Origin of the sequence: Myceligenerans pegani, from assembly GCF_014892515.1 — a bacterium.
Lineage (GTDB): Bacteria > Actinomycetota > Actinomycetes > Actinomycetales > Cellulomonadaceae > Myceligenerans > Myceligenerans pegani.
The window spans coordinates 1-115,343 of the sequence record NZ_JADBGR010000046.1 but is presented as its reverse complement, the minus strand read 5'-3'; the positions used below and the strand labels follow the sequence as shown (position 1 = coordinate 115,343).

92 protein-coding genes, 1 tRNA gene, 1 pseudogene and 1 riboswitch (1 of these 95 running past the window's edge) are annotated in these 115,343 nt (G+C 72.6%); of the genes and pseudogenes, 60 read left to right on the top strand and 34 right to left on the bottom strand.

Annotated elements, in window-relative coordinates:
* From IIE03_RS03490 to IIE03_RS03450, 9 genes are all read left to right on the top strand, one after another.
* Positions 1 to 472 carry the 3' portion of an AGE family epimerase/isomerase gene (locus IIE03_RS03490; RefSeq protein WP_192861327.1) on the top strand. It extends 875 nt beyond the left edge of the window, so only the last 472 of its 1,347 coding nucleotides appear in the window; the start codon falls outside the window, past its left edge; its stop codon occupies positions 470 to 472.
* Positions 473 to 703: 231 nt separating this feature from the next.
* Positions 704 to 1,873: an ADP-forming succinate--CoA ligase subunit beta gene (sucC, locus tag IIE03_RS03485; protein ID WP_192861326.1), complete on the top strand. Its 1,170-nt coding sequence runs from the start codon at positions 704 to 706 to the stop codon at positions 1,871 to 1,873.
* Positions 1,874 to 1,912: 39 nt separating this feature from the next.
* Complete coding sequence (gene sucD / locus IIE03_RS03480) at positions 1,913 to 2,809, top strand: succinate--CoA ligase subunit alpha (RefSeq protein WP_192861325.1); 897 nt, start codon at positions 1,913 to 1,915, stop codon at positions 2,807 to 2,809.
* 163 nt (positions 2,810 to 2,972) lie between these two features.
* On the top strand, positions 2,973 to 4,400 hold the full coding sequence (locus IIE03_RS03475) for a cell division protein PerM (RefSeq protein ID WP_192861324.1): 1,428 nt from the start codon (positions 2,973 to 2,975) through the stop codon (positions 4,398 to 4,400).
* Positions 4,369 to 5,763, top strand: coding sequence for a hypothetical protein (locus IIE03_RS03470; protein ID WP_192861323.1), 1,395 nt, complete (start codon positions 4,369 to 4,371; stop codon positions 5,761 to 5,763). Before IIE03_RS03475 ends, IIE03_RS03470 begins: the two co-directional genes overlap by 32 nt.
* A gap of 43 nt (positions 5,764 to 5,806) precedes the next feature.
* Positions 5,807 to 6,451: a phosphoribosylglycinamide formyltransferase gene (gene purN, locus IIE03_RS03465; protein ID WP_192861322.1), complete on the top strand. Its 645-nt coding sequence runs from the start codon at positions 5,807 to 5,809 to the stop codon at positions 6,449 to 6,451.
* Between the two features lie 165 nt (positions 6,452 to 6,616).
* Complete coding sequence (locus IIE03_RS03460; protein WP_192861321.1) at positions 6,617 to 8,335, top strand: BCCT family transporter; 1,719 nt, start codon at positions 6,617 to 6,619, stop codon at positions 8,333 to 8,335.
* Between the two features lie 196 nt (positions 8,336 to 8,531).
* Positions 8,532 to 10,172: a bifunctional phosphoribosylaminoimidazolecarboxamide formyltransferase/IMP cyclohydrolase gene (purH, locus tag IIE03_RS03455; protein ID WP_192861320.1), complete on the top strand. Its 1,641-nt coding sequence runs from the start codon at positions 8,532 to 8,534 to the stop codon at positions 10,170 to 10,172.
* Between the two features lie 88 nt (positions 10,173 to 10,260).
* A complete protein-coding gene (locus IIE03_RS03450; protein ID WP_192861319.1) occupies positions 10,261 to 11,316 on the top strand; it encodes a septum formation family protein in 1,056 nt (351 codons plus the stop codon).
* Positions 11,317 to 11,332: 16 nt separating this feature from the next.
* On the opposite strand, the gene IIE03_RS26615 is transcribed toward IIE03_RS03450, so the two are convergent.
* A complete protein-coding gene (locus tag IIE03_RS26615; RefSeq protein WP_192861318.1) occupies positions 11,333 to 11,779 on the bottom strand; it encodes a DUF3017 domain-containing protein in 447 nt (148 codons plus the stop codon).
* Between the two features lie 181 nt (positions 11,780 to 11,960).
* On the opposite strand from IIE03_RS26615, the gene IIE03_RS03440 reads away from it, so the two are divergent.
* Both IIE03_RS03440 and IIE03_RS03435 read left to right on the top strand, forming a co-directional pair.
* Positions 11,961 to 13,322, top strand: coding sequence for an NAD(P)/FAD-dependent oxidoreductase (locus IIE03_RS03440; protein WP_192861317.1), 1,362 nt, complete (start codon positions 11,961 to 11,963; stop codon positions 13,320 to 13,322).
* A gap of 111 nt (positions 13,323 to 13,433) precedes the next feature.
* Positions 13,434 to 14,726, top strand: coding sequence for a hypothetical protein (locus tag IIE03_RS03435; RefSeq protein WP_192861316.1), 1,293 nt, complete (start codon positions 13,434 to 13,436; stop codon positions 14,724 to 14,726).
* Between the two features lie 93 nt (positions 14,727 to 14,819).
* Here IIE03_RS03435 and IIE03_RS03430 read toward each other — a convergent pair whose 3' ends face one another.
* Positions 14,820 to 15,794: an MIP/aquaporin family protein gene (locus tag IIE03_RS03430; RefSeq protein WP_192861315.1), complete on the bottom strand. Its 975-nt coding sequence runs from the start codon at positions 15,792 to 15,794 to the stop codon at positions 14,820 to 14,822.
* Positions 15,795 to 15,982: 188 nt separating this feature from the next.
* Here IIE03_RS03430 and IIE03_RS03425 point away from each other — a divergent pair, with 188 nt between their 5' ends.
* Both IIE03_RS03425 and IIE03_RS03420 read left to right on the top strand, forming a co-directional pair.
* On the top strand, positions 15,983 to 16,969 hold the full coding sequence (locus IIE03_RS03425; protein ID WP_192861314.1) for a malate dehydrogenase: 987 nt from the start codon (positions 15,983 to 15,985) through the stop codon (positions 16,967 to 16,969).
* 120 nt (positions 16,970 to 17,089) lie between these two features.
* Complete coding sequence (locus tag IIE03_RS03420) at positions 17,090 to 19,309, top strand: NADP-dependent isocitrate dehydrogenase (RefSeq protein ID WP_225997186.1); 2,220 nt, start codon at positions 17,090 to 17,092, stop codon at positions 19,307 to 19,309.
* 73 nt (positions 19,310 to 19,382) lie between these two features.
* On the opposite strand, the gene IIE03_RS03415 is transcribed toward IIE03_RS03420, so the two are convergent.
* Entirely contained in the window at positions 19,383 to 20,018 is a 636-nt protein-coding gene (locus IIE03_RS03415; RefSeq protein WP_192861313.1) for an NAD(P)-dependent oxidoreductase, read from the bottom strand.
* Positions 20,019 to 20,068: 50 nt separating this feature from the next.
* Here IIE03_RS03415 and IIE03_RS03410 point away from each other — a divergent pair, with 50 nt between their 5' ends.
* Positions 20,069 to 20,677, top strand: coding sequence for a TetR/AcrR family transcriptional regulator (locus IIE03_RS03410; RefSeq protein ID WP_318842780.1), 609 nt, complete (start codon positions 20,069 to 20,071; stop codon positions 20,675 to 20,677).
* Between the two features lie 55 nt (positions 20,678 to 20,732).
* On the opposite strand, the gene IIE03_RS03405 is transcribed toward IIE03_RS03410, so the two are convergent.
* The gene (locus IIE03_RS03405; protein ID WP_192861312.1) at positions 20,733 to 21,266 is read right to left on the bottom strand and encodes a Clp protease N-terminal domain-containing protein; all 534 of its coding nucleotides are present in this window, start codon (positions 21,264 to 21,266) and stop codon (positions 20,733 to 20,735) included.
* 79 nt (positions 21,267 to 21,345) lie between these two features.
* On the bottom strand, positions 21,346 to 21,549 hold the full coding sequence (locus IIE03_RS03400) for a helix-turn-helix domain-containing protein (protein ID WP_192861311.1): 204 nt from the start codon (positions 21,547 to 21,549) through the stop codon (positions 21,346 to 21,348).
* A 237-nt stretch (positions 21,550 to 21,786) separates the two neighbouring features.
* Here IIE03_RS03400 and IIE03_RS03395 point away from each other — a divergent pair, with 237 nt between their 5' ends.
* The 5 genes from IIE03_RS03395 (at position 21,787) to IIE03_RS03375 (ending at position 34,355) form a co-directional block, all read left to right on the top strand.
* The gene (locus IIE03_RS03395) at positions 21,787 to 23,760 is read left to right on the top strand and encodes an HNH endonuclease signature motif containing protein (RefSeq protein WP_192861310.1); all 1,974 of its coding nucleotides are present in this window, start codon (positions 21,787 to 21,789) and stop codon (positions 23,758 to 23,760) included.
* A 94-nt stretch (positions 23,761 to 23,854) separates the two neighbouring features.
* A complete protein-coding gene (locus IIE03_RS03390; RefSeq protein ID WP_192861309.1) occupies positions 23,855 to 27,610 on the top strand; it encodes an ATP-binding cassette domain-containing protein in 3,756 nt (1,251 codons plus the stop codon).
* Positions 27,611 to 27,637: 27 nt separating this feature from the next.
* Positions 27,638 to 28,141, top strand: a complete 504-nt coding sequence (locus IIE03_RS03385) for a GNAT family N-acetyltransferase (RefSeq protein WP_318842779.1) — start codon at positions 27,638 to 27,640, stop codon at positions 28,139 to 28,141.
* A 130-nt stretch (positions 28,142 to 28,271) separates the two neighbouring features.
* Entirely contained in the window at positions 28,272 to 33,833 is a 5,562-nt protein-coding gene (gene pulA, locus IIE03_RS03380) for a pullulanase-type alpha-1,6-glucosidase (RefSeq protein WP_192861308.1), read from the top strand.
* A gap of 135 nt (positions 33,834 to 33,968) precedes the next feature.
* Positions 33,969 to 34,355, top strand: a complete 387-nt coding sequence (locus IIE03_RS03375) for a DUF4190 domain-containing protein (RefSeq protein ID WP_192861307.1) — start codon at positions 33,969 to 33,971, stop codon at positions 34,353 to 34,355.
* A 59-nt stretch (positions 34,356 to 34,414) separates the two neighbouring features.
* Here IIE03_RS03375 and purU read toward each other — a convergent pair whose 3' ends face one another.
* On the bottom strand, positions 34,415 to 35,275 hold the full coding sequence (purU, locus tag IIE03_RS03370) for a formyltetrahydrofolate deformylase (RefSeq protein ID WP_318842778.1): 861 nt from the start codon (positions 35,273 to 35,275) through the stop codon (positions 34,415 to 34,417).
* 97 nt (positions 35,276 to 35,372) lie between these two features.
* On the opposite strand from purU, the gene IIE03_RS03365 reads away from it, so the two are divergent.
* Positions 35,373 to 35,879 carry a GNAT family N-acetyltransferase gene (locus IIE03_RS03365; protein ID WP_192861305.1) on the top strand — a complete coding sequence of 169 codons (507 nt, stop codon included), beginning with the start codon at positions 35,373 to 35,375 and terminating at the stop codon, positions 35,877 to 35,879.
* 64 nt (positions 35,880 to 35,943) lie between these two features.
* Here IIE03_RS03365 and IIE03_RS03360 read toward each other — a convergent pair whose 3' ends face one another.
* Positions 35,944 to 36,711: an ATP-binding cassette domain-containing protein gene (locus tag IIE03_RS03360; protein WP_192861304.1), complete on the bottom strand. Its 768-nt coding sequence runs from the start codon at positions 36,709 to 36,711 to the stop codon at positions 35,944 to 35,946.
* 21 nt (positions 36,712 to 36,732) lie between these two features.
* A complete protein-coding gene (locus IIE03_RS03355; protein WP_318842777.1) occupies positions 36,733 to 37,899 on the bottom strand; it encodes an ROK family transcriptional regulator in 1,167 nt (388 codons plus the stop codon).
* Between the two features lie 166 nt (positions 37,900 to 38,065).
* On the opposite strand from IIE03_RS03355, the gene chvE reads away from it, so the two are divergent.
* The 3 genes from chvE to mmsB all read left to right on the top strand — a co-directional run bounded on the left by chvE (position 38,066) and on the right by mmsB (position 42,031).
* On the top strand, positions 38,066 to 39,196 hold the full coding sequence (gene chvE / locus IIE03_RS03350; RefSeq protein WP_192861303.1) for a multiple monosaccharide ABC transporter substrate-binding protein: 1,131 nt from the start codon (positions 38,066 to 38,068) through the stop codon (positions 39,194 to 39,196).
* 121 nt (positions 39,197 to 39,317) lie between these two features.
* Positions 39,318 to 40,868 (top strand): multiple monosaccharide ABC transporter ATP-binding protein, encoded by a 1,551-nt coding sequence (mmsA, locus tag IIE03_RS03345; protein WP_192861302.1) that lies wholly within the window; start codon positions 39,318 to 39,320, stop codon positions 40,866 to 40,868.
* Positions 40,865 to 42,031 (top strand): multiple monosaccharide ABC transporter permease, encoded by a 1,167-nt coding sequence (gene mmsB, locus IIE03_RS03340; protein WP_192861301.1) that lies wholly within the window; start codon positions 40,865 to 40,867, stop codon positions 42,029 to 42,031. Before mmsA ends, mmsB begins: the two co-directional genes overlap by 4 nt.
* Positions 42,032 to 42,088: 57 nt before the next feature.
* Here the strand turns inward: mmsB and IIE03_RS03335 are convergent, their stop codons facing one another.
* Positions 42,089 to 43,078 carry a LacI family DNA-binding transcriptional regulator gene (locus tag IIE03_RS03335; RefSeq protein ID WP_225997185.1) on the bottom strand — a complete coding sequence of 330 codons (990 nt, stop codon included), beginning with the start codon at positions 43,076 to 43,078 and terminating at the stop codon, positions 42,089 to 42,091.
* Between the two features lie 182 nt (positions 43,079 to 43,260).
* Here IIE03_RS03335 and IIE03_RS03330 point away from each other — a divergent pair, with 182 nt between their 5' ends.
* The 6 genes from IIE03_RS03330 to IIE03_RS03305 all read left to right on the top strand — a co-directional run bounded on the left by IIE03_RS03330 (position 43,261) and on the right by IIE03_RS03305 (position 50,703).
* Positions 43,261 to 44,205, top strand: coding sequence for a carbohydrate ABC transporter permease (locus tag IIE03_RS03330; RefSeq protein ID WP_192861299.1), 945 nt, complete (start codon positions 43,261 to 43,263; stop codon positions 44,203 to 44,205).
* Entirely contained in the window at positions 44,205 to 45,068 is an 864-nt protein-coding gene (locus tag IIE03_RS03325) for a carbohydrate ABC transporter permease (protein WP_192861298.1), read from the top strand. The genes IIE03_RS03330 and IIE03_RS03325 overlap by 1 nt, the downstream gene beginning before the upstream one ends.
* A 100-nt stretch (positions 45,069 to 45,168) precedes the next feature.
* Positions 45,169 to 46,512, top strand: coding sequence for an extracellular solute-binding protein (locus IIE03_RS03320; protein WP_192861297.1), 1,344 nt, complete (start codon positions 45,169 to 45,171; stop codon positions 46,510 to 46,512).
* A gap of 152 nt (positions 46,513 to 46,664) precedes the next feature.
* Complete coding sequence (locus IIE03_RS03315; protein WP_192861296.1) at positions 46,665 to 48,482, top strand: glycoside hydrolase family 35 protein; 1,818 nt, start codon at positions 46,665 to 46,667, stop codon at positions 48,480 to 48,482.
* Between the two features lie 149 nt (positions 48,483 to 48,631).
* Positions 48,632 to 49,105: a nitroreductase/quinone reductase family protein gene (locus IIE03_RS03310; protein WP_192861295.1), complete on the top strand. Its 474-nt coding sequence runs from the start codon at positions 48,632 to 48,634 to the stop codon at positions 49,103 to 49,105.
* Positions 49,106 to 49,290: 185 nt separating this feature from the next.
* Positions 49,291 to 50,703, top strand: coding sequence for an RICIN domain-containing protein (locus IIE03_RS03305; RefSeq protein ID WP_192861294.1), 1,413 nt, complete (start codon positions 49,291 to 49,293; stop codon positions 50,701 to 50,703).
* A gap of 21 nt (positions 50,704 to 50,724) precedes the next feature.
* On the opposite strand, the gene IIE03_RS03300 is transcribed toward IIE03_RS03305, so the two are convergent.
* Positions 50,725 to 51,915, bottom strand: a complete 1,191-nt coding sequence (locus IIE03_RS03300) for a LacI family DNA-binding transcriptional regulator (RefSeq protein ID WP_192861293.1) — start codon at positions 51,913 to 51,915, stop codon at positions 50,725 to 50,727.
* 210 nt (positions 51,916 to 52,125) lie between these two features.
* Here IIE03_RS03300 and IIE03_RS03295 point away from each other — a divergent pair, with 210 nt between their 5' ends.
* The 6 genes from IIE03_RS03295 to IIE03_RS03270 all read left to right on the top strand — a co-directional run bounded on the left by IIE03_RS03295 (position 52,126) and on the right by IIE03_RS03270 (position 59,134).
* Positions 52,126 to 53,133, top strand: coding sequence for a hydroxyacid dehydrogenase (locus IIE03_RS03295; RefSeq protein WP_318842776.1), 1,008 nt, complete (start codon positions 52,126 to 52,128; stop codon positions 53,131 to 53,133).
* On the top strand, positions 53,130 to 55,160 hold the full coding sequence (locus tag IIE03_RS03290) for a DUF2264 domain-containing protein (protein WP_192861292.1): 2,031 nt from the start codon (positions 53,130 to 53,132) through the stop codon (positions 55,158 to 55,160). Before IIE03_RS03295 ends, IIE03_RS03290 begins: the two co-directional genes overlap by 4 nt.
* A gap of 56 nt (positions 55,161 to 55,216) precedes the next feature.
* Positions 55,217 to 56,521, top strand: a complete 1,305-nt coding sequence (locus tag IIE03_RS03285; protein WP_192861291.1) for an ABC transporter substrate-binding protein — start codon at positions 55,217 to 55,219, stop codon at positions 56,519 to 56,521.
* A gap of 89 nt (positions 56,522 to 56,610) precedes the next feature.
* The gene (locus IIE03_RS03280) at positions 56,611 to 57,561 is read left to right on the top strand and encodes a carbohydrate ABC transporter permease (RefSeq protein WP_192861290.1); all 951 of its coding nucleotides are present in this window, start codon (positions 56,611 to 56,613) and stop codon (positions 57,559 to 57,561) included.
* The gene (locus IIE03_RS03275) at positions 57,561 to 58,400 is read left to right on the top strand and encodes a carbohydrate ABC transporter permease (RefSeq protein ID WP_192861289.1); all 840 of its coding nucleotides are present in this window, start codon (positions 57,561 to 57,563) and stop codon (positions 58,398 to 58,400) included. Before IIE03_RS03280 ends, IIE03_RS03275 begins: the two co-directional genes overlap by 1 nt.
* A 5-nt stretch (positions 58,401 to 58,405) precedes the next feature.
* Complete coding sequence (locus IIE03_RS03270) at positions 58,406 to 59,134, top strand: DUF624 domain-containing protein (protein ID WP_192861288.1); 729 nt, start codon at positions 58,406 to 58,408, stop codon at positions 59,132 to 59,134.
* Between the two features lie 54 nt (positions 59,135 to 59,188).
* Here IIE03_RS03270 and IIE03_RS03265 read toward each other — a convergent pair whose 3' ends face one another.
* From IIE03_RS03265 to IIE03_RS26325, 3 genes are all read right to left on the bottom strand, one after another.
* Complete coding sequence (locus IIE03_RS03265) at positions 59,189 to 60,064, bottom strand: bifunctional methylenetetrahydrofolate dehydrogenase/methenyltetrahydrofolate cyclohydrolase (protein WP_192861287.1); 876 nt, start codon at positions 60,062 to 60,064, stop codon at positions 59,189 to 59,191.
* Between the two features lie 9 nt (positions 60,065 to 60,073).
* Positions 60,074 to 61,366 (bottom strand): serine hydroxymethyltransferase, encoded by a 1,293-nt coding sequence (gene glyA, locus IIE03_RS03260; RefSeq protein WP_318842775.1) that lies wholly within the window; start codon positions 61,364 to 61,366, stop codon positions 60,074 to 60,076.
* A gap of 96 nt (positions 61,367 to 61,462) precedes the next feature.
* A riboswitch (ZMP/ZTP riboswitch) is annotated at positions 61,463 to 61,584 on the bottom strand.
* A gap of 5 nt (positions 61,585 to 61,589) precedes the next feature.
* Positions 61,590 to 61,712: a hypothetical protein gene (locus tag IIE03_RS26325; protein ID WP_264158559.1), complete on the bottom strand. Its 123-nt coding sequence runs from the start codon at positions 61,710 to 61,712 to the stop codon at positions 61,590 to 61,592.
* Here IIE03_RS26325 and IIE03_RS03255 point away from each other — a divergent pair.
* From IIE03_RS03255 to IIE03_RS03245, 3 genes are all read left to right on the top strand, one after another.
* The gene (locus tag IIE03_RS03255) at positions 61,711 to 62,697 is read left to right on the top strand and encodes an NAD-dependent epimerase/dehydratase family protein (RefSeq protein WP_192861286.1); all 987 of its coding nucleotides are present in this window, start codon (positions 61,711 to 61,713) and stop codon (positions 62,695 to 62,697) included. The genes IIE03_RS26325 and IIE03_RS03255 overlap by 2 nt on opposite strands.
* Positions 62,698 to 62,759: 62 nt before the next feature.
* Positions 62,760 to 63,611: a helix-turn-helix transcriptional regulator gene (locus IIE03_RS03250; RefSeq protein ID WP_192861285.1), complete on the top strand. Its 852-nt coding sequence runs from the start codon at positions 62,760 to 62,762 to the stop codon at positions 63,609 to 63,611.
* A 115-nt stretch (positions 63,612 to 63,726) separates the two neighbouring features.
* Complete coding sequence (locus IIE03_RS03245) at positions 63,727 to 64,233, top strand: VOC family protein (protein WP_192861284.1); 507 nt, start codon at positions 63,727 to 63,729, stop codon at positions 64,231 to 64,233.
* A 36-nt stretch (positions 64,234 to 64,269) separates the two neighbouring features.
* Here IIE03_RS03245 and IIE03_RS26610 read toward each other — a convergent pair whose 3' ends face one another.
* Together IIE03_RS26610 and IIE03_RS03235 are read right to left on the bottom strand one after the other, a co-directional pair.
* Positions 64,270 to 67,254 carry a helix-turn-helix transcriptional regulator gene (locus IIE03_RS26610; RefSeq protein WP_318842774.1) on the bottom strand — a complete coding sequence of 995 codons (2,985 nt, stop codon included), beginning with the start codon at positions 67,252 to 67,254 and terminating at the stop codon, positions 64,270 to 64,272.
* 155 nt (positions 67,255 to 67,409) lie between these two features.
* Positions 67,410 to 67,616: a hypothetical protein gene (locus tag IIE03_RS03235; RefSeq protein WP_192861282.1), complete on the bottom strand. Its 207-nt coding sequence runs from the start codon at positions 67,614 to 67,616 to the stop codon at positions 67,410 to 67,412.
* A 248-nt stretch (positions 67,617 to 67,864) separates the two neighbouring features.
* Between IIE03_RS03235 and IIE03_RS03230 the strand changes: the two genes are divergently transcribed.
* Positions 67,865 to 68,674 carry an exodeoxyribonuclease III gene (locus tag IIE03_RS03230; RefSeq protein WP_192861353.1) on the top strand — a complete coding sequence of 270 codons (810 nt, stop codon included), beginning with the start codon at positions 67,865 to 67,867 and terminating at the stop codon, positions 68,672 to 68,674.
* Between the two features lie 9 nt (positions 68,675 to 68,683).
* Here the strand turns inward: IIE03_RS03230 and IIE03_RS03225 are convergent, their stop codons facing one another.
* The 3 genes from IIE03_RS03225 to IIE03_RS03215 all read right to left on the bottom strand — a co-directional run bounded on the left by IIE03_RS03225 (position 68,684) and on the right by IIE03_RS03215 (position 71,822).
* Entirely contained in the window at positions 68,684 to 69,121 is a 438-nt protein-coding gene (locus IIE03_RS03225; RefSeq protein WP_192861281.1) for a hypothetical protein, read from the bottom strand.
* 180 nt (positions 69,122 to 69,301) lie between these two features.
* On the bottom strand, positions 69,302 to 70,537 hold the full coding sequence (galK, locus tag IIE03_RS03220; RefSeq protein ID WP_192861280.1) for a galactokinase: 1,236 nt from the start codon (positions 70,535 to 70,537) through the stop codon (positions 69,302 to 69,304).
* Between the two features lie 121 nt (positions 70,538 to 70,658).
* Positions 70,659 to 71,822, bottom strand: a complete 1,164-nt coding sequence (locus tag IIE03_RS03215; protein WP_192861279.1) for an Mrp/NBP35 family ATP-binding protein — start codon at positions 71,820 to 71,822, stop codon at positions 70,659 to 70,661.
* A gap of 141 nt (positions 71,823 to 71,963) precedes the next feature.
* On the opposite strand from IIE03_RS03215, the gene IIE03_RS03210 reads away from it, so the two are divergent.
* Positions 71,964 to 73,967 (top strand): hypothetical protein, encoded by a 2,004-nt coding sequence (locus IIE03_RS03210; protein ID WP_192861278.1) that lies wholly within the window; start codon positions 71,964 to 71,966, stop codon positions 73,965 to 73,967.
* A gap of 41 nt (positions 73,968 to 74,008) precedes the next feature.
* On the opposite strand, the gene IIE03_RS03205 is transcribed toward IIE03_RS03210, so the two are convergent.
* Together IIE03_RS03205 and IIE03_RS03200 are read right to left on the bottom strand one after the other, a co-directional pair.
* The gene (locus IIE03_RS03205) at positions 74,009 to 74,758 is read right to left on the bottom strand and encodes an ABC transporter permease (RefSeq protein WP_192861277.1); all 750 of its coding nucleotides are present in this window, start codon (positions 74,756 to 74,758) and stop codon (positions 74,009 to 74,011) included.
* On the bottom strand, positions 74,755 to 75,513 hold the full coding sequence (locus tag IIE03_RS03200) for an ABC transporter ATP-binding protein (protein ID WP_192861276.1): 759 nt from the start codon (positions 75,511 to 75,513) through the stop codon (positions 74,755 to 74,757). Before IIE03_RS03200 ends, IIE03_RS03205 begins: the two co-directional genes overlap by 4 nt.
* A 186-nt stretch (positions 75,514 to 75,699) precedes the next feature.
* On the opposite strand from IIE03_RS03200, the gene IIE03_RS03195 reads away from it, so the two are divergent.
* Genes IIE03_RS03195 through IIE03_RS03180 form a run of 4 tightly spaced genes read left to right on the top strand, consistent with a single transcriptional unit; the run spans position 75,700 to position 79,519 of the window.
* On the top strand, positions 75,700 to 76,428 hold the full coding sequence (locus IIE03_RS03195) for a GAP family protein (RefSeq protein WP_192861275.1): 729 nt from the start codon (positions 75,700 to 75,702) through the stop codon (positions 76,426 to 76,428).
* Positions 76,425 to 77,723 (top strand): sensor histidine kinase, encoded by a 1,299-nt coding sequence (locus IIE03_RS26605; RefSeq protein ID WP_192861274.1) that lies wholly within the window; start codon positions 76,425 to 76,427, stop codon positions 77,721 to 77,723. The genes IIE03_RS03195 and IIE03_RS26605 overlap by 4 nt, the downstream gene beginning before the upstream one ends.
* On the top strand, positions 77,699 to 78,397 hold the full coding sequence (locus tag IIE03_RS03185; protein WP_225997184.1) for a response regulator: 699 nt from the start codon (positions 77,699 to 77,701) through the stop codon (positions 78,395 to 78,397). The genes IIE03_RS26605 and IIE03_RS03185 overlap by 25 nt, the downstream gene beginning before the upstream one ends.
* A 30-nt stretch (positions 78,398 to 78,427) precedes the next feature.
* Positions 78,428 to 79,519, top strand: a complete 1,092-nt coding sequence (locus IIE03_RS03180) for an LOG family protein (RefSeq protein WP_192861273.1) — start codon at positions 78,428 to 78,430, stop codon at positions 79,517 to 79,519.
* Between the two features lie 31 nt (positions 79,520 to 79,550).
* On the opposite strand, the gene IIE03_RS03175 is transcribed toward IIE03_RS03180, so the two are convergent.
* Positions 79,551 to 80,039 carry a DUF1003 domain-containing protein gene (locus IIE03_RS03175; RefSeq protein ID WP_192861272.1) on the bottom strand — a complete coding sequence of 163 codons (489 nt, stop codon included), beginning with the start codon at positions 80,037 to 80,039 and terminating at the stop codon, positions 79,551 to 79,553.
* A complete protein-coding gene (locus tag IIE03_RS03170) occupies positions 80,032 to 81,405 on the bottom strand; it encodes a magnesium transporter MgtE N-terminal domain-containing protein (RefSeq protein WP_192861271.1) in 1,374 nt (457 codons plus the stop codon). The genes IIE03_RS03175 and IIE03_RS03170 overlap by 8 nt, the downstream gene beginning before the upstream one ends.
* Before the next feature lie 230 nt (positions 81,406 to 81,635).
* Between IIE03_RS03170 and IIE03_RS03165 the strand changes: the two genes are divergently transcribed.
* On the top strand, positions 81,636 to 82,382 hold the full coding sequence (locus tag IIE03_RS03165) for a YflT domain-containing protein (protein ID WP_225997183.1): 747 nt from the start codon (positions 81,636 to 81,638) through the stop codon (positions 82,380 to 82,382).
* A gap of 34 nt (positions 82,383 to 82,416) precedes the next feature.
* Here IIE03_RS03165 and IIE03_RS03160 read toward each other — a convergent pair whose 3' ends face one another.
* Positions 82,417 to 84,015 carry an aminopeptidase P family protein gene (locus tag IIE03_RS03160; protein ID WP_192861270.1) on the bottom strand — a complete coding sequence of 533 codons (1,599 nt, stop codon included), beginning with the start codon at positions 84,013 to 84,015 and terminating at the stop codon, positions 82,417 to 82,419.
* Between the two features lie 85 nt (positions 84,016 to 84,100).
* Entirely contained in the window at positions 84,101 to 84,916 is an 816-nt protein-coding gene (locus IIE03_RS03155; protein ID WP_225997182.1) for an alpha/beta fold hydrolase, read from the bottom strand.
* Positions 84,917 to 85,085: 169 nt separating this feature from the next.
* Here IIE03_RS03155 and IIE03_RS03150 point away from each other — a divergent pair, with 169 nt between their 5' ends.
* A complete protein-coding gene (locus tag IIE03_RS03150) occupies positions 85,086 to 85,988 on the top strand; it encodes a PHP domain-containing protein (protein ID WP_192861268.1) in 903 nt (300 codons plus the stop codon).
* Entirely contained in the window at positions 85,985 to 86,611 is a 627-nt protein-coding gene (locus tag IIE03_RS03145; RefSeq protein ID WP_192861267.1) for a MarC family protein, read from the top strand. Before IIE03_RS03150 ends, IIE03_RS03145 begins: the two co-directional genes overlap by 4 nt.
* A gap of 23 nt (positions 86,612 to 86,634) precedes the next feature.
* Here the strand turns inward: IIE03_RS03145 and IIE03_RS03140 are convergent, their stop codons facing one another.
* The 3 genes from IIE03_RS03140 to IIE03_RS03130 all read right to left on the bottom strand — a co-directional run bounded on the left by IIE03_RS03140 (position 86,635) and on the right by IIE03_RS03130 (position 89,264).
* Positions 86,635 to 86,931, bottom strand: coding sequence for a DUF1905 domain-containing protein (locus IIE03_RS03140; RefSeq protein WP_192861266.1), 297 nt, complete (start codon positions 86,929 to 86,931; stop codon positions 86,635 to 86,637).
* A gap of 64 nt (positions 86,932 to 86,995) precedes the next feature.
* Positions 86,996 to 88,639: a DEAD/DEAH box helicase gene (locus tag IIE03_RS03135; RefSeq protein WP_192861265.1), complete on the bottom strand. Its 1,644-nt coding sequence runs from the start codon at positions 88,637 to 88,639 to the stop codon at positions 86,996 to 86,998.
* A 403-nt stretch (positions 88,640 to 89,042) separates the two neighbouring features.
* A complete protein-coding gene (locus IIE03_RS03130; protein ID WP_192861264.1) occupies positions 89,043 to 89,264 on the bottom strand; it encodes a DUF3107 domain-containing protein in 222 nt (73 codons plus the stop codon).
* Between the two features lie 191 nt (positions 89,265 to 89,455).
* On the opposite strand from IIE03_RS03130, the gene IIE03_RS25595 reads away from it, so the two are divergent.
* The 3 genes from IIE03_RS25595 (at position 89,456) to IIE03_RS03115 (ending at position 97,671) form a co-directional block, all read left to right on the top strand.
* The gene (locus IIE03_RS25595; RefSeq protein ID WP_318842773.1) at positions 89,456 to 90,379 is read left to right on the top strand and encodes a DUF3152 domain-containing protein; all 924 of its coding nucleotides are present in this window, start codon (positions 89,456 to 89,458) and stop codon (positions 90,377 to 90,379) included.
* Positions 90,380 to 90,523: 144 nt separating this feature from the next.
* Positions 90,524 to 93,955, top strand: coding sequence for a PD-(D/E)XK nuclease family protein (locus IIE03_RS03120; protein WP_192861263.1), 3,432 nt, complete (start codon positions 90,524 to 90,526; stop codon positions 93,953 to 93,955).
* Complete coding sequence (locus IIE03_RS03115; RefSeq protein WP_408632823.1) at positions 93,952 to 97,671, top strand: UvrD-helicase domain-containing protein; 3,720 nt, start codon at positions 93,952 to 93,954, stop codon at positions 97,669 to 97,671. The genes IIE03_RS03120 and IIE03_RS03115 overlap by 4 nt, the downstream gene beginning before the upstream one ends.
* 92 nt (positions 97,672 to 97,763) lie before the next feature.
* Here the strand turns inward: IIE03_RS03115 and IIE03_RS03110 are convergent, their stop codons facing one another.
* Entirely contained in the window at positions 97,764 to 98,681 is a 918-nt protein-coding gene (locus IIE03_RS03110) for a phosphotransferase (RefSeq protein ID WP_192861262.1), read from the bottom strand.
* 204 nt (positions 98,682 to 98,885) lie between these two features.
* On the opposite strand from IIE03_RS03110, the gene nudC reads away from it, so the two are divergent.
* A complete protein-coding gene (gene nudC, locus IIE03_RS03105; protein WP_192861261.1) occupies positions 98,886 to 99,887 on the top strand; it encodes an NAD(+) diphosphatase in 1,002 nt (333 codons plus the stop codon).
* A gap of 11 nt (positions 99,888 to 99,898) precedes the next feature.
* Here the strand turns inward: nudC and IIE03_RS03100 are convergent, their stop codons facing one another.
* Entirely contained in the window at positions 99,899 to 100,174 is a 276-nt protein-coding gene (locus IIE03_RS03100; protein ID WP_192861260.1) for a mycoredoxin, read from the bottom strand.
* Between the two features lie 97 nt (positions 100,175 to 100,271).
* Between IIE03_RS03100 and IIE03_RS03095 the strand changes: the two genes are divergently transcribed.
* From IIE03_RS03095 to IIE03_RS03085, 3 genes are all read left to right on the top strand, one after another.
* Positions 100,272 to 102,329, top strand: a complete 2,058-nt coding sequence (locus IIE03_RS03095) for an ATP-dependent helicase (RefSeq protein WP_192861259.1) — start codon at positions 100,272 to 100,274, stop codon at positions 102,327 to 102,329.
* A gap of 199 nt (positions 102,330 to 102,528) precedes the next feature.
* Positions 102,529 to 102,720 carry a hypothetical protein gene (locus IIE03_RS03090; protein ID WP_192861258.1) on the top strand — a complete coding sequence of 64 codons (192 nt, stop codon included), beginning with the start codon at positions 102,529 to 102,531 and terminating at the stop codon, positions 102,718 to 102,720.
* Between the two features lie 168 nt (positions 102,721 to 102,888).
* A complete protein-coding gene (locus tag IIE03_RS03085; protein ID WP_318842771.1) occupies positions 102,889 to 103,278 on the top strand; it encodes a WhiB family transcriptional regulator in 390 nt (129 codons plus the stop codon).
* Between the two features lie 10 nt (positions 103,279 to 103,288).
* On the opposite strand, the gene IIE03_RS03080 is transcribed toward IIE03_RS03085, so the two are convergent.
* Positions 103,289 to 104,347 (bottom strand): ThiF family adenylyltransferase, encoded by a 1,059-nt coding sequence (locus tag IIE03_RS03080; protein WP_192861257.1) that lies wholly within the window; start codon positions 104,345 to 104,347, stop codon positions 103,289 to 103,291.
* Positions 104,348 to 104,521: 174 nt separating this feature from the next.
* On the opposite strand from IIE03_RS03080, the gene IIE03_RS03075 reads away from it, so the two are divergent.
* The gene (locus IIE03_RS03075) at positions 104,522 to 105,061 is read left to right on the top strand and encodes a YgjP-like metallopeptidase domain-containing protein (RefSeq protein ID WP_192861256.1); all 540 of its coding nucleotides are present in this window, start codon (positions 104,522 to 104,524) and stop codon (positions 105,059 to 105,061) included.
* A 25-nt stretch (positions 105,062 to 105,086) separates the two neighbouring features.
* On the opposite strand, the gene IIE03_RS03070 is transcribed toward IIE03_RS03075, so the two are convergent.
* Positions 105,087 to 106,529 carry a zinc-dependent metalloprotease gene (locus tag IIE03_RS03070; RefSeq protein ID WP_192861255.1) on the bottom strand — a complete coding sequence of 481 codons (1,443 nt, stop codon included), beginning with the start codon at positions 106,527 to 106,529 and terminating at the stop codon, positions 105,087 to 105,089.
* A 202-nt stretch (positions 106,530 to 106,731) separates the two neighbouring features.
* On the opposite strand from IIE03_RS03070, the gene IIE03_RS03065 reads away from it, so the two are divergent.
* The 3 genes from IIE03_RS03065 (at position 106,732) to IIE03_RS03055 (ending at position 111,607) form a co-directional block, all read left to right on the top strand.
* Positions 106,732 to 107,928 carry a YlbL family protein gene (locus IIE03_RS03065; protein WP_318842770.1) on the top strand — a complete coding sequence of 399 codons (1,197 nt, stop codon included), beginning with the start codon at positions 106,732 to 106,734 and terminating at the stop codon, positions 107,926 to 107,928.
* 82 nt (positions 107,929 to 108,010) lie between these two features.
* Positions 108,011 to 111,034, top strand: a complete 3,024-nt coding sequence (locus tag IIE03_RS03060; RefSeq protein WP_192861254.1) for a UPF0182 family membrane protein — start codon at positions 108,011 to 108,013, stop codon at positions 111,032 to 111,034.
* Positions 111,035 to 111,073: 39 nt separating this feature from the next.
* Positions 111,074 to 111,607, top strand: a complete 534-nt coding sequence (locus IIE03_RS03055; protein WP_192861253.1) for a GtrA family protein — start codon at positions 111,074 to 111,076, stop codon at positions 111,605 to 111,607.
* Positions 111,608 to 111,673: 66 nt separating this feature from the next.
* Here the strand turns inward: IIE03_RS03055 and IIE03_RS03050 are convergent, their stop codons facing one another.
* Positions 111,674 to 112,477, bottom strand: a complete 804-nt coding sequence (locus tag IIE03_RS03050; RefSeq protein WP_192861252.1) for a hypothetical protein — start codon at positions 112,475 to 112,477, stop codon at positions 111,674 to 111,676.
* Complete coding sequence (locus tag IIE03_RS03045; RefSeq protein WP_225997189.1) at positions 112,470 to 112,946, bottom strand: RNA polymerase sigma factor; 477 nt, start codon at positions 112,944 to 112,946, stop codon at positions 112,470 to 112,472. Before IIE03_RS03045 ends, IIE03_RS03050 begins: the two co-directional genes overlap by 8 nt.
* A gap of 208 nt (positions 112,947 to 113,154) precedes the next feature.
* Between IIE03_RS03045 and IIE03_RS26995 the strand changes: the two are divergent.
* A pseudogene (locus IIE03_RS26995) lies at positions 113,155 to 113,847 on the top strand (M15 family metallopeptidase); the annotation flags it as partial.
* 134 nt (positions 113,848 to 113,981) lie between these two features.
* Here IIE03_RS26995 and IIE03_RS25585 read toward each other — a convergent pair.
* A complete protein-coding gene (locus IIE03_RS25585) occupies positions 113,982 to 114,872 on the bottom strand; it encodes a nicotianamine synthase family protein (RefSeq protein ID WP_225997179.1) in 891 nt (296 codons plus the stop codon).
* Positions 114,873 to 114,981: 109 nt separating this feature from the next.
* Between IIE03_RS25585 and IIE03_RS03035 the strand changes: the two genes are divergently transcribed.
* Positions 114,982 to 115,058: transfer RNA gene (locus tag IIE03_RS03035), tRNA-Met, on the top strand.
* The last annotated feature ends 285 nt before the right edge of the window (positions 115,059 to 115,343 follow it).

Genomic DNA, 115,343 nt, shown 5'->3' with positions numbered 1-115,343 from the left:
CGGACTGGAGTGGGCGCGGCTGATCCTCCACCTGGAGGCCGCGACCGGGCCGGACGAGGGGCTGGTGCGGACCGCGACGGCGTTGTTCGACCGCGCTGTCGAGGACGCCTGGGCCGCCGACGGCGCCGACGGGTTCGTCTACACCACCGACTGGGACGGCGTGCCCGTGGTCCGCACGCGTATGCACTGGGTGCTGGCGGAGGCGATCGGGACGGCCGCCGCGCTGCACGCGCGCACCGGCGAGGACCGGTTCGCCGAGTGGTACGCCCGCTGGTGGGACTACGCCGAGCGCTACCTCATCGACCGTCGCCGCGGTTCGTGGCACCACGAGCTCGACGAGGACAACCGCCCGTCGGCCAAGGTCTGGCCGGGCAAGCCCGACCTCTACCACGCCTTCCAGGTCACGCTGATCCCGCGGCTCCCGCTCGCCCCGACGCTCGCGGCGGCCCTGGCGTCCGGCGGTTCCGCGTGATGTGACGTGATTCCCACACCGTGAACTTATGCGAGGCCGTCAACAGGGCTACGCTGTACGCGATGTCTTGACGTCGAGACACTGGCCGGTATCGACGAGCGGCCCTCGACCGTGAGGCACACGCCGTCGGTCATCCGCTGCGTTTTCCACTCGACCAGGGACATCTGCCTAGCAGGCCCCTGCGATCGTGCAGTGCGCGCGGGGGCGAGACCGATGGAAGGACGCAGCAGGGTGGACCTGTTCGAATACCAGGCGCGCGACATCTTCGAGAAGCACGGCGTACCCGTGCTGGGCGGTGTCGTCGCGACGACGCCGCAGGAAGCTCGCGAAGGCGCTGAGAAGCTCGGCGGGGGTACCGTCGTCGTCAAGGCCCAGGTGAAGACCGGAGGTCGGGGCAAGGCGGGCGGCGTGAAGCTGGCCCACTCGCCGGAGGAGGCGGAGGCCAAGGCCGCCGAGATCCTCGGCATGGACATCAAGGGCCACACGGTCCACCGCGTGATGATCGCGCAGGGCGCGAAGATCGCGGAGGAGTACTACTTCTCGATCCTGCTGGACCGCGCGAACCGCAACTACCTGGCCATGTGCTCGGTCGAGGGCGGCGTGGAGATCGAGCAGCTCGCCGTCGAGCGGCCCGAGGCGCTCGCCAGGATCGCCGTCGACCCGCTGACCGGGATCGACGAGGCCAAGGCCGCCGAGATCGTGGACGCCGCCGGCTTCGCCGACGACGTCAAGGGCAAGGTCGCCGAGACCATCCAGACGCTGTGGACGGTGTTCAAGAACGAGGATGCCACCCTCGTCGAGGTGAACCCGCTGGTCAAGACGGAGGACGGCGCGATCGTCGCGCTGGACGGCAAGGTCTCGCTCGACGAGAACGCGTCGGAGGTGCGCCACCCCGACCACGCCGAGCTCGAGGACAAGGCCGCGACCGACCCGCTCGAGGCCAAGGCCAAGGAGAACAACCTCAACTACGTCAAGCTCGACGGCGAGGTCGGCATCATCGGTAACGGCGCGGGCCTGGTCATGTCGACGCTCGACGTCGTCGCCTACGCCGGCGAGAAGCACGGCAACGTCAAGCCGGCGAACTTCCTCGACATCGGCGGCGGCGCGAACGCCGAGGTCATGGCCAACGGCCTGGACGTCATCCTCGGTGACGAGCAGGTCAAGGCCGTGTTCGTGAACGTCTTCGGCGGCATCACCGCCTGCGACGAGGTGGCCAAGGGCATCGTCGGCGCGCTGGACCTGCTGGGCGACCACGCGACCAAGCCGCTGGTGGTGCGCCTCGACGGCAACAACGTGGACCTGGGCCGCGAGATCCTCGCCACGCGCAACCACCCGCTGGTCACCCTGGCCGACACCATGGACGGCGGCGCCGACAAGGCCGCCGAGCTGGCCAACGCCTGAGCCCCGCGACGACGCCACAGAGAGCAGAGACTGACTGACATGTCCATCTACCTGAACAAGGACAGCAAGATCATCGTCCAGGGCATCACCGGCGGCATGGGTGCGAAGCACACCGCCCTGATGCTCGACTCGGGCGCCACGATCGTGGGCGGCGTGAACGCCCGCAAGGCCGGCACGACGGTGCAGCACAAGGACCACGAGGGCAACGATGTCACCCTCCCGGTGTTCGGCACGGTCAAGGAGGCCATGGCCGAGACCGGCGCGGACGTCTCCGTCGTGTTCGTGCCGCCGGCCTTCACGAAGGACGCGTGCATCGAGGCCATCGACGCGGGCATCGGCCTGCTCGTGGTCATCACCGAGGGCGTGCCCGTGCAGGACTCGGCGGAGGTCTTCGCCTACCTGCAGGGCAAGGAGACGCGGATGATCGGCCCGAACTGCCCGGGCATCATCACGCCGGGCGAGTCGCTCGCCGGCATCACGCCGCACACCATCACGGGCAAGGGCCCGATCGGTCTCGTGTCGAAGTCCGGCACGCTGACCTACCAGATGATGTACGAGCTGAAGGACTTCGGGTTCTCCACCGCCATCGGCATCGGCGGCGACCCGGTCATCGGCACCACGCACATCGACGCGCTCGAGGCCTTCGAGAACGACCCGGAGACCAAGGCGATCGTGATGATCGGCGAGATCGGCGGGGACGCCGAGGAGCGCGCCGCCGCGTACATCAAGGAGCACGTCACCAAGCCGGTGGTGGGCTACGTCGCGGGCTTCACCGCGCCGGAGGGCAAGACCATGGGCCACGCGGGGGCGATCGTGTCCGGCTCCGCCGGCACCGCGGCCGCGAAGAAGGAGGCCCTGGAGGCCGTCGGCGTCAAGGTCGGCAAGACGCCGTCCGAGACGGCCGAGCTCATGCGGGAGATCCTCAAGGCTCTCTGAGTCCGGTCCGGACGCCGCGCTGGTCGGTCACGGTGTGACCGACCGGCCGGTGTCTGGTTTCGGGCGCTGCGGGCGGAGTGTGCCCGACGTCTCAGCGCAGGGCACCCGACGCGCCGGGGTCGGTTGGCCCCGGCCGCGCTCCGCGGCGAGTGAGTATGGCCGGGTGAGTGCACCAACCCGGGGTCGTCCCACGTCCCGGTCCCGTCCCGCCTCCCGGCCGCGCCCGGACGCCAGGCCCCGTTCCGGCGACGGCTCCGGCGACCGCTCACGCCGAGCCGCCCGCACCGTCGACGCCGACGACGCCCCCGCCTCCCCGCTCGCCGGGCCCGTCGCGGACGCGCTCTCCGGACTTCTCGCCGCCGTCCAGGCCGCCGGCCTGTCGCTCGCCATGATCGTGCTCCCCGCGCTCGTCGCGTACCTCGCCGCCGCGGCGTCCGGCGCCGGGCCGGCGCCGGGAGCCGACGGCGAGGGCGGTCAGAACTGGCGCACGCCGGTCGAGGTCGCCTCGGGGATCTGGCTGCTGGGGCACGGCGTGCCGGTGACGGCGTCGGGCGCGACGCTCACGCTCGTCCCGCTCGGCCTCACCGTGCTCGCGCTCTTCTCCTGCTACGTCACCGCACGTCACGCCGCCCGGGCGACCCCGCGCACGTGGGTGGTCGCGACGGGCTGCTACGCCGCGGGGACGACGGCGGTCGCGGTGGCCGTCCCGAGCGTCACCGCGTGGTCCGTCCTGGCGGCTCCTGTGGCGGGCGCGCTGGTCGGTGGTCTCGGATTCGGTCTGGGGACGCTCGCCCGCGGCGGCGCCCCGACCCCGGCCGAGCTCGGGGACCGCCTCAACCGCCTCGTCCGCGGCTGGTGCCCGCCCACGCTGCGGCTCGGTGCGCGGGCCGGACTGGTGGCCATGGGCCTGCTCACCGGCGCCGCCGCGGTCCTGGTGGGCGTGTGGGCGGTGGCCGGCCGCGCGACGTCGTCGGACATCATCCGGGCGCTCGATCCCGGGTGGGCCGGCGGGATCGTGCTCGCGGTCGCGCAGCTCGCGCTGCTGCCCGATCTGGTGCTGTGGGCGATGGCCTGGCTCGGCGGTCCGGGTTTCGCCGTCGGGACCGGAACGGGCTTCACGCCGTTCGGCGCGGACTCGGGGCCGCTGCCCGCGGTACCGCTGCTCGCCGCACTGCCCGGCCAGGACTGGACCGGAGGCTTCGGCTGGGCGGCACCGCTCGTCGTGGTGGCATGCGGCGCGGCGGCGGGGTGGTTCGCGTGGCGGCGCCTGGAGCCCGGCCTGCTGCGGTGGTCCGACGTCGCGCTGGTGCTCGGTGGCCTCGCCGGGACGGCCGGGCTGTTGGTAGGGGTGCTGCAGGCAGCGGCGTCGGGCGCCGTGGGCGCGGAGCGGCTGTCCGACGTCGGCGCGACGCCGTGGTTCGTCGCCCTGCTGATCGCGGGCGAGCTGCTGGTGGGCGCGGCGTCGGTCGTGCTGCCGGCGCATCTCCGGAACCAGCATCTCCGGAACCGGCTCGCCGACGCCGGGAGGGCTCCCGGCGAGCCCGGTGTCGACTTGCCGCATGACGAACGAGCAGGTGACGCCGCCCTCTGACGGTCCGACGGACCCGGCGAGGCCGACGGCCCCCGAGAACCTCACCGGCCCGGTCGACCCGCGGCGGGGGTGGGGTGCGAGGCGCTTCCTGGCCCGGCGCCGGCGGATCGTGGTGACCGTGGCCGCCGCGGTGATGCTGGCCGCCGCCGGCGTCGTCCTCGTGTCCGTGCGAGTCGAGGCGTCCCGGCTGGTCGACGAAGCCGAGACCCGGCACACGGACGGGGACTGCGCCGGCGCCGTCGCGGCGCTGGACGAGCTGGAGTCGCTGCCTGGCCTCGTCGCCGGCGACCTGGTGGACTCCTCGCGACAGGACCGCCACGCGTGCGCGGTGCTCCTCGACGCGACCGTCGGCCAGGACACGTTCGACCCGGAGATACTCGAGAAGTATGTCGCGCGTGCGGATGCACGGTGGGCGCACGCCGCCGTCGTCCGCGCGGACATGCTCCTCCTGCGTGACGAGAGCGACTACATCCCGGACGACTACTTCCTCCAGGGCACGCCGGAGGAAGCCTTCGAGCTGCTGACGACGACGCTCGAGGAGAGCCCGGAGGAGTCGGAGAGCGTCCGCGGCGTGATGGAGGCGTATCTCGAACGCTTCTCGGCGGAGAACGCCCGCTACGACAGGACGAACATCGACTCCAGCTATTGCACGACTCGTGACGAGCACCTGGACCTGCTCGATCGTGAATGGACTCACCCAGAGCTCGCCGAACCGGTCGCCGCGACAGAAGACGTGCGCGACGAGTGGCTCCTGGCTTGCGCGGACGAGACGGTTGGCATCGACACCCTCGCCCACGTCGAGTCGATGGCCGAGGTCGGCGCGCTCGCCGGTGGGGAGTCGCCCGTCGACCTCGAGCCCTTGCGGGACGCGCGCTCGTTGTACGACGAGTACCTCGAGAACCACGCCGACGAGTCCGCCGCCGAGCGGGCGCGGCGGACGCGCGACCGGATCGCCGGAATCATCGACACGGTGCGGGAGAACGCGGCGCGGGCGGCCGAGCACGAGCGTGCCCGGGACAGGGCCGTCGCCCGCGCCGACGATCCGGCCGACGGGTCGAACCTCGCCGCGTGCGGGGACGCGCGATGCCAGGTGCGCGTGGCGTCGGGAACCCTGATCCCGATCGGCGGGCCCGGCGGGCCGTACGAGATCCTGGTCACGGTCGACGGCGGAACGGCCACCATGCAGCTGGGCGGGCTGATCCGGTCGTACTCGACCACCGGTGGGAGCATCGTGTCCGGCGACGGGTACGCGGCGTGGAGCAGCGGGCGCCGGGGCGAGCTGGTGCTCAACGACAAGGTCGGGATCGGCGTCGACGGCGTCAGCGGGGGCCGCGCGACCCTGAGCGTGTGGCGGGCGGGCTGAGGCGCGGGGGATCGACGGCGCCGTCCCCACGTAGGCTGAGCGGGTGCACACTCCGTCCGGCCACGCGATCGACTCCAGCTCCGCCTCGCGTCTCGTCGTCCTCGCCTCGGGCGGGGGATCCAACCTCGCCGCGCTGCTCGCGGCGCACGGCTATCCGGCCTACGGGGCCCGCGTGGTCGGCGTGGTCACGGACCGGCCCGACGCCGGGGCGCTCGACCTGGCGCGCGACGCGGGGGTCCCCACCGCCGTCGTGGCCATGAAGGACTTCGACGACCGCGCCGCGTGGAACGAGGGAATGGCCGAGGCCGTGCGGGTCTTCCGGCCGGACTGGGTGGTACTGGCAGGATTCATGCGCATCCTCGCGCCGGAGTTCCTGCGCCGGTTCGAGGGGCGGGTCGTCAACACGCACCCGGCGCTGCTGCCGTCGTTTCCCGGCGCGCACGGCGTGCGCGACGCGCTCGCGCACGGCGTCCGGATCACCGGCTGCACGGTGCACCTCGTGGACGACGGCGTCGACACCGGCTCGATCCTCGCGCAGGCCGCCGTTCCGGTGCACGACGGCGACGACGAGCCCACCCTGCACGAGCGCATCAAGGTCGCCGAGCGCGCGCTCCTGGTCGAGACCGTGGGGCGGATCGCGCGTGAAGGGCTGTACGTCGCCGGGAGGCATGCGACGATCGGGGGCTAGCCCTCTGGGTCCCTGGACCCACTCGTACCTGTTCATTGCTCGTTCCGGGTCACGTCTTGATCAAGATTGCCTCGGGCGCCGGGTGATGGACCCGTGGGAGCGAAAGTTCTCGTTAGCGTGAAGAACCGATCGTTCAGAGTGCTTCCGAGAGCAAGGAAAGGTCGTATGGCTGTCGACCAGCAGGTGCCCGCATCCGACGAGCAGGAGGTCCCCGAGCGGAGGAGATTGATCCCGGCGCCGCGGGTCTTCTATCCAGCGGCCGGGTTGCTGGTGCTGTTCGTGCTGGCCACGGCAGTCTTCCCCGAGTGGATGGGCAGCTGGATCAGCGTGGCGAACACGAGCGTCGTCACGGAGCTCGGCTGGTGGTACATCGGGGTCGTCGCGTTCTTCGTCTTCTTCTCGATCTGGCTGGCCGTGTCGCCGATGGGCTCCATCGTGCTCGCCAAGGACACCGACGACGAGCCCGACTTCACGCTCGGTTCCTGGTTCGCGATGCTCTTCGCGGCCGGCATGGGTATCGGCCTCGTCTACTGGGGCGTCGCCGAGCCGCTGAGCCACTACGGGGCCGTGCCCCCGGGTGAGGCCGGAGCCACCGCCGCCCTGGCGGCGAAGTCCGCCATGAACGTCACGTTCCTGCACTGGGGCCTGCACGCCTGGGCCATCTACGTCGTGGTCGGCCTGGCCATCGCGTACTCCGTGCACCGCCGGGGCAACCCGATCTCGATCCGCTGGGCGCTGTATCCGCTGCTCGGCAACCGGATCCGCGGCTTCTGGGGCGACGTCATCGACGTCGTGGCCATCCTCGGCACGCTCTTCGGCGTCGCGACGTCGCTCGGCATCGGCGTCAGCCAGATCGGCGCGGGCCTCGGCTACCTCGGCGTCGTCGAGCTGGACGAGGCCGGCAACCCGGCCACCTGGCTGCTCATCGGCCTGATCATCGTCATCACCGCGATCGCGCTCGTCTCCGTCGTGACCGGCGTGGACAAGGGCATCAAGTGGCTGTCGAACATCAACATGGGCCTGGCGATCGCGCTCGTGGTCTTCATCCTGGTGGTCGGGCCCACGGTCTTCATCCTCAGCGACTTCATGACGCAGATCGGTTCGTACCTGACGAACTTCTTCGCGCTGACCTTCAACGCCCGCCCGTTCACCGAGGGCGGCAAGGAGTGGCTCGGCGGCTGGACCACCTACTACTGGGGCTGGTGGATGAGCTGGGCGCCCTTCGTCGGCGTGTTCATCGCGCGCATCTCCAAGGGGCGCACCGTCCGCGAGTTCGTGTTCGGCGTGCTGCTCGTGCCGACCATCGTCACGTTCCTGTGGTTCTCCGTGCTGGGCGGCAGCGGCCTGTACCGCGAGCTGTTCGGCGAGGGCGGCCTGGTGGACGCCGAGGGCGCGGTGAACTCCAACACGGCCCTGTTCCAGCTCCTCGACGGGTTCCCGCTCTCCGCGGTGACGAGCGTCGTCGCCGTCGTCCTCATCGTGATCTTCTTCGTCACGAGCTCCGACTCCGGCTCGTTCGTGGTCGACATGCTCGGCTCCGGCGGCGACCCGAACCCGCCGGTGTGGAGCCGCGCCTTCTGGGCCGCGATGGAGGGCGCGATCGCCGCCGTCCTGCTCTGGGTGGGGCTCCGCGCCGCGGAGGCCGGACTCGACGTGAGTCCGCTCGGGGCCCTGCAGACCATGGCGATCCTGCTCGCCCTGCCGTTCAGCATCGTGATGCTGATGATGTGCGTCGCCACGGCGCGGGCGCTCCTGCGGGAGAACAAGCTCCGCGAGCGCGAGCAGCGCCGCTGGTTCGCCGGCCAGATCGCGCAGGACATCTACGACCTGGAGAACGGCGGCAAGGCCCGGGCGCGGGTCAGGGGCAGAAGCAAGGGCAGGTAACCCGCCCGCCCACCCGGCCGGCCCCCGGCCGAGCGCCGCTAGACTGGGGGCCGGCCGTGACTGGCGAGGGTGGGGCACCACCGGGGAGCGGCCGAGCCGCCCGCGACGAGCGGGCGTCGAGCCCGCCGTGCGCGCCGCCCGCCTGGGTGCCAGGGTTGTCCCGCGACCCGCCGCACCCAGATTGAGGAGACCCGCCATGTCCGGCGCCCCCACCAGCCCCGACGTCCAGCTCGCCGACGACTCGCAGCGCCCGGTCCGCCGGGCGCTGCTGAGCGTGTACGACAAGACCGGCCTCGTCGAACTCGCCGGCGCACTGCACGCCGCGGGCGTCGAACTCGTCTCGACCGGCTCGACGGCGGTGCGGATCGCCGACGCCGGCGTCCCCGTCACGCGCGTCGAGGAACTCACCGGCTTCCCCGAGTGCCTCGAGGGCCGCGTGAAGACACTGCACCCGCGGGTGCACGCCGGCATCCTCGCCGACACCCGCAAGCAGGACCACCTCGACCAAATCGCGGACCTCGACATCGCGCCGTTCGAGCTCGTCGTCGTGAACCTCTACCCGTTCGCGGAGACGGTGGCCTCGGGAGCGGAACCGGACGCCGTCGTCGAGCAGATCGACATCGGCGGGCCGTCCATGGTCCGCGCGGCGGCGAAGAACCACCCGAGCGTCGCCGTGGTCGTCGACCCGTCCCGGTACGACGACGTCGCCGCCGCGGTCGCCGCTGGCGGCTTCACCTTCGCCCAGCGCAAGGCGCTCGCCGCCGCGGCGTTCGCGCACACGGCGACGTACGACGTCGCGGTCGCCTCCTGGATGGGGTCGGCCGTCTCCCCGACGGACGTCGTGGAGGGTGCGGACGGCCCCGTGTCGACCGGATTCCCGGCATGGGTCGGCGGCACCTGGGAGCGCGCGAACGTGCTCCGTTACGGTGAGAACCCGCACCAGCGTGCCGCCCTGTACGCGCGCGGCGACGGCGGCACGGGTCTCGCCCAGGCCGAGCAGCTGCACGGCAAGGCCATGAGCTACAACAACTACGTCGATGCCGACGCCGCGTGGCGGGCTGCCTGGGACCACGCGGGTCCGGCGGTCGCCATCATCAAGCACGCCAACCCGTGCGGCATCGCCGCCGGCGCCGACATCGCGGACGCGCACGCGAAGGCGCACGCGACCGACCCGGTCAGCGCCTACGGCGGGGTGATCGCGGCCAACGGCGTCATCACGGCGGACGCGGCCCGGCAGATCGCCCCGGTCTTCACCGAGGTGGTCGTGGCACCGGGCTTCGAGCCCGAGGCGCTGGAGATCCTGCGGGCCAAGAAGAACATCCGGCTGCTCGTGGTGCCCGAGGCGCCGTCCGGCGCCGTCGAGACGAGGCCGATCTCCGGGGGTCTGCTCCTGCAGGCGGTGGACCGGTTCCAGGCACCGGGCGACTCCCCGGAGGGCTGGACCCTGGCGACCGGCGAGGCCGCGTCACCCGAGGTGCTCGCCGATCTCGCGTTCGCGTGGAAGGCCGTGCGTGCCGCCAAGTCGAACGCGATCCTGCTGGCCAAGGACGGGGCCGCCGTCGGCATCGGCATGGGCCAGGTGAACCGCGTGGACTCGTGTCGTCTGTCGGTCGAGCGGGCGAACAGCCTGGCCGACGGCGAGGAGCGGGCGCGGGGCGCCGTCGCGGCGTCGGACGCGTTCTTCCCGTTCGCCGACGGGCTCCAGGTGCTGATCGACGCCGGTGTGCGGGCCGTGGTGCAGCCGGGCGGGTCGATCCGCGACGAGGAGGTCGTCGAGGCGGCGCGCGCCGCCGGGATCACGATGTACCTCACGGGGACGCGGCACTTCGCCCACTGACGCGACCGCGGGCGCCGGCCGCGGTCGCGGCCGGCCCGACAAAGCCGGAATCCGGGTCTTGTCAGGCGATGGCGCTACCATCCGCGTCGTGGCCCAGAAACCCCCCGCCGAGCCCGAGAACATCGACGACACGGAGCCCGAGGACACGGGGCCCGAGGACACGGAACTCGGGAACGCCGACGACGCCGGACGGGAGGGCGCCGGGGACGCCCGATTCGAGGACTCCGAAGACGAGGACTCCGAGGAGACCCAGGCCGACGCCGGCCCCACGCCCGAGCCCGCGCGCCGCGTGTCCGCGCGGACCGGCTGGGTGGTGGCGGCATTCCTGCTGTTCTGGCCGCTGGCCGTCCCCGCGCTGGTCCAGGCGGTCCGGGCCGCGCGGGACGCGGCGGCGGACCGGCTGGACGCCGCTCGGACCGCCTCGCGGCGCGCGCTGGGCTTCGCCGTGGCCGCGATCTGCACGGGCACGCTGCTCCTGGCGGGTTCGGCCGTGGCGGTCGTCATGGCGCCCGCGTGGTTGCCCGCGGGCGCCGCCGGATACATCCCGCCGGTGCTCGCCGAGGCGGCCGGCATCGCGCCCACCGCCCCGGAGGATCCGGGGGAGGAGGCGTCGGGGTCTCCCGCATACTCCGGACCTGCGGACGGCATCCCGACGGACGGTGCCACCGACCCGTTCGGCGTGCTCCCGACGCCGGGCAGCACCGAGGGCGAGGACATCGCGGAGTGGTGGGCGACCGAGGGCCAGGAGGCCACCGAGGACCCGTCGCGGACCAGGCCCGTCGACCTCGAGAGCGGCGACTGCCTCGATACCGAGGAGGTCGACGGCGTCTCGGTCCTGTACTGGATTCCCGTCGTGCCGTGCGACGAGCCTCACCACGGCGAGGTCTTCGGCGTGACACGGCTGGACGACTCCGTGGCCGCCGAGGGCAGGGCGCCGACGCAGTCCCAGCTCTGGGAGGCGGCCGACGCGTACTGCTACCCGGAGTTCGACGAGTTCGTCGGCGAGGCGTGGGCGGTGTCCGAGCTGACCTACTGGCCCGTCGCGCCGTCCCAGGAGAGCTGGGAGGAGGGCGACCGGAAGGTGGCCTGCATCATCGAGTCGGAAGAACCGGTCACGGGCACGCTGGAGGGCGCGGGGCGGTGACGGCCGGACGGTGACGTCAGTCGATGGGCGCCACGACGGCCAGGACGCCGATCATGACTGCCGCGCTCATGTACATCATGACGTCCAGGCTCCGGGTGCGGATCGCCAGGCCGACCGGCCCCGGGCCGCGCAGCACCGCCCGGAACGTCCCGGCGACCGCCAGCGTCACGGCGATCCCGAGTGATCCCGCCCGCCCGCCGACCACGAGGCCGAGGAGCAGCGAGAGCACGACGCCGCCGAGCAGCCACCAGACCGCGCGGTTCTTCCTGCGCGACGGGTGCTCGGCGTCCAACGGATCCTCCTCGGCGGGCTGGTGCCCGGCACGCTCGGGTGACGGCGTGCCGTCGTTCCAGCCTGCCTCGTCCGCGGGCTGCCGCCAGTCAGGCGCGACGAGCGTGGCGGTGCCTCCCCCGGTCCGCCCGGGGTGGGACTCGCTGCCGGCCGACGTCCTGCTGAGATCCACGCGGCAGAGCCTACCGGCGAATCGGACACGTCCGGACCACCCGTGATCAGGCTGCAATCACCCTGGCCGAACCTTTGCCCGGCGGGTGCCGTCGGTGGGGATCCTTGGGGGCCCGGCGTGGGATCAGCGGAGGATCGACGTGGAATCAACAGAGAGTTGCCACGCCGGATACGGTGAGTTCATGCCGTCGTCCTCGCCCGGATCCATCACGATCGTCGGTGCCGGTCTGGCCGGCGCGCAGACCGCCGCCGCGCTCCGCTCGCACGGTTTCACCGGGCACCTGAGCATCCTCGGTGCCGAGGGCGTGCCGCCCTACGACCGCCCGCCGCTGTCCAAGGAACTGCTCATCCGCACCGATCCGCTGTGGATCTCGGACGACCTGGGCGTCGACCTGTCCGTGCTGGCCGACGACGTCCGCCTGGACGACCCGGCCACCCGCCTGACGGTCACCCGGGAGGGCGTGGCCACGCGGGTGGCGTCGTCGGACACGATCGGCTCGGATGCCGTCGTCCTGGCCTGCGGCGCGGAGCCCGTCATCCCGCCGGGCTGGGACGCGGCGGCCGTGCTCCACGACCACCGCGACGCGGAGGCTCTGCGGGCCGCGATCGCGCCCGGCATGCGCCTGGTCATCGTCGGCGCGGGCTGGATCGGCGCCGAGGTGGCGGGCGTCGCGGCCGGAGCGGGTGCGGAGGTGACCGTCGTGGAGGCGGGTACCGCGCCGCTGGAGCGCCAGCTGGGCGGCACGGTCGGGGCACACCTCGCGCCGTGGTTCACGGAGGCCGGGGTCCGCCTGGTCACGGGCACGTCCGTGGAGAAGGTGTCCGCCGACGGCGTCCGCGCCACCTCGGGCGAGCATTTCGGCGCGGACCTCGTGCTGGCCGCGGTGGGCGCACGGCCGGCGTCGCGCTGGTTGCGCGGTTCGCTCCCGCTCGACGTCCGTGGCGGGCTGCGCGTGAACCGGGCCGGCCGGCTCCTCGGGGTGTCCATGCCGGGCGATCCGGCCGGGCGCCTGCACGGCGACGCCCTGGAACGCGTGTGGGCCGTCGGGGACATCGCGACGCGGGACCACCCGGTGTTCGGGCCCGTTCCCGGCGGCCACTGGTCCGCCGCCCTGCACGATCCGGAGCAGACGGCGCGTGCGATGCTCGGCGTCGACGAGCGTCCGGCGGACCCGGAACCGGTGCGCGCCCGCCTCGGGCTGGAGCCGCTGCGCACGCAGGCGCCGTACGTGTTCAGCCGTCAGCTCGGGCACGACCTGGCGCTCTTCGGCGTGCCGTCGCCGTTCGAGGAGGTCGCCTTCCGTGGCGATCCGACGGCGCCCGGCGGGCGCTGGGCGGCCTTCTACGTCGAGCACAGCATGCACCGGCACCCGAAGGTGACCGACCAGGGACATCACGTCGCGCGCGTGCGGGCCGTGCTGCTCGCCGACTCGCCGCGAGAGGTGGGGCAGGTGCGCAAGCTGATGAACCGTCCCGAGCCGCTGATCGTCGACCTGGAGAAGGTCGTCGACCCCTCCGTGCGGCTCCGCGACGCCGTGCTCTGATCCGCCGGCGGCGATCGCCGCCGGCCGGGACCCCTCCCGGTCGGGTGGGTCCACCCTGGCGGCGACGACCGTCCGGCGAGCGGGCGGCCGACGTCGAGCGGGGAGAGTGCGATGGCCGGGACGCCGTACCTGACGACACACGGGACGCCGGGGTTCCTGGCGCGCCGTTCACGGGGGGTGGCCGTCGTCGTGGCGTCCGTCGTCGTGCTCGCACTGGTGGTCACGGTCGCCCTGGTGCGCACGTCGGCGGTCCGCATCCTCGACGACGCGGTGGGCGTGCACGAGACCGGGGACTGCGAACCGGCGCTGGAGCTGCTCGACGGCCTGGGTCCGGTGCGGCGCGCCGCCCATCCCGACGTCGCGGCGTCGGCCGATCGCGAGGCGGAGGCGTGCGAGCTCCTGGCCACGGCGGAGGACCGCAGCCGGCAGGCGGCCGCGGACCGGTACGCGGACTACATCGCGCACCCTCGCGGACGGTGGGAGGGCGCACCGGCCGCCCGCGGCGACGCTCTCCTGGGTCAGGCAGAGCTGGACCTGGCCGACGTGAGCGGACCGAAGGACATGAGATCGGCCTTCGACACGCTGACGGTCGCGCTGGACGAGGACTCCGACGCCGGCCACCCGGACCGGGCGCGCCAGATCGTCGCCGACTTCGTCGACGAGGCCTACTCCGAGCCGTGCCGGGCCGTGGACGATCACCACTGGATCCAGGCCGGCGACTGGGACCACCCGGAGATCACCGAGCCGATCGCGGAGAAGCGGGACGCGCGCGACGACGTCCTCCTGGAGTGCGCCCGCGAGCACCGGCGGGCGGACGAACTCAGGGCGGCAGCGGCCGCCTACCGGGAGTACGGCAGGGACTATCCCCGGGAGCGCGGAGCCGAGGCGGCTCGGCGGGGTCTGATCGCGGTCGTCACCGAGATCGAGCGGCGCCGCGCGGCCTCCGCCGTCAAGAACGGCACCTATTGCGAGAACCCGCGCGCGTACCGGGGCGCCCCTGCGTACCGGCAGTCGGGATACAACCGCATGATCGTCTTCGGGGTGAGCCCAAAGAAGCGCGACTTCCCGAGGTCGTGGCACACCAGGAATGTGGAGAAGGCCGCGCTCGTGGTGTGTGTCGACGGTCCGAAGAGGGGCGCTTACCAGCGGACATGTGACTACGAGAGCTTCCCCGGCAGCTTCGTCGGCAGCCCGGTCCGGTTCTACTCCACGCAGTTCACGGTGACCGCCTACTCGTTGCGGACGGGCAAGAGCGTCGCACGGTTCACCCGCCAGCTCGGCTCGCCGTGTCCCGCGAGGATCACGTGGTGGAGCTCCTCGCCGGTGTCGACACCGCCGGACACGTACCGCTCCCGCCCGACGTCCGCCGAGATCCGCGGGATGTTCGAGGGCCTGGTCGGGTAGGGCAGCGGCGCGGAGCCGGGAGCGCGACGAGGCGGTGGGTCACGCGGGACCCACCGCCTCGTCCGCGTCTTGCTGCGTGTCCGCCGGTTCCGGTCAGTCCGCCTTCTTCTCGACGGTGCTGGTGGCGTCGTCGTCCGCCTTCTTCTCGGCGGCGTCCGTGTCGTCGTCCGCGACGTCGCTGTCGTCGGTGTCGCTGTCGTCGGCGTCGTCGGTCTGGTCGGCATCGTCGTCCGCGTCGTCGTAGGCCTCGGCGTTCGACGCCGCGACCTCCTCCGCGGTCTCCTGCGAGCCGAACGCGACCGCGAAGAGCGCGGCGATCCCGGCGCCCACGAGCGGGGCCACCCAGAACAGCCAGACCTGGCCGCTGACGCCGCCCCAGTCGTTCGAGAAGACCGCCGCGACGGTGGAGCGCACCGGGTTCAGGCCGGCGCCCGTCACCGGGTAGGCGACGACGCTCAGCACGGCGAGGCCGAGGCCGCCGGCCGCGGCCATGGCGGCGCGGTTCTTCGTGCCGACGGCCAGGGCGATGCCGGCCAGGGCCGCCGACGCGACGAGCTCGACCATGCCCGCCTGGAGCATGGTGAACGTCGCGCCCCCCTGGGAGAGCGTGTACAGGGGGGAGAAGTCGCCCCAGCCGTTGGCGCCCTGGGCGTACAGCGCTTGGTTGTCCTCCCGGCCGAGGAGCTCGAAGAGCTTGTCCGGGAGCGTCGCCAGGAGCAGGGCGCCCGCCGCGAACCCGCCGACGAGCTGGGCGAGCCAGTACAGCGGGACCTCGGCCCAGCGCACCCGGCCGGCGATGGCCTGGGCGAGCGTGATCGCGGGGTTGAACCAGCCGCCGGACACGTGGCCGACGGCGATCAGCGCCGCCGCGTACGCGAAGCCGCCGGTCAGCGCGACGCCGATGGCGCCCGACTGGTTGAGGAAGCTGTACACGCCGATGCTCAGCACGCCGAGCACGAGGACGAAGGTGCCGAACGCCTCGGCGAGCACGCGGGAAAGAGTGCCGGAGCCGGAGGTCTCGGTGGGGGCGTCGAGCGCGCCGTCGGGCACGGCGTACGCGTTGGCCATGAGAGATGATCCTTTCGGGTGGCGCACGCGGGTGCGTGCCGGGTCTCGGGAGCATCCTGCCAGTAATCACCTGAACACGACCTGAATGCGGAGAGTTCGGGCCCGGAACTTTGCCCTGGTCACGACTTCGCGAAGATTTTCGCGCGGGCACTGGGCATGGCCACGGGTTCGATGCAAGAGTGGGCCCCATGACTGAACCCGTGAACGTCACCGTCACCGGAGCCGCTGGCCAGATCGGGTACGCGCTCCTGTTCCGCATCGCCGCGGGAGAGATGCTCGGCGCGGACGTACCGGTCCGGCTCCGCCTCCTCGAGATCCCCGCCGCGGTCAAGGCGGCCGAGGGAACGGCGATGGAACTGGACGACTGCGCCTTCGGCACACTGGCCGGCGTCGACATCTTCGACGACCCGGTCAAGGCGTTCGAGGGCGCGAACGTCGCCCTCCTGGTCGGGGCCAGGCCACGGGGCGCCGGCATGGAACGGGCCGACCTGCTCGAGGCGAACGGCGGGATCTTCGGGCCCCAGGGCAGGGCGATCAACGACGGCGCGGCGCCGGACGTCAAGGTGCTCGTCGTCGGCAACCCCGCGAACACGAACGCCCTCATCGCGTCGGCACACGCCCCGGACGTTCCGCCGGAGCGGTTCACCGCGATGACCAGGCTGGACCACAACCGTGCGCTTTCGCAGGTGGCGGCACGGACCGGGACGCCGGTGAGCCGGATCAGCGGGCTGACGATCTGGGGCAACCACTCCGCGACGCAGTACCCCGACCTGTTCCAGGCCACGGTGGGGGACATCCCGGGCGCGGACGTGGCGGCGGACCGCGAGTGGCTGACCGAGACGTTCATCCCGACGGTCGCCAAGCGCGGCGCGGCGATCATCGAGGCCCGCGGGGCGTCGTCGGCGGCGTCGGCGGCGAACGCGGCGATCGAGCACGTGCGCGACTGGACGCGCGGTACCCGCGAGGGCGACTGGACCAGCGCGGGCGTGTACAGCCACGGCGAGTACGGCGTGCCGGAGGGCCTGGTGTCCTCGTTCCCGGTGACGTCGGCCGGAGGGGACTGGCAGATCGTGGAGGGTCTGGAGATCGACCCGTTCTCCCGCGAGCGGATCGACGCGTCCGTGGCCGAGCTGTCGGCCGAGCGAGACGCCGTGCGTGCCCTGGGCCTGATCTGACGATCGGGCCCGGGAGGGCCGGGTGTGAGGCTGCTTACGCGATGCCTCGATCCAGGTTTCGGCACGGTATCTTGACATCAAGAAATCGTCTGCCAACTGATCCAGGAGCCTGTTCTGCCCATGGCCAAGATCATCTACACCCATACGGACGAGGCGCCGATGCTGGCGACCTACTCCTTCCTCCCGATCGTCTCGGCTTACGCGGCCAAGGCGGGCGTGGACGTCGAGACCCGCGACATCTCGCTGGCCGGCCGCATCGTCGCGCAGTTCCCGGAGCGTCTCACCCCGGAGCAGGCCCAGCCGGACGCGCTGGCGGAGCTCGGCGAGCTGGCGACGCGGCCGGACGCCAACATCATCAAGCTGCCCAACATCTCCGCGTCGGTGCCGCAGCTCAAGGCCGCGATCGCCGAGCTCCAGGGCAAGGGCTACGACCTGCCCGACTACCCCGAGGAGCCCGCCACCGACGAGGAGCGCGAGACCCGCGCCCGCTACGACAAGGTCAAGGGCTCGGCCGTCAACCCCGTGCTGCGCGAGGGCAACTCGGACCGCCGCGCCCCGGCGTCCGTCAAGAACTACGCCAAGGCGCACCCCCACCGCATGGGCGCGTGGACCGGCGACTCGAAGACCGCCGTCGCGACCATGGGCCACGACGACTTCTTCTCCAACGAGAAGTCCGTGATCCTGCCCGCCGCCGACACGCTGCGGATCGAGCACGTCGCCGCCGACGGAGAGGTCACGGTCCTCAAGGACGGCCTGAAGGTCGACGCCGGTGAGGTCCTCGACGGCACCTTCATGTCCGCCGCGGCCCTGGACGCCTTCCTCGTAGACGTCATCGCGCGGGCCAAGGAGCAGGGTGTGCTCTTCTCCGTGCACCTCAAGGCCACGATGATGAAGGTCTCCGACCCGATCATCTTCGGCCACGTCGTCAAGGCGTTCTTCGGCGACGTCTTCGCGAAGTACGGATCCGACCTGGCCGCCGCCGGGCTGTCCGCCAACGACGGCCTCGGCTCGATCTTCGCCGGGCTCGAGAGCCTGCCGAACGGCGCCGAGATCCGCGCCGCGTTCGACGCCGCGCTCCGCGAGGGCCCGGAGCTCGCCATGGTGAACTCCGACAAGGGCATCACGAACCTGCACGTCCCGTCCGACGTCATCGTCGACGCGTCGATGCCGGCCATGATCCGTGGCGGCGGCCACATGTGGGGCCCTGACGGCAACGAGGCCGACGCGCTCGCCGTCATCCCCGACTCGTCGTACGCCGGTGTCTACCAGGCCGTGATCGACGACTGCAAGGCCAACGGCGCGCTCGACCCGGCCACGATGGGCTCCGTCCCCAACGTGGGCCTCATGGCCAAGAAGGCCGAGGAGTACGGCTCGCACGACAAGACGTTCGAGATCCCGTCCGACGGCGTCGTGCGCATCGTCGACGGCGCCGGCGAGACCGTCATGGAGCACGCCGTCGCCGCCGGCGACATCTGGCGGGCCTGCCAGACCAAGGACGTCGCCATCCGCGACTGGGTCAAGCTGGCCGTCACCCGGGCCCGCGCCACCGGGGCGCCGGCCGTGTTCTGGCTCGACGAGACCCGCGCCCACGACGCCCGCCTCATCGAGAAGGTCCGTGAGTACCTCGACGACGGCTCCGCCGGCGAGCTCGGCGGGCTGACCCTCGAGATCATGGCGCCCGCCGACGCCACGAAGTACTCGCTCGAGCGCATCCGCAAGGGCGAGGACACCATCTCGGTCACCGGCAACGTGCTCCGGGACTACAACACCGACCTGTTCCCGATCCTCGAGGTCGGCACGTCGGCGAAGATGCTCTCGATCGTGCCGCTCATGAACGGCGGCGGTCTTTTCGAGACGGGCGCCGGCGGCTCCGCGCCGAAGCACGTGCAGCAGCTCGTCGAGGAGGACTACCTGCGCTGGGACTCGCTGGGTGAGTTCTTCGCGCTGGCGGCGTCCTTCGAGCACCTGGCGAAGTTCACCGGCAACGCCCGTGCCCAGGTCCTCGCCGACACGCTCGACGCGGCCACCGGGACGTTCCTCAACGAGGACCGGTCCCCCGGCCGCAAGCTCGGCACCATCGACAACCGCGGCTCGCACTTCTACCTCGCCCTGTACTGGGCGCGTGAGCTCGCCGCGCAGACCGCGGACGCCGAACTCGCCGCCGCCTTCGCGCCCCTGGCCGAGAAGCTGGGCGCCGAGGAGGAGTCGATCGTCGCCGAACTGATCGCCGTCCAGGGCAAGCCCGCCGACATCGGCGGCTACTACCAGCCGGACGACGAGAAGGCGAGCGCCGTGATGCGCCCGAGCGCGATCTTCAACGAGGCGCTCGCGTCGCTCTGACCGCTCGGTCGCCGGGTACGACGGCGGTCGTGGTGACGTTCCGTACGGAAGGCCACCACGACCGCCGTCGTCGTCAGTAGCCCAGGCCCACCCAGTGGCTCGCGGTCGCGGGGTCGTCGAGCGAGCGGAGCAGGTAGTCGGCGACGTCGGCCCGGCCGATCTGGATGCCGCCCGGGACGAACGCGTCGACGGCGTGCCGGTACCTGCCGGTGCGGGGCCGGTCGAGCAGGCGCGGCGGCCGGACCAGCGTCCAGTCGAGGCCGCTGGCGCGCACCACCTCCTCCATGGCGCGGGTGTCCGCGAACGAGTGCCGCAGGACGCGCTGCAGGATCGGCTTGGCGATCGTCCTGGTGACGAACCCGTCGCCCGGGCCATGGAAGGCGCCGCTGGCGCTCACGACGGCGAGACGGCGGACGCCGGCGTCGTGCATGGCGTCGACGAGGGCGGCGGCACCCCGTCGGCACACCTCGCTCGGCCCGGAGTCGCGCGGCCCGAGTGCCGACACCACGGCATCGGCACCCTTGACGACGGGAGCGAGCGCCCCGGCGTCGAGCACGTCGGTGCGGACGGTGGCGAGGCGCTCGTGCGGGTCGAACGGGAACGCCGACGACTCGCGGCCGACCGCCGTGACCGTGTGCCCGGCGTCGAGGGCCTGCTGTACGACGGCGCTGCCGGTCCGGCCGCTCGCACCGATGACGGTGACCTGCATGGGTCCTCCTCGGAGGTGGGTGAGTACTTACTCACCCCTACGATGGGTGAGTGATCACTCACCTGTCAAGCACGCGTGACCGGATTCTCGACGCGGCCGCCTCCGTCATGCGCGAGCAGGGCATCGCGCGGGCTACCACGAAGCAGATCGCCGCGGCCGCGGGCTGCTCCGAGGCGCTGCTGTACAAGCACTTCCGCGCCAAGGTGGACCTGTTCGTCGCGGTGCTGCAGGAGCGCACGCCAGGGGAACTGGCCGCGTTCCTCGTCGGGCTCCGCGACGCCGCGGGGAAGCGGAGCGTGGAGGAGAATCTCGTCCAGGTCGCGCAGCGTGCGCTCGCCTTCTACCGCGAGTCCTTCCTGATGGCGGTCTCGATCTTCTTCGAACGGGAAGCGTTCGAGGCGTACCGCGCCGCTCTCCTGGAGCGGGGGGCTGGCCCGCAGATGGTGAACCGCTGGCTCGCGGACTACCTGCGGGCCGAGCAGGAGCTGGGGCGGGTGCGTGCCGATGCCGCCCCCGACGCCGCCGCGTCACTGCTCTTCGGGGCGTGCATGCAGCACGCGTTCCTCGGGCAGTTCGTCGAGCAGCCCGAGGCCGTGGGGCACGCGCGGTCGCTGGTGCGCATGCTCCTGCCGGGGCTGGTGGCCGAGGGGGACGGCTGAAGTGGCTGGCTGCTGATGGTGGCTGGCTGCTGATGGTGGCGGGCGGGGTCCGGGCTCAGCTCGTCGCCTCCAGGGTCGTGCGGAGGGCCGGGATGTCCGCGCCGGCGTCGGACAGCGCCCGAGCGCCCGGGGCACGGCCGTCGCGCAGGACGCCGAGCAGGAGGTGCCTGTCGGCGATGTCCTTGCTCTTCAGGCGTACGGCCTCGCGCAGCGCGAGCTCCAGGGACTTCTTGGCGTCCCGGGTGAACGGGATGTGACCCTTGGGACCGCGCCGCCGGGCGGCGGCGTCGAACGCGCCGTCGCCGAAGGTGGCGTCGGCGCTCTCCCGGACCGCGTCGAGATCGATGCCGAGCGAGGCGAGGGCCTCGCGGTCGAGCCCGCCGTCGCCGGCGATCTGGCGGCGCACGGCCGACGCGACCGTGTCCGGGGCGACGCCGGTCGAGTCCAGCGCGCGGGCCGCGGGGCCGCCGGCCTCGGCGAGCGCGACGACGACATGGCGGGTGTCGATGGCGGGGGAGTGCAGGCCGCGCGCCACGATCTGCGCGTCGGTGACGACGGCGCGCGCGTCTCGGGTGAATCGTTCGAACATGTCGGGGCCTCCTGGTGACGGGTCGACGGTCGGTCGGGTGGTCGGGTGGTCGGGTGGTCGGGTGGTCGGGTGAGCGGGGCTACGGGCGTCGGTGCTTCTTGTGGACCGCCTGGCGGCTGACGCCGAGCGCGTCGGCGATCTCCTGCCACGACCAGCCGAGGTCGCGGGCGCGCTCGACCTGGAGCGTCTCGAGGCGGTCGGCCAGCTCGCGCAGGGATCGCACGGCGCGCAGGCCCGCACGGGGGTCGTCGCCGGTGGCGCTGCTGACCAGGGTGGGATTCATGTGTCAACTATGGTTGACGACAGGCGAATCTGTCAATCCGGGTTGACACAACAGTCGCCACCGCGGTCGCTCTTGCCGTTCTGGGTCGGGGATCCTTTCTCGGTGGCGATCTGTGGATGAAGGGCTTTATCCACAGATTCTGTGCTCGGGTGGTCGCTGGGTCGTGGCGAATATAGGATCGAACATGTTCGAGAGAGGTCGGCACCGGGCACTCAGGGGGTGAGCACGATGGGCGGGGTGACGTTGCACGACGGCGGTTCGGCGCGCCTGGAGGTCGTGCTGCCCGAGGCGCCATGGGCGGGTTCGGGCGTCCTGGACGGCACGCGGGCGGGGCATGGCGATGCCGTGGACGACGCCGTGGCGGACGTGCTCATGGCGCAGACGCGCTCCAGCCGGCCCGGGCCGTGGCTGGCGGGTGTGCTGGAGTCCCTGGCCGCGCCTGCCGCCGGTGCCACTGGCGCGGCGGACGGCGGGCCGGTGCCCGCCAGGACCGCAGACGGCATGCGGGCTGCGGGCGTGATGGGCCGGCTGGATGCGGTGGAGCTGGCCGGGGTGGTCGCCGCGACGGAGCGGCTGGCGTCGTGGGCGCGGAGCCTGCAGGCACGGGCCGCCGCTGCCCTGGTCGAGGTCCAGGGCGGGATTCTCGGGGTGGATCAGGCCGCGACCGTGATCAAGGACCGCCTGCACGTGACCGCACGCGAGGGCAGCGTGATCGTCAACCGCGCGGATCGGTGCACCCGTTTCCCCGACGTCCTGGATGCCCTGGCAGCGGGCCGGATCGATACGCGTAAGGCCGACACCCTGCTGGGTGCGGGCGCCGAACTGACCGACGACGAGCGCGCCGCCGCGATCGAGGTCCTGCTGCCCGAGGCGCCCACCCGTACCTGGAAGTGGCTGTCCGACCAGCTCAACGCCCTGGCCAACCGGCTGCACGGCGACGCCGAGGAACTCACCCACGCGGCCGACCAGCGCAACGTCTGGCTCGAGACTGCCGGGCCCGGCATGTCGCTGCTGTCCGCCCTGCTACCGGCCAAGGACGGCGCGCGCGTGTTCAATGCCGTGCAGGCCGGCGCGCAGGCCCTGCTGAACGTCCCCGGCCAGACCCGTCGGCGCGGCCAGGCCCGCGCCGACGCGCTCACCTCCCTGGTCACCGGACGCATGGTGCCCCACCTCATCGAGGAAGGCGCCGGCGAAGACGTCGCCAGTGAGGGGACCATCGGCCACGGGATCGTCGGTGAGGGAGTCGACCGCGGGCCGGTCCAGGGCCGGCCGGTCGGCAGCGTGCCCGGCGGTCTGCGCGTCCCGGTCACCGAGCCGGGCGTCCTGGTCCCGCCGGTACGGGAGACGGACCTGGTGCCCGTCCCCGACGAGAACGACGGCGTGCTCTCCACAGCACCGATAACCAGCACACCCACCACACACGCCGCGCCCGACGGGGTGGAGGCAGGCGTGGTCGTGCGCGGCATCGAGGTGCCCGCCACCGTCAACGTCACCATTCCCGCCAGCGTGCTGGCCGACCCGGGCGACGACACGCCGGGGATCCTGGACCTGCTCGGCCCCGTCCCCGCGAATGTGGCCCGCGAGATCGCCGGCGAGGGCATCTGGTACCGCCTGGTCACCGACCCGGTCACCGGCATCCTCACCGACTACTCCACCACCACCTACCAACCCCCACCCCGCCTCCGCCGAGCCGTCCAGGCCCGCGACCGCACGTGCGCCCACGAAGGCTGCGACCGCCCCGCCGCGCGCTGCGACCTGGACCACATCGACCCCTACAACAAAGAGCGCCCCACCCTTCCCGGCGAGCCCGGACAGACCCGCGCGAACAACCTGCACGCCCTGTGCCGCCGCCACCACAACATCAAGACCCACGCCGACTGGCACGTCGAACGCGATCCGGTCACCGGCCTCGAGACCTGGACCAGCCCCACCGGCCACACCCAGGTCTACCGACCCGACCCCACCGACCCAGCCATCGGCTACAGCATCGTCAACAGCATCACCACCGACGACGACACCGCCGCCAGTTCCAACACCGCCAGTTCCAACACCGCCGGGACCAACACCGCCAGTTCCAACACCGCCGAACCAGGCGGCCTCCCGACAACCGGCCTCACGCTCGCGCGCCCGCCCAGGAAGCCGGCGGTTCCTGTGGGTCCGCTGCCGTCCACCGACTCCTCGAAGCCGTCGCCCGAGGGGCCGCCGTTCTGATCCTTGAGGTGGCCGTCGGCCGACCGAGGCGGCCGGCCTGCCCTGCGAAAAAAGAGGAGGGGGATGTCAGTGTGTCCACGTAGCGTGAGCGGTGATGGTCCAGGCAACGATTTCCCCTCCGCAGCGCGCCACCGAGTCTCGGGACGAGCGCGTGGCTGACGACCCCTCGCGCACGCTCGACCTGCGGCGACTGCGCGGTCCCGTCGCGGTCGCCGCGCTGCTCGCGCTCGTGGTGGCGGTCACCGCGCAGGCGTACGGCGCCGTGGTCGCCGGACGGCTGGCGGAGGGCGCGACGCTCGCGGGCGTCGTCCTCCTGGCGGCGTGCCTCGTCGGCGGCGCCCTCCTGGACAGCGCCGGCCAGGTGGCGTGGGCCGGGGTCTCGGACCGGGCCGAGGGCCGGCTGCGCGGGGACCTGCTGCGCGCGGCCATGCACCAGCCGCTGGAGACGCTCAACGAGCAGGCGGTCGGCGAGATCCTGGACCGCGTCGACGATGACACCCATGCCGTCGGACAGCTCGTGCGGCGACAGATGTGGGGGGCCGCGCGCTCCGTCGTCGGCTGCGTGCCCATGTGGATCATCGCGGGCCTGCAGTGGTGGCCGGCCTGGCTCCTGTTCCCGGTCCTGGTCGCGCTGACCTGGCTGCTCATCCGCGGACTGCTGGGCCGGATCGTGAAGCTCAAGGTCGTGGAGGAGATGGCCTGGACGGACCACGCCGCGGCCTTCGAGGAGGCGGTCGCCGCCCGGGACGACCTGCGCACGAGCCTGGGCCGCGCGTTCGCGATCCGGCGGCTCGCCGGCCTGTCGGCCGAGGTGCATCGCCGGCTCAAGGCCGTGGTCGAGGTCGAGTCGAGGATGCTGCGGCGCGCCGGCGTCGCCCTGCACGCCATGCTGGCGGGCGTCGCGGTGGTCGGTGTGGCCCTCGCCGCCAACGGAGACCTGGGAGTCGCGCGGCTGGTCACGCTGTTCCTCGTCACCGCGGGATTCGTGGCGCAGACCGATCAGCTGATCCATCACCTCCCGGACATCCAGGAAGGGCTGGGCGCGGTCACGAGGATCAGGCAGATGCTCGGCCTCGCGCCGGAACCCGTGGGCGGCGAGCCGGTCCCGGAGCCGCCCCTGGACCTGGAGCTCCGCGACCTGCATTTCTCCTACAGCGAGGGGACGTTCGCGCTGCAGGGCGTGGACCTCGCGGTGCCCGCGGGCGAGACGGTCGCACTGGTGGGGCGCACCGGATCGGGGAAGTCCACCCTGGCGAGCCTGCTGTCCCGGGCCGTCGAGCCGCCGCGCGGTGCGGTGTTCCTGGGCGGCGTGGACGTGCGGGACCTCGATCTGCAGGAGCTGCGTGCGTCGGTCGGCGTGGTGACCCAGCGGACCGAGATCCTGGCCGGGACGCTCGCCGAGAACATCGCGCTGTTCGCCGACGTGCCACGGGAGCAGATCGAGGCCGCCGTCGCCGAGCTCGGGCTGGCCGAGTGGGTCGACGGGCTTCCCGACGGGCTGGACACCCTGCTCGGGCCGGGCGGTACCCGGCTGTCCGCGGGGGAGGAGCAGCTCGTCGCGTTCGCGCGGCTGCTCGTCCGCCACGTGCAGGTGGTCGTGCTCGACGAGGCGACCGCGCGCATGGACCCGCTGACCGAGGCCCGCGTCGTGGCCGCCGCGGACCGGCTGCTCACCGGGCGCACGGGCGTCCTGATCGCGCACCGCCTCACCACCATCGAGCGGGCAGGGCATGTGGCCGTCCTCGACCACGGAAGGGTCGTGCAGCAGGGACGGCGGGCCGAGCTCGCCACGGCGGCCGGCCCGTTCCGTGACCTGCTCGAAGCGAGCGCCTCGCACGCCGCCGAGGACGGCCTGCTGGAGGAAGGGCCCGGCGAGGACGAGCCCGGCGCGGTCGCGACCCAGGCGGTCGCGGCAGAGGTGGTGGCGACGGAGGCGAGCACGCCGGCCTCTGGCGTCGTCGCGGAGAGCGTCGCGCCGTCGGGTGCCACGGATCCGGACGACATCCCCCCGGTCCGCGGGGCGGAGCTGGCCGCGGCCGGAGCGGCCGCGTCGCCGTCGGGCGACGGAGTCAGGATCGCAGGCGCCGGGACCGGAGCCGCCGAGACCGGGGCCGTCGGCACCAAGCGGCGCCGCGGTGCCCCGCCTCGGATCGACGACCCGGGCGACGGGCCCAGCCTGGCACGCTCCGTCGTGCACGCCGTCTTCGTCCGTCCCGCCTGGGGCGTGTTCGGTGTCCTGCTGTTCCTGACGTTCAGCATGATCAACGCCGCGGGAGTGCTCACCACGTTCCTGTGGGGCCGCATCGTGGAGGGGATCGACTCGGGCGGCGGCATCCCGCTGGCCGAGTTCATCGGGCTGCCCATCCTGTTGATCGCGTCGCCGATCCTGCTCGCCCACGCCATCTACGTGTACCCGAAGTGGTGGATCGACATCCTGCTCCGGGTCCGGATGTCGGTGATGGCCGGGCAGACCACACAGCGGCGCCTGCCCGCCACGCCGCCCGGCGAGATCGTCGCCCGTGCGATGGACGCCGATCGCTTCGTGAACTACACGGACCGCTGGATCGACTTCGTCAACGGCCTCGTCGTCGTCACGGTCGCGACGCTGATCGGCCGCTCCTGGCTGGTCGGCGCGGTGCTGCTGAGCGTCATGGTGATCTCGGCCGCGGCCTCGGCGATCGGCCGCCCGATCGCCGGGCGCTCCGCGACCAAGTCCTCGGCGGCCCGGGCCCGGTTCGGCCGGGCGCTGGTCTCCGCGCTCGACTCGGCACGAACCGTCAAGCTCGCCGCCCGGACCCCGGAGGTGCACGCGCACCTCCGCCAGGTCGACGGCGGGCGCGTCGAGGCGGCCGTCTTCGAGCACCGCGTCCAGGCGGTGCTCGAGGGGGTCCCCGGCGTCGTGCTGCAGAGTGGTGTCGTCGTCGCGTGGGCCCTGCTCCTGCAGGGCACCTGGGGCCTGGCCACCACGCTCATGGTGGCGGGCGCGGTCGCCGGCTTCGGCTGGTTCGGCATGGTCGCCGGCATGGTGATCACCGAGGCGCCGGGCACGCGCAACTGGCAGAAGGCGACGAGCCGGTTCGCCGGCGGCGTCGACCTGGTCGACCAGCCCGAGGGCGTCGACCTGCCCACCGGGACCGCGCCGGAGCCGGCACCCGGGCCGCGCGAGCCCCTGGACCACCTCGAGCTGCGGCGTCTCACCGCCGTGCACGACGACGGGACCATCGGCGTGTCCGACGTCGACCTCACCGTGCGCCGCGGCGAGCTCGTCCTGCTGCTCGGCCAGGTCGGCTCGGGGAAGTCGAGCCTGCTCTCGTCCCTGGCCGGACTCATGGAGCACACCGGCGAGATCCGCTGGAACGACACCGAGGTGACCGACGCCCAGACCTTCCTGCGGCCCGGCCAGGTCGCGTACGTCGCGCAGATCCCGCGCGTGCTGTCGGGCACGTTCGCCGAGAACGTGCGCCTGGATCACGAGCGGGAGCTCGACGGCCCGGTCGAGGCGGCCCGGCTTGCCCCGGACATCGCCGACGCCGGCGGCCCCCACTCCCTGGTGGGACACCGCGGCGTGCGGCTGTCGGGCGGCCAGGTCCAGCGTCTCGCGCTGGCCCGCGCCCTCGCGGCCGACGCAGAGCTGCTGCTCGCCGACGACGTGTCGTCCGCCCTGGACGCCGCGACAGAGATCGAGCTGTGGGCGGCGCTGCGCGAGCGGGGCACCACGGTGATCGGGGCGACGTCGAAGCGGGCGGCTCTGGCCCGGGCCGATCGGGTCGTGGTCCTCGACGAGGGCGAGGTCGTCGCGGTCGGCCCGTGGCGCGACCTGGCACCGAAGTGGTCCCACCTGGCCGGCTGAGGCGATCCGCCGTCGTACCGTTGCGGCGTGGACATCAGCTTTCGGGACGCACGCCGTGACGATCTTCCGCGGATCGTCGAACTGATCGCCGACGACGCCGTGGCCGCGCGGCGGACCGGCGCGTTCGGCGCGGCGCACGTGCGCGGGTTCGAGGCGATCCAGGCGAGTCCGGACAACGACCTGGTGGTCGTCGAGCTGCCCGCCACGGACCTTCCCGGCGAGATGCGGGACGGCACGCCGTTCGTCGTCGTCGGCTGCATGCAGCTCACCTACATCCCGGGCATCTCCCGCAACGGCGTAGGCCGCCTCCTCGTCGAGGCGGTCCGCGTCGACGCCGCGCTCCGCGGTCAGGGCATCGGCAGCCTCCTCATGGAGCACGCCCATGAGCGCGGCCGCGCCCGCGGCTGCGTCCTCGCCCAGCTCACCAGCGACAAGCGGCGCCCGGAGGCCCATCGCTTCTACCGTTCCCTCGGCTACGAGCAGTCCCACGAGGGCTTCAAGCTGCCCTTGGATCGCTCCCGGCCCTGCTGAACGGGAATCAGCTGCGCGCGACCGGTCAGCGGTCGACTGGCAGGTGTTGCTGCAATATTCTGCAAGCGTTACAGTCGGCAACGCCCCAGCCTGATGCGTGGGATCCCCCGAGGACGACGAAGGAGTCTCCATGCCCGCCGTACCCCCTGTCCGCCCGCCCCGTCCGGGGCGCGACGGCGGACCGTTGCCGACGCGCCTGTCCCGCTTGACCGGGCGCGTAGCGAACCGCGGCACCGTGCGACGCCCGGCAGCGCTCGTCGCCGTCGGCTCGCTCGTCGCCGCGGGTCTCGCCACCGCCTCCACAACCACCGCCACCGCCGAAGCCGCCGACGCCGAGTCCGCCACGCTCGTCGGCGACCTCCAGACCGCCCTCGGCTGCCCCGGCAACTGGGACCCCACGTGCGAGGCCACCACCCTCACACCGGCGGGCGACGGCACGTTCGCCGCCGAGTTCGAGCTCCCCGCCGGCGCCTACGAGTACAAGGTCGCCCTCAACGGCTCCTGGGACGAGTCCTACGGTCGCGACGGCGGCGACGCCAACGCGCCCCTCCACCTGGAGGGTGCGACGACGGTCCGCGTCACCTACGACGACGCCAGCCACCGCATCGCCGTCACCCCGCTGGACCTCGCGGGCGGCTACACCGAGGCCGACGACGCCCTCGTGACACCGCCGGTCCGCCAGCCCGGCTCCGACGAGCGCTTCTACTTCGTCATGACGGACCGCTTCGCCAACGGAGACCCGTCCAACGACGACGGCGGCCTCGACGGCGGCCCGCTCGAGACCGGCTTCGACCCCACGAACAAGGGCTTCTACCAGGGCGGCGACCTCGCCGGCCTGGCGCAGAACCTCGACTACATCGAGGGCCTGGGCACCACCGCGATCTGGCTCACCCCCAGCTTCCTCAACCGTCCCGTGCAGGGCGAGGGCGACGACGTCAGCGCCGGCTACCACGGCTACTGGATCACCGACTTCACGCGGATCGACCCGCACCTGGGCACCAACGAGGAGCTCACGGCCCTGATCGACGACGCCCACACGCGCGGCATCAAGGTCTACTTCGACATCATCACGAACCACACGGCCGACGTCGTCGACTACGCCGAGGGCACCTACGACTACGTCGACCAGGCCACCCGCCCGTACACCGACGCCGACGGCAACCCCTTCGACCCGGCCGACTTCGCCGGCACGGGCGACTTCCCGGCCCTCGACGCGGCCACGAGCTTCCCGTACACGCCGCAGCTCGCGCCCGAGGACGCCGACCTCAAGGTCCCGGCCTGGCTCAACGACCCGACGCTCTACCACAACCGGGGCAACTCGACGTGGGAGGGCGAGTCGGTCACCTACGGCGACTTCTCCGGCCTCGACGACCTCATGACCGAGCACCCGACCGTGGTGGACGGCATGGAGGAGATCTACAAGGCCTGGATCGACCTCGGCATCGACGGGTTCCGCATCGACACCGCGAAGCACGTGAACTTCGAGTTCTGGGAGGAGTGGTCGACCGAGATCGAGCAGTACGCCCACGCCCAGGGCAAGGACGAGTTCTTCACGTTCGGCGAGGTGTTCGACGCCGACGCCGCCAAGACCTCGCCCTACGTGCGCGACACCGACATGTCCTCGGTGCTGGACTTCGCGTTCCAGTCCGCGGCAACCAGCTTCGCGAGCGGCAACAGCGCCAAGCGACTCGTCGGCCACTTCGCGAGCGACGACCGCTACACCACGCCGGACTCCTCGGCCACGGCGCTGCCGACGTTCCTCGGGAACCACGACATGGGCCGCGTCGGCTACATGCTCGCCGGTACCGACAACCCGCTGGAGCGCGACGAGCTCGCCCACGAGCTGATGTACCTGACGCGCGGCCAGCCCGTCGTCTACTACGGAGACGAGCAGGGCTTCGCGGGCACGGGCGGCGACAAGGACGCCCGCCAGACCCTCTTCGCGACCCAGGTGGACGAGTACGCGAACCAGCCCCTCGTCACGGGCGAGCAGGCCGGGAGCCAGGACCGGTACGACACGGACGCGCCGCTGTACGAGCACATCGCGGCCCTGGCCGCGCTCCGGGAGGAGCACCCGGCTCTCGCCACGGGCGCGCAGATCGAGCGCTTCGCCGAGGACGGCGCGGGCATCTACGCGTTCTCCCGCGTGGATCGCACCGAGAAGGTCGAGCACCTGGTCGCGCTGAACAACGCGGCCCAGGAGGCCACGGCGTCGTTCACCACCCTGACCCCCGGCGCCTCGTACGGCGTGCTGTACGACGACGACGCGGGCGTGCAGCCGGTCTCCGCCGACGCGAACGGCGAGGTCGCCCTCACCGTCCCGGCCCGCTCCGCCGTCGTCCTCGTCGCCGACCGGCAGGTCGACGCGGACACGGCGGGCACGATCGCCGTCGCGCCCGGGGACGCCCGCCGCGCCGGCGCCGCCGTGGCGGGCACTGCCCCGGTCGCGGCCGTCGTCGACGACGCCTGGGCCGAGACATCCTTCGCGTGGCGTGCGGTCGGCACCGACGAGTGGCACGCGCTCGGCACCGCCGAGGACACGGACCCGCGCGTCTTCCACGACGTCTCGGACCTGCCCGAGGGCACGCTCGTCGAGTACCGCGCCGTGACGCGGGACGCCGACGGCGACCGCGCCGCGGCATCGTCGTACGGGTCCGTGGGCGTCGACGTCAGCGGCGTGGTGGACGACGAGGGCCCCGGCGACCCGTACGACATGGTCACCGTGCCCGGCAGCCATAACTCGGAGATGGGCTGCGCCGGCGACTGGACGCCCGACTGCGAGGCCGCGCGCCTCACCCTCCAGGAGGACGGCACGTACGCGGGCACCTTCGAGATCCCGGCCGGCAGCTACGAGTTCAAGATCGCCGTGAACGGCTCCTGGGCCGAGAACTACGGCGCCGACGGCGAGCGCGACGGCGCCAACATCCCGTACAGCACGGGCGGCGGCGCGGTGAGGTTCACCTGGGATCCGGTCACGAAGGTCCCCGCCGTCGATCCCGGCGAGCCGGGCACGCCCGGCGAGGGCCAGATGGCCGCGCACTGGGTCCGTGAGGGCCTCGTGCTGGTGCCCTCCGAGGGCTTCGGCCAGGGCGACGACTGGCGTCTGATCGCCGGGGACGGCGACGCCGCGCCGTCGTACACCATGAGCCCGGGTGACCTGCCGGCGGACGTCGCCGAGGACGTCCCGCACCTGGCCGGGTACCAGGCGCTCGAGATCGAGGGCATGGACCCCGGCGCCGCGGCCGCGGCCCTGCGGGGCGCCCTGCGCGTCGAGCGGTACGACGCCGGCGGCGACACCCCCGGGGAACCCACCGCCGTCACCGGCGTGCAGCTCCCGGGCGTGCTCGACGACCTGTTCGCCACGGACCGGGAGCTCGGCGCGGTGGTCCACCCCAACCGCAAGTGGGCCTCGTTCGCCCTGTGGGCGCCGACGGCGCGCGACGTCGACCTGCTGGTCTGGCCCCGGGGCCGCGACCTCGCCGCCGAGCCCGACCGCTTCGACACCGAGCGGCGCAGCGACGGCGCGTGGACGCTCGACGGCAAGCGCACCGCCAAGCGCTATCCCTGGTACGGGGCGCGCTACCGGTACGCGGTCGAGGTGTACGTGCCGGAGACCGGCCAGGTCGAGACGAACGTCGTGACCGACCCGTACTCGCTCGGGCTGACGCTCGACTCGACGCACTCGGTGGTCGTGTCGCTGGACGACAAGCGGTACCAGCCGCGCCGGTGGCGCACGACGCCCGCGCCCGTGGTGGAGCGCCCGGTCGACCAGACGATCTACGAACTGCACGTGCGGGACTTCTCGATCGCCGACGAGACCGTGCCGGAGCGCCTGCGCGGCACCTACGGGGCGTTCGAGGTGAAGGACTCGGACGGCATGACCCACCTGCGCGAGCTGGCCGACGCCGGGATCACCGGCGTGCACCTGCTCCCGACGTTCGACATCGCCACGATCCCGGAGGACCGGGACGCGCAGGCGACGACGGGCGACCTGTCGGGCTTCGCGCCGGACGGCGAGGAGCAGCAGGCGGCGGTCGCGGAGATCTCGGCCGACGACGGCTTCAACTGGGGCTACGACCCGTACCATTTCACGACGCCCGAGGGGTCGTACGCGCGCCGGGCCGACGGGGGAGCGCGGATCGCGGAGTTCCGCGGCATGGTCGGGGCGCTGCACGACGCCGGGCTCCAGGTGATCCTGGACCAGGTGTTCAACCACACCTCGGCGTCGGGACAGGCGGACAAGTCCGTGCTGGACCGCGTGGTGCCGGGCTACTACCACCGGCAGAACCCGGTGTCGGGTGACGTCGAGACCTCCACCTGCTGCCAGAACCTCGCCACGGAGCACGCGATGGGCCAGAAGCTCATGGTCGACTCCGTGGTGACCTGGGCCCGCGACTACCGCGTGGACGGTTTCCGGTTCGACCTCATGGGGCACCACTCGAAGGAGAACATGCTCGCGGTCCGTGCGGCGCTGGATGCCCTCACGGTGGAGGACGACGGCGTGGACGGGTCGGCCGTGTACCTGTACGGCGAGGGCTGGGACTTCGGCGAGGTCGCCGGCGGCGCCCGCTTCGAGCAGGCCACGCAGGGCAACCTCGGCGGAACGGGTATCGGGACGTTCAGCGACCGGCTGCGCGACGCGATGCACGGCGGCTCACCGGTCGACGGGTCGTCGCTCTTCCAGCAGGGCGTCGGGACCGGCCTGTTCACCGACCCGAACGGGCGTGACGCGCGGCTGGGCGACGCCGGTTCCGTGAACGACGGCGGGGCCGACGAGGCCGACGACCTCGCGCACCAGATGGACCTGGTGAAGCTGGGGCTCGCGGGCAACCTGCGCGACTACGAGCTCATCACGTCCGACGGCGAGGTCCGGCGCGGCGACGAGATCGACTACCGGGGCTCGCCCGCCGGCTACGCGGACTCGCCCGAGGAGGTCATCACCTACGTCGACGCGCACGACAACGAGACGCTGTTCGATCTCCTGGCGCTCAAGCTCCCGGCCGACACCCCGATGGACGAGCGCGTGCGGATGAACACCGTGAACCTGGCGACCACGGCGCTCGCGCAGACGCCCTCGTTCTGGCACGCGGGGACGGACCTGCTGCGGTCCAAGTCGCTGGACCGGAACTCGTACGACTCCGGCGACTGGTTCAACGCCATCGACTGGTCCGGGCAGGACAACGGGTTCGGCCGCGGGCTGCCGATGGCGGCCGACAACGAGGACACGTGGCCGTACCAGGCGCCGCTCCTGGCGGACCCGGGGCTCAAGCCGTCGCCGGAGGACGTCGCCCACGGCTCCGCGCAGGCCCGGGAACTGCTGGAGCTACGGGGGTCCACCGACCTGCTGCGGCTCGGCTCCGCGGACCTGATCCAGGAGAAGGTGACGTTCCCGGGGACGGCCGCGGGGGCCGGCGCGGAGGACCTGCCGGGCGTGATCGCGATGTCGATCGACGACCTGGCCGGATCGGCCGACGTCGACCCCGCCCTGGACGGCGCGCTGGTCGTGGTCAACGCGTCGCCCGACGACGCGACGGTCGAGCTGCCGGAACTGTCCGGGCGTGACTATGCGCTGTCGCCGGTCCAGGCGGACGGCGTGGACGACGTCGTGCGGCGCACCGGCTGGGACGCCGCGGCCGGGACGGCGACGGTCCCGGCGCGCACCGTGGCGGTCCTGGTGGACCCGGCGGGCTGACGACGAATGCCCTGGATGGGGAGAACTACCCATCCAGGGCATTCACCCGCGTGTGGCGTAGCGGTCGCGGCGCCGTTGTGGCAGGCTCCAGCGCGCAGCAATTCGCACATCTTCTGTGGAAACCGAGAGGAAAACATGACGTACTCCGACCCCGGGCAGCCCCCGCAGGCTTCGCCGACGCCCCAGCCCTACGGGCAGCAGCCCATGGCCGGAGCGGAGGACCCCGGCAAGACGCTCGGCATCGTCGGTCTCGTGCTGGCCTTCGTCTTCAGCCTCGCCGGCCTGATCGTGTCGATCATCGCCCGGAACAAGTCCAAGGAAGCGGGCTTCGACAACGGCTTCGCGAAGTGGGGAATCATCCTCAGCATCGTGTTCATGGTCGTGGGCATCATCTTCGGGATCATCGGCATCGTCGCCGCGTTGAGCATCGGCTCCGAGGCGATGCAGAGCCTGGACGAGATCTGCTCGGTCTACGGCCCGGGCACGCACGACGTCGGCGGTGTGGAGTACACCTGCAGCTGACGTGATCGGCCGGCGTCGCCGGGGCACGAGATGTCCCGGGCGACGCCGGCCGGCGTTTGTCAGCGGAAGACGACCGTGCGGTGGCCGTCCAGCAGCACCCGGTGCTCCGCGTGCCAGCGGACCGCCCGCGCCAGGGTGCGGCGCTCGGTGTCCTCCCCGATACGGACGAGGTCGTCGACGGTGTGCGAGTGGTCCACGCGCTCCACGTCCTGCTCGATGATGGGACCCTCGTCGAGGTCGCCCGTCACGTAGTGGCTGGTGGCGCCGATGATCTTGACGCCGCGGTCGTGCGCCTGCCGGTACGGGCCCGCGCCCTTGAACGACGGCAGGAACGAGTGGTGGATGTTGATGATCCGCCCGGCGTGGTCCCGGCACATCTCGTCGGACAGGATCTGCATGTACCGGGCCAGCACCACCAGCTCGGCGTCCGTCTCGGCGATGAGCCTCCGCAGCGCGGCCTCCGACTCCGGCTTCGTGTCCTTCGTGACAGGCACGTGGTGGAAGGGCTTGCCGTAGAACCGGGCGATGTCCTCCAGGTCGCGGTGGTTGCCCACCACGCCCACCACGTCGACCGGCAGGTGCTGCGACCGCTCCCGGTACAGCAGGTCCACCAGGCAGTGCGCGGCCTTCGACACGAGCACCAGCGTCCGCATCGGCCGTCCGGCCGCGTCCAGGTTCCACGTCATGTCGAACCGGGCCGCCAGCTCGGTGACGGCAGAGGTCAGGTCCTCGCGCGACGCCGCGGCCTCGAACTGCACCCGCATGAAGAACCGTCCCGAGTACGGGTCCCCGAACTGCTGCGACTCCGTGATGTTCCCGCCGTGCTCGGCGAGCAGTCCCGCGACGGCGTGCACGATTCCAGGGCCGTCGGGGCAGGAGAGCGTGAGGATCCAGTGGGTCGGTGCGGTCTGTGCGGTCACCCCGGAAGCGTATGTCCGACGCCGGCCGTGCGCGCGCACGCAACCAGATGGCGAACGGTTCTCCCAACCGGGTCCGATTCTCTGCAACGATGGCCACATGAGCGACGCACCCACGACGATCGCCCTGGTCGACGACGACCACGCGGGCGAGCTCCTCACCCTCCGCCGAGCCGCGTTCGTCACCGAGGCGCAGCTCTACAACGACCCGAACATCCCGCCGCTCACCCAGACGCTCCACGAGCTGCGCGAGGACATGGCGCGGGACGACATCGTGACCGTCGGCGCGTGGGAGGGCAGCCGCCTGATCGGCTCGATCCGGGTGGAGCTGGAGGGGCAGAAGGCGACACTGGGCCGGCTCGCCGTCGCCCCCGACAAGCAGGGGCGGGGGATCGGCACGCAGATGCTCGTCGCCGTCGCGCCGTACCTGCCGCCGGAGATCACCGAGATCTGGGTGTTCACCGGCAAGGACTCGAAGCAGAACCTGTCTCTCTACACGAAGCACGGCTACGAGGAGCAGTACGAGCGGGCGGCCGGCGACCTGACGTACACGTACCTGCGGCGCGTGCTGGGGTCGGTCGAGGTCAAGGACGAGACGACGGCGTAGGGCCGGACGGACACGGCGTCACCGACCGGCGCCGAGGCAGCAGGGACGCGGCCGGCTAGGACGACTAGGACGACGAGTCCCGGCGCGGCACCCGTGTCGCGCCGGTGATCGCGGCGACGACCGCCTCGTGGCTGACGTCCGCCGCGCTGAACGAGCCGTTGTTGCGCCCGTGCCGCAGTACCTCGACGCGGTCGGCGACGGCGAGCACGTCCGACAGGCTGTGGCTGATGAAGACCACGCCGTGACCCAGGTCCCGCAGGGACTGGATGTGGGTGAGAACCTCGGCGGTCTGCGCCACGGACAGCGACGCCGTCGGCTCGTCGAGCACCACCACCTTCGGGGAGCCGAGCTGCGTGCGCGCGATGGCCACGGTCTGCCGCTGCCCGGCGGAGAGCGCCGACAGCGGCGTGCGCACCGACGGGATACGCGAGGTGAGCGATTCGAGGATCTCTCTCGCGCGGTTCTCCATCGCCGCCTCGTCGAGGCCGAGCCCGCCCCGGCCCGAGATCTCCTGGCCCAGGAACAGGTTCTGCACCACGTCGAGGTTCTCGGCGAGCGCGAGGTCCTGGAAGACGGTCGCGACGCCGAGCGCGCGGGCCGACGCCGGTGACCCGGGCGGGATCGGGTTGCCGCCCACGGTGACGGTTCCGGCGTCGGGCACCAGGACGCCCGCGACGACCTTGGCCAGCGTCGACTTGCCGGCCGCGTTGTCGCCCACCAGGGCGACCACCTCGTGCGCGTGCACGTCCAGGTCGACGCCGTCGAGCGCGCGCACGGGGCCGAAGGACTTGTGGACGCCGCGCACGGAGAGCACGGTCTGGGGGCGGGTCACGTCGTCGTGCCTCCTTGCGTCTCAGGCGAGATCGATCTGGGTCTTGCGGCGCGCCAGGGCGAGCGCGCCCAGTATGTCGGCTCGGTCGCCCAGCTCACCAGCGACCACGGGGACGGCGCCGCCGGCGCGCGGGACGGCGCGGGTGGTGACGGCCTCGCGCAGCGGGTCGAGGAGGATGCCCCCGGCCGCCGCGAGCTCGCCGCCCACGACGACGGACTCCGGCCCGAGCGCCGTGACCAGGTCGCCGACCACTTGACCGACGGCGCGGCCGGCGTCGGCCAGGACGCGGCGGCAGCCCGGGTCGCCGTCGGCCGCCCGCGTCAGGAGGTCGTGGACGGTGAGGTCGCCGTGACCGGCACGGAGCAGGCCGAGCAGCGCCGGCGCACTCACGACCGTGTCCAGGCAGCCGCGGTTCCCGCACCGGCAGACAGGGCCGGAGGGGTCGACCTGCACGTGGCCGATCTCGCCGGCGGTCCCCACGCGGCCGCGGTGGACCCGTCCGTCGAGGAGGATCCCGGCGCTGGTGGTGTGGCCGACGCGGACGTAGACGACGTCGTGCAGCCCGCGCGCGGCGCCGAGGTCGTGCTCGGCGATCGCGCCCAGGTTGGCGTCCTTGTCGCCGTGCACGGGGCGCGAGATCCGCCGGGACAGCACCCGCGCGAGCTCTGTGTCCTCCCAGCCGCGCATCACGCCGCGGATCGTGAGCTCGCCGGTGCCGGCGTCGACCGGGGCGGGCAGGGCGAGGCCGAGTGCGAGCAGCTCCTCGACGTCGGCCCCGACCTGTTCGAGGAGGTCCATGACGAGCAGCGCGGCCCGATCGAGCGTGGTGTCGACGCGGTGGTCGGGCGGCAGGGGCAGGAACTGGTCGGCGACGACGTCGAGCGCGAGATCGCTCAGCGCGACGCGCAGGGCGCGCGGGCCCACCTGCACCGCGGCCACGAGGCCGAGCTGGCGGGCCATCGTGACGCGGGTGGCACGGCGGCCCGAGCGGGACGTGGAGTGCGTCTCGACGACGCCGGCCGCGAGGAGCTCACGCACGATCGTGGACACGGTCGCCGTCGACACGCCGGTGGCGGCGGCGAGCTCGACCTGGGTCAGCCCGCCGTACCGCTTCACCGCGTCGACGATGCGCGCCCGGTTCGCCTCCCGCATCTCGGTGGCCGAGCCGGGTGTTCGGCTCCTCTGCACGCTGGGACTCTAACCCGGATGGGCGCCCGCGGAGGGCGCCACGCCAAGCCTTGAGTTAGGAACTCGAACACAAAAAGGTCACGATCGCCTCTCATGGGGTTGATGTCCGAACACATCGTGACTAGCGTCCCGCACGACTCATTTCGACGAGGAAAGAGAGACGACGATGTCACTGCGCCGTTTCGGACGCATCACCGCGGCCCTGGCCGCCACCACGCTCACCGTCGGGGCCCTGGGTGCGTGCAGCGCCGAGCGCGCCGGCGGCGACACCCAGGACGACGGCGACGACAGCACGATGGTCGGCATCGCCATGCCGACACGCTCGCTGGAACGCTGGAACAACGACGGCGCCCACCTCGAGGAGCTCCTCCAGGACGCCGGTTACGAGACCAGCCTGCAGTACGCCGACAACAAGACCGAGCAGCAGATCACGCAGCTGCAGAACATGATCAACGAGGGTGCCGACATCCTGGTCGTCGCGTCGATCGACGGCACGACCCTGGGTCCGGTGCTGCAGACCGCCGCCGAGAACGACGTCACGGTCATCGCGTACGACCGCCTGATCAACGAGACGGAGAACGTGGACTACTACGCCACGTTCGACAACGAGCTCGTCGGCACCCTCCAGGGCGAGTTCATCGTGGAGGAGCTCGGCCTCGACGAGGGCGAGGAGGGCCCGTTCACGCTCGAGCCCTTCGCCGGCTCGCCCGACGACAACAACGCCCGGTTCTTCTTCAAGGGCGCGTGGGACGTGCTGTCCCCCTACGTCGAGTCCGGCGTGCTGGAGGTCCCGTCGGGCAAGGCGCCCGCGAGCGTGGACGAGTGGACCAGCATCGGCATCCAGGGCTGGGAGTCGGCCGACGCCCAGTCGGAGATGGAGAACCGCCTCAACTCCTTCTACGAGGGTGACGAGAAGGTCGACGTCGTGCTGTCGCCCAACGACTCGCTCGCGCTCGGCATCGAGCAGGCCCTCGAGGGCGCCGGGTACGAGCCGGGTGAGGACTGGCCGATCATCACCGGTCAGGACGCGGACGAGGCCAACACGAAGAACATCCTGGCCGACAAGCAGTCGATGACGGTCTGGAAGGACACCCGTACCCTGGGCGACCAGGTCGCGACGATGATCGACCAGATCGTGGCGGGCGAGGAGGTCGAGGTCAACGACACCGAGACGTACGACAACGGGGTCAAGGTCGTGCCGTCCTTCCTGCTGGAGCCGCAGGTCGTGACGAAGGACGACGTCGAGGAGGTCCTGGTGGGCTCGGGCTTCTACGAGGCGAGCGACCTGGGTCTCTGAGGGGCCTCCGGCCCCGGCGGCCTGGGTGCCGGCTCGGGGTGGGGAGTGCCCGTTCCCCACCCCGAGCCTCCCGACCGTTGGGACATGCGGACTTGACTTGCTGGAAGGCGCTGGAGAGAACATGACTGAGGTGACCGAGGACGTCGTCCTCGAGATGCTGGGGATCACCAAGGAGTTCCCCGGCGTGAAGGCCCTGCAGGACGTGAACCTGCGGGTGCGGCGCGGGGAGATCCACGCGATCTGCGGCGAGAACGGCGCCGGGAAGTCGACGCTGATGAAGGTGCTGTCGGGCGTCTACCCGCACGGCTCCTACAAGGGCGAGATCGTGTACGACGGCGAGCCGGTGGCCTTCCGCGGGATCCGCGACAGCGAGGCCCGGGGGATCGTCATCATCCACCAGGAGCTGGCCCTCATCCCGCAGGTGTCGATCGCCGAGAACATCTTCCTCGGCAACGAGAAGGCCGGGGCCGGGGTGCTCGACTGGAACCGGACGCACCGGGCGGCGGCGGACCTGCTCGCGCGCGTCGGGCTGCACGAGAACCCGGAGACGACACCGTCGGAGATCGGCGTCGGCAAGCAGCAGCTCGTGGAGATCGCCAAGGCGCTGTCCAAGAAGGTCGACGTGCTGATCCTCGACGAGCCGACCGCCGCCCTGAACGACGACGACTCCGAGCACCTGCTGAGCCTGCTGCGAGAGTTCCGCGAGCAGGGCATGACCTGCATCATCATCAGTCACAAGCTCGGCGAGATCACGGCCGTGGCCGACCGCGTCACCGTGATCCGCGACGGCCGCACCATCGAGACCCTCGACCTGCACGGCGACGAGCCCGTGACCGAGGACCAGATCATCCGCGGCATGGTCGGGCGCTCGCTGGAGCACCGGTTCCCGGAGCGCACCGCGACCATCGGCGAGGAGGTGCTGCGGATCGAGGACTGGACCGTGCACCATCCGACGGACACCGGACGGGTCGTCGTCGACCGCGCGAACCTGCACGTGCGGGCGGGCGAGGTCGTCGGGCTCGCGGGGCTGATGGGCGCCGGGCGCACCGAGCTGGCGATGTCCCTGTTCGGGCGGTCCTGGGGCACGGACATCTCCGGCCGCGTGTACAAGCGCGGCCGGGAGATCCAGCTCCGCAGCGTGCCCGAGGCCATCCGGCACGGCCTGGCGTACACCACGGAGGACCGCAAGAGCCTGGGCCTCAACCTGATCCAGACCATCCGGGAGAACATCTCCTCCTCGGCGCTGGGCAAGCTGATGGACTGGATGGGCGTCATCCGCAGCGAGCAGGAGGCGTCCGTGGCCGAGCGGTACCGCCGCGAGTTCGGGATCAAGGCGCCCACCGTGGAGTCGCCGGTGGGCAAGCTGTCGGGCGGCAACCAGCAGAAGGTCGTGCTGTCCAAGTGGGTCTTCAGCGACCCCGACGTCCTCATCCTCGACGAGCCGACGCGCGGCATCGACGTCGGGGCCAAGTACGAGATCTACACGCTGGTCAACCAGCTCGCGGAGGCGGGCAAGGCCGTGATCGTCATCTCGTCCGAACTGCCCGAGCTGCTCGGGGTCTGCGACCGGATCTACGCCGTCTCGCAGGGCCGGATCACCGGCGAGGTCCCGCGCGAGCGGGCGACACAGGAAGCACTCATGCGCTACATGACCATGGAGAAGACCCGATGAACGACATCACGGAGTACCTGGGCCGGAACGCCCGGCAGTACGGGATCGTCATCGCCCTGCTGGCGATCGTCGGTCTGTTCCAGGCGCTCACCGGCGGGCGGCTGCTCGACCCGAGCAACGTGGTGAGCCTGATCCAGCAGAACGCCTACGTCCTGATCCTCGCCATCGGCATGGTGATGGTGATCGTCGCGGGGCACATCGACCTGTCCGTCGGATCGCTGGTCGCGTTCATCGGCGGCGCGACCGCCATCATGATGGTGGACTGGGGCTGGTCGTGGCCCGTCGCGATCGTGCTCGCCCTGGTGCTGGGTCTCCTCGTGGGCTGCTGGCAGGGCTTCTGGGTCGCCTACGTGGGCATCCCGGCGTTCATCGTGACGCTCGCGGGCATGCTGATCTTCCGGGGACTCGCGATCGTCATCGTCGGGACCACGCGCGCCGGGCTGCCTCCCGAGTTCAACGCGATCGCCGGCGGCGCGCTGCCCTCCTGGCTCGGGTTCCTCGGCGCGCTCGACGGCGTGACCGTGCTGATCGGCGTCGTCGGCATGGCCGCGTTCGTGTTCTCGCAGTGGCGGGCGCGCCGCGGCCTGATCAAGCACGACCTCGCCGTGGAGCCGATGGGGATCTTCCTCGCGAAGAACATCGTGGTCGTGGCGCTGATCGGCGTGCTGACCTACTGGATCGCCCAGCGTGCGACGCCGATCGTGCTGCTCATCGTGGGCGGCTTGATCATGGTCTTCACGTTCGTGCTCAGCCGGACGGTGTTCGGGCGGCACATCTACGCCGTCGGCGGCAACCGGCACGCGGCCGAGCTGTCCGGCGTCCGGACCCGGCTCACGGACTTCATGATCTTCGTGAACATGGGCCTGCTGTCCGCGATCGCCGCGATCGTCACCACCTCGCGGGCGGGCGCCGGCGTGGCCTCGGCCGGCCAGCTCTACGAGCTGGACGCGATCGCCGCCTGCTTCATCGGCGGCTGCGCCGTGCGGGGCGGCGTCGGCAAGATCTCCGGCGCCATGATCGGCGCGCTCATCATGGGCGTGCTGAACATGGGGCTGTCGATCCTGGCGGTCGACTCCGCGTGGCAGCAGACCATCAAGGGCCTGGTGCTCCTCCTCGCGGTTGCTCTGGACGTGACGACCAAGCGCCGCCGGGCGTACGCCTGATACCCCCGGCCGAGGCAGTACGACGGAGCCGCGAGTGCTGCCTCGGCGTTCGCGGCCTCAGCGTCCCGGCGGCGGTGCCGTGGAGGCCCGCTCCACCAACCGGACCGGCACCACCGAGTGCGTGTCCGCCAGGTCCTCCCGGTCGCGGACCTGGCGAAGCAGCAGGTCCACCAGTCTCCGCCCGATCTCCCCGAAGTCCTGTGCCACCGTGGTCAGCGGCGGCCAGAGCTGGGCGGACAGCTCGATGCCGTCGAACCCCACGACGGAGACGTCGCCCGGCACGGCACGCCCCGCCTCGTGCAGGGCCCGCATGAGCCCGGCGGCCATCTCGTCGTTGGCGGCGAACACGGCGGTCACCTCGGGATCGGCGGCCAGCGCGGCGCCGGCGTCGTACCCGGAGGTGGCGGTCCAGTCGCCGCGCACGGCGGGCGGCGCGACCGCGCCGGCCTCGGCGAGCGCGGCCCGCCACGCCTCCTCCCGCTGCCGGGCCGGGATCGAGTCCGGAGGCCCGGCCAGGTGGTGCACGGTGCGGTGCCCGAGCCGCAGCAGGTGCGCGACGGCGACCTCCGCGCCCCCGACCTGATCCGCGCCGACGGCGGGATGGTGGCCCACGAAGCGCGAGTCCGACACGACGACCGGCAGGTGCGACGGCAGCACCAGTGTGTCCGGCGTCGCCGTCTCCGCCCGGATGATGATCAGGCCGTCGATGTCCTGGTGGGACAGGCGGGCGACCGCCGCGGAGACGTCGTCGGCCGCGGGGGAGGCGAGATCGACCAGCGTCACCGTGTACCCCTCGGACTGCGCGGCCTCCACCACCGCCTCGACCGTCCGCGACTCGCCGGTACGGGCCAGCCGGTGCGCGATCATCCCCACCGTCCCGTAGTGCCCGTACCGCAGTGCCCGTGCCGCGCGGTTGGGGGTGTAGCCGAGCTGCTCCATCGCGACGCGCACGCGTGCGGCGGTCTCCGGCTTCACCGTCGGCTCGTCGCGTGCCACGCGGGAGACCGTCTGGGCGGACACCCCGGCGAGCGCGGCGACGTCGGTCATCGACGGACCGGGGGGTGCCGGCCGCCGTCGGCGGGCCCCTGAACTGGCGCGGGACTCGTTCATGGCTTGACCATACTTGGCCGCGGCCGGTTCGTGGCTGAATTGACACCAGAAATGTTTGCGTTAACAGTACTCCGTGGGTAACAATCGCGGTGCCCGACAACCGAGGCGAGAGGACGAGGATGTCCGCAGCACCACCCTCCATACGGCCGGCGGCCACCGAGCCGCTCGCTCCGGCGCGCCACCGCCCGAGCCGGCTCACGGCCCGTGTGTCCCGCGCCGGGGCCGGCTTCGTGATGCCGTTCCTGATCGCGTTCGCGCTGGTTTTCGTCGCGCCGCTGGCGTACTCGCTGTACCTCAGCCTGTTCCGCAACCGGCTCGTGGGCGGCACGCAGTTCGTGGGACTCAGCAACTATGCGGACGTGTTCGTCGACCCGAAGTTCTGGGACGGCGCGCTGCGCGTGATGCTGTTCCTCGCGGTCCAGGTGCCGATCATGCTCGCGATAGCCCTGGTGGCGGCGCTCGCGATCGACTCCGGCCGCCTGCACGGGCACCGGTTCTTCCGGATCGGGCTCTTCCTGCCCTACGCGGTGCCCGGCGTGGTGGCCGCGATGATGTGGGGCTTCATGTACTCCGACCGCGTCGGCCTCACCGGCTCGCTGAACGACCTGGCGGGCTTCGAGCTCCTCGTGCCTTACACCAAGCAGTGGCTCCTGGTGTCCATCGGCAACATCGTGACCTGGGAATTCGTCGGGTACAACATGCTGATCCTGTACTCCGCGCTGAAGACGGTGCCCACCGAGACCTACGAGGCCGCGGCCATCGACGGCGCGGGCCAGTTCCGGATCGTGCGGCACATCAAGATCCCCGCCGTGCGCGGCGCGCTGGTCATCGCGACGGTGTTCTCCATCATCGGCAGCTTCCAGCTGTTCAACGAGCCGCAGATCCTCAAGGGGCTCGTGCCGAACCTCATCTCGACGTCGTACACGCCCAACATCTACGCCTACACGCTGAGCTTCCAGGGCAACCAGGTGAGCTACGCCGCCACGGTCGCGATCGTCATGGGCGTCATCACGGCGGTCATCGCCTACATCGTGCAGCTGCGCGGGATGCGGAGGGACAGCTGATGACCGGGTACTCCTACTCCCGCCCCCGCAGGTCGATCACGCTCACCGTGCTGCTCGGCTTCCTGCTGATCTACTCGGTGCTGCCGCTGACCTGGATGCTGTTCAGCATCACCAAGGACCAGCCGGATCTGCTCACGTCGTTCGGCCTGTGGTTCGGCGACGGCTTCGCGCTCTTCGACAACCTGGGCCAGGTCTTCACCTACGACGGCGGGATCTTCTCCCGCTGGTTCTTCAACACCCTGGTCTACGTCGTGGTGGGCGCCGGCGGCGCCACGCTGCTCGCCACGGCGGGCGGCTACGGCCTGGCCAAGTACCGGTTCCGCGGCCGCAACGCGGTCTTCGCCGTGGTCCTCGGGGCGATCGCCGTCCCGGGCACGGCCCTGGCCGTTCCGACGTTCCTGCTGTTCAGCCAGCTCGGCCTGACCAACACGATGTGGGCGATCATCCTGCCCTCCCTGGTCTCGCCGTTCGGGCTCTACCTCATGTGGGTGTTCGCCGCGGAGGCCGTCCCCACCGAGCTCCTCGAGGCGGCCCGGGTCGACGGCGCGAGCGAACTGCGCACGTTCTTCACGATCTCGCTGCGCCTCCTGGTGCCGGGGATCGTCACGGTGTCCCTGTTCGCGATCGTCGCGACCTGGAACAACTACTTCCTGCCGCTGATCATGCTCAACGACCCCGACCTGTTCCCGCTCACGCTCGGGCTGTACACGTGGCTCGCGGACGCGACCGGGGTCGGCGCCTCGCCGGTGTTCCACCTGGTCATCACGGGGGCCTTCCTGACGATCGTGCCGATCGTCGTCGTGTTCCTCGTGCTGCAGCGGTACTGGCAGTCCGGTCTGAGCGCGGGGTCGGTCAAGCAGTGAACAACCGACGACGGCGGCGCGGGCGCGCCCACGACCGCCGTCGTCCCTGAAACCTCAAAGCCCGATATCACCTCATCGACGACGACGCGGGAGAACCATCATGAAGAACCACACGATGCGCCGGGCGCTGGCCGCCGGCGCCGGACTGGCCCTGGCCGGGACGCTCGCCGCCTGCGGCGGCGGATCCGAGACCGGCGGCGGTGGCGGCGAGGGCGCCACGGCCGACGAGATCGAGGCCGCTCTCCAGGAGGGCGGCGAACTCACCTACTGGACGTGGACGCCGCAGGCCGAGAAGCAGATCGAGGCGTTCGAGGCGGCCTACCCGAACGTGGACGTGAACCTGGTCGACACGACCGGAACCGCCGAGTCCAACCAGGCGCTGCAGAACGCCATCGCGGCCGGGGACGGCATCCCGGACGTGGTGCAGATCGAGTACCAGTCGCTGCTGCAGTTCCAGCTCCCGGGGCAGCTCACGGACCTGACCGAGTACGGCTTCGACGAGCTCGAGAGCCTGTACACGCCGTCGACCTGGGGCGCGGTGTCGCAGAACGACGGAATCTGGGGCCTGCCGCAGGACAGCGGCCCCATGGCGTTCTTCTACAACCAGGCCGTGTTCGACGAGCACGGCGTGGACGTCCCCACGACGTGGGACGAGTACCTCGAGGCCGGCAAGGCCCTGAAGGAGGCCGACCCCGACGTCTGCATCGGCAACGACACGGGCGACCCCGGCCTCACCACGAGCCTCATCTGGCAGGCCGGCGGGCAGCCGTTCCGCACGGAGGGCGAGACGGTCACGATCGACCTCGCCGACGAGGGCACCACGAAGTTCGTCGACATGTACCAGCAGGTCATCGACGCCGACATCCTCTGCGACATCCCCGGCTGGACCGACGAGTGGTACGCCGCCCTCAACGAGGGCACCATCGCGTCGATCACGTTCGGCGCGTGGGGGCCGGGCATCCTCGAGGGCAGCGTGCCCGACGGCGCCGGCGACTGGCGGATCGCCCCGATGCTGACCTACGACGGCACCCCGGTGAACGCCGAGAACGGCGGCTCGGCCGAGGCTGTCCCCGCCGATGCGCCCAACAAGCTGCTGGGCGTCGGCTTCCTCAAGTGGCTCAACTCGAGCGACGAGTCGATCGAGGCGTTCATGGAGACCGGCGGTTTCCCGGCCACGGTCAAGCAGCTGGAGTCGGACGAGTTCCTCACGTACGAGTCCGAGTACTTCGGCGGCCAGGCGATCAACGAGGTGCTCGCGGGCGGCGCGGAGAACGTCGTCGAGGGCTGGCAGTACCTGCCGTGGCAGGCGTACGCGAACGGCATCTTCGCCGACACGGCGGGGCAGGCGTGGCTCGGTGAGACGAGCCTGGCCGACGGCCTGGCCGCGTGGCAGGCCGACAACGTGCAGTACGGCACCGACCAGGGCTTCACGGTCACCGAGTGAGACGCTGTGATCGGTCCCTCGGTGGGTGATCGGTAGTTCGAACTGCCGGCCCCCGCCGAGGGACCGATCACGGAATCGGCACGTCCGCCGGCCGCCTGTGCGGGGCGGCCAGTGGGGACGGTAGGAACAGGATCGCTCGAGGAAAGGAACCCATGTCTGCGTTCGAGATCGGGGAGCGGGACTTCCTGCTCGACGGGAAGCCCCTGCAACTCGTCAGCGGGGCGCTGCACTACTTCCGGGTGCACCCCGACCTGTGGGCCGACCGGATCCGCAAGGCCCGGCTCATGGGGCTGAACGCGGTCGAGACGTACGTTCCCTGGAACTTCCACGCGCCGTCGCGCGGCGAGTTCCGCACCACCGGGCGGTACGACCTGGGCCGGTTCCTCGACCTCGTCGCGGCCGAGGGCCTGCACGCGATCGTGCGGCCCGGGCCGTACATCTGCGCGGAATGGGACGGCGGCGGCCTGCCGGCCTGGCTGTTCGCCGACGACGGCGGTCGTGGCGCGGCCGCCGTGCGATGCGCGGACCCGGCGTTCCTCGACGCGATCGGCGAGTACTTCGGGGCGCTGCTGCCGATCGTCGCGAAGCGGCAGGTCACGGCAGGCGGCCCGGTGCTCGCGGTGCAGGTGGAGAACGAGTACGGCGCCTACGGCGATGACCCGCCCGAGCGCCGGGAGGCGTACCTGCGCGCACTCGTGGACCTGCTGCGCGAGCACCTGGACGTCCCGCTGTTCACCGTGGACCAGGCGAGCGACCACCACCTGTCCCGGGGCGGGATGCCCGGGCTGCACAAGATGGCGTCGTTCGGGTCGCGGGCGTCGGAGCGCCTGGAGGTGCTGCGGCGTCACCAGCCGACCGGGCCGCTGATGTGCATGGAGTTCTGGAACGGCTGGTTCGACTCGTGGGGGCAGCACCATCACGTCGCGGCGCCCGGCACGAACGCCCAGGACCTCGACGACCTGCTGGCGGCGGGCGCGTCCGTGAACTCGTACATGTTCCACGGCGGGACGAACTTCGGGCTGACCAGCGGCGCGAACGACAAGGGCACGTACCTGCCCATCACGACGTCGTACGACTACGACGCGCCCCTGGCCGAGCACGGGGCGCCGACGCCGAAGTTCTTCGCGATGCGCGAGGTGATCGGGCGGTACCGGGAGGTGCCCTCCGAGTCGCCGCCCGCCGCGGGCCCGGCGCCGGCTCTCACCGTTCCCCTGGGCGAGCTGGTGCCGCTGGCGCGGGTGGTCGAGGTCCTGGGGCGTACCGGGCGCCACGATCGCCTGCCCACGCACGACGACGTCCGGCACTGGTCCGGACTCAGCGTCTACACGACCCGCATCCGGCCCGACGACCGCGCCATCACCTTCGGTGAGGTCCGCGACCGGGCGATCGCGTTCGTCGACGGCGCGCCGGCCGGCACGCTGAGCCGGACGCTCGGGGAGCGCACGCTGCCGCTGCCGCCGGTGGACGGTGAGCTCACCCTGCTCGTCGAGGACCAGGGGCGGGTCAACTACGGGCCCCGGATCGGCGAGGCGAAGGGCCTGATCGGGCCGGCGCGGACGGCGTCGCGGGAGGTGACGGACTGGTCGGTGACGCCGCTGGAGCTGGAGGGAGCCGACGGGCTGCTGACCCCCGCGGTTCGCGAGGCATTCGCGGCGGACCGGCGGACGTCGTCGGACATCGACGGCAGCGACAGCGGGCCGGTCGCCGGTCCCGTGCTGTGCCGGGCGGAGTTCACGAGCGAGCCGGGTGCGGACCACTTCCTCCGGCTCGACGGCTGGACCAAGGGCCTGGCCTGGGTGAACGGCTGGCCGCTCGGCCGCTACTGGAGCCACGGCCCCACCCGCACGATGTACGTGCCGGGCCCGGTGATGCGGAAACGCAACGAGCTCGTGGTCCTGGAACTGCACGGGGCGTCGTCGTCGGAGGTGAGCTTCGTCCCGGAGCCGGACCTCGGTCACGACGAGGAGTGACCGGCCGAGCGGGCTCGCCGCGATTTCGCCCGTCAGGAGCCTGCGCGAGTCTGTTGCTGCCTGGCGGAAGGGCCTAGGGTGAGACCGTTCGCACGGTCCCCACCGACAGTTCCGTGAGGCTGCTCACGGCTTGGCGTTCCGAGGTCGAGATGACGAGTACCGACAGCAAGACTCCGTGGCTCCCGCCGCGATGGTTCATCCGGACCGCCTGGCGCGTCCACCGGTTCCTCTATCGCGTGGGCGGCAAGAGGTTCCTGCGCGAGGCGGAACCCGGGAAGGGCGGCATGCTGCGGCTGATCGTCACGGGGCGTCGTACGGGTACGGAGCGCGCCGTGATCCTCTCCTACGTGCGGGACGGCGACCGTCTCGTGACGCTGGCGATGAACGGGTGGGGCGACACGCCACCGTTGTGGTGGCTCAACCTGCAGGCGAATCCGGAGGCGACCGCCCGGACCGTCGACGGCACGTTCCGGGTCCGGGCGCGGGAGGCCGTCGGCACCGAACGCGACGAGCTCTGGCGAAAGCTCAACTCGGCCGAGGGCTGGGGCGACATCGAGGCCTTCGCGGCGCGTCGCCGGGTCCAGACCCCGGTGGTGGTGCTGGACCTGGTCGGCGAGGCGTGACGCCGGTGAACCCGGCGCGGCACGGCTGACCTGACTCCCTTCCCGTGTCGTAAATGGGCTATTGACCCGATGTTAACGTTGCCATAGTCTCGTGGCGGCCCGGTCGATGGTGACTCCGGGTCGCCCCCGAGCCGACGACGGCCGCGGGGGCGGAAGTGCACTGCGATGAAGGAGTGTGGTTCGTCATGCGACGCATCTACGGGGTCCTCGCGGCCCTGTGCTGCGCGGCCGCCTCGACACTGGCGCTCGGCCTGCCGGCCCGTGCCGACGAGGTGATCGTCCCGAACGCGACCCAGTTCACGACCACGGCCGGGAGCCCCGTCCACGCCCACGGCGGCGGTGTCGTGAAGGCGGGGAGCTACTACTACTGGATCGGCGAGAACCGGCAGCCGGACAACAACGGCTTCCGGTACGTCAGCTGCTACCGGTCCACCGACCTGGCGAACTGGGAGTTCGTCAACAACGTGCTGACGCAGTCCAGCGACCCGGAGCTGCAGCAGGCCAACATCGAACGCCCCAAGATCATGTACAACGCGGCCACGGACCGCTACGTGATCTGGGCGCACAAGGAGAACGGCGTCGACTACAGCGAGGCGCGGGCCGCCGTCGCGGTCTCCACCACCAACCAGCCCTGCGGCAGCTACGACTACCGGGGCAGCTTCCGGCCGCTCGGCCACATGTCCCGCGACATCGGCGTGTTCGTGGACGACGACGGCACCGGGTACATGTACTCCGCCGCCCGGGAGAACTACGACCTGCACATCTACCGCCTCACCGCCGACTACGCGGGCATCGACGCGCTCGTCGCCGACCCGTGGCACGGCGGCCACCGCGAGGCACCCGCCCTCTTCAAGCGCGGCAGTACCTACTTCATGCTCACGTCCGGTGCGACCGGCTGGTCGCCCAACCAGCAGCAGTACGCGACCGCACCGAGCGTCACCGGCCCCTGGACCGCGATGCGCAACGTCGGCGACTCGACGATGTACGGCTCGCAGACGGCCTTCGTGCTGCCGGTCCAGGGCAGCCAGGGCACCGACTACCTGTACCTGGGCGACCGCTGGGGCAACTCGTTCGGCGGCATCGTCAACGACTCCCGGTACGTCTGGGCCCCGATCGAGTTCCCGAACAGCACCACCATGGAGATCGACTACTTCCCCGAGCTGGTCATCGACACCGAGGCCGGGACGGTCACCGGACAGGGCGGGCCGTTCCTCACGCTCGAACCGCGCCACGCGAGCACGTGCGCCGACGTCACGAACAACACCATGACGGCGGGTGAGCAGCTGAAGACCTACACCTGCAACGGGCAGGGCAACCAGCGGTTCTGGTTCCGTGACGCCGGAAACGGCTACGTCACGATCGTGGCGCGGCACTCGAACATGTGCCTCCAGGAGAACGCCACCACGATCACGCAGCAGACCTGCGACGGCGGCACCGACCAGCAGTGGTCGAGCCAGTCCTCGGGCGGCTACCTGACCATCCGGGCCAGGAACACCGGCGAGTGCCTGGATGTCAGCGGCGGGGGCACCGGATCGGGCGCGCAGATCATCACCTACGCCTGCAACGGCCAGACCAACCAGCAGTGGGAACGCCGCTAGGCGCCTCCGTGCCTCGGCCGGTCATTCCGCGGTCCTGCTCGATGCCCGCACGATCAGCTGCGGGCCGAGCTGGATCCGGTGCACCGGGCGGTCGGGTTCGGTGATGCGACGGACGAGGAGGTCGAGCGCGGCCGCGCCCAGCGCCGCCTTGGGTGGCCGGATACCGGTGATCGGCGGATCGGCGAGCCCGGCCACCTCGTCGTCGTACGCGACGACGGCGAGATCCTCCGGGACCCGCAGGCCGCGATCGCGGGCTCGTTCCACGAGGCTGATCGCCTCTCGGTCGGCGTGCACGAGCAGCGCCGTCGTGCCCGATCCGGCGCACGCGTCCAGGACACGCTCGGTGTCGTCGTGCCAGCCGGGGTCCCGGTGCGAGACCGTGTCCAGGTCGAGGCAGCCGTCGCCGAGCCCGAGCTCGCCGACGGCCTCGCGCCAGCCGGCTCGGACGCCGCGACTGGTCGGGCTCGTCCGGGACGTCACGAGCCCGATCCGGCCGTGCCCCTCGGCCGCGAGGTGCCGCACGCCCATGGCCGCGCCGAGGGCGTGATCCGTCACCACCGACTCGAGGGGCTCGTGGAACGGCCCGGCCTGTCCGCGACGCTCCACGAGCACCACCGGGACGCCGAGCGTGGTGAGCCACTCGGTCACCTCCGGCGCGTCCACGGGCGGGCTGACCAGCAGCCCGTCCGTGGACGCCGCCAGCGCGGCGACCTGGCGGCGCACCTCGTCGGCGTCGTACGAGCCGTTGCGCAGGATGATCCGGACGTCGGCGTTCGCGGCGGTGACCCGCGCCCCGCGGATCACCTCGGGGTAGTAGTAGTCGAGGCTTGGCACGACCATGCCGATGGTGAGGGTCCTGGCCTCCGCCGTCGTGCCGGACGGGCCCGCCCACACCGCCTCCGGCCGTCCGGATCCGGCCGGGCCAGACGTCCTGCGGGCGAGCGAGCGGTTCGGCACGGCGGTCCGAGCGGCGGCATCGGTGCCCTCCGGCAGGTCGGGGCGGTCGGAACCGGGCACGAGCCGCGCCCCTCCGTGCACGCGTTCCAGCACGCCCTCCTCGGCGAGCTGGGCGATGTCGCGCCGCACGGTCACCGGCGTGACGCCGAGCGCCGCGGCCAGATCGGCGACGCGCGCCCATCCGTCGTCGTGCAGGCGCTGCACGAGGCGTGCGCGTCGTTCGGCCGGTAGGAGGGCCGCGGGCTCGGTGGTCATCGCTGACCTCCTTCTTCGTGGTCGTATCGTTCGGGCCGGTCGCCATCGGGGCCCGAACGATGATCGGAAGTGATCACTTCTGTCATCCTACTGTGTCGTTCTGCACTTGCGCATCCGGTCCCTCATGCGTTTGACTGTCCGTCATCGATCGTCAGTGATCGAAGCTGACCGATCGGCGATCAACGGAGATAGCTTATGGAGGGCGTGCAGGTGAACCGACCCGAGGCGCTGCTGGCCATGTCGCACGCCACGTACCGCACCCAGTTCGGCCCGGCCGAGCGCGCGCGGCTCGCGGAACTGGCCACGCTCGGGGAGCCGGTGCAGGTGGCGAGCCTGGACGAGCCCGCGGCGCGTGAGCGCCTGGCCGGCGTCGAGGTGCTCCTCACCTCCTGGGGCGCTCCTCCCCTCACCGCCGAGATCCTGGACGCCGCCCCAAACCTCCGCGCCGTGATCCACTGCGCGGGAACCGTGCGGCCCCTGGTGACCGATGCTGTCTGGGACCGGAACCTGCTGGTGACCAACGCGGTCGACGCCAATGCCGTTCCGGTCGCCGAGTTCACGTTCGCCGCGATCATCATGGCCGGCAAGCGCGCTCCTTTCCTCGCCGCGCGCGCCCGCACCGCCCGGGACGACTGGTCGCTCAGCGGCTTCGGCGATCTGTCCAACCAGGGCCGGACCATCGGGATCGTCGGGTTCTCGCGCACCGGGCGCCGCGTCGTGGACCGCCTGGCGGCCCTCGAGACGCGCGAGGTGCTGGTCTCCGACCCGTACGCCGACCGGGACGAGGTCAAGGCGGCGGGCGCCCGGCTCACCGATCTCGACGAGGTGCTGGCCGCGAGCGACATCACCTCGCTGCACGCGCCGGCCCTGCCGAGCACCCGTCACCTGATCGGCGCGCGCGAGCTCGCCCTGATGCCCGACGGCGCCACCCTGATCAACACCGCCCGCGGCATGGTCGTGGACACGGCCGCGCTCGAGGCCGAGTGCGAGACCGGGCGGCTCTTCGCCGTCCTCGACGTGACCGACCCGGAGCCGCTGCCGGCCGACTCGGTGCTCTACGACCTGCCGAACGTCATGATCACGCCGCACATCGCCGGCTCGCTGGGCACCGAGACACGCAGGATGACGGCCGCGGCGCTGGACGAGCTGGAGCGGTACGTGCGCGGCGAGGCGCCGGTGTCGCCGGTCACCCGCGAGAGCCTGGAGACGAGCGCATGAGCGCCGCGCGGCCGGCCCCGGCCACCCGCTACGGGCGCGACGGGATGACGCGGGAGGAACTCGCGGCCTACGCCGACGGGCTGCTGACCGCAGCGCTGAAGTACGCGTCGCCGTCGGGCAGTCTGGTCACCCTGCCGGGCCGGCCCGGCGGGTACGGGACCGAGGTCGACGGGCTCGAGGGGTACGCGCGCACGTTCCTGGCAGCCGGGTTCCGCCTCGCGGGCGAGGGCGGGGCAGACCCGCTCAACCTGGCCGAGCGGTATGCCGCCGGGCTGGCCGCGGGCACGGACCCGGAGCACGCCGAGCGCTGGGTGACACCCGCCGAGCACGCGCAGGCGAAGGTCGAGGCCGCGTCGATCGCCCTGATCCTGGACATGACGCGGCCCTGGATCTGGGACCGCCTCACCCCCGTGGTGCAGGAGCAGGTGGTCGACTACCTGAGCGCCGTGGTGGGGGACGACACGTACCCGCACTGCAACTGGGTGTGGTTCCGGATCGTCGTCGAGACGTTCCTCCGCTCGGTGGGCGGGCCGTGGTCGTCCGACGACATCGCGGCGGACCTCGCCGCCCACGACTCGTTCCGCCGGGCCGGCGGCTGGTTCGCCGACGGCGACGAGCGGTCCTACGACCACTACGCCGGCTGGGCGCTGCACCTGTACCCCGTGCTCTGGGCGCGGATGTCCGGCGCGGTCGAGGCGGCCGGGCGCCGGGAACGCGACGTCGCGCACCTGGACCGGTACCTGCGCGACGCGATCGGGCTGATCGGCGCCGACGGCGGTCCGCTCGTCCAGGGCCGCTCCCTGACCTACCGGTTCGCGGCCGCCGCGCCGTTCTGGGCGGGCGCGATCGCCGACGTCCCGAGCACCTCGCCGGGTCTGCTGCGTCAGGCCGCGACGCGCGTCGTGGGCCACTTCGCGGACCACGACGTGCCCGGGCCGGACGGGCTGCTCACGCTCGGCTGGCACGGCGCGTGGCGACCGATCGCACAGCGCTACAGCGGCACCGGATCGCCGTACTGGGCCGCCAAGGGGCTGCTCGGGCTCGCGCTCCCCGCGGACCACCCGGTGTGGACGGCGCCGGCCGAGCCGCTGCTGCCCGTCGAGCGGGAGGACACGGTGGCGGTGCTGGAGGCGCCGGGCTGGGCGGTGTCGGCCACGACGGGCGACGGCGTGGTGCGGGTGGTCAACCACGGCACCGACCACGCCGTCGAAGGTGTCGGCACGGGCGATTCGCCGCTGTACGCCCGCCTCGGGTACTCGACCGCGACGTCGCCGCTGCTCGATGCGCAGGCCTGGACGCGTCCCGCGGACCAGTCGGTGGTGCTGCTCGACGACGCCGGCCGCGCGACGCACCGCACCGGCTTCCGGATGCTGCGGGCCGAGCTCGTGCCCGCCACCACCGAGCCTGCCACCACTGGGCCCGCGTCCGCCGTGGTCGCCTCCGTCGCGGAGGCCCACTGGCTCGACGCCGATCTCGACGCGCCCGACCACGGGTCCGGTCGGCCGGGCACCGCCGTCCCCGCCGGCACGGTCACGACCGTCTCGGTGGTGCGGGGCGCCTGGGAGATACGGTGTGTCCGTGTCGACGTGCTCACGCCCGGCGGTGACGGCGCCCCGTCGGCCAGGTCGCTGGAGATCAGCGGCTGGGCCGTGAGCGGGGACGAGATCGCGCGGGGCACGGCCGGCACGGCGACCGCGCGCGGGATGCGCTCCCGGCTGGTCCCCCTGAGCGAGGCGCTGCGGGCCGACGTGCGGGAACTGCCGGACGCGACGCCGCTCGGCCCGCGCTCCGCGGTGCCGTTCGCACGGGTGGCCCCCGGCGACCCGGTGCCCGTCGGCACGTGGCTCGCGGTCGCGGTGGAGCTCGCGGGTGCGACGGCCCCGGAGGGTGCCGTCACCGGAGCCGGGCCGGCGCCCAGGATCGAATCCCATGACGACGCCGGCGACGACGTCGTCGTGCACTGGCCGGACGGCGCGCGGACCGCCGTCGTCCTCCCACCACAGGAACCACGGTCCGACAAGGCCTGAAGACCGTCGTCACCCGCCCGACGCGGGGGCGATCCCTACTCGAAGGAGAGTACGCAATGAACCGCAAGATCATCACGACCATGGGGGCCGCCGCCGCGGCGTCCCTCGTCCTGGCCGGCTGCGGCGGGGGCGACTCGCCGTCCGAGGCCGAGGAACCGGAGGGTCCGGTCACCATCAGCCTGGCCGGATGGGACTTCGCCTCCACGCCGGAGTTCGAGACCCTGGCCACGGCCTACGAGGACCAGAACCCGGACGTCACGGTGGAGCTCAAGGAGTATCCCGCGGGCGAGGAGTACGACACCGCGCTGACGGCCGACCTGGCCGCCGGTACCGCGCCGGACGTCTTCATCGTGAAGAACCTGAAGAACTACGTCACGTTCCAGGAGGGCGGCACACTGCTCGACATCTCCGACGTGGCCGCCGAGCTCGACCCGGCCACCGGCGGACTCGAGCCGATGGCGGTCGACGGCGCGACGTACGCCGTGCCGTACCGCCAGGACTCGTGGCTGCTCTACTACAACAAGGAGCTGTTCGACCAGGCCGGGGTGGACCACCCTGACGGCTCGTGGACGTGGGACGACTACGCCGACGCCGCGGCCGAGCTCACCGAGGGGATCGGCGAGAAGGACGTGACGGGCGCCTACCTGCACGGCTGGCAGTCCACGGTGCAGGGCTTCGCGCTCGCGCAGACCCCGGGTGCCTCGCTGGACGGCGGCGACTTCAGCTTCCTCGCGCCCTACTACGAGCGTCAGCTCGCGATGCAGGACGAGGGCTCGCAGCCCACCTACGCCACCGTCACCACCAACGAGCTCGCCTACCAGTCGCAGTTCGGCACCCAGAAGGCGGCGATGACCGTGATGGGCTCGTGGTACATCGGCACCCTGGTGGCGGAGCAGGCCTCGGGTGACGCGGACGAGTTCGAGTGGGGCCTCGCCCCCGCGCCGCAGTTCGACGAGTCCACGACCGGCACCGACAACACCCCGGTCACCTTCGGGGACCCGACGACGATGGGCATCAACGCCGGGATCGACGAGGCGAAGATCGCCACCGCGAAGGACTTCCTGACGTTCGCGGCGGGTCCGGACGGCGCGGCCGCGCTGGCCGAGATCGGCATCACGCCGGCGCTCATCGACGAGACCGTCGCCGACACGGTCTTCGGGCTCGAGGGCGTGCCGCAGGACGACCTGTCGCGGTTCGCGTACACGACCCACGAGACCCTGCCGGAGAACCCGGTGGGCCCGAACACGTCGGCGATCCAGACGATCCTCGGCGACCTCCACTCGGCGGTCATGTCCGAGTCGGAGTCGGTCGACGACGCCATCGCGGACGCGCAGGAGCGTGTCGCCAACGAGGTCGGCTGACCACCGGACACCGACCGCCCGCCGCGTGGTGGCTCACGCCACCGCGCGGCGGGCATGCCCCACCAGTCCCTCGACGAGGAGAACGACCCATGGCGACACCCGTCGTCGACAACCCGGGAGCCCTCGGGCTGCCGCACCCAGTCCCTCCGCGGCGGCGGGCGCCCAGGACGTCGCTCAAGGTCCGCAACGCCCTGGTCGGCTGGACGTTCGTCCTGCCGAACTTCGCCGGGTTCGCGGTACTCACCCTGATCCCCGTACTGCTGCTGTTCTACTACTCGCTGACGAGCTGGAACATCTTCGGCAACGCGGACTGGGTGGGGCTCGAGAACTACCAGCGGCTGGTCGGTGACCGGAGCTTCCACATCGCGCTCGGCAACACGTTCTACTACGCCGCGTTCCACATCCCGTTGACCATCGCGGCCTCGCTGGGGCTCGCGCTGCTGCTCAACCAGAAGCTGCGCGGCGCGGCGTTCTTCCGCACGGTGGCGTTCTTCCCGTACGTCACCTCGATCGTCGCGGTCGCCGTGGTGTGGAACATGCTGTTCAGCCCGGAGTTCGGGCCGATCAACCAGTTCATCGGCATGTTCGTCGGCGGCGAGCTGCCGGGCTGGACGGTCTCCAAGGACTGGGCCATGCCCGCGGTCATCATCGTGGGCACGTGGCGCTACATGGGCTACTACATGCTGCTGTTCCTCGCCGGGCTGCAGACGGTACCGACCGAGCTGCACGAGGCCGCCCGGATCGACGGCGCCGGCGTGTGGCAGCGGTTCTGGAACGTGACGCTGCCGTGCCTGCGGCCCACGATGTTCCTGGTGACCGTCATGGTGACCATCGAGAGCTTCAAGGTCTTCGACCTGATCCTCGTCATGACCGAGGGCGGGCCGGGCCAGGCCACCCTCGTGCTGAGCCAGTACATCTGGCAGAAGGGCTTCGAGCAGTTCGAGCTCGGGTACGCCTCGTCCGTCGCCGTTGTCCTGTTCCTCATCTGCATCGGCGTGACCGTGGTGCAGTTCCTCTACAACAAGCGGAGGGATGCGTGATGGCCGCCCGTCCGACCGCGCTCCGGAAGACCGGTCGCGTGCTGCTGTACCTGGCGATGATCGTCGCGGCAGCGGGCATCCTGCTGCCCTTCGTCTGGATGGTCATCTCCTCGCTCAAAACCAACAACCAGGTCTTCACGGCACCCATCGAATGGATCCCCGACCCGTTCCGGTGGCGCAACTACGTCGACATCTGGATCAAGGGCGACATGGTCACCTGGGTGCGCAACACCATGACCGTCTCGGTCGTGGTGACCCTGCTCCAGGTGGTGACCGGCAGCTTCGCCGCCTACGGCTTCGCCAAGACGCGCTTCCCGGGGCGCGACGCGCTGTTCCTGCTGTACATCGGCACGATCGCGGTGCCCTGGGCGTCGTACATGATCCCGCAGTTCCAGATGCTCTCGAGCTGGGGACTGGCGAACACCCTCTACTCGATCATGCTGCTGCAGGCGTTCGGCGCGTTCGGCGTGTTCCTCATGAAGCAGTACTACGAGTCGATCCCCGACTCGCTGTGCGAGGCGGCCCGCATCGACGGACTGTCCGAGTACGGCATCTGGTGGCGCATCATGCTGCCGCTGTCCGTGCCGGCCCTCGCGTCGCTGACGATCATCACGTTCGTCACGACCTGGAACGACTACCTCGGCCCGCTGATCTACCTGCGCGACCGCGAGCTGTGGACCATCCAGCTCGGTCTCCAGCGTTTCGTCGGCGACTACAACGCCGAGCACGCGCTGATCATGACGGGCTCGGTGCTGTCGGTCCTGCCGATCGCCATCGTGTTCCTGCTCGGCCAGCGGTACTTCGTGCAGGGCATCGCGACCACGGGTGTCAAGGGGTGAGCGCCGTGAGCGTGACGTCGGGGACGACGACGGCCCGCCGCGCGGCCGGCACCGGCACGCGCCGGCGACGCCTGATCGGTCCGGAGACGTACGAGATGATCTTCGGCACCCTCTACACCGGGCTGGCGACGAACATGCTGCTCGTGATCGCCTGCCTCCCGACGGCGTTCCTGCTGGTGGCGACCGACATCGCCGGGACGTGGCCCGCGCTCGTGGTGACCGCGCCCCTGGCCGGCCCGGCGCTGGCGGCCGCCTTCGCGGTCTTCGGCGAGTTCAGCGCGGGCGGTACGACGACGCCCGTGCGTACCTTCGCCCGGGTGTGGCGCCGCCACCTGCGCCGGGGCCTGGCCCTGGGCGCACTGGCGACGGGCGTCTCGGTCGTGCTCGTCGTGGACATCGCATTCTTCTGGGGACGGCCTGCCGGCGCCGTCGTCATCCCGGTGCTCGCGACGCTCACCGCCGGGACCGTGGTGACCGCGTTCCTGGCGCTGACCCTGACCCCCGAGCAGCCCGGCGCCCGGCTCCGGGACCTGCTGCGCGCCGGGCTGTTCCTCGGCGCGCGGCGCTGGTACCTGAGCGCGGGCATCGTGCTCGTGCTTGCCCTCCTGGCATCGATCGTCACCACACGCCCGGCGGTCGGCCTCGGCTTCGCCGCGGCGCCGCTGCTCTTCGCCGCGTGGGGAGCGGCGCGCTTCGCGCTGCGCGGTCCGGCCGCCGATCCCGCTGCGGCATGAGGTTCCCGGCGCAGGCCTGAGATCGCCTGCGCCGGGAATCGCCTCATGGGTCCGTCAGGCGGAGCGCTCCGCCATCTCGACGACATTGGCCAGCAGCATGGCCCGGGTCATCGGGCCGACGCCACCCGGGTTGGGGGAGTACCACGACGCCTTCTCGCGGGCCCCGACCGCGACGTCGCCCACCACCCGGGACCTGCCCGTCGCGGGGTCCGTCTCGCGGGAGACGCCCACGTCGATGAGCACGGCGCCGGGCTTGACCATGTCGGCCGACACGATGTCCTTGACCCCCGCCGCGGCGACGACGACATCGGCCCGGCGCACCAGGTCCTCGAGGTCCCGCGTCCCGGTGTGGGTCAGCGTCACGGTCGCGTTGACCGAGCGCCGCGTGAGGAGCAGGCCGATCGGCCGGCCCACGGTCACCCCGCGGCCCAGCACCACGACCTCCTTGCCCTTCAGGTCGACGTCGTGCCGCAGCATCAGGTCGATGATCCCGCGCGGGGTGCACGGCAACGGTGAGGTGATCTCCTCGTTGACCCGCAGCACGAGGCGTCCCAGGTTGGTGGGGTGCAGCCCGTCGGCGTCCTTGTCCGGGTCGACGAGCTCCAGGATCCGGTTGGTGTCGATGCCCTTCGGCAGCGGGAGCTGGACGATGTATCCCGTGCAGGCCGGGTCCTCGTTCAGCCGGCGGACGGCCGCCTCGATCTCCTCCTGCGAGGCGTCGGCGGGCAACTCCTCGCGGATCGACGCGATGCCCACCTCCGCGCAGTCCTTGTGCTTGCCGTTCACGTACCACCGCGAGCCGGGGTCGTCGCCCACGAGCAGCGTGCCGAGCCCGGGCGTCACGCCCCGCGCGGCCAGCGTCGCGACACGCTCGGTCAGTTCCGCCTTGATCGCGGCGGCGGTCGCCTTGCCGTCGAGAATCTGTGCCATGGGCGTTCCTCAGAGGTTCGGGTAGAGCGGGAAGTCCGCCGTGAGCTTCGCGACGCGGGCGGCCAGCGCGTCGACGTCGGCCGTCGCGCCGTCCTTGAGCGCCGTGGCGATGATGTCCGCCACCTCGGTGAACTCCGTGTCCCCGAAGCCGCGCGTGGCCAGCGCCGGCGTGCCGATCCGTAGGCCGGAGGTGACGCGCGGCGGGCGCGGGTCGAACGGCACGGCGTTGCGGTTCACGGTGATCCCGGCGTCGTGCAGCAGGTCCTCGGCCTGCTGGCCGTCGAGCTGGGAGTCGCGCAGGTCCACCAGCGTGAGATGCACGTCCGTGCCGCCCGTCAGCACGGAGACGCCGGCGTCGGCCACGTCGGGCTGCGCGAGCCGGTCCGCGATGATCTTCGCGCCCCGCACGGTCCGCTCCTGCCGCTCCGTGAAGCCCTCGGAGGCCGCGATCTTGAACGCGACGGCCTTGGCCGCGATGACGTGCATGAGCGGGCCGCCTTGCTGGCCCGGGAACACCGCCGAGTCGATCTTCTTCGCGTACTCCTCGCGCGTCAGGATGAAGCCGGAGCGCGGGCCGCCGATGGTCTTGTGCACGGTCGACGACGTCACGTCCGCGTGCGGCACCGGCGACGGGTGCAGGCCGGCGGCCACGAGGCCGGCGAAGTGCGCCATGTCGACCCACAGCTTGGCCCCCACCTCGTCCGCGATCTCGCGGAACGCGGGGAAGTCGAGCTGGCGGGGGTAGGCGGACCAGCCGGCGATGATGACGTCCGGCCGGTGCTCCAGGGCCGCCTTGCGGACGGCGTCCATGTCGATGCGGTAGGTGGTGGGGTCGACGCCGTACCCGGCGACGTCGTACAGCCGGCCGGAGAAGTTGATCTTCATGCCGTGCGTGAGGTGGCCGCCGTGCGCGAGCTCGAGGCCCAGGATCCGGTCGCCCGGGCGGATCAGCGCGTGCAGCACGGCCGCGTTGGCCTGCGCGCCCGAGTGCGGCTGGACGTTCACGTGCTCGGCGCCGAACAGGGCCCGGGCGCGGTCCTTGGCGAGGTTCTCGGCGATGTCCACCTGCTCGCAGCCGCCGTAGTAGCGCTTGCCGGGATAGCCCTCGGCGTACTTGTTCGTCAGGACCGACCCCTGCGCCTCGAGCACGGCGGCGGGGACGAAGTTCTCCGACGCGATCATCTCGAGCGTGTCGCGCTGGCGGGCCAGCTCGCCGTCGAGCACGGCGGCGATCTCGGGGTCCACCTGCGCGAGCGGCGCGTTCATCACGTCGGCGGGAAGGTCGGGAGTCTGAGCGCTCATTGCGTCTCCTCGATTCTGGCTGGACTGACACAGGTCTCGCGTCGGGTCCGCCACCGCGACCGGCAACCGGGCGGGGCGTGCACCTCCTGCGAGGTGACCCCGGGCCCAGGCGAACGACCCGTCGTCGGCACAGTACGTCGCTCCCCGGTGGTTGCTCCACCTCGTCCCACCGTGCCTCGCGGAGGCCCGGCCGGCTGGCGCCAGTCGCGACGCGGAAAGCGTATCAGCCGCTGATCGGCGCGGTGGAGCGCGGCGAGCGAGCCCCTTCCGCCCACCGCTGCTGCCCCTTCTGCCGGCGGCAGAAGAACTCGCGCCGGGCGGCGCCCGACTGATGGACTCGGCTCATGAAGCTCCTCGTCCTGGGTGGAACCGTCTTCCTGTCCCGCGCCGTCGCCGCCGAGGCGGCCGCGCGCGGTCACGACGTGCTGTGCGCGGCACGCGGCCTGAGCGGCGCGGTGCCCGACGGCGTGCCGCTGGCCCGCTGGGACCGGGGCCACCCGGTCCCCGCCGAGCTGGCCGGCGCGGCGCCGGACGCCGTCGTCGACGTCTCGCGGATCCCCTCCCACGTGCGCCGCGCCGTCGCGGCGTTCCCCGGCGCGCACTGGACCTTCGTCTCGACGATCAACGTGTACGACGACGTCGCCACCCCGGGCGGCACGCCCGCGACCCTGCCCCTGCTCGACCCGATCGAGACCGACGAGGACCCGGCCTCGGGCCCCGAGGTCTACGGGGGGATGAAGGTGGCTTGCGAGCACGCGGTCCGGGCCGGAACGGCGGCCTCGGTGGTCATCCGGCCCGGGCTCATCGCGGGGCCCGGGGATCCCAGCGGAAGGTTCACCTACTGGCCCGCCCGGATGGCCGAGGCCGCCGCCGACGGCGGCCCTGTCCTCGTACCCGAGCCCGTCGACGAGCCGGTCCAGCTCATCGACGTGCGCGACCTCGCCCGCTGGATCGTCGACGGGGCCGAGGCGGGCACCACCGGCGTCTTCGACGGGGTCGGCCACCCCGTGCCGCGGTCCGAGATCCTGAAGCAGGTGGCCGACGGCGTCGGCGCCGCTCCGGAGCTCGTGCCGGTCACGGCCGACGTGCTCAAGGCGCACGACGTCGCCCCGTGGTCCGGCGATCGTTCCCTGCCGCTGTGGATCGGCGACCCGGACTGGTCCGGCATGCTTGCCCACGACGCCTCGCCGTCGTACGACGCCGGCCTGCGGACCCGGCCCGTCGGCGAGACGGCGCGCGACACGCTCGCCTGGCTCCGCGCCGAACCGGACGCGAAGGTGACCGGGCTGACGCGGGCGGAGGAGCTGGAACTGCTCGGCGCGGTCCACTGAGTGCGATCGGGGGGGACCGACGGTCCCTGGCTGAGGCCGGCCGCGTGGCGCACCATGGAGGCATGAACCGACCCGCACTGGCCGATTTCCTCCGCCGTCGGCGCGAGGCGCTGCGCCCGTCCGACGTCGGGCTGGTGCCCGGGCCCCGCCGCCGGACACCCGGGCTGCGCCGCGAGGAGGTCGCCGCCCTGACCGGGATGTCCGTGGACTACTACGTGCGGCTCGAGCAGCAGCGGGGCCCGCAGCCGTCCGAGCAGATGCTCGCGGCGCTGGCGCGGGCACTGCGCCTCACCGTGGACGAGCGCGACCACTTGTACCGCCTCGCCGGACACAACGTGCCCCGCCGCACGCCCGCCGACTCGCACGTCGCGCCCGCGCTGCTGCGGGTCCTGGACCGGCTGGAGGACACGCCCGCCCTGATCCTGAACACACTGAGCGAGGTGCTGGTGGCGAACCGGCTCGCGACGGCGATCTTCGGGGACCGGTCGACGGCGACCGGCTGGGACCGCAGCGACGTGTACCGGTGGTTCACCGACCCGTCGTCGCGCCGCGTGTACCCGGCCGAGGACCACGACCGCCAGGCGCGCAGTCTCGTCTCGTCGCTGCGCATCGCCCACGGGGCGGCGGGGGAGAGGTCGCGGGCGGGTGAGCTGGTGCGGGTCCTTCTGGGCGAGTCGGAGGAGTTCCGCGAACTGTGGGAGCGGCACGAGGCCGCCTGGCGTTTCGAGGACCACAAGACGGTCGTCCATCCGGAGCTCGGCCCCATCGAGGTCGACTGCCAGGCCCTCCTCACCGAGGACCAGTCGCAGGCGCTGCTCGTGCTGACGCCCGCACCGGGCAGCGCGGCCGAGGAGAAGCTCCGCCTGCTGGCCGTGCTCGGGCAGGAGAACTTCAGCGCCGCGGCCGAGCGCTAGCTGTACCGACCCGGCAAACCCGCGGCGTGGTCCCGCGATGAGTTGTGCCCCGTGTCGTCGTCGTAACTGGCGTGCGGATCCTCACCCGGAGGGTCCACCGTCCGAGGAGATGATCATGACCACCGTGCGCACCCACCTGTGGTTCGGGAACAACCGGGCCCACGAGGCCGCCGAGTACTACGCCGAGCACATCCCCGGCAGCAGCGTCGACCAGGTGCTCGTCGCTCCCGAGGGCGTCCCCGGAGCGGAGCCGGGCAAGCCGTTCATCGTCGAGTTCACCGTGGGCGGTCAGAAGTACACCGGCCTGAACGCCGGCCCGGAGTTCAACCTCGACGAGGCGTTCTCGATCATGGTCGAGGTGGACACCCAGGAGGAGGTGGACCACCTCTGGGAGGTCCTGACCCGCGACGGCGGCCAGCCCGGCCCGTGCGGCTGGTGCAAGGACAAGTTCGGGGTCTCGTGGCAGGTGCTGCCGAAGCAGCTCGCCGAGCTCTGCGGCGACTACACCACCGAGGCGAACCTGCGCGCCATGAACGCGATGCTCAAGATGGGCAGGATCGACGTCGCCGCCCTGGAGGCGGCCTACGCGGGCGAGGAGGAGCCGGCGCCGGCGTCGTCCTGACCGCCGTGCCGACGGGCGGGAGGACGGTGGGCGCCGTCAGACCTCCAGCAGGCCACGCCGGTGCGCCAGGCTCACCGCCTCCGCCCGTCCCGACGCCCCGAGTTTCGCCATGACGTTCGACACGTGCACGCTCACCGTCTTGGTCGAGATGTACAGGCGCTCGCCGATCTGCCGGTTCGACAGGCCCTGCGCCACCAGGGTGAGCACCTCCTCCTCGCGTTCGGTGAGGGTCGACGCCGTCGCGCGGCGCACGCCGGGCAGGTCCAACCGCGCGCGCTTGGCGAGCGCGCGCAACGCCTCGGCGAGGGGAACGGCGCCCATGGCGTCCGCCTCGGCCAGCGCCTCCGCCGCGGCCGCCTTGGCGGCCTCCCGCTCGCCCGCGCCCAGCAGGGCCTCGGCCCACCGGTAGCGCGAGCGTGCCACCTCGTAGCGGTACCCGAAGTCGAAGATCTTGACGGTCTCCTGCCAGGCGTCCGCGGCCTCGCGCCACGACGCCTCCGGCGCGGACCCGTTCCCGACGACGGCGTGCAGCCGGGCGTTCTCCGCCGCCGCCCGCTGCAGCCAGGCGTTGCCCTCGGGCCCGAGCACGCCGCCGCGCGGCCGCCCCCGCTCCGCCGTGTTCCGGGCGAGGTCCAGGAGCGAGTCGCCCCGCTCCAGCCGCTCGGCCGCCGTCCGTTCCCGGGCCGCCTCGCCGGAGCCGGCCCGGCCCGACGACCGGTCCGCCTCCGCCGCGTCGGCCAGCGCGGCGATCGCCAGCGCGGACAGCCAGATCCCCCCGAGGAACAGCTCGTTCCACACGCCCACGAGGTGTGCGGTGACGCGCTCGGCGAGCGTGAGCGCCTCGTCGTACCGGCCCGCCCAGGTGAGCGCGTCCACGAGGCAGCCGCCGCCGAGGAGCGCGATCATCCCGTCGTCGTGCCAGTGCGCCAGCAGCGCCTCACCGCGGGCGATCACCTCGCGGTCCCCGCGCGCGACCGCCGCGTACATCGTGGCGGCGTTCAGTACCTGCACCGACGCCGGGGGCACGTCCCCGACCGGCCGCGGCGCGAGGTCGCCGCGGAAGTACTGCATGATCTCCTGCAGGATCCGCATGTTCACCGGGTAGGTGCTCCAGGCCAGGCCCAGCTCCTCGGCGCGGGCGAGCCCGTGGGCCACCTTCTGCTCCGCGTCGGCGAGATGGCCGGCGTAGAAGCGGTTGGCCGCCACGTTGTGGAGGCAGCGCATCTCCGCGAGGACGTCCCCGGCCCGGACCGCCGCCGCGCACGCCTCGTCGAGGAGGCGCGCCGCCTTGTCGGCCTCGCCGACGTCGAGCACGGCGAGCGTCGCGAGGGCATCGGCCAGGGCGCCGTGCTCGCCGAGCGCCCGCGCGCCCTCCGCGGCGCGCTCGGCCTGCTCGCGTGCCTCGTCGTCCAGGTCCATCTGCATCGCGATGCGCGCCAGCAGGGCGTCGCTCCACACCCGGTCGGCGCTCGCGTCCGGCAGGACGTCCAGCGCCGCTCTCAGCTCCCGGGCGTCGTCCTCGGCGTGCTCGCCCCAGTCGGGCAGCTCGAGCTGGCGCCGCACGAGGACGTGCTGCAGCGCGGCACGTCGCTGCGGGTCGTCCCCCAGTTCGTCGATCGCGCGGCGCATGAGGCGCACGGCGCGGGCGGGGTGCCCGGCCTTGGCCGCGGCCTCGCCCGCCGCGACGGCGACGGCGACCCGGTCCGTGCCGAGCAGCGACTCCGCCTCCGGGACCGACGCCCACAGGGCCAGCACCTGCTCGTGGTGCCGTAGTTCCTCCTCCGGGGCGAGCAGGCCGCGCGCCGTGAGCGCCGCCTCGTGCGAGGTGACGAGGGCGGCGGGCAGGTCGTGCGCCTCGAAGGCATGGTGCGCCCGCTCGGCCGGGCCGCCCAGGGGCAGCCCGTCGGCGCCCTTCTGAGCCAGGGCGCCGAGGTAGGCGCGGTGCATCTCGGACCGTTCGCCGGGGAGCAGGTCGTTGTACAGGACCTCGGCCAGCAGCGCGTGCCGGAACTCGAGGTGCCCGCCCGACACCATCAGGACCTGATGGGTCACGGCCTCCCGCAGCGCGGCGTCGATCCCCGCCGCCGGGTCGCGCTGGGCGGCCGCCGCCCGCAGTAGTTCCTCGCGCACGCGGCGGCCCGCCACCGAGGCCAGGCGCACCACCTGCTGCACGTGTGGATCGAGCTGTTCGATCCGCGTCCGCAGCACCTCGGTGAGCGTCCAGGGCAGTGCTCCGGGCTCGGGCCCGGCGTCGAGGAGCTCCTCCGCGAAGAAGGCGTTGCCCTCGGACCGGTCCAGCACGCTTGCGAACTCGTCGGCGCTGAGCGGGCCGCCCGCCAGCGCCGTCGTGAACTCGCGCAGCTCGGCCTCGTCGAACGGCTCGAGATCGATGCGCTCCACGTGCTCCAGCCGGGACAGCTCGGCGAGCACGGGGCGCAGCGGATGGCGCCGGTCGACGTCGTCGGTGCGGTAGGTCACGACCACGAGCAGGTTCTCCGAGCGCGCGCGGGCCGCGAGGAACCGCAGCACGTCGCGGGTCGAGGCATCGGCCCAGTGCACGTCCTCGACGACCAGCAGGACGGGCCGGCCCGGCGCGCCGGCCTCGCCGAGGCTGCGCGCGATGCCCTCGAAGAGCTGGAGCCGCTCGTCGTGGTCGGCGCCCGCGCCGCCACCCGGCTCCAGCAGGCGCCACAGGGCGGGCCGCTCGGCGACGAGCCCGGCGACCCGCTCGGCGGCCTCCGCCCCCGCGGCCCCGGCCTGGAGCTGGGCGAGGGCGTCGGTGAACGGCAGGTAGGGGATGCCCACCTGACCCAGGTCGACGCAGTGCACGACGACGGTGCTCGCCCCGGCCTGCTCCGCCGCCTGTGCGACGTGGCTGATCAGCCGGGTCTTGCCCACTCCGGCGTCGCCGCCGACGAGGACGAGGCCGGGCCGCCCGGCCGACGCGCGCTCGACCGCCCGCAGGAGTGCGCCGGCCTGCTCCTGCCGGGAGATCAAGGGAATGGTCGTGGAACGCCTCACGGGGACATCGTGCCACCGGCCACTGACATTCCCGCCGTCGTACGCGGGGGAAGCCGTCAGCGGGACGGCCGTCGCCACACCGTGCGGTGTGGCGGCCACCGTCCCGCTGACGACCGAGGTGCCGGAGCCGGGGGTGCCGGAGTGCGTGCCGCCCGTCATGCGAACAGGCCGCGGTGTGCCGGCTCGGGACCCATGCCCGACAGGCCCCGGCGGATCTGCGTCCCCCGCTTCTCCGCCGGCGTGCGCGCCCCACCCCGCCGCTTGTCCTTCGGCGCCTTCCTCGTCCGGCCGCCCCAGGCCTTCTTCAGCTCCTCCCGGCGGTACTGCACTTCCGCGTCCATGGCGGTGCCCCACAGCGACATGATGTCCTCCGATGGTCCTGCCCGGCGGGCCCGTTGCCCGTCCGGTGCGACATGGAAGACACTCGTCGTGAGCCGCCACCCGCCACATCGGCCGATCGCCCAGTCCTGTCGCCCGGGCCCACCTCAGACGACCGCCTCACCCGCGCCGGACGGCCCCTAAGGTGCCTCAGCCCGCCTCAGTCGCAGGCCGGCGCCGCCGCTCCCGCCACACCCGCGGCCCACGTAGAGTGGCCCGCGTGCCTGAGCTGATGGTCGCCACCGCCAACGTCAACGGGATCCGCGCCGCCTTCCGGCGCGGGATGGACACCTGGATCGCCGCCCGCACGCCGGACGTCCTGCTGCTGCAGGAGGTCCGCGCACCCCAGGAGGTCGTCGAGAAGTACCTCGACGGCTGGCACGTGGCCAACCTCGGCAGCGAGATCAAGGGCAGGGCCGGCGTGCTCGTCGCCTCGCGCCACCCGATCGCCGGTATCCGGCGCGGCCTGCCGGTGCCCGGCGGCGGCGCGGAGGCCCACGTCGACACCGGCCGCTGGATCGAGGCCGACATCACGCTGCCCGGTGACGCGGGCACCCTCACCGCGGTCTCGACCTACCAGCACTCCGGTTCCACCAAGCCGGGCGAGGAGGCGACGATGGAGGCGAAGTACGCCTACCTGGAGCGGACCACGACCCGCCTCGCGGAGCTCGCCGTCGCCCCAGCTCCCGCCGTCGTCGCCGGCGACATCAACATCGCCCACACCCGCGCGGACATCAAGAACTGGAAGGGCAACCTGAACAGCGCCGGGTTCCTCCCCGCCGAGCGCGCCCACCTCGATCGCTGGGCCGAGCTCGGCTGGACCGACCTGGGCCGAGCGCACGGCGGCGACGGCCCCGGGCCGTACACGTGGTGGTCGTGGCGCGGCAAGGCGTTCGACAACGACGCCGGATGGCGCATCGACTACCAGTACGCGAACCCGGTCCTCGCCCCGGCGTGCCGGAAGGTCGAGGTGGACCGGGCGCCGTCGTACGCGGAACGCTGGAGCGACCATGCCGCGGTGGTCGCGGTCTACGACCTCTGACGACGACGTTCAGCCGCGGACGGCGTCCTGGATCGCGTTGTTGAACGCGGGGAGCGACGCGCGGTTCCACGACGTGGCCGCGATCCCCGGCTCCTGATCCGTCGTCATGATCGACTTGGAGTCCTCCAGGGCCGCGGTCACGTCGCCGCCGTCCGGGCCGATGCCGTGGAACGTCGCCGTGCCGTCCTCGTGCGCCTCGCCGGTGAACTCGGTCGTGTCGTTCTGCATCGCGCCGTCCCGGACGTCGACGAGCCGGCGCTCCCCGGTGATCGTGCCGTTCGACGCGACGGTGCCCGCGATCAGGCCGAAGCGTGTCGCGCCGTCCTCGGCCTCGGTGACCTCCGCCATGTACGAGAACTCGTCGCCGGCGGCGAAGCCGTCGCCCGATCCCGCTCCGCCGATCCCGCATCCCGTCAGGACGACCGCGGCGAGCACCGCCAGTGCCACGCCGATGGTGGTAGGTCCACGCTTGTGTTCTCCGGCCGGTGCACTCCGTGGCACTGGTCCCGTCCCCTCGTGTCGTGCACCGAGGTGCACTCGCGGTGCCCCCGCGACACCGCGTGCGCACAATTTAGCGGAATCCGGTGCCTCCCCCGAAATCTCCCGGCCACCCGGTCGCGAGGGACGTCACACGGCGCCCGCGCCCGCCGACGGCGGCGCCGCGAGGAATGCCGGGGCGGTCAGCCCGGCCTCCGCGAAGGCCCTGTTCACGGCGTTGGCCACCCGCTCGACGTCGTCCCGCGGCACCAGTGCGATCGCCGAACCGCCGAACCCGCCACCCGTCATGCGGGCGCCCACGGCACCCGCGGCCATCGCCGTGTCGACCACCAGGTCGAGCTCGCGGCAGGACACCTCGTAGTCGTACCGGAGCGAGGCGTGCGACGCCGTCATGAGCGGACCCACCTCCGCCACCAGGCCGCGTGACACGAGGTCCACGAACCGTGCGGTGCGCTCGGTCTCCGTCACGACATGACGGACCCGGCGCGCGAGGATCCCCTCGGCGTCGTGCGGCGCGAGCTCGGCGAGGGCGGCGTCCAGCCCGTCCGGCTCGATCTCGCGCAGGTTCTCCAGCCCGAGCAGGTCCGCGGCGCGCTCGCAGTCCGCGCGGCGGGCGCCGTACTCGCCGTCGACATGGGAGTGCGGCGCGTGAGTGTCGACGACCAGCAGCTCGAGGCCAGCCGCGGCCGGATCGAACGAGACCGGGCGGCCCGACTCGAGGGCCGACAGGCCGGGCCGGAAGTCCAGCAGCAGGGCGCGCCCCTCGGCGCAGCGCAGCGACGCGGACTGGTCGAGCCCCCCCGTGGGCGCCCCGGCGATCTCGTTCTCGGCGCGCCGGCAGGCGTCGACCAGCTCGGTGCGACCGGCGTCGGTGGCCGCCAGCCCGAGGCCGTCGACGCCGTCGATCGCGACCGCGAAGGCGGCCTCGAGCGACGCCGACGAGCTCAGTCCCGCCCCGAACGGCACGCAGGAGTCGACCGCGGCGTCGAAGCCACGCACCTTGTGCCCCGCCTCCGCGAGTGCCCAGGCCACGCCGGAGACATAGGCGCCCCAGCCGCTGACCGACCCGGGGGCGACGTCGGACAGCCGGGCCTCCCACGGCTCGTCCGGCGTCTGCGCGGAGACCAGCCGGACGACGCCGTCCTCGCGCGCCCGCAACGCCACGTACGTGCGGTGGGGCAACGCCGTGGGCAGGCAGAGGCCCGCGTTGTAGTCGGTGTGCTCGCCGATGAGGTTGACGCGGCCCGGGGCGAACCACACGCCGTCGGGCGCGTCGCCGTCGAAGGCGTCGGAGAACACGGTACGGACACGTCGGGCGCCTCCTGCGGGCGTCCAGGACTCGAGCCACTGCGGCGTGGAAGGCATGGCCCAGATCCTATGCGGCGGGATTGCGCCGTCCGGCGCCGTCTCGCTGGATGACTCGCCGGGTGATACGGCGGCCGACGCGTCGGCGTACCGTGCGGCGCCGGACACCCCGCCGGGACGACTAGGCGGGCGTCACACCGAGCTGCATCCCCGCCAGCCCGCGCTTGCGCGCCGCGAGCTCCCGCGCCACCTCACGCAGCACGACGGCGCCCGGCGAGTCCGGGTCCGACAGCGCCACCGGTGTCCCGGCATCCCCGCCCTCCCGCACCGCGACGTCCAGCGGGATCTGGCCGAGCAGCGGCACGTCCGTCCCCAGCAGCTCCCCGAGCCGCGCCGACACGCGCTCGCCGCCGCCCTCACCGAACAGGTGCAGACGCGACCCGTCGGGCTGGGTGAGCCACGACATGTTCTCCACCACGCCCACCACGCCCTGGGACGTCTGCGTCGCCACCGACCCGGCCCGCTCCGCCACCTCCGCCGCCGCGGCCTGCGGCGTCGTCACGACCAGCACCTCCGAGCGCGGCAGCAGCTGCCCCACCGAGATCGCGATGTCCCCCGTCCCCGGCGGCAGGTCCAGCAGCAGCACGTCCAGGTCACCCCAGTACACGTCGGCCAGGAACTGCTCCAGCGCCCGGTGCAGCATCGGACCCCGCCACACCACCGGCTGCCCCTCCGGCACGAACATGCCGATCGACACGACCTTCACCCCGTGCGCGATCGGCGGCAGCAGCATGTTGTCCACCCGCGTCGGCTGCCGGTCCACCCCCAGCATCCGCGGGATCGAGAACCCGTAGATGTCCGCGTCGATCACGCCGACGCGCAGCCCGTCCGCCGCCATCGCCACGGCCAGGTTCGCCGTCACCGAGGACTTGCCGACCCCGCCCTTGCCCGACGCGACCGCGTACACCTTCGTCAGCGAACCCGGCTGCGCGAAGGGGATCACCGGATCGCCCGTGCCCCCGCGCAGCCTCGACCGCAACGCCGCTCGCTGGTCCGGCGTCATCACGCCCAGGTCCACGTCCACCGCGGCCACGCCGTCGACGGCGCTCGCGGCGGCGGTCACGTCCCTGACCAGCGTCGACTTCATGGGGCACCCGGCCACGGTGAGGTCGACGCCGACGGTGACGTGCGCGCCCGGTGCGCCGTCGTCCGCCGCGCCGTCGTCCGCCGTGACCGAACGGACCATGTCGAGTTCCGTGATCGGCCGGCGGATCTCGGGGTCGAGGACACGCGTGAGTGCCTCGCGGACACGGGTCTCGATGGTCGTGGGGCTGGTGGCAGTCACTCTTCGATCGTAGAGGTCGTGCGGGCGTGGCGGGTCCGCGAGGCGAGGTGGATCACATCGCACCTTGCGGATCTGGCGTGCGTCAGGCAAATACTCAGTAACGACCGATAGGGTGAAGAAACGCAGACAGGGAGGTGTGGCATGGCGAACGGGGCGGTGAACATCTCTGTGCCCACCGGCCTGCACAAGATCGCCGGCGAGGAGGAAGCACGCGAGTTCGCTCGCTTTCTCCAGGTCCCCCACCGCGCCTGGCCCGTGGTCGTGATCTCCACCCCCGCGGGCCGTACCACTCCCTACGTCGACCCGCAGCGCGTGCTCGACGACGTCGCCGGGCTCGCCGAGGTCGTCGTCATCCCGACGGGCGACGTGTCGTGGGCCTTCTCGCGTGGCATGCCCGAGTACACGCAGGTGTACGGTGGCGCGTCCCGTGTGTACCCCACGGGTCTCGACTGGGTCCACGACCTGCGCCGTTCTCCGCTGCACTTCGCCTATTCCCTGGCCGACGGCCCCAAGGTGCGCGAGCGGCTCGTCAGCGACGCCCTCTCGGCGGCGGTGCGCGCCGGGCTCACCGGGGCCGCCGGAGCCGGCGGGGGCGGACCGGGCGGGGGAGCCGCCGAGGTCCGCGGGACGGTGCAGGGCGTGCTCGGCTCCCGCGCCCTGATCGAGCTGGACGACGGCGGCCAGGCGTCCGTCGCGGAGGAGCTCACCCTCCCCGGCGTCCCGCTGCAGAGCATCTTCCGGCGCGGCATGAAGGTCCGCGGGCGGTACGACGCCGGACGCGGCACGCTCGACGCGCGCGGCATGCTGCCCGACGACGCCGCGCAGCGGCGGGCGGTCAAGGATAACTATAGAGTAGGCAAAGTCGTGGTCGGCCGGGTGGAGGCCGTGACGGAGGCGGCCGTCACGATCGCCGTCGCGCCCGCCGTGCACGTCAGGGTGCCGCGCGAGCGGGTGACCGGGAATGCCCTCGACGCGCTCGACGACCTCTTCACGCCCGGCGAGGTGGTGCTCGCCCGCGTCGTGCAGGCGCCCGGCGACGCCATCACGCTGCGGCTCGACGACGTGGACGAGTCCGACGAGCCCCTGCCCGCCCTGTCGCTGCTGGACGGCGGGCCGCCGTGGCTGCTCCCGCCCGACCCGTCGCTGCAGGAGCCGGAAGCGGGCAGCGGGCCGATCCGGATCCCGACGCCCGCCGAGGTGGCGAACGGGCGCGGCGCCGCGTCGCCGAGGGCCGGCGCCCGAGGCGGTCCGGAGTACGGGCGCGACGCCGCGGCGCCCGACGAAGCGCGGAACGGCGCCTACGGCGCGGCGCCGGCCGAGCACGGCGAGAGAAGGCGGCGGCCCACGCCCGGGGACATCGCCGCGCGCATCGCGGGGGATGCCGACTCCCCGCTGCCCGCTCCGCCCGAGGACAGCCGCCCGATCCCGGCGCCGGGGGCCGGCGGTCCGGCGTCGGGCGGGGGCAAGGGGGCCGTCCGGGACCTCAGCCTCGCGCTCGACGCGCAGAAGGCACAGGTCAAGCGGCTGGAGAAGGACCTGATCGAGGTCAAGGTCGAGAAGCGCCGGGCCGAGGTGGAGCTGGACGAGCTGCGCCGGTACGTGGCCGACCTGCGCGACCAGGTGGACCGCCGCGACCAGCAGCTCGAACGGTCACGGGCGCAGTTGCGGGCGGAGAAGTCGAAGTCGGCGGCCTACCGGCGCGAGCTCGGGCGGGACGTCGAGGTCACGACGGAGCGGTACTTCTCCGACCCGGCCGAACAGTTCCGGTTCGAGGTCACGCAGACATGGGCGCAGATCGTCCCGGCCGGCGAGAAGGATCGCTGGCCGCTCGAGGAGTACGTGCTCGGGCCGCGGTTCCTCGAGTCGCTGGAGACCGTCGAGGGAATCTCGCGCGACAAGGTGCTGCGGACGGTCGTGCACGTGGTGACGGGGCGGGCCCCGGAGATGAACGGGCTCCAGGTGCATCCGCTGCGCTCGGGCCTCGGCGGTGACGACCCGCAACGTGTCAGGGACGACGGCGCCGCCTGCTGGCGCGTGTCGCTGCAGGTCAACACGCCGTCGGCGCGCCGGATGCACTACTGGCGCCTGCCGGGCGGCGGCTACGAGCTGTCCCGCGTCGTCCTCCACGACGACATGGAGCCGTAGCGGGCCCGGCCGTCGCCGGCCGGGCCCGCGGGATTCTCCGGTCAGGCCGACTTGATCTCCGAGCGGGCGATCCGGATCAGGCCCAGGGTGAGGGGGAGCAGGAGCCAGATCGCCGACGACGTCGCCACGTGGGCCCACTGCTCACCGGTCATGGCGCCGGCGTCGAACAGGAGAGGCTCCGTGGCCGTACCGAGGTCGATCCACGGCATCACATCCCGCAGGCCTCCGACCAGGGAGCCCACGAGCGAGAACGACGTGGGCAGGGCGAAGAACGCCACGATCGCACCCGCCGTGTTCTGGATGAGGGCACCGAACGCGACGCCCTGCGCCATGTAGATGACGGTGAGGAGCAGGCCGCCCCAGAGAGCGCCCGCGGAGATCTCCCACGCGGCCCTCGCGTCGGTGAACGCCACCACGGCGAGGTGGAAGACGGCGGCCAGGGCGACCGCCACCGCGAAGAAGGCGATCCCCGAGCCGAGCGCGGCGACGAGCTTGGCCAGCCCCACCCGGGTGCGCCGCGGTTCGAGCGTGAACGTGATCAGACCGGTGCGCTGGGACCACTCGGAGGTGGCGGCGAGGATCCCGACGACGGGCAGCAGCAGGCCGATCGGCGTCGAGGTGCCGAAGTAGAGCGCCTCGAAGCTCGTGGCACCTTCCCCGATGAACGCCATGACCGCGAGGACGGCCGCGGTGATCAGGGCGATCGAGATCAGGAGCCAGAGCCCGGCCCGCGTGTCGAGCTGCTTGCGCCACTCGACCAGCGTCAGGCGGGTGAAGGGGATGGCGGTCATCGGGCGTTCTCCCTGGTGGATTCGTGCGTGGCGGGTGCGGCGGCGTCGCGCGAGACGTCGGCGGTCAGATCGAGGAAGAGGTCCTCGAGGCTGCGCTGGGAGTGGGACAGCAGGAACTCGGTGGATCCCTGGGCGACGATGCGGCCGTTGCCGATCACGACGATCTCGTCGGCGACCTTCTCCACCTCGTGCAGCAGGTGCGAGGAGAGCAGGACGGTCCCGCCGGATCGCACGAAGTCGCGCAGCAGGTCCCGCATCCAGCGGATGCCGGCGGGGTCGAGCCCGTTCGCCGGTTCGTCGAGGATGAGCACCTCGGGCTCGCCGAGCAGGGCGTTCGCGATGCCGAGCCGCTGTCGCATCCCGAGCGAGTAGCCCCTGACGCGGCGGTCGGCCTCCTTGGGCGTGAGACCCACGAGGTCGAGGACCTCGGTGACGCGGCGTCGCCCGACCCCCATGAGCATCGCCGACACCGTGAGCGCCTCGCGCCCGGTGCGCCCGGCGTGCTGCGCGGAGGCGTCGAGCAGCACGCCCACGCGGCGTCCCGGGTTGGTCAGCTCGCGGAACGGCATGCCGAGCACGTGGGCCGTGCCCGAGGTGACGGGCGTGAGCCCGCACAGCATACGCATCGTGGTGGACTTCCCGGCGCCGTTGGGCCCGAGGAAGCCGGTGACGAGGCCCGGACGGGCCTCGAAGGTGACGTTGCCGACGGCGGTGAAGTCGCCGTATCTCCTGGTGAGGTGGTCTGCGGTGATCATGGCTCCACGCTCCCGGACCGGGGCGGGCGGGCGCATCGGCCGAAGGCCCGGACGTGGTGGTCCGGAAGGCTCGGACCGCGTCGTCCGAAGGTGTGCCCGGGGTCAACCGAAAGGACGATGCCCGACGCCGGCCGCGGCGGGTAGTTTCATGACGCACCTGTGCGGACGAGAGGGACGAGGAGAGGGATGGAAGGCCTGACGCTTGCCGGGCCGCTGCTGGCGGTGCTGGCGGGGCTCGCGCTCGTGGACAGCACGAGCATCGGGACGCTGGGCCTGCCGGTGTTCATGCTGGCGCAGCCGAGGATCCGGGTGTCGGCGGTGCTCACCTACCTGGGCGCCATCGCCCTGTTCTACTGGGTGCTCGGCGTGGCGTTGCACGCCGGCGCGGGGGGTGCCCTGCGGATCCTCGAGGACGCGGGCAGCCCCCGGGCGGTGGACTGGGTCCAGCTCGTCCTGGGGGTGGGGTTGTTCCTCGCGAGCTTCCTGTTCGACGGCCCCATCGGCAGGTGGCGCCGGGAACGCCGGGAGCGGTCCGGCCGGGTGCCGGTGATGCAGCGCTGGAAGGACCGGCTCGTGGGACCGGACGCGTCGGCGGGCACGGCGGTCGCGACGGCGGTCGGCGCGGGGCTGGTCGAGGCGGCCTCGATGCTGCCGTACCTCGCGGCGATCGGGATCCTGACCGCGAACGGGGTCGGTGTGATCACCGGGGCCGTGGTGCTGGCGGCGTACTGCGTGGTGATGGTTGCTCCCGCGCTCGTGCTGCTCGGCCTGCGCGTCGGGGCGGCCCGGATGGTCGAACCCGCGCTCGGCCGCATCAACGACTGGTTCGCCCGGCGCAGCGGCGACCTGCTGGCGTGGACCCTGGGCATCGTGGGCTTCCTGCTCGCCGCGGACGCGTTCGGGCGCCTGCAGTGACGGCGGCCGTGGTCGACCGGCCGGTGGTCCGGCCCGGTGCCCCGTTGGCGCAGAGCCGGGGGCGGCGTGTCTGGGGAGCGGCCTGGCGCACGATGGCCGCCGCGAGCTACGGGTTCTTCGGCGTGGTCGTCATCGCCTGGCAGGAGGAGGTAGGGGAGCGGGTCATCGGGTCGGATGCGCTGCTCGCGCTGGACCTCGTCCTGGGGCTGGGCTCGCTCGTGCTCATGCACCTCCGTCGTCGCTGGCCGCTCACGATCGCACTCGTCCTGACTTGCTTCATGGCGGCGTCCACCTTCGCCATGGGAGCGGCGTCGGTGGCCATCGTCTCGCTGGCGACGAGCCGGCGGTGGTGGCCGATCGGGATCGTCGGCGTCGTGCACGTCGCCGCCTACGCGGTGTACCTGATCGTCTTCCCGTACGCGAGCGACCCGGTGTGGAACGGCCTGTTCGACGTCGGTATCGGCGGTGCCATGTACTACGTCCTGCTCGTCACCATCGGCGCCTACATCGGCCTGCGGCGGGACCACCTGCGGTCGCTCGTGCTGCGCGCGGAGACGGCGGAGCGCGAGCAGTCCGGACGGGTGGCCCAGGCGCGCGCGAACGAGCGGGCCCGGATCGCCCGGGAGATGCACGACGTGCTCGCCCACCGCATCTCGCTGGTCTCGATGCACGCCGGCGCGCTCGCCTACCGCACGGACCTGTCGCGGGAGGAGGTCACGACCGCCGCCGAGACCATCCGCGACTCCGCGCACGCCGCGATGAAGGAGCTGCGGGAGATCCTCGGCGTGCTGCGGCACCTGCCCGAAGGCGGCGCGGTGCTCGGCACGGAGGGCGACGACGTGCACCGGCCGCAACCCACGCTGCGGGAACTACCGGCGCTGGTGGACGAGTGCCGGTCGGCGGGCGTCGATGTCACCTTCCACGACGACCGGGCGACGGAGGATCGGGCAACGGACGGCGGGGCGACCGGCGACGGCCGGTCGGCGGGCGCTGCCGGCCCGGGCGAGGCCGTCTCGCGCACGGCGTACCGGATCGTGCAGGAGGGGCTGACCAACGCGCGCAAGCACGCCCCCGGCAAGCCGGTGGTCGTGACCGTCTCCGGCATGCCCGGCGACGGCCTCGACGTGACCGTCGCGAACCCTCTCGTGGAGGGCGCGCAGGACGAGCTCCCCGCCTCGGGCCTGGGCCTCATGGGACTGACCGAGCGCGCCGAGCTCGGCGGCGGACGCCTGCGATACGGCACGGAGGGCGGTCGCTTCGTGGTGCGGGCATGGCTACCGTGGGCGGCATCATGACGAGCGCCCACGGACCGCCGTCGTCCCGGATCAGGGTGCTCCTCGTCGACGACGAGACCCTGGTCCGCGCCGGACTCAAGCTGATCCTCGGCGGCGCGCCCGACGTCGAGGTCGTCGGCGAGGCGTCCGACGGCGCCGCCGGGCTCGAGCTCGTGCACCAGCTCCGGCCCGACGTGGTGCTGATGGACATCCGCATGCCACGCACCGACGGACTGACCGCGACACGCACGCTCGTCGCCGGCGGCTCCTCGGCGCGCATCATCGTCCTCACCACCTTTGACACCGACGAACTCGTGCTGGACGCGCTCCGGGCCGGCGCGGCCGGGTTCCTCCTCAAGGACACGCCGCCCGAGAAGCTCGTCGAGGCGGTGCGGGCGGCGGCAGCGGGACAGCCCACGCTCTCACCGAGCGTCACGGCACAGCTCATCGCCTCGGTCGCGCGACCCCGGGACGATCGCGCGGACCGGGCCGCCGCCCGGCTCGCGGCACTCACCGAACGCGAACGGGACGTCGCGGTCGCCGTCGGAAGAGGACTGTCCAACGCCCAGATCGCCGCCGACCTGTACATGAGCGAGTCCACCGTGAAGACCCACGTGGGCCGCATCCTCACGAAACTGGACGCCGAGAACCGCGTCCAGGTCGCGATCATGGTGCACGACGCCGACCTGGTGTGACGAGTCGCACCGAGCAGGTAGCGTTCCGGCATGCGCCCACGTCACGGTCAGACGGTCGACGTCGACTCCCTCGACGACTTCACCGCTCGCGTCGCCGCTGGAGCGCGGTCGATGTACGGGTGGCATCTCCGGTCCCTGGACCTGACCGGCCAGACCGCGGCGATCCGCGCGCTCGACGTCGCCGGCGCGCTGTTCCTCGGCTGCGCGCTGAACAAGCCGGACGAGGACTCCGTTCGGGAACGCGGGGCACTCGTCTTTCCCCAGGTGCCGGGAAGCCCCGTCGACTCCTACCGGCCCGGGCTGTACACCCCGAGGGAGCTGTACGACGGCATCGAGGACGGGTACGAGACCACCCTGGACGCCCGCGCCTACGCGTGGTCCCGGCAGCCGCGCTCGCGTGACCTGACCCTCGCGCAGGCGCTGCACGACCACGCCGTCGACGACGCGCTCGCCACCGGGCACGCCGGCCGCAGGGTCGTCGGGATCATGGGCGGGCACTCGCTCGCACGCGGGTCGGCCGCGTACGCCGACGCCGCCCGGCTGGCGTACGAACTCACCCGCGCGCGGCTCACGGTCGCGACCGGCGGCGGGCCGGGCGCGATGGAGGCGGCGAACCTCGGCGCGTACCTGGCGCCGCACGAGCCGGCCGACCTCGACAAGGCGCTCGCGATGGTGGCCCGGGCGCCGTCGTTCACGCCGTCGGTCCAGGACTGGGTGGGCGCCGCGCTCGACGTGCTCGACACGTGGCCCGAGGGCGCGGACAGCTTCGGTATCCCCACCTGGCACTACGGGCACGAGCCGCCGAACCCCTTCGCGACGCGGATCGCGAAGTACTTCAGCAACGCGATCCGGGAGGCGGTGCTCCTCGAGTGCGCGAACGGCGGCATCGTGTTCCTCCCCGGCGCCGCCGGGACGGTGCAGGAGGTCTTCCAGGACGCCTGTGAGAACTACTACGCCGACGCGTCGTCGGTGGCCCCGATGATCCTGGTCGGCAGAGCTTTCTGGACCCGGGAGCTACCGGCGTGGGACCTGCTGAGCGCCCTCGCGTCGGACCGGGACATGTCCGCGAGCCTCCACCTGGTCGACACGATCTCGGAGGTGGTCCCGCTGCTCGCGGCGTGACGACGCCGTCGCCGCCGCGGAGTTCAGGCCGCTATCGCCCACCGGTCTCCGGTCCCCGTGCCCCACGCTCGTCCAGTTCTTCCAGGAGGGTGCGGAGTTCCGAGCGGACGTAGTCGCGGGTCGCGACCTCGCTCAGGAGCATACGTAGCGACGCCATCTCGCGCGCCAGGTACTCGGTGTCCGCGAGGTTGCGCTCGCCGCGCCGGCGGTCCTGCTCCGCGAGGACACGGTCGCGGTCGTCCTGGCGGTTCTGCGCGAGCAGGATCAGCGGCGCCGCGTACGACGCCTGCACCGAGAAGAACAGGTTGAGCAGGATGAACGGGTAGGGGTCCCATCTCAGGCCCCACAGCGCGGCCACGTTGAGCGTCACCCAGAGGATGACGAACAGCGTCATCCACATGAGGAACTGGCCGGTCCCCATGAACCGCGCGAACGCCTCCGCGCCCTTGCCCACGAGATCGGGGTCCAGACGCGGGCGGCGGAAGCCGGCGGCCTTCGGCCGGTCGAGACGATCAGCCATGGGAGACGCTCCCGCCGTCGTCCTGCCCGGACTGCTTCATGTGGTCCCGCGCCGGCCCCGACCGTTCGCTTCGCGAGCCCACCCGCGCCGTGCCGTCCGGCTCTCCGGCCAAGCTCTCGTCGTGGGACTCCCGCCAGTCGTCCGGCAGGATGTGATCGAGCACGTCGTCCACCGTCACCACCCCCAGCAGCCGGCGCTCCGGATCCAGCACCGGCAGCGCCAGGAAGTCGTACGCGGCCATCAGCCGCGTCACCCGCCCCACCGGCGCGTCCGGCGTCAGCCACCAGTGCGAGTCCGAGTCCAGCACCGACGCCACCGCCGCGTGCGGCGGCTCGCGCAGCAGCCGCTGGAAGTGAGCGACCCCGAGGAAGCGACCCGTCGGCGTCTCCGTCGGTGGCCGCACCACGAACACCATCGCGGCCAGTGCCGGCGGCAGCTCCTTCCGGCGGAGCTGCGCCAAGGCCATCGCGATCGTGTCGTCCGCGCCCAGGATCACCGGCTCCGTCGTCATCAGACCGCCGGCCGTGTCCTCGCCGTACGTCAGCAGACGGCGGACGTCCGCCGCCTCCTCGGGCTCCATGAGGGCCAGGAGATCGTCCGCCTGCGCGTCCGGCAGCTCATTGAGCAGGTCCGCCGCGTCGTCCGGCTCCATCGCCTCCAGCACGTCCGCGGCACGGCCCGCGTCCAGCTCCGTGAGAATGGCGACCTGATCGTCCTCCGGCATCTCCTCCAGCACGTCGGCGAGCCGCTCGTCGTCGAGCGCGCGCGCCACCTCGACACGCCGGGCCGGGCCGAGCTCGTGCAGCGCGTCGGCCAGGTCGGCGGCACGCATGTTCTCGTACGCCTCCAGCAGCCGCGCCGCTCCCTGATCGACGTCGGTCCGCGCCAGCCCCGTCACGCCGTCGACCGGAACGGTCAGCGTCGACCCCCGACGCCGCAGCGACAACGGCGCCACCCGCTCCGGCCGCCGCCGCACGAACAACTGGTCCACCAGCCAGTCACCCGTCCGCTGCTTCGTGATCGCCACGTCCTCGACCGTCGCCTCCCCCGACCCGTCCGTGAACCGCACGCGCCGGTCGAGCAGCTCACCCAGCACCAGCGACTCCATCGACCGCTGCTCGAACCGCCGCATGTTCACCAGGCCCGTACTGATCACCTGACCAGGGTTGATGCTCGTGACCCTGGTGAGGGGAAGGAAGACCCGCCGTCGTCCCGGGACCTCCACGACCAGCCCGACCGCCCGCGGCGGCCGGTTCGTACGCATCAGCACGACGACGTCGCGCACCCGCCCCACCTGGTCCCCGATCGGGTCGAAGACCGCCGTACCGGCCAGGCGCGCCACGAACACCGGGGACGAGGAGCTCATGAGGGCCAGGCTACGCGGCGGCCGCCGCACGTGCCGGGGGCCGCGATCCGGCACGCCGGCGGCGGGGATGGCGGCCGGTTGGTGACCGGGTTCGTGGAAGCCGACGGCGCCGAGGGCGGGGAGGCGTTCCGCTGATGGGAGGCGGAGACCGGCCGACCGTCGAGTTCCGCCCCTGGCGGACGGCGCCCGGCTTTCTCGCGATCCACAGGGAAGTACGCGAAACTGTGCAGATGAGCATGTCCCGCCCGGGCGCGATCCCCAAGGTCCCCACCCTGCCCGCCGGAGACGAGGTCGCCGCATACCCGACCTACCTCCAGGCACAGCAGGCCGTCGACTACCTGTCCGACAACAAGTTCCCCGTCGAGAACGTCACCATCGTGGGCACCGACCTGCGCATGGTCGAACGTGTCACCGGACGCCTCACCTACGGCCGCGTGGCGCTCGCGGGCGTGCTGTCCGGGGCGTGGTTCGGCCTCTTCGTGGGCCTGCTGCTCACCCTCTTCGCCGGCGACGGCGGGGGCGGGGTGCTGTTCGTGGGCATCGGGCTCGGCGCCGGCTTCGGGCTGCTGTTCAGCGTGCTGTCCTACGCGTTCACGGGCGGGCGGCGCGACTTCACGTCGTCGTCCCAGATCGTGGCCGCGACGTATGCGATCCTCTGCGCGCACGACCACGCCGGTGACGCGCGGTCGATGCTGCTGGAGTCCCCGAGCGGCGTGGGGCGGCCGTCGGGGAGCGCGCTTCCGGGGGGCGGGCGCGGGTTCGGCACCGTAAGCCCGGTAGGCCAGGGGATGTCCGACGGCGGTGCCGGCGCGGCGCCGGGTGCGTCCGGCGGCGAGCAGGCGCCGGGTGAGGCGCCCCCGGCGCCGCGGAAGCCCGACCCCCGCTTCGTCACCCCCGAGGGCAAGCCCCGCTACGGGGCGATGCGCCCGGAGACCGACGAGAAGCGCCCGGAGAGCGACGACTCGCAGGATTCGTAGGGTTCAGGGCGTTTCCCGACCACAACACGGCCCCTCACTCGCGCAGGCCCGCCATCCACCGCTCCACCGCGTCCGGGTCGCGCGGCAGCGCGGCCGAGAGGTTCTCGTTGCCGTCCTCGGTGATGAGCACGTCGTCCTCGATGCGGACGCCGATACCGCGGTATTCCTCCGGCACGGCGAGGTCGTCGGCCTTGAAGTACAGGCCCGGCTCGATGGTGAACACCATCCCGGGCGTGAGCTCGCCGTCCAGATACATCTCGCGCCGCGCCTGGGCGCAGTCGTGCACGTCCAGGCCGAGGTGGTGGCTCGTGCCGTGCACCATCCAGCGCCGATGCTGCTGGCCGTCCTCGCCGAGCGCCTCCGCCCCGGTCACGCCGTCGGGCAGCAGGCCCCACTCCTCCAGCCGCGCCGCGATGACCTCCATGGCCGCGGTGTGCACGTCCCGGAACTTCGCGCCCGGCCTGGCCACTGCGAACGCCGCGTCGGCGGCGTCCAGCACGGCCTGGTAGATGCGCCGCTGCACGTCGCTGTACTCGCCGGACACCGGCAGCGTGCGCGTCACGTCGGCCGTGTACAGGGAATCCACCTCGACGCCGCCGTCGAGCAGCACCAGCTCGCCCTCGCGCACCTCGCCGTCGTTGCGGATCCAGTGCAGCGTCGTCGCGTGGTCGCCGGCGGCCGCGATCGTCTCGTAGCCCACCGCGTTGCCCTCGAGGCGCGCGTTCGCGTCGAACGTCGTCTCGATGACGCGTTCGCCGCGCCGGTGCGCCACGGCGCGGGGCAGCGCCCGGACCACGGCCTCGAAGCCCTCGATCGTGCGGGCCACGGCCTCGCGCAGGTGCTCGATCTCGAGCTCGTCCTTGAGCAGCCGGATCTCGGAGGCCGCCTCGACGAGCGCGGCGTCGCCCAGGGCGTCCGACGACGTCCGCTCCGCCGTCGCGGCCGACGCGTCCGCCTCGGCGCGCTCGGCCAGATCGAGACCGGCCTCGGCCCGGATCGCGTCGACCAGCGTCTCGATCTCCTCGTCGGCCCCGGTGACGACCAGGAGGACGACGCCGCCGTCGCCGATGTCCTTGGCGAGGGCGTCCTTCAGCTCGTCGACGTGCCGGGCCTCGATGCCCGTGAGCGTCTCGACGTCGGCCAGGGTCGGCCGGGCGCCCACCCAGAACTCGCCGTAGCGCGCGTCCGCGAAGAACTCCTCGTTGTCGCGCGGCGCCAGCGGCCGCACGTAGAGCACGGCGTGGTGGTTCGACGGCGTCCCGTCGGCCGCGGGATCACCGGTTCCCTCCTCGACCGGGTGCAGCACCAGCACGGCGTCGGGCTCCTGGTCCGTACCGAGGCCGGTGAGGTGGGCGAACGCCGAGTGCGGGCGGAACCGGTAGTCCGTGTCGTTGGACCGGGTGCGCAGCGGGCCGGCCGGGATCACCAGACGGGCGCCGGGCAGCCGCGCGGAGAGCGCGGCGCGGCGGTTCGCCGTGAACGGCACCGCACGGGACGCGGTGACGCCCAGGTCCGCGCGCGGCGCCCACTGCGACATCACGAAGTTCTTGAAGGCCTGGGAGGCCGGGCGCTGCGAGCGGTTGGATCCCCGCTCCTCGATGGACTGGTCGGACGAGGTGGTGTTCTCGCTCATGCGATCAGTCTCGCACCCGGGCGGGCTCGCCCGGAACTCGGCGTGTCAGCCCGCGCACCTGCCGAGGATCCCCGCACCCGCTACCTCAGGCCGCCGCGGAGAACGAGGTCAGGGCGCGGGTCAGCACGCGGTTGAACGACACCGGGTCGTCCGTGTTGACGTCGTGCCCCGCCCCGGGGAGGACCACCAGTGACGCGTCCCGCGCCGCCCTGAGATGCCGCCGTTCCTCGAGCCGCATGTGGTCCCGCGCGCCGTTGACCAGCCACACCGGCGCGTCGATGCGCCGCAGGGCATCGAGCGACGACCGCCCCGCCAGATGCGTCAGCGCGTCGGTCACCACGTGCCAGCCCGGCCGGTACGGCTCGGCGTTCTGGTCGGGTGTCACGGCGACCTTCCGCAGGTCGGCGCCGCCCGGGGAGGTGGACGAACGCCCGGGCCGGCGCCCGGGCAGCGGGACACCACGGACGACGTCGGACACCTTGGAGATCGCAGCCCGCACGCCGCCGCCGGCGTCCACGAAACCCTGCGCGAGGTCGCGGTACAGCGCGACCGGCTTACCCTTGGGGTCGGACGTGCAGGCCGCCGCGATGACGCCGGCGAGCCGCGCGGTGTGCGGGGTTCCGCGGGCGGCCCACGCGAGCGACGTGTAACCACCGAGGCTGAGGCCGACGACGGCGACGGGGCGGCCGGGCCCGAAGCCCGCGACGGCGTCGTCGATCACCTCGAAGGCCCGCGGCATCGTGAACCTCTCCTCGCGGCGCGCGCCGTGCGCGGGGAGGTCGACGGCGGTCGCGTCGTGGCCGAGGCGCCGGACGTGAGCCAGCTGCTCCCGCCAGATCGCCGACGACGTGCGCATGCCGTGCACGAAGACGACGGCGGGAGGCGCGAGCTGAGAATCCATGGCCTCCATGGTGCGCTACCGGCCCTCGCGGCACGCGGCGCTCGGGAGTGGTGGTGGTGAAGACCGGGTGCGATTGGGGCGTGTGCGACGCCGGGACGGTGTCGGGGTGGTGCTGAACGTCACCCGGCCCGGCGGTCCGCGGCGGCCGGGATCTCTCTAGACTCGATCCGTGATCGACCTCCACACCCACTCCACGGCGTCGGACGGTACCGATACCCCGGCGCAGGTGGTGAAGGTCGCCGCCGCCGCGGGTCTCGCCGTCGTCGCGCTGACCGACCACGACACCACCGCCGGCTGGGCCGAGGCGGCCACGGCCGCGGCCACCGAGGGCGTGGCCCTCGTGCGCGGTATCGAGATCTCGGCGCACGCGCTCGTGGGCGGGCGTCCCGTGGGCGTCCACGTGCTCGCCTACCTGCACGATCCCGAGCACGCCGGACTGCTCGCGGAACTGACGAGGACGCGTGAGTCCCGCGCGACGCGCGCGGAGCGGATGGCGGGCCTGCTGGCCGCGGACTACCCGATCACCTGGGAGGACGTCCTGGCGCAGACGGAACCGGGGACCACGATCGGCCGGCCGCACCTCGCCGACGCCCTGGTCGCCGCGGGCGCCGTCGCCGATCGCGACGAGGCGTTCGCCACCATGCTCCGCACGGGGAGCCGGTACTACGTGCCTCACTACGCGCCGGACGCGGCCGACGTCGTCCGGCTCGTGCGCGACGCGGGCGGTGTCCCCGTGTTCGCGCACCCCGGGGCGGACGGCCGAGGGCGGATCGTGCCCGACCGGACGATCGCGGAACTCGCCGGCGTCGGCCTCGCGGGGCTCGAGGTGGACCACCGCGACCACGACGCGGTCGCCCGACGGCGGCTCGCAGCACTGGCGGACGAGCTGGGCCTGCTGGTCACCGGCTCGAGCGACTACCACGGACGCGGCAAGCTGAACGTGATCGGGGAGAACACGACCAGGCCCGAGGTGCTGGCCGAGATCGAGCGGCAGGGTGCGCTCGCCGTGCTCCGCCCGGGCGCCGCGGGTGCGGCCGGCACGCCGGACGGGACGGCGGGAGAGCGCGCATGAACGAGCTGCTCGCGCTGTTCGCGACTGTCTTCGTAACGCTGTTCGTCATCATGGACCCGCCGGGCACGGTGCCCGTGTTCCTGGGCCTGACCAGCAGCATGGACCACAAGCGGCGCAACCGTGCCGCGCGCCAGGCGATCCTGGTGTCGTTCCTGGTGGTGGTCATCTTCGCCGTGTTCGGCAAGTACGTGCTGGCCTACATGGGCATCTCGCTGCCGGCGCTGCGCGCGGCGGGTGGTCTGCTGCTGCTCTTCGTGGCGATGGAGCTGCTGACGGGCAAGGCGGAGGAGCCGTCGGCGGCGGCGAACACGAACGTCGCGATGGTCCCGCTCGGCACCCCGCTGCTCGCCGGGCCGGGCACGATCGTGGCCACCATGGTGTTCGTCGAGGAGCACGCGGACCTCGCGTCCTGGGCCGTGATCGGCGCCGGGGTGGTGGCGGTGCACGTGTGCGTGTGGCTGTCGATGCGGTTCGCGAACATCATCCAGCGCGTCCTCCGTGACGACGGCGTCACCCTGGTCACCCGCATCGCCGGTGTGCTGCTGGCGGCGATCGCCGTGCAGATGATCGCGACGGCCGTGACGCAGTTCGTCACGTCGCCGGAGATCCTGACGGGGCACTGACGCCGCCGTGCTCCGGACCGGCGTCAGTGGTCCACGGTCTCCAGCACGACGGCGACCGGCTCGTCCGGTGTGAGTGACTCCCTGGTGCGGACCGCCTTCTTCATCGGCAGCACGTATCCGCCCTCGCGATCCGACGGGAAGACCGAGGTCCGCCAGGTTGTCGACCCCACGGTGACCTTGACGCGGATGGAGCCGAACCCGCGTGGCGGGAGGGGAAGGTCGGCGAGGTCGTCGGACACGTCGGCCGGGACGGTGACGAACCACCAGCTCTCGGTCCGGGCCTCCCACTGCCACAGCGGAGCGCTGAAGGATGCACGCACGGAATGGATCGTAAGCCCTGGGCCGCTCGCGTGGTCCCAGGGGCTCTTCGTGTGGTCGGGGGCGTCAGCCGTCGGACGGAGGGGTGGCCGGACGGCCGCCGCGGGTGCGGCGGCGCGTCCGGGTGCGACGCCGGGCCTGGGCGCCCTCGGCGGCGGGCGCGTCTGCCGACCGCTCCGGGGCGCCGCCGTCCGGCGCCGAGGTGGCCCGGCCGCCGTCGTGCGCGGAAGCGCTCCGGGTGCGACCGCCCGAACCGCCGCCCGGGCGACCACCGCGTCCCCGGCCGCCCGACGACGAGTCACTCCGGCCGCTCCGACCACCCGAGCCGGCGCGCTTGCCGGTCTCACCGAGATCCTCGAGCTTCTCGCCCTCGAGACCCTCGAGGACCCGCTTCTCCTGGGGGAGGCGTCCCTTGGTGCCCTCGGGGATACCGAGGTCGGAGAACAGGTGCGGGGACGTCGAGTAGGTCTCGACCGGCTCCGGGATGTCGAGCTCCAGGGCCTTGTCGATCAGCTTCCAGCGCGGGACGTCGTCCCAGTCCACGAACGTGACGGCCGTGCCCTTGTTGCCCGCGCGACCCGTGCGGCCCGTCCGGTGCAGGTACGTGCGCTCGTCCTCCGGGCACTGGTAGTTGACCACGTGCGTGACGTCGTCGACGTCGATGCCGCGCGCGGCGACGTCGGTGGCGACGAGCACGTCGATCTTCTCGTTGCGGAACGCGCGCAGCGCCTGCTCGCGCGCGCCCTGGCCGAGGTCGCCATGGATGGCGCCGGCGGCGAACCCGCGATCGCGGAGCTCGTCGGCGACCTTGGCGGCGGTGCGCTTGGTGCGGGCGAACACGATGGTCCGGCCCCGCCCCTCGGCCTGCAGGAGCCGCGCCAGGACCTCGAGCTTGTCGAGCGCGTGCGCCCGGTACACGACCTGCGTGATGTTCTTCACGGTCGCGCCCTCGTCCGGGTCGGCGGCGCGGATGTGCGTGGGCTGCTTCATGTACCGGCGGGCCATGCTCACCACGGCGCCCGGCATCGTGGCGCTGAACAGCATCGTGTGTCGCTGGGCGGGCGTGCGGGCGAGGATCTTCTCGACGTCGGGCAGGAAGCCGAGGTCGAGCATCTCGTCGGCCTCGTCCAGCACCACGGTGCCGGCCCGCAGCAGGGTCAGGTGCCCCTGGTTCATCAGGTCGATCATGCGGCCCGGGGTGCCGACGACCACGTCCACGCCCTTCCTCAGGGCCTCGATCTGCGGCTCGTACGCGCGGCCGCCGTACACCTGCACGATGCGCACCGATCGCTTCGCCGAGGCCGTGGCCAGGTCGTTCGCGACCTGCACCGCGAGCTCGCGGGTCGGTACGACGACGACGGCCTGCGGCTTGCCGGGCGCGACGAGCTGGTCGTAGCCCTCCTCGCCGGGGGCGACGATGCGGTGCAGCAGCGGCACGCCGAAGCCCAGCGTCTTGCCGGTGCCGGTCTTCGCCTGGCCGATGATGTCGTGGGCGCTCATCGCGACCGGGAGGGTCATGGCCTGGATGGGGAATGGGTGGGTGATGCCCGAGTCGCGCAGCGCCTCGACGATCTCTTCGCGGACGCCGAAGTCCGCGAAGGTCACGTTCTGTGCCTGGATCGCGGACGGTGTGCTGTAGTCGGGGGAATCGGAAACGGTCTCGGCCGTGCTCGCGGCCGGGCTGTCGGTGGTGGTCACTGGCGCCTTCATCTCTCGTCGGCGCGGCGGCTGGCCCCCTGCGGGCGATCGGCACGCGCCGTTCGTGCGGCAGCCGATCGTGAATATTCGTCGCGGCCCGGCGCCGTCGTGGCGCTGCGGGCTGCGATTCCCGCGGGGCGGCCGGACGGCCGGAGCGCGGAGTCGGAAGTCGTGAACAGGACGACCGGGCAACCGATTACTTGCCTCATGGTACGCGGTCGACGTTTCCTTGTGTTCTCGCGGTGCCTTCCGGAGCCGCCGGGCTCGGCCCGACGGGCGCCGGGCCGCCGTGATCTTGCCGACACCTCCTGCCGACACCTCCTGCCGACACCGACTCGGGTCCCGCCCCGGGTGGACGCGACATCCGCGGCGCCCACCCTGCGCGGCATCCCTCGCCGGCGCGGGAGCACACCGGTCAGAGCGAGCCGAAGCCGACCTTGCGGGGCTCCTCCGTGCCGATCTCGACGTAGCCGACGTGCTGCGCGGGGATCACCACGCGGCGGCCGCGCGTGTCGGTGAGCTCCAGGACGCCGTCGGGCAACGCCTTCTTCACGGCCGCGGCGACGGCCTCGGCCGCCTCCTCGGTCTCGACGACGACCTCGCGCGGCAGGTGCTGCACACCGATGGTGACTTCCACGTTCACTCCTTCACGTGCCCGGACGGGCGGCGGGTCCCCGGGGATTCCCGGCTCGTCGCGATCCTAACCACGGCCGGCGCCGGGGACCGCGCGGTTTCGCCGAGGGCCGATGCGGGAACAGATGCGGGCGATGTGATCGCGGAGATCTCCGGGGCGTGACCGATTCGTGACCTCGTGGCACGATGTTCCTCGTGCAGAAGGCTCCGCGTCCCGGCCGGTCCGCCCTGGCACTGGTGCTCGTGCTGGTGGTCGGTGTGAGCGCGGGCGCGGTGGCGACGGCGTACCAGCGTCCCGCGGAGTCGCGGGCGGCCGTGCAGGGGATCTTCGACCGCATCGTCGGGTCGGATGCCGGGGTCGTCCACGAGGAGGGCACGCTCGTCGACACCGCGGGGGCTCCGTCGTCGGGCACGGAGCCGTCCGACGGGGCGGGAACGGGCGGCGAGCCGGGCACGGAGCCAGGTACGGAACGGGGCGCGGAGCCCGGTACGGGACGAAGCACGCTGCCTCCGGAGCGCGCGGCTCGCCGCGCCCCCGCCCCGAGCCCGACGCCGGATGCGGGATCGGGGCTGCTCGACGACGTGGAGGTGCCGCGGAAGGCCTCCGGAAAGCTGGTGACCGCCCGGGGCAGCGAGCGGGCGCCCGGCGACGGCGAGGTGCTGCGGGTGCGGGTCGCGGTGGAGAAGGGACTGCCGGTCGACCGGGGAGTGTTCGCGGACGCCGTCATGGCGACGCTGAACGACCCGCGCGGCTGGTCGTCGGTGGACGGGGTGACGTTCGCGCGCACGGACGCGGACGACTACGACTTCCGCGTCGTGCTGGCCTCCCCGCGGACCACCGACGAGCTGTGTCATCCGCTGGACACGGGTGGGACGCTCTCGTGCGGGGTCATCGGGAGCGCCGTGCTGAACTTCCGGCGCTGGGTGCACGGCTCGGACGCCTGGGAGAGCGACGCGCGGTACCGGCAGTACCTGGTGAACCACGAGGTGGGGCACGTGCTCGGGCACCAGCACGACCAGTGCACGGGCAAGGGTGAGCGCGCCACGGTGATGGTCCAGCAGACCCTGTCGACCCAGGGCTGCCGGCCCCAGCCCTGGCCGGCGCCGGGTCGCGGCTGAGTTCCGCGGCCCGGGCCGATCCGTCCGGGAGGCCGCCTCGCGGACGCGTCGCGGCCCTTGCTCGCGGGCGGCACGGGGGCGTGCCTGGCCGGTACACGCCGCGCGGGCTGCGGTGCCGGGGCAGTGTCAGTGTCTCGTGATGGGATGCTGCGCGTGACGACAGCACTACCGAGACTCCGGCTGGTGCCGCCCGGGCAGGATCGGCGCGGCGCCGCTGTCCGCGCGCTCGACGACTCGCAGGCCGAGGCCGTCGAGGTCGCCCTGTCCCGGCCGGTCACGGTCGTGGCGGGCGCGCCGGGCACGGGGAAGACGACGGTCGCGGCACAGGTGGCGGTCGAGGCGCTGCGGGCCGGCACGCCGCCCGAGCGGGTGCTGGTGCTCGCGGCGTCGCGGCGATCCGCGGCACGGATGCGGGACGACGTCGCGGCGCGGGCGGGCCGGACAGTCGGGGCGCCGATGGTGCGCACGGCGGCGTCGGCGGCGTTCTCCGTGCTGCGTACCCGCGAGCTCGCGCTCGACGCACCGCCGCCGACCCTGGTCTCGGGGCCGGAGCAGGACCTGATCCTGGCGGAGCTCCTGGCCGGGCACGCCGCCGGTGAGGGTACCGGGCTGGAGCTGCCCCCCGGCCTGCCGGCGGACGCCCTGTCGCTCCGCGGCCTCCGCCAGGAACTGCGCGACCTGCTGATGCGTGCCGCCGAGCGTGGTCTCGGCCCGGTGGAGCTGCACCGGCTGGGCCGGTCGCACGACCGGCCCGAGTGGGTCATGGCGGCCAAGCTGTACGAGGAGTACCTCGACGTGATGACGCTGCGGTCGGGCACGCCGGACACGGGTGCCCGGTACGACCCCGCGGTCGTCGTGGACGAGGCGACGCACGCGTTGCGTTCCTGGGAGCGGGACCTGCCCGGGCTGCCGCGTCCCACGTGGGACCTGGTCGTGGTGGACGACTACCAGGAGGCGACGGCGGCGACCGCGCGGTTCCTGCACGTGCTGCACGGCGACGGCGCCCGGGTGGTGCTCCTCGGCGATCCGGACAGCGCGGTGCAGGGCTTCCGGGGTGCGGCCCCGGGCCTGGTCGGGCGGGCTTCGGCGAGTCCCGGGCCCGTGGGGGCGTTCGACGCCGCGACGGTGGTGCTCCGCACGGCGTGGCGGCAGGGTGCCGAGCTGCGGGCGGTGACGCGCGCGGTGACGGGGCGCATCCCCGTGCTCGCGAGCGTGCTGCACCGGCGCGCGGCGGCGCGACCGGCCGAGCCGGAGGGCGACGGCGGAGCGCGTCGGCGGGTCGACGTCGGCGTCGAGCGTCGGGCCGAAGGCGGAACGCAGGCGGATGACGGAACGCAGGCCGGTGACGGGGCGCGGGACTCCGCGCCCGAGGCGGTGCGCGTGGCGGTCCTGCCGGGGGCGGCGCAGGAGGCCGCGTGGATCGCACGCGAACTGCGGGCCGAGCATCTCCTGCACGGCACACCGTGGGAGCGGATGGCGGTGATCGCGCGAAGCGGCACCCGGCTGGCGGCGCTGCGCCGGGAGCTCGCGTCGGCCTCGGTGCCGGTGGCGTTCCTCGGCTCGGACCTGCCGCTGCGGGACGAACCCGCGGTGGCGCCGCTGCTCGCGGCCGCCCGCGTGGCGGCGGGCGCGCCCCGCGGCAGCCTGGAGGCACTCATCGCCTCCGAGATCGACGGCGCCGGTACCGGTGCGCTCGACCCGGAGACGGCCGCTCTGCTGCTCACGTCCCCGATCGGCGGGCTCGACGCCGTGGCGCTGCGCCGGCTGCGTCGCGCCCTGCGGTCGGAGGAACTGGCCGAGGGCGGCGGGCGTAGCTCGGATGCGCTGCTCGTCGAGGTGCTCGGCGACCCGGCCCGGGCGGGCCTGCTTCCCGAGCAGGTGCGGCAGGCGCCGGTGCGAGTGGCGAGCGTGCTCGCCGCGGGCCGCGCGGCGGCGGCCGAGCCCGGCGCGACGGCCCAGACGGTGCTCTGGGCGGTGTGGGCCGAGTCCGGGCTCGCCGAGCGCTGGCGCAGGTACGCCCTGGGCGGCGGACCCGGCGCGCTGCGTGCCGACCGGGACCTGGACGCCGTGCTCGCGCTGTTCCGCGCCGCGGAGACGTTCGTGGACCGGATGCCGGGCGCGCCGGTGTCGGCGTTCGTGGACTACCTGGAGTCGCAGGACCTGCCGGCCGACTCCCTCGCCGCGTCCGCCTCGGGGACGGGCGCGGTCGAGGCCCTCACGCCGGCGGGCGCGGCCGGGCGGGAGTGGGACGTCGTCGTGGTGGCGGGGGTGCAGGACGGCGTCTGGCCCGACCTGCGACTGCGGGATTCGTTGCTGGGCTCGCAGGCGCTGGTGGAACTGCACGCCGGGCGCGCCGACGACGCCCGCGTCCACGGGGCGGAGGCACGCCGTCAGGTTCTCGCGGACGAGCTGCGAGCGTTCGCCGTCGCCACGTCCCGTGCCCGGCGACGGCTGCTGGTCACCGCCGTCGAGGACGCGGAGGACGCGCCGAGCGTCTTCTGCGACCTGATCTCCCCGCGGGACGACGACGGCGAGGGACCCGACTCGCGCCGCACCGTCGTCGGCCCGCCGCTCGACCTGCGCGGGATCGTCGCCGCCGCGCGCGCGGAGCTCGTGCGCGCGGTCGTCGCGGGCGAGGCCCGGCGGCGCGATGCGGCGGAGCCTCGCGACCCCGAATCGCACTCCGCCGTCGTCGACGCCTCCGCGCGGGCCGCCGCCAGATTGCTGGCCGACCTCGCCGCCGCGGGGATCGCGGAGGCGGATCCCACTACCTGGTACGGCGTGGCGGGGGCGTCGAGCGACGCGCCGCTGTGGGGCCCGCGTCAGACGGTGACGGTGTCCCCGTCGAAGGTGGAGACGGTGACGACGTGCGCCCTGCGCTGGGTGTTCGAGGCGGCCGGGGGTACCGCGCCGGACGCCACCCACCAGAGCCTCGGCACGCTGCTGCACTCCATCGCGCAGGACATGCCGCAGGGCTCCCTGCACGACCTCAAGGCCGAGCTGGACCGCCGCTGGCCGGAGCTCGCTCTGCCCGAGGGCTGGCCGTCCCGGCAGCTCCGGGGGCGGGCCGAGCAGATGATCGAGCGCCTCGCCGCCTACCTGGCGGGATCCGGCGAACCGCTGCTTGTCGAGGCGGACTTCGACGTGCGCGTCGGGCGGGCGCGGCTGCGCGGCCAGATCGACCGGGTGGAGGACGCCGGCGACGGCGCGGTGCGGGTCGCCGACCTGAAGACCGGAAAGTCGGCCCAGACCAAGGCGGAGGCGGCCGAGAACCCGCAGCTCGGTGCCTACCAGCTCGCGGTGGAGCAGGACGCGCTCGGCCTGCCCGAGGGCACCGTCAGCAAAGGCGCGAGCCTCGTCTACGTCGGCACGCCGACCGCCGGTGCGACCGTCCGGGACCAGCCGGCGCTCGAGCCCGGGCCGGACGGCGACTCGTGGGCACGGGACGTCGTCGAGCGGGCGGCGGACACCATGGCGGCCGACAGCTTCGCGGCGCAGCGCAACAAGCTGTGCGAGATGTGCGCGGTGCGTCGCTCCTGTCCGCTGCAGCCCGAAGGGCGCAAGGTGGTCGAGTGAGCCAGGACGCCCTGTTCGGTGACGACCTCGTCATCGACGACGAATACCTGACGAGTGGCGACGACCGGGCCGGTGACCTGCGGCGGACCCAGGACCGGGCGCTGTCCGAGGCCGGACGCCCCAGGCTCTCCGCGCGCGCCATTGCACGGCTGCTCGGCCGGCCCGAGCCCACGGACGAGCAGGCGGCCGTCATCGAGGCCCCGCTGGAGCCCGGCCTCGTGGTCGCCGGCGCCGGATCCGGCAAGACGGAGACGATGGCGGCACGCGTCGTCTGGCTCATCGCGAACCGGCTGGTCTCACCCGAGGAGGTGCTCGGCCTGACCTTCACCCGCAAGGCCGCGGGTGAGCTCTCCCAGCGCGTCCGGACCCGTCTCGCGCAACTCGCCCGCGCGCTCGGAGAGGAGTCCGGCGAGGCCCTGCCCGGCGCGGGCGACCTCGCGATCGACCGGCCCACCATCGCCACCTACAACGCCTACGCGGCCGGTCTCGTGGGCGACCACGGCCTGCGGCTGGGCGTCGAACCCAGCGCGCGGCTGCTCGGCGAGGCGGAGCAGTGGCAGCTCGCGTCGCAGGTCGTCGAGTCGTGGGACGAGGACCTGAGTACCGACAAGGCGGTCAGCACCGTGACCGCGGCGGTGGTCGCGCTGTCCGGGGCGCTGGGCGAGCACCTCCTCGACCCCGCCGACGCCCGCGCCCGGCTCGGCGCCATGGCGGACCACCTGGAGTCGATCCCGCTCGGCGACAGACAGCGCAAGCGCACCAAGGACGTCGAGCAGCTCATCGGCTCGGTGGCCGAGCGCGCCCGCCTCATCGACCTCGTCGTGGAGTACCGGCGCCGCAAGCGGATCGCGGAGACCCTGGACTTCGGTGACCAGGTCGCGTTCGCCGCCGAGCTCGCCCGCTCGGTCCCCGCCGTCGGCGCGGCCGAGCGCGCCCGGTTCGCCGTCGTCCTGCTCGACGAGTACCAGGACACGTCGTACGCACAGGTGGAACTGCTCGCCGGCCTGTTCGGCGGCGGCCACCCGGTGATCGCCGTCGGCGACCCGCACCAGTCCATCTACGGCTGGCGCGGCGCGTCCGCCTCCGGCCTCGCCCGGTTCCCGGACCGGTTCCGGCGGGACGACGGCGTCGCCGCACGCGTCCACTACCTCTCCACCTCGTGGCGCAACGACGCCGCCGTGCTCGCCGCTGCGAACGTCGTCGCCGCACCGCTGCGCGGCACCGGCGGATCCGGTACGACGGCGGTCGGCGGGCCGGGACCCGCCGTGCACGTCCCGCCGCTCGACCTGCGTCCCGGCGCCGGACACGGCCGGGTGGACGCCCATGTCGCCGCCACGATCGAGGAGGAGGCCGCCGCCGTCGCCGAATGGGTGGCCGAGCGCTGGCGCCCCGGGACCGCCCCGGGCGGACGCGTCACGGCGGCGGTCCTGTGCCGGGCACGGTCGCAGTTCACCGCCGTCGAGGTCGCCCTGCGCTCGGCGGGCCTGCCCGTCGAGGTGGTGGGCCTCGGCGGACTCCTCACCACACCCGAGGTCGTCGACGTCGTCGCGCTCCTGGAGGCCGCGCACGACCCGTCCCGCGGCGACTCGCTGCTGCGCCTCCTCACCGGTCCGCGCGTCCACCTCGGCGCCGCGGACCTGCACGCCCTGGGGTCGTGGGCGGCGGACATCGCCCGCGAGGACGACCCCCGCCGCACCGGCGAACGGGTCTCCGGCGACGGATCGCACACCGGTCCGACCGGCTCGGGGACCGGAGCGTCTGCCGGTTCGGGGCCCGACGACGCCGGGCCCGACGACGTGACCGTGGTCGAGGGCGACGTCGTCGACCACCGCTCCATCATCGACGCGCTCGACGACCTGCCCGAACCCGGGCAGCCCGCACGCGACGGCCGGACGCTCACCCCCGAGGGACACGCGCGGCTCACGGCGCTCGCGGAGGTGCTGCGCGGCCTGCGCGGCCTGACGTACCTGTCGCTGCCGGAGCTGGTGGTGCAGGCCGAGCGGGCCCTGGGCCTGGACGTGGAGGCGGTCACCGCGGCCGCGCTCACCGGCGCGGGCGCCGCAGGCGCGGTGAGCGACCGGGGGCGGGAGCACCTGGACGCGTTCCGGGACGTCGCCGCGTCGTTCGCGCAGTCGGCGGACGTGGCCACGCTCGGCGCGTTCCTCGCCTGGCTGGGCGTGGCGAGCTCCCGGGAGAACGGGCTCGACATGCCGGTGCGGGAGCCTGATCCGGACGCGGTTCAGATCATCACGGCGCACGCGGCCAAGGGGCTGGAGTGGGACGTGGTGGCGGTACCGGGACTGGTCGGTGGCGTCTTCCCGGCGTGGGACCGCAGCTCGCGCTCGGGCGAGAAGTCGAGCGGCTGGCTGAGCGGCCTCGGGGAGCTTCCCTACCACCTGCGTGGCGACGCCGAGGACCTGCCGGCGTTCCGGTGGGAGGCGGCGTCCGACACGAAGGAGCTCGTGGCCCTGCGCGAGGAGTTCCGGGAGGACTGCGGCGCCCACCGGCTGGCGGAGGAGCGGCGGCTCGCGTACGTCGCGTTCACGCGGGCGCGTCGCGACCTCATGCTGACCGGCTCCTGGTGGGGTACCGCGAGCCGTCCGCGTGCGGTCTCCGTGTTCCTGGAGGAGCTGGCCGAGTCCGGCCTCGTGTCCACGGACGGCTGGGTCGTCCCGCCGGACCCGGACGCCGAGAACCCGCGCGACCTGGTCACGGAGACGGCCGTCTGGCCGGCGCGGGACGGGGAGACCGTCTCCGGCGCCTCGCCCGGGGTCGTGGAGCCCGGCAGGGCCGAGGAGCCGGATAGGCTCGGCGAGCAGCGCGGGGCGGGGGTGTCGGGCGAGGCCGTGGTAGGCGCCCGTGAGCTGACGGCGGCCCTGGCCGGGGCGCCGTCGGCCCGCGAGATCCTGCGTGCCACGGCCACGCTGGTCGGGCGGGAGTCGGTGGCGCGGGCCGAGGATTCGGCGGTCGGATCGCCGTCGAGCATCCTGACCGCTCCGGCCGGCGTTCTGCGCGACGCCGCCGGGCACGATCTCGTCGAGCTCGCGGCCATGCTGCTGGCCGAGCGCGCGGAGCGCGACGAGGGGCTCGTGGAGTTCCCGGCGCACGTGTCGGCGTCGGGCCTGGTGCGTCTCGCGGCCGATCGCGACGACTTCACGCTGCAGCTCCGGCGTCCCGTCCCGACGCAGCCCACGGTGCACGCGCGGCGCGGTACCCAGCTGCACGCGTGGGTGGAGCAGTTCTACCGGTCGGCGTCGCTGCTCGACGTCGACGACCTGCCAGGCGCGGAGGGCGACGACCTGCCTGCGGACGCCGACCTGGCGAAACTCCGGGAGACGTTCCTGCGCTCGGAGTGGGCGTCGCGCACGCCGATCGCCGTCGAGGCCGACGTCGAGACGCCGGTCGCCGGGGTCATGCTGCGCTGCCGGATGGACGCCGTCTTCCCGGATCCCGAGGGGGAGCCGGGCAGCGTCGTCGTCGTGGACTGGAAGACCGGCCGGGAGCCTCACGACCCCGTCGCGCGCGCGGCGCGAGAGGTGCAGCTGGCGGTCTACCGGTTGGCGTGGTCGCGCTGGACGGGACTGCCGCTGGAGAAGGTGAGCGCGGCCTTCTGCTACCTGGGCTCCGACACGACGGTGCGGCCGGAACGCCTGCTCACCGAGCCGGAGCTGGAGGCGCTGATCCGCGGCGAGCTCGACGCTCCGCCGAACTCGTGAGTTCGTCGTGCCATCGGCAGCTCGACCTGTCGATGACACGACGGACCCACGAGCGCACGGGTCCGTGCCGGCGGCATGCCACCGGGCTGGGCTCAGCCCTCCTCGCGGGTGGCCTCGTCCAGGTCCTGCAGCATCGTGGTGGCGTCCTCGACCACCTCGGGGAGCTTGTGCCGCACGCCGTGCAGCAGCCAGCGCGCGAGCGCCAGCTCGCCCACCAGCAGCGCGCGGTCCTGCAGGCGCGGGTCGCTGAGCTCGGTGCGCCGCAGCTGGTAGGCCTCCATGATCGAGTCCGCGGCCTCGACGGGCGCCGCGACGAGCAGCCAGGCGAGATCGTCGGCGGGGTCGGCGACCTTCGCCTCGGACCAGCCGGAGATCGCCACGACGCGGCCCCGGTCCACCAGCATCTGGTCGGCGGCCAGGTCGCCGTGCACCACCACGGGCTGGAACTTCCACAGCGACACGTCCTCCAGGGCGGCCTCCCAGCGGTGCAGCAGGCTCGGCGGGATGCGTCCGGTCTTCGCCGCCTCGTCGATCTCCGACATGCGGCGGTCGCGGTAGTCGGCGGCGGCGTAGCTGGGCAGCCCGCAGCCCTCCACCACCGACGCGGGCAGCTCGTGGATCGCGCCGATCGCCCGGCCGAGGTCGGCCGCGAGGCCGGGCCCCGGGGCGAGGGCCTCGACGTCGAGCCACTCGCCGACGATCCGCCGGTGCACCACGGCGCGCCCGCCCTCGGGCAGCAGCGCGTACCCGGCGATCTGCGGCACGACGAATGGCAGCACTCCTGTGTCGACGTACAGCTTCAGCGACTCGAGCAACTCCATCTCGGCCTCGAGCGCCGCGCCCGCGACGGTGCTGCGGGGCGCGCGGACGACCCATTCCTGGTCGTCCTGGCTGGTCACGATGGCGGTGTCGTAGTCGCCGGGCATGTTGTCGGTCCGGACGGAAGCGGCCTCCAGACCGGGAACGGCCGCCGTGGACAGGGCGGCGAGCGCGAGCGGAGTACGTGGCACGCTCCTACGGTATTGCGCCCGGACCCCGCGGTGTGCCACGCGCGCCGGGCGAAGCCGGTCTCCTGTCGGGTGGTCGGCCGGATGTCGTGAGATCGGTCCCCCGGGCGGCCGGCTTCGCGACATCGGGCCGACCGTTCGACATCCGGCCGATCGTTCGACGTCGAGCCGACCATGTGCCGCCCGCCAACGGGATACGGTCGATCCATGCTGGATCTTCCCCTCGCGTACGTCGCCCACGACCGTGCCGCGCACCGGCGCTCCAAGCCCGGTCTCGTCGACGAGTTGCTGGCCCGGCCCGAGACCGGCGTGGTGCTGGTGAGCTCGGGCCGGGTGGCGACCGCGGGGCGGACCCCGGCGTTGCTGTCCGCCGAGGAGGCCGCCGTCGTCGGCCGCGACGCCGAGCACTACTTCCTCGGCGAGTCCGACGACGTCGCGTACCTCGCGCTCGTCCTGCCCGCCACGGCCGACGACGACGCTCCCGCCCTGCCCGGCGACCTCACCTGGCGCACTCCGCGCGACCTGGCCGACGTCGACCCCGCACTCCCCGCGGAGGCGGCCGGCGCCGCCACCCCACCCGCCACCACGGGCGGTGCCGAGACCACCGGTACCGCCCCGGTCGGCCCCGCCCCCGGCGTCAGGCTGGCCATCGGCCTCGCCGTCGAGGCCGTCGGGCTCGCCAACTGGCACGCCGACCACGCCCACTGCCCGCGCTGCGGTGAACCGACCGAGATCGGCGAGGCGGGCTGGGCCCGCCGGTGCACGGCCGACGACCTGATCCACTACCCGCGCACGGACCCCGCGGTGATCATGGCCGTCGTCGACGCCGACGACCGGCTGCTGCTCGGCCGCAGCACGTCCTGGCCGCCCGGCCGGATGTCGGTCCTGGCGGGCTTCGTGGAACCGGGGGAGAGCGCCGAGCACGCCGTGGCGCGTGAGGCCATGGAGGAGGCCGGGATCGTCGTCGGACGGATCGAGTACCGGGGCAGCATGCCGTGGCCGATGCCGCGCTCCCTCATGCTCGGGTACCGCGCCCGCGCCGAGACCACCGAGCTGCGGCCCGACGGCGACGAGGTCACCGACCTGCGCTGGTTCACCCGCGCCGAACTCGCGGCCGCCCTCGCGGACGGCAACCTTCAGCTCTCCAGCCGCGCCCTGATCGGCCGCGTCCTGATCGAGGAATGGTACGGCCGCCCGATCGGCCCCTGACCGGCGCCGGATCAGTTCGAGAGCGCCAGCGCCTGCTTCACGTCGGCCAGCGACGGGTTCGTCGCCGCCGAGCCGTTCGGGTAGACCACCGTCGGCACCGTGCGGTTCCCGCCGTTGACGTTCTCGACGAACGCCGCCGTCTCCGGACGCTCCTCGATGTCGATCACCTCGTAGCCGATGCCCTCCGAGTCGAGCTGCGTCCGCAGCCGACGGCAGTACCCGCACCACGCGGTCGAGTACATGAGGACGGTCCCCGACGCGGGGACCGGCGTGGCGATCTCGGTCATCTCTTCGTCTCCTTCACGGCACGCTGCACGACGGCGGTCGCGAGCGCCGCCGCCGGTGCTGTCGTCGATGTCGGTGTCTCCTGACAGAATCTCGGCCATGGTGACGCACGCGCCTGCTCTCTCCAACTCCGCGACGGGTCCCGTTCATCCCGACTCGATCCTCGACGCGCTCGACCCCGAGCAGCGAGAGGTGGCGCTCGCGCTGCGGGGGCCGGTCTGCGTGCTCGCCGGGGCCGGCACCGGCAAGACCCGTGCCCTCACCCACCGCATCGCCTACGGCGTGCGCACCGGCGTCTACAAGCCGAACAGCGTCCTGGCGGTCACCTTCACGGCCCGCGCGGCGGGGGAGATGCGCACCCGCCTGCGCGGCCTCGGCGTGCAGGGCGTGCAGGCACGCACCTTCCACGCCGCCGCACTGCGCCAGCTGGCGTACTTCTGGCCGCGCGTCGTCGGCGGGGCGCCGCCCCGCCTGGTCGAGCACAAGGCACAGTTCGTCGCCGAGTCCGCCCGGCGGCTCGGGCTCTCCGTCGACCGTGTCGCCGTGCGTGACCTGTCCTCGGAGGTCGAGTGGGCCAAGGTCAGCCTCGTCACGGCCGACGACTACGAGCGCGTCGCCGCCGCCCGCGACCGCGAGGCACCGTCGGGCTACGACCACCAGACGATCGCGCGCCTGATCACCATGTACGAGGACGTCAAGACCGAGCGCGACGCCATCGACTTCGAAGACGTCCTCCTCATGCTCTCCGACATGCTGAACAGCCACAAGGCCATCGCCGACGAGGTCCGAGGTCAGTACCGGCACTTCGTCGTCGACGAGTACCAGGACGTCTCACCTCTCCAGCAGTTCCTGCTCGACCAGTGGCTCGGCGGCCGCGAGGAACTGTGCGTCGTCGGCGACCCGTCCCAGACCATCTACTCCTTCACCGGCGCCACCCCGCGCTACCTGCTCGACTTCCGGCGCCGCTTCCGGAACGCCACCGAGATCCGCCTCGTCCGCGACTACCGGTCCACACCGCAGGTCGTCGGCCTCGCCAACGACCTCCTGCGCCGCGCCGGCCGCGGCGCCGCACAGGCGCTCGAACTCGTCGCCCAGCGCGATCCCGGGCCGCCCGTCACCTTCACCACCCACGACGACGACGAGACCGAGGCCACCGCTATCGCCACCCGGGCCTCCCGGCTCATCGAATCGGGCGTCCCCGCCAGCGAGATCGCCGTCCTCTACCGCACAAACGCGCAGTCCGAGGCATTCGAGTCCGCGTTCGCCGACGCCGGCGTCGGCTACCTCGTGCGCGGCGGCGAACGCTTCTTCCAGCGCAAGGAGGTGCGCGACGCCATCGTCCTGCTCCGCGGCGCCGCCCGCTCCGCCGACCCGGAACAGACCATGCCCGAACAGGTGCGCGACGTCCTCGCCGCCGCCGGATGGGCCGCCGAACCCCCCGCCGCCCGCGGCGCCGCACGCGAACGCTGGGACTCGATGCAGGCGCTCGTGGCGCTCGCGGACGACCTGGCCGCGTCGGCGACCGAGGAGGCGCCTGCGACGATCGCGACTCTCGTGGACGAGCTCACCGAGCGGGCCAAGGCGCAGCACGCGCCCACGGTCGAGGGCGTGACGCTGGCGTCGTTGCACGCGGCGAAGGGTCTGGAGTGGGACGCAGTGTTCCTGGCCGGGATGAGCGAGGGCCTCATGCCGATCTCCCTGGCCGAGACCGACGAGGCCGTGCACGAGGAGCGCCGCCTGCTCTACGTGGGGATCACGCGGGCTCGGGAGCGGCTGGAGGTGTCCTTCGCGCGCAGCCGCAACCCCGGCGGGCGGGCCACCCGGAAGCGCACCCGCTTTCTCGACGGCATCTGGCCCGACGGCGAGCCGCGTGGTCCCCGCCGCCCCCGCGGCGGCCAGGGGAAGGCCCGGGCGTTGCTGACGGGCGAGCACGACGTCGCGCTCTTCGACGCGCTGCGCGAGTGGCGCCTGGAGGTGGCGCAGGAGGCCGACAAGCCCGCCTACACGATCCTCACGGACGCGAGCCTGGCCGAGATCGCCGAGTCGAGGCCCGGCTCGGTCGCCGAGCTGGCGCGGGTCAACGGGATCGGCCCGGGGAAGATCGACCGCTACGGGCCGACGATCCTGTCGATCGTGAGCAGCGCGCCGAGTGTCTGAAGCCCGAAGAATTCCGGGAGACCCAGGCTGGACAGCGCTTTCATCGAGCCTTGACGGATCCCGGAAAACTGTCAGCAAAAAAAGTTGGAAAAAGAGTTGGAGTCCGCGAGGCAGGCGACATAGTCTGCATGTTGTCCTTGAAAGAGCGGGCGGAGCCGAGAAGGCCGAGCCCCGAGTGCGCGAGGAGGTGGGAAGCCTGATGGAGATCATGAAGCAGGTCCAGACGTGGACGGAGACGCTGTGCGGCACCGGTGTGCCGTCGTACGCGGTCCGGCCCGTCTCTGCGCGCGCGGATATCTCTGTCCACACGCCGCGTCTGCGCGGCGAAGGCGGAAGCTTCCCGAACGCCATCCTCGCCCCCGACTCCGCTTCAGGAGCGCATCCGGTCTAGATCGACCGGCGCATCCAGGCCGCGGAGTCCACCCGGGACCCGCGGCCTGAGGTTTTTCCAGGCAGATCCCGGCCTCACCAGGCCGGCTGGAGGAACACCCAGCCCTGGGTCCTGCATCACCCGACGTTCACCGACGACGTTCACGTAACAGGATCACAGGAGACAACCGTGCGCCTCACTGCGCTCCTCGACACCCTCCCCCAGGGCGGATCCGGCCCCTGGAACCCTTCGAGCGATGTTCCCGCCAGCGCTGCCACAAGCGGCTCTGACACCCGCGAGTTCAACCGGATCATGGACTCGCTGCTCCCGTGCCGTACCAACGACCCCGAGCTCTGGTTCGCCGAGCACTCCGCCGAGGTGGAGCGCGCGAAGACGCTCTGCCGCGAGTGCCCGCTGATCGACGGCTGCCTCGCCGGCGCCCTCGAGCGCCGTGAGCCCTGGGGTGTCTGGGGCGGCGAGGTCTTCGTCGACGGCGCCGTCGTCGCGCGCAAGCGCGGTCGTGGCCGGCCCCGGAAGTCGGAGACCGCTGCGGCCGGCGGAGCTCCGGCGGCCGCGTGACCCGCAGGCGTCAGGGGGCGAGGGTGAGGCATCCGCACCGCGGATGCGGATCGAACCTCCGGACGCGAGGCAGGCAGTCCGGTAGTGCGATCTCCAGGCAGGTGCCGACGGCCGCCGGCCGGTGCCCGTCCAGTTGGGCGAGCACCTGGCAGGCGGCCGTCGCCGCTGCCAGGGCAGTGAGCGCCGCCTCGTGCGGCTGCTCCGGTGCCTGCCGCAGCTGCGCCGCGACCAGGTGCCAGTCGCGGTCCTGATCGGCGCGGAGCGCGTCGAGGCAGCCGACGCAGGCGCTGCGGCCCGGCAGGACGAGCGGCCCCACGGTGACATCCGCCTCGCGCGCGACGACGGACAGGTGCGGTACGGCCGCGCTCATCATGCGGGTGAACCGGGCGGGCAGGGCGGCACGCGACTCCACGACCACGGCGACGTCCGGCTCGCCGTCGCCGTCCACCCGGACGTCGAGTGCCGGCGTCCGGCTCGCCAGCAGGCGCGCCAGCGCGACGTCCCGGGGCTCGCCCACGTCGTGCTCGGTGTGCGCGCCGAGCCCGACGTCGGTGGTCTGCACCGGCCGCGGGTCGCGCAGGACCAGGTGGCCCACTCCGGCGGCGGAGAGGATCAGGGCGAGCGCCGCGCCGATGCGTCCGAGTCCGGCCAGCGCCACCGTGGCGGCCGCGCGGTCCGCGAGAGTGACCAGGCCCGCCCCGTCGACCCGTAGCATGCCGAGGGTCCGGGCGTCCGCCGTCCCGTCACCCGGCGCGACGACGGTTCGCCCGGCGGGCGACGGCGGCACCAGCATCCCCGCGTTGGCCAGGACGTCCAGGATGAGGTCCCGGCGCTCCGGGGCCACGCCCCGACGTGCCGCGGACCGGGCGGGCGTCACGTGCCGGCGGTCAGTCAGGTCGCGCAGCCAGGACGCCTCCGCGCGGGAGAGCCCGTCCAGGACGAGCGCCCAGCGCGGGTCGGTGCCGCACTGCACCGCACCGCCCGAGCGCATGACCACCGGTGTCCCGGGGCGCAGGCGGAGCGCGGACCGCGACGCGGTCGGCGAAGGGTGGGCGGCTGGCGCGCTCATGGGTGTACTCCTGGGGCGGTGCGAAGGGAGAGACTCCACCGTGCCAGGACCTCGCGAAGGCTGCCGTCTGTCCACAGGCCGTCTCGCGCCACGAGCCCTCGACGCCCGGGAGAATTTTTCCGTCGCAGGGCGTGTTCTTGACCATCGCACGCCGATAACCGCTACCGTCATGGTGTGGCCCACGACGATCCGACGTCCGTGGAGGTGCGCCGGAGCCGTCGTCGTACCGCCACGGTGAGCGCGTATCGCGACGGTGACCGAACCATCGTCGCCATTCCGGCGCGCTTCTCGAGGGCCCAGGAGCGAGAGTGGGTGGCCAAGATGCTCGCCCGGCTCGAGGACAAGGAACGGCGCCGTAAACCGTCCGACGACGAACTGCTGTCCCGGGCGGAGTTCCTCTCCGACAAGTATCTCGGCGGGCGGGCCGTGCCCTCCAGTGTCCGCTGGGCGTCGAACCAGGGCCGGCGGTGGGGCTCGTGCACCCTGCTGGACGGGTCGATCCGGATCTCCACGCGCGTGCAGGGGATGCCCGGCTGGGTCCTCGACTACGTGCTGCTGCACGAGCTCGCCCACCTGCTGCACGCGGGCCACGGCCCGACGTTCTGGAAGATCCTCGAGGCCTACCCGAAGACGGAGCGGGCCCGGGGCTTCCTCGAGGGCGCCTCCTACGCGCAGGACGACGTGGGCGCCCCCACCTCGGACGAAGAGGACTGACCGGCGTGAGACATCCCGCGCCGCGTCAGCTCTTGTCGGCCCCGTCGGAACCGTCGGCTTCGCCGGACCTGCCGTCCTCGCCGGCCGCGTCTGCCTCGTCGCCGAAGATCTCCCGCAACGCGGCGTCGACGTCGGCGTGCTCCTCGGCCGTGGAGGCCCGGCGCGCCGGGTAGCCTGCCGGGTCGTCCAGGTCGCCCGTGACCGGCAGGAGGTCGGGGTGGTCCCAGACGCTGTCGCGCGCCGCCTGACCGCCGTCGTTCATCAGGATCTGGAACAGCCTGGCCGCGTCGCGCGAGCGGCGCGGGCGGAGCTCCAGCCCGACGAGCGTGGCGAACGTGTGCTCGGCCGGTCCGCCCGCGGCGCGACGCCTGCGGATCATCTCGCGCAGCGCGACAGAGTGCGGCAGGTGAGGCAGCGCCGCGGCCGCCGTCACCTCGTCGACCCAGCCCTCCACCAGCGCGAGCGTCGTCTCCAGCCGGAGTAGGACCGCCTTCTGCTCCTCGGTGTTCTGCAGCCCGAACACGCCGCCGGACAGCGCGCCGCGCAGGGCGTCCGGATCGGACATGTCGATGTCGCGCACCTGGGACTCCAGCACGTCCAGGTCGATGGTGATGCCGCGCGCGTACTGCTCCACGATCCCCAGCAGATGTCCGCGCAGCCAGGTGACGTGCGTGAACAGGCGCGTGTGCGCGGCCTCGCGCAGCGCGAGGAAGAGGCGCACCTCCTCCTGCGGGGCGTCGAGCCCCTGCGCGAACCCGTCGACGTTGGTCGGCAGGAGCACGGTGTGCGCGTCGTCGAGCAGCGGGAGGCCGATGTCCGTGGCGCCGAAGACCTCGCGCGAGAGCGTGCCCGCGGCCTGCCCCACCTGCATGCCGAACACGGCCGAACCGAGCCGGCGCATCATCTGCGCGGGGTCCATGCCGAGGCCCGCCAGGGCGCCGGCCGGCATGCCGGGCATCGCGACGCCGTCGTCCACGCCGTCCGGGAGCTGGTCCGCGAGCACGGTGGCGAGGGCGTCGGCGACCGACGCCGCCACGGGGGCGGCCAGCTTGTTCCACGCGGGCAGCGTCGCCTCGACCCATTCCGAACGGGACCAGGCCCGGGCCGTCCCGACCGACGGCGGCAGGTCCGTGACGGCGTCCAGCCAGAGCTCGGCGACGGACAGCGCGTCGGTGGCCGCCTTGGCCTGACCGCCGGTGAGGGACGGGTCGCCCTCGGCGACGGCGACCTGGCGGGCGACGTCGTGCGCGACGTCGGAGTTGACCGGGCCCGTGCCCGGTTCGGCGAGCATCCGCTGCACCTGGGAGAGCGCGAACTGCATCATCATCGGGTCCTGGGCACCGGACATCGTCGACGGGTCGAAGCCGCGCGCACGCATCTCGGCGAGCACCTCGTCGGCGCCGTCACCGAGCATGGAACGGAGCATCTCCTCCCACGGCTGGTCGCCGTGGCTGGGGTTCTCGGTCATCTTGCTCCTCGTTCGTTCGGCGGGACGCCCGCGAGCCTCCCTGGGCCGCTGGGGACGACCCCAGTGGCCACCGTATCCACGTGCGATCAACTCCGGGGACCACAGGGCGGGTTCCCGACTTCGCTCTCGGCGCACAAACGGCCCGCGGCGCCCACGGACGCGTGCGCAGGGACCGTCCAGGCGAATGGGGGATGATGAGGCGGTGACGTCGAGCGATCTCGAGAACCCCATGCCGTCCGGCCGGGCGTCCGCCTCCGGGGCCGGCTCAGCGAGTTCCCCGGGCGGTGATGCCGTGGACGGAGGGGAGGTCCAGGACGCCGGCGCGGACCTGGACGCACCGCCGGTCACGCGCCGGACCGTCACGCTCGGCATCACGTTGCTGCTGACGGCGGCCCTGGCCGCCGTCGCCCTGGTGCTGCCCGTGCCCTACGCGGTGCGCGCGCCCGGCCCCACCGAGAACACGCTGGGCGAGCAGGACGAGGCGCCGCTCATCGCGATCGAGGGGTCGCGGACCTACGAGTCGACGGGGGAGCTGCGGCTCACGACGGTCTCCGTCTCCGGCGGCCCGGGCTATCCGGTCAGCGCCGGGCAGGTGGTCCAGGCGTGGCTGGACCCGACCCGTTCGGTGGTGCCGGTCGAGGCGATCTTCCCCGAGGAGACCACCGCGGAGGAGCAGCAGGAGGTGAGCCAGGCGGAGATGGTCAGCTCTCAGGAGTCGGCCACGGCGGCGGCGCTCACCGAGCTCGGCGAGGACGTGCCGGCCACGCTCGAGGTCGCGGGCGCCGAGCCGGGGACCGGCGCGGACGGCGTCGTCGCCGAGGGTGACGTCATCGTCTCCTTCGAGGGTGCGCCGGTCGAGACGTACGAGCAGCTCATCGCCGGTCTCGCGGAGACCGAGCCGGGGTCCGACGTCGTTCTCGGCGTGCGGCGCGGCGGCGAGACACGCGACCTGACCATCACCACGGGCGGTGTCGAGGGTGAGGACCGCGCCGTGATGGGGGTGTACATCGACCCGCGGTACGAGTTCCCGATCGACGTGTCGATCCAGATCGAGGACATCGGCGGCCCCAGCGCGGGAATGATGTTCGCGCTCGGCATCATCGACAAGCTCACGGCCGAGGACGAGGCGAACGGGGAGGTCATCGCGGGCACGGGGACGATGAGCCCGGAGGGGCTCGTCGGCCCGATCGGCGGCATCGAGCAGAAGCTGTACGGGGCGTTGCGCGACGGCGCCACCTGGTTCCTGGCACCCGCGGGGAACTGCGCCGAGGTGGTAGGCAACGTGCCCGACGGGCTCCGCGTGGTGCGGGTCGAGACGCTGCACGACGCCCGCGAGGCGATGGAGGCGATCGGGGCCGGCGCGGGCGCGGAACTTCCCACCTGCTCGGCGTCGTCGTAGATGTGGGAACCTTGTGATCGCCTCGCCCGTTGCCCCTGGGTAGGTACCGACAGTCCGACGAGAGCAGTGAGGTAACAACGCCGTGTCCTTCGCCGTACCGCGTCCCCGGCAGGGTGGCGCTCCCCCCGCTCGCCGACGGAGTCCGTTGGGGGCGGCGATCGTGGCGGTCGCCGTCGTGGTGGTCGCCCTCCTGTTGATGGCTCAGTTCTGGACCGAGATCCTCTGGTTCGAGCAGATCGGGTTCTCCCGGGTCATCTGGACCGAGTGGATCACCCGTGGACTGCTGTTCGTGCTGGGCTTCCTGGTCATGGGCGGCGCGGTGTTCGCGTCGTTCGCCGTCGCCTACCGCGCGCGCCCCATGTACGTCCCCTCCGCCGAGCAGGCCACGCTGGAGCAGTACCGCGAGGCGATCGAGCCGCTGCGCCGGGTCGTGACGTTCGCGGCCCCGGTGCTGGTCGGGTTCTTCGCCGGCATCGCGGCGTCGGCCCAGTGGCAGACGGTGCTGATGGCCATGAACGCCGAGTCGTTCGGCCAGGTCGACCCCGAGTTCCAGACGGACCTCTCGTTCTACGTCTTCCTGCTTCCCGCGCTGCGCAGCATCGTCGGGTTCCTCATGGCCGTGGTCATCATCTCCGGTATCGCGGGCGTCGTGACCCACTACCTGTACGGCGGTCTGCGGGTCGGGCCGGCGCAGGGCAACCTCCCGCGCACCACGACCGCCGCGCGCGTCCACATCGCCGTCATCGGCACGGTGCTGATGCTCCTGTTCGCCGCCAACTACTGGCTCGACCGCTACTCGATCCTGGCGAGCGCCGGCGATCGTTTCGACGGCGCCTCCTACTCCGACATCCACGCCGTGATCCCCGCCAAGGGGATTCTCGCGGTCGTGGCCCTGCTGGTCGCGGTCCTGTTCCTGGTGGCCGCGTTCCGCGGCAACTGGCAGCTGCCGGCGATCGGCGTCGGCCTCATGGTGGTGTCCGCGATCGTGATCGGCGGGATCTACCCGGCCGTCGTGCAACGCTTCCAGGTCACCCCGAACGCGCAGGAACTGGAGCAGCCGTTCATCCAGCGCAACATCGACGCGACGCTCGCCGCGTTCGACATCAAGGACATCGAGACGCAGAACTACAACGCGACGACCGAGGCCGAGGAGGGCGCCCTGCGCGAGGACGCCGACACGACGGCGTCGATCCGCCTGCTCGACCCGGAGATCGTGTCGCCGTCGTTCCGGCAGCTGCAGCAGAACAAGCAGTACTACAACTTCAGCGACTCGCTCTCAGTGGACCGGTACGAGATCGACGGGGAGAGCCGGGACACGGTCATCGCCGTGCGCGAGCTGAACCAGGACGGCCTGGGCAGCGATCAGCGCAACTGGGTGAACGACCACACCGTGTACACGCACGGGTACGGCGTGGTGGCCGCGTACGGCAACCAGCTCGGGCCGGGCGGTCAGCCGGCGTTCTTCGAGGGAGGCATCCCGTCGGAGGGCGCGATCACCGAGCTCGAGGGCGAGTACGAGCCGCGCATCTACTTCTCCCCGTCCACCGTGAACTACTCCGTGGTGGGCAAGCCGGACGACGGCCGCGAGCCGTGGGAACTCGACTACCCGGCCGACGACGCCGACGGCGGGGACCAGGTCAGGACGACGTTCGAGGGTGACGGCGGGCCGAGCATCGGCTCGTTCGGCAGCAAGCTGCTCTACGCGCTGAAGTTCGGGGAGGAGCAGCTGCTGCTCTCCGACCGCGTGACCGAGGAGTCGCAGATCCTGTACGACCGTGACCCGCAGCAGCGCGTGGCCAAGGTCGCGCCGTGGCTGACGCTCGACAACCGGGTGTACCCGGCGGTCGTGGACGGGCGCGTGAAGTGGATCGTGGACGCCTACACGACGACGGACCAGTACCCTTACTCGGCATTCATGCAGATGCAGGAGGCCACCACGGACACGCTCACCCTGCAGCAGGAGGGAGCGCCCGTGAACCTGCCGGCCGAGGTGAACTACATCCGCAACTCGGTCAAGGCCACGGTCGACGCCTACGACGGTTCCGTGGACCTGTACGCGTGGGAGCCGGAGGATCCGGTGCTCCAGACCTGGGAGAACGTGTTCCCCGGTTCGGTGAAGCCGCTGGAGGAGATGTCCGGCGAGCTGATGAGCCACGTGCGCTACCCGGAGGACATGTTCAAGGTGCAGCGCAGCCTGCTCACCGAGTACCACGTCACCGACGCACGCGACTTCTTCTCGGGCAACGACTTCTGGAACAACCCGGAGGACCCGACATCGGACGCCACGGTGAGCCCGCTGCAGCCGCCGTACTACCTCACGCTGCAGATGCCGGGGCAGGAGGAGTCGTCGTTCTCGCTGACGTCGACGTTCATCCCGGGCGGTAACACGCCGAGACAGATCCTGACCGGATTCCTCGCCGCCGATGCCGATGCCGGGTCCACGGCGGGCCAGAAGGACGAGGACTACGGCACGCTGCGGCTGCTCGAACTCCCACGCGACACGACGGTGCCCGGCCCCGGGCAGGTGCAGAACATCTTCAACTCCGACCCGGTGGCCGGCGAGCAACTGCGCATCCTGGAGCAGGGCCGCTCGACGGTCCTGCTCGGCAACCAGCTCACCCTGCCGGTGGGCGGCGGTCTCGTGTACGTGCAGCCGGTGTACATCCAGTCGGCCGAGGGCACGAGCATCCCGCTGCTGCACAAGGTGATGGTGGCGTTCGGCGACGAGGTCGGGTACGCCGACACCCTCACCGAGGCGCTCGACCAGGTCTTCGGCGGTGACGCGGGGGCCGAGGCGGGCGATGCCGAGGGAGCCACGGAGGGTGAGGCGCCAGAGGCCCCGGTCGACGGTGAGGAACCGGCCGTGCCCGAGGATCCCGGCGCGGAGGAGCCGGGCGACGAGCCCACCGCGGACCCGGGTGAGGAGCCGGCCGTGCCGAGCGGCGACCTCGAGGAGGCCCTGCAGCGCGCCTCCAACGCCATGGAGGACGCCCGCCAGGCGCAGCAGGAGGGCGACTGGGCGGCCTACGGCGAGGCCCAGGAGGAACTCCAGCAGGCCATCGAGGACGCGATCGCGGCGGAGGCGGCGGGCACCGGCGCCGAGTAAGGGACGCGTGAGTACCTGGTAGCGCCGATCGTCGACGTGATGACCACGGGTGACGCGGAGGGCACGACGGCTGGCGCCGCCGAGCCCTCCGCGACCCGGCGGCCGACCCGGAGCTCCGCCGTCGCCGACGGGTTCGCGCGGTTCTGCGCCGCCGTCGTGCGTCGGTTGCCGTTCGGGCTCTCGGGCATCGTGCCGCCGACCCTGCTCGGTTTCGCGCTGATCAACGGCAGCACGTTCGGCTTCGACCTGTTGCTCCTCACGGCACTGCACGGCGGGCTGGGACTGCCCGTCGCGCTGTCGGTCACGCTGGCGTACGGGTGCGCGCTCACCCTGGCGTTCGTCGTGAATCGCGTGTTCAACTTCCGCTCCCACGCGCCGGTGGGCCGCCAGGCCGTGCTCTACGTCGTGGCCGTCGCGATCAACTACGCCGCCTTCGTGCTCGGCGTCGGCGCGGGGCTCACCGAGCTGGGCGTGAGCTACCAGCTGTCGCGCATCCTCGCGGGTCTGTGCGAGGCGGCGTTCATGTACAGCGCGCTGCGGTGGGTGATCTTCCGGCGCAGGGGTTCGGCCTGAGGTGTCGGGCGCGGCGGCGAGGACGGCGCGGTGGGCGCCGACCGCGGCCGCGGGGGACGCGGGAATCTACGACCCGGGCGTCGCGCTCCCGTTTCCGGAGACCGTCGCCCCTGTGCCCGACGACGCGGGACCGTGGCACTTGTCGTCCCAGGCGAGCTCCAGCACCGCCCTCGTCCCCGGGCCGTCGGCGGCCAGCACGGCGACCGTGGTGGGCAGCCATGTCGCGGGGTCGACCGTCAGCGTCATCTCGGCCAGGCCGGAGTCGGTGGCCGGCGTGATCTCCAGCAGGAGCGGTCCCGTGCCGCCGTCCCGGTCGGTGGCTCCCCGGCCCGTGCCCGGGTGCGCGGCGAGCCGCAGCAACTCGTCGAGCGCGAGGCGCTGGACGTCCTCCTCGCGCTCAACCGTGTCGATGTCTTCCGTCGCGTTCGACCAGGTTCCGTCGGTGGTGTGGATGAGGTAGCGGCGGGTGTCCCCGCCCGAGCCCGCCTCGGCGCATGCCACCGGCCCGATCATCGCCTTCGCCACGCGGTCCACCAGGTGACGGTCGTCGAGGGTGGGGACGGGGGTGCTGGGGGCCGGCGGTGGGGACGCGGTGACGTCGTCGGAGGCCGTGGGGCCGGCGGGCATCGGCACCGGCGTCAGGAACTGCGCCAGGCCGGCGGCGCCGGCGGCGAACGCCGCCGCGACCGCCGCGGCGACGAGGGCCCGGCGCGGTGATCGCCGTGCCGGGGTGTCCTCGGCAGGTGACAGCGGGACCCGGAGCACCTTGCCGGAGGCCGCACGCGCCCGGACCCGGTCGAGCAGGTGCCGTGGATCCACCTCGTCGTCGACCCCGTGCAGTACGCGGCGGACGTGGTCGAGCTCATTCATGGCCGTTCCCCTCGTGGTCGGGTTGATACACGGCACGCAGCCGGCGCCGGGCACGGGACACCCGCGCAGCCGCCGCGTCCGGGGAGATGCCGAGCACACGGGCGATCTCCCCGGTGGTCAGTTCCTCGGCCCCGAGCAACGCGATCACCTGGCGGTCCGCCGGGCGCAGCCGGGCGAGGGCGGCACGGAGCGCATCGAGCTCCTCGAGCAGCGCCGTCTGCTCCGCACGCGCCGGCTCCCGGGCCCGTCCGACCCGGTCGAGCAGCGCCAGCCTCCGGCGTCGGCCGCGCACGTGGTTCGCGACGACCCGGCGGGCCACGCCCAGCAGCCATGCGCGAGGATGGTCGGGCGCCTCGTCGCCGCGCCGCCATGCCACGGCGAAGACCTCCGCGGCCACCTCCTCGGCGTCCTCCGGGTCGAGGTAGACGCGGGCGTACCGGTGCACGACATGGGCGTGCTCACGGACCAGTGCCTCGAGCGCGACCGTGGGCGCCGTCGACGACTCCGGTGTCAGGGTGGCCTCCTAGTTTTCCGGGTGGACCGTCGCGCCGGGCGCTCGCCGGGTGGACGGCCCGTTCTACCAGTGCGAGTGTCCGGCACGGCGCTCGCCCTGACAGCCGCTGCCCGTCGCGTGGATCACAGTCAGGGACGCGCCCGCGACGGACACCTCCACCAGCGTGAAGCACCTCCGAAGCCTCCTGAGCGCCGGGGGCGTGACCGTGGTCCTGCTGGGCGTGGCGTCCTGCGCCCCCGTCGTTTCCCACGGGCCCGCCGCGGACGCCGGCACGGCGCCCGCTCGCCAGTCCGGCTCCCCGAGCGTGCGGATCGACGTCGGCCGGGCGTCGCCGGCCCCGAGCCCGAGTCCGTCGGAGTCGTCGTCGTTCGACCTGTCACGTCATTCGGTCACGGACCCGGCGAGCCCCTGGGTGGTGGTGAACAAGCGCCGTCCGCTGGAACGGGACGACGTGCCGCGGCTGACCGTCGTGCGTGGTTACCTCGTCAGGCCGGAGATCGCCCGCGACCTGGAGTCCATGCTCGGGGCCGCGCACCACGACGGCGTCGACCTGACCCTGCGCTCGGCCTACCGGAGCTGGGGCAAGCAGGCGGCCGTCTACGACGGATGGGTCGCCTCCCTCGGCCGCGACCGGGCCGACGAGATCTCGGCCCGGCCGGGTCACAGCGAGCACCAGACGGGCCTGGCCGTCGACGTCGGGAGTTCCACCCGCCCCGGCTGCGACTTCGAGCCCTGCCTCGCCGACACCGAGGAAGGGCGGTGGGTCGCCCGGCACGCGGGCGAGTTCGGCTTCCTCGTCCGGTACACCGCCGCCAACCAGGATGTCACCGGCTACGGCCCCGAGCCCTGGCACCTGCGCTGGGTAGGCCGGGGCCTCGCCGCGCACATGGCCGCGACCGGGATCGACAGCCTCGAGGAGGTCTTCGACGTCCCCGGCGGCGACTACCCGGCACGCCTGGCGCCGAGCACCAGGGGTGGACCGACGGCCCGCTACACCCGGCGGGCGACGATCATCGAGTTGATGACGTCGCCCGCCGGGTGTTTCACGTCCAGCACGTCGAACCCGGCCATCGTGGCCGTGTCGATCTCCGGGTACAGCAGCGCGCGCAGCCCGTGGGCGCTGCGGGCGAGCAGGAGCGCGCCGGGCCGCATCCGTTCGGCGAGCGAGCGCAGAAGCGCGGCCTTGGCCGTCGTCGTCGTCCCGACAAGTGCCGCCAGGACGACGACGTCGTACTCGTGCAGGGGGACGCGAACGGCGTCGTCGTGCACGACGACGGTCCCGGGGTCGCGGGTCGCCGCGAGGAACCCGCGCGCTGCCGCGACGGCGGCGGGATCGCGGTCGACGGCGACCGTCCGGGCGCCGAGGCCGCGGGCGTATCCGGTCGCGGTGAGCGGCAGCGGACCGCAACCGAGGACGACGACGGAGCGGGGCGCGCGACGGTCCAGGTGACGGCGGAGCAGGCGCAGCTCCATGGCGACGAGGTCGCGGTAGTTGTCCCGGTAGGGGAAGCGGCCGAGCTCGGCGACCGGGTCCGCGGCGTCGGCGACGCGCCGCGACCAGTGGGCCTCGAGCTGGGCCTCGCCGCGGGCACTCAGGTCGCGGAGCTCGTCCGCGCGCGCGGTGACGCCTGGACGGGCGCCGACCTCGCGCGCGATCGTCACGGGCGTCGTGACGACGGTGCGCACCACCGCGGAGAAGAGGCGGTTCACGTCGGGACTCGGGGTCAGCGACGCGAGGGCGGCGAGCTCATCGGTGAGGCGGGCGAGGCGCTCGGCGACGGCGTCGGCGGTCTGGGCGGTGGGGGCATCCGCGGTATCGGCGTCGGCGGCGTCCGAGGACGGGAGGTCGACCAGGTCACGGCTGTCGTCCCAGGTGCGCATGAGCAGGAGCCTGACACGTCGGAACGGTTCGATCACGTGTGACCTGCGTCTCCACTGCCTGATCGGGTTTGCGCTCGTGGCTACGGTCGCGTAATGTAGGGATCACCGACGCGGGGTGGAGCAGTTCGGTAGCTCGCTGGGCTCATAACCCAGAGGTCGGAGGTTCAAATCCTCCCCCCGCTACCATGTGATGTCGCAGGACATCAGAATGGCTCGAACCCACGTTTGTGGGTTCGAGCCATTCGTCATTTGCGGGTGGGGTCTGGTGGCACCGCAGGAGTGGGTTAGCGGCAGAAATGTGTGTCTGCTTCGGGCGTGTCGCTCATGGTCGTCCGGCCCAGCCCTTGCGGGCCCAGAGTCTTTCTTCGGCCGTGGCGGTGGTGTCGTAGCCGGTGTCATGCCACGGTGGCGTTTGAGCAGGTCACGTAGTACGGAGTTGATGCCGCCCTCGATCTGGTTGGTGGTTGAGGA

Coding starts and splice junctions, on each gene's coding strand:
- IIE03_RS03275 (WP_192861289.1), top strand. CDS start 57,561: ATGGCCGCCCGTCCGACCGCGCTCCGGAAGACCGGTCGCGTGCTGCTG.
- galK (WP_192861280.1), bottom strand. CDS start 70,537: ATGCCTTCCACGCCGCAGTGGCTCGAGTCCTGGACGCCCGCAGGAGGC.
- IIE03_RS03135 (WP_192861265.1), bottom strand. CDS start 88,639: ATGAAGGCGCCAGTGACCACCACCGACAGCCCGGCCGCGAGCACGGCC.
- IIE03_RS03365 (WP_192861305.1), top strand. CDS start 35,373: ATGAGCGACGCACCCACGACGATCGCCCTGGTCGACGACGACCACGCG.
- IIE03_RS03285 (WP_192861291.1), top strand. CDS start 55,217: ATGAACCGCAAGATCATCACGACCATGGGGGCCGCCGCCGCGGCGTCC.
- IIE03_RS03180 (WP_192861273.1), top strand. CDS start 78,428: ATGCGCCCACGTCACGGTCAGACGGTCGACGTCGACTCCCTCGACGAC.
- IIE03_RS03470 (WP_192861323.1), top strand. CDS start 4,369: ATGACGAACGAGCAGGTGACGCCGCCCTCTGACGGTCCGACGGACCCG.
- chvE (WP_192861303.1), top strand. CDS start 38,066: ATGTCACTGCGCCGTTTCGGACGCATCACCGCGGCCCTGGCCGCCACC.
- IIE03_RS26325 (WP_264158559.1), bottom strand. CDS start 61,712: ATGAGCCGAGTCCATCAGTCGGGCGCCGCCCGGCGCGAGTTCTTCTGC.
- glyA (WP_318842775.1), bottom strand. CDS start 61,366: ATGAGCGCTCAGACTCCCGACCTTCCCGCCGACGTGATGAACGCGCCG.
- IIE03_RS03425 (WP_192861314.1), top strand. CDS start 15,983: ATGACTGAACCCGTGAACGTCACCGTCACCGGAGCCGCTGGCCAGATC.
- IIE03_RS03405 (WP_192861312.1), bottom strand. CDS start 21,266: ATGTTCGAACGATTCACCCGAGACGCGCGCGCCGTCGTCACCGACGCG.
- IIE03_RS03165 (WP_225997183.1), top strand. CDS start 81,636: ATGAGCATGTCCCGCCCGGGCGCGATCCCCAAGGTCCCCACCCTGCCC.
- IIE03_RS03185 (WP_225997184.1), top strand. CDS start 77,699: ATGGCTACCGTGGGCGGCATCATGACGAGCGCCCACGGACCGCCGTCG.
- IIE03_RS03120 (WP_192861263.1), top strand. CDS start 90,524: ATGCTGCGCGTGACGACAGCACTACCGAGACTCCGGCTGGTGCCGCCC.
- pulA (WP_192861308.1), top strand. CDS start 28,272: ATGCCCGCCGTACCCCCTGTCCGCCCGCCCCGTCCGGGGCGCGACGGC.
- IIE03_RS03155 (WP_225997182.1), bottom strand. CDS start 84,916: ATGGATTCTCAGCTCGCGCCTCCCGCCGTCGTCTTCGTGCACGGCATG.
- IIE03_RS03250 (WP_192861285.1), top strand. CDS start 62,760: ATGAACCGACCCGCACTGGCCGATTTCCTCCGCCGTCGGCGCGAGGCG.
- IIE03_RS03290 (WP_192861292.1), top strand. CDS start 53,130: ATGAGCGCCGCGCGGCCGGCCCCGGCCACCCGCTACGGGCGCGACGGG.
- IIE03_RS03320 (WP_192861297.1), top strand. CDS start 45,169: ATGAAGAACCACACGATGCGCCGGGCGCTGGCCGCCGGCGCCGGACTG.
- IIE03_RS03170 (WP_192861271.1), bottom strand. CDS start 81,405: ATGAGCTCCTCGTCCCCGGTGTTCGTGGCGCGCCTGGCCGGTACGGCG.
- IIE03_RS03430 (WP_192861315.1), bottom strand. CDS start 15,794: ATGGCCAACGCGTACGCCGTGCCCGACGGCGCGCTCGACGCCCCCACC.
- mmsA (WP_192861302.1), top strand. CDS start 39,318: ATGACTGAGGTGACCGAGGACGTCGTCCTCGAGATGCTGGGGATCACC.
- IIE03_RS03175 (WP_192861272.1), bottom strand. CDS start 80,039: ATGGCTGATCGTCTCGACCGGCCGAAGGCCGCCGGCTTCCGCCGCCCG.
- purH (WP_192861320.1), top strand. CDS start 8,532: ATGTCCGGCGCCCCCACCAGCCCCGACGTCCAGCTCGCCGACGACTCG.
- IIE03_RS03375 (WP_192861307.1), top strand. CDS start 33,969: ATGACGTACTCCGACCCCGGGCAGCCCCCGCAGGCTTCGCCGACGCCC.
- IIE03_RS03325 (WP_192861298.1), top strand. CDS start 44,205: ATGACCGGGTACTCCTACTCCCGCCCCCGCAGGTCGATCACGCTCACC.
- IIE03_RS03440 (WP_192861317.1), top strand. CDS start 11,961: ATGCCGTCGTCCTCGCCCGGATCCATCACGATCGTCGGTGCCGGTCTG.
- IIE03_RS03235 (WP_192861282.1), bottom strand. CDS start 67,616: ATGTCGCTGTGGGGCACCGCCATGGACGCGGAAGTGCAGTACCGCCGG.
- IIE03_RS03390 (WP_192861309.1), top strand. CDS start 23,855: ATGGTCCAGGCAACGATTTCCCCTCCGCAGCGCGCCACCGAGTCTCGG.
- IIE03_RS03145 (WP_192861267.1), top strand. CDS start 85,985: ATGAACGAGCTGCTCGCGCTGTTCGCGACTGTCTTCGTAACGCTGTTC.
- IIE03_RS03200 (WP_192861276.1), bottom strand. CDS start 75,513: ATGATCACCGCAGACCACCTCACCAGGAGATACGGCGACTTCACCGCC.
- IIE03_RS03435 (WP_192861316.1), top strand. CDS start 13,434: ATGGCCGGGACGCCGTACCTGACGACACACGGGACGCCGGGGTTCCTG.
- IIE03_RS03195 (WP_192861275.1), top strand. CDS start 75,700: ATGGAAGGCCTGACGCTTGCCGGGCCGCTGCTGGCGGTGCTGGCGGGG.
- IIE03_RS03420 (WP_225997186.1), top strand. CDS start 17,090: ATGGCCAAGATCATCTACACCCATACGGACGAGGCGCCGATGCTGGCG.
- IIE03_RS03245 (WP_192861284.1), top strand. CDS start 63,727: ATGACCACCGTGCGCACCCACCTGTGGTTCGGGAACAACCGGGCCCAC.
- IIE03_RS03210 (WP_192861278.1), top strand. CDS start 71,964: ATGGCGAACGGGGCGGTGAACATCTCTGTGCCCACCGGCCTGCACAAG.
- IIE03_RS03100 (WP_192861260.1), bottom strand. CDS start 100,174: ATGACCGAGATCGCCACGCCGGTCCCCGCGTCGGGGACCGTCCTCATG.
- IIE03_RS03255 (WP_192861286.1), top strand. CDS start 61,711: ATGAAGCTCCTCGTCCTGGGTGGAACCGTCTTCCTGTCCCGCGCCGTC.
- IIE03_RS03230 (WP_192861353.1), top strand. CDS start 67,865: ATGGTCGCCACCGCCAACGTCAACGGGATCCGCGCCGCCTTCCGGCGC.
- nudC (WP_192861261.1), top strand. CDS start 98,886: ATGCTGGATCTTCCCCTCGCGTACGTCGCCCACGACCGTGCCGCGCAC.
- IIE03_RS03070 (WP_192861255.1), bottom strand. CDS start 106,529: ATGACCGAGAACCCCAGCCACGGCGACCAGCCGTGGGAGGAGATGCTC.
- IIE03_RS03305 (WP_192861294.1), top strand. CDS start 49,291: ATGCGACGCATCTACGGGGTCCTCGCGGCCCTGTGCTGCGCGGCCGCC.
- IIE03_RS03055 (WP_192861253.1), top strand. CDS start 111,074: ATGACCACGGGTGACGCGGAGGGCACGACGGCTGGCGCCGCCGAGCCC.
- IIE03_RS03205 (WP_192861277.1), bottom strand. CDS start 74,758: ATGACCGCCATCCCCTTCACCCGCCTGACGCTGGTCGAGTGGCGCAAG.
- IIE03_RS03080 (WP_192861257.1), bottom strand. CDS start 104,347: ATGAGCGCGCCAGCCGCCCACCCTTCGCCGACCGCGTCGCGGTCCGCG.
- IIE03_RS03330 (WP_192861299.1), top strand. CDS start 43,261: ATGTCCGCAGCACCACCCTCCATACGGCCGGCGGCCACCGAGCCGCTC.
- IIE03_RS03310 (WP_192861295.1), top strand. CDS start 48,632: ATGACGAGTACCGACAGCAAGACTCCGTGGCTCCCGCCGCGATGGTTC.
- IIE03_RS03415 (WP_192861313.1), bottom strand. CDS start 20,018: ATGCAGGTCACCGTCATCGGTGCGAGCGGCCGGACCGGCAGCGCCGTC.
- IIE03_RS03090 (WP_192861258.1), top strand. CDS start 102,529: ATGGAGATCATGAAGCAGGTCCAGACGTGGACGGAGACGCTGTGCGGC.
- IIE03_RS03095 (WP_192861259.1), top strand. CDS start 100,272: ATGGTGACGCACGCGCCTGCTCTCTCCAACTCCGCGACGGGTCCCGTT.
- IIE03_RS03160 (WP_192861270.1), bottom strand. CDS start 84,015: ATGAGCGAGAACACCACCTCGTCCGACCAGTCCATCGAGGAGCGGGGA.
- IIE03_RS03280 (WP_192861290.1), top strand. CDS start 56,611: ATGGCGACACCCGTCGTCGACAACCCGGGAGCCCTCGGGCTGCCGCAC.
- IIE03_RS03300 (WP_192861293.1), bottom strand. CDS start 51,915: ATGACCACCGAGCCCGCGGCCCTCCTACCGGCCGAACGACGCGCACGC.
- IIE03_RS03265 (WP_192861287.1), bottom strand. CDS start 60,064: ATGGCACAGATTCTCGACGGCAAGGCGACCGCCGCCGCGATCAAGGCG.
- IIE03_RS03400 (WP_192861311.1), bottom strand. CDS start 21,549: ATGAATCCCACCCTGGTCAGCAGCGCCACCGGCGACGACCCCCGTGCG.
- mmsB (WP_192861301.1), top strand. CDS start 40,865: ATGAACGACATCACGGAGTACCTGGGCCGGAACGCCCGGCAGTACGGG.
- IIE03_RS25585 (WP_225997179.1), bottom strand. CDS start 114,872: ATGCGCACCTGGGACGACAGCCGTGACCTGGTCGACCTCCCGTCCTCG.
- sucD (WP_192861325.1), top strand. CDS start 1,913: ATGTCCATCTACCTGAACAAGGACAGCAAGATCATCGTCCAGGGCATC.
- IIE03_RS03315 (WP_192861296.1), top strand. CDS start 46,665: ATGTCTGCGTTCGAGATCGGGGAGCGGGACTTCCTGCTCGACGGGAAG.
- IIE03_RS03050 (WP_192861252.1), bottom strand. CDS start 112,477: ATGAATGAGCTCGACCACGTCCGCCGCGTACTGCACGGGGTCGACGAC.
- IIE03_RS03460 (WP_192861321.1), top strand. CDS start 6,617: ATGGCTGTCGACCAGCAGGTGCCCGCATCCGACGAGCAGGAGGTCCCC.
- IIE03_RS03335 (WP_225997185.1), bottom strand. CDS start 43,078: ATGACCGACGTCGCCGCGCTCGCCGGGGTGTCCGCCCAGACGGTCTCC.